Source organism: Micromonospora sp. CNZ297 (assembly GCF_007827625.1).
Genome location: NZ_VISU01000002.1, coordinates 222801 through 336819, shown reverse-complemented (window position 1 = coordinate 336819; position 114019 = coordinate 222801). Strand labels below are relative to the sequence as shown.

At 72.3% G+C, this 114019-nt stretch carries 109 protein-coding genes, 1 tRNA gene and 3 pseudogenes (2 of these 113 only partly in view); 62 read left to right on the top strand and 51 right to left on the bottom strand.

Annotated features, from left to right (window positions below; genetic code table 11):
- Positions 1-554: the 5' portion of an SDR family NAD(P)-dependent oxidoreductase gene (locus FB454_RS05020; RefSeq protein WP_145752995.1), read on the bottom strand. 226 nt of this gene lie to the left of the window's left edge; 554 of the gene's 780 nt are visible here — the first part of the coding sequence; the start codon lies at positions 552-554; its stop codon lies off the left edge, out of view.
- 285 nt (positions 555-839) lie between these two features.
- On the opposite strand from FB454_RS05020, the gene FB454_RS05015 reads away from it, so the two are divergent.
- Together FB454_RS05015 and FB454_RS05010 are read left to right on the top strand one after the other, a co-directional pair.
- The gene (locus tag FB454_RS05015; protein WP_145822580.1) at positions 840-1892 is read left to right on the top strand and encodes an acyl-CoA desaturase; all 1053 of its coding nucleotides are present in this window, start codon (positions 840-842) and stop codon (positions 1890-1892) included.
- A gap of 197 nt (positions 1893-2089) precedes the next feature.
- On the top strand, positions 2090-3238 hold the full coding sequence (locus FB454_RS05010; RefSeq protein WP_041784533.1) for an FHA domain-containing protein: 1149 nt from the start codon (positions 2090-2092) through the stop codon (positions 3236-3238).
- 74 nt (positions 3239-3312) lie between these two features.
- On the opposite strand, the gene rocD is transcribed toward FB454_RS05010, so the two are convergent.
- From rocD to FB454_RS04985, 5 genes are all read right to left on the bottom strand, one after another.
- Complete coding sequence (rocD, locus tag FB454_RS05005) at positions 3313-4527, bottom strand: ornithine--oxo-acid transaminase (RefSeq protein ID WP_030271837.1); 1215 nt, start codon at positions 4525-4527, stop codon at positions 3313-3315.
- Positions 4527-5342 (bottom strand): dimethylargininase, encoded by an 816-nt coding sequence (gene ddaH, locus FB454_RS05000; protein ID WP_030271835.1) that lies wholly within the window; start codon positions 5340-5342, stop codon positions 4527-4529. The genes rocD and ddaH overlap by 1 nt, the downstream gene beginning before the upstream one ends.
- A gap of 286 nt (positions 5343-5628) precedes the next feature.
- Complete coding sequence (locus FB454_RS04995; RefSeq protein WP_145822579.1) at positions 5629-6504, bottom strand: thrombospondin; 876 nt, start codon at positions 6502-6504, stop codon at positions 5629-5631.
- Positions 6505-6617: 113 nt separating this feature from the next.
- Positions 6618-8075 carry an RICIN domain-containing protein gene (locus FB454_RS04990; RefSeq protein ID WP_145822578.1) on the bottom strand — a complete coding sequence of 486 codons (1458 nt, stop codon included), beginning with the start codon at positions 8073-8075 and terminating at the stop codon, positions 6618-6620.
- A 5-nt stretch (positions 8076-8080) separates the two neighbouring features.
- A complete protein-coding gene (locus tag FB454_RS04985) occupies positions 8081-8830 on the bottom strand; it encodes a cellulose binding domain-containing protein (protein WP_145752985.1) in 750 nt (249 codons plus the stop codon).
- A 277-nt stretch (positions 8831-9107) separates the two neighbouring features.
- Here FB454_RS04985 and FB454_RS04980 point away from each other — a divergent pair, with 277 nt between their 5' ends.
- The gene (locus FB454_RS04980; protein WP_013288314.1) at positions 9108-9917 is read left to right on the top strand and encodes an Fpg/Nei family DNA glycosylase; all 810 of its coding nucleotides are present in this window, start codon (positions 9108-9110) and stop codon (positions 9915-9917) included.
- A gap of 1 nt (position 9918) precedes the next feature.
- Here FB454_RS04980 and FB454_RS04975 read toward each other — a convergent pair whose 3' ends face one another.
- The 4 genes from FB454_RS04975 to FB454_RS04960 form a co-directional block, all read right to left on the bottom strand.
- Positions 9919-10791 (bottom strand): aminoglycoside phosphotransferase family protein, encoded by an 873-nt coding sequence (locus FB454_RS04975; RefSeq protein WP_145822577.1) that lies wholly within the window; start codon positions 10789-10791, stop codon positions 9919-9921.
- Between the two features lie 70 nt (positions 10792-10861).
- The gene (locus FB454_RS04970) at positions 10862-12283 is read right to left on the bottom strand and encodes a WGR domain-containing protein (RefSeq protein ID WP_145822576.1); all 1422 of its coding nucleotides are present in this window, start codon (positions 12281-12283) and stop codon (positions 10862-10864) included.
- Between the two features lie 131 nt (positions 12284-12414).
- A complete protein-coding gene (locus FB454_RS04965; protein WP_013288310.1) occupies positions 12415-13788 on the bottom strand; it encodes an FAD-dependent oxidoreductase in 1374 nt (457 codons plus the stop codon).
- A gap of 41 nt (positions 13789-13829) precedes the next feature.
- Positions 13830-14978: a carboxylate-amine ligase gene (locus FB454_RS04960; RefSeq protein WP_013475308.1), complete on the bottom strand. Its 1149-nt coding sequence runs from the start codon at positions 14976-14978 to the stop codon at positions 13830-13832.
- 186 nt (positions 14979-15164) lie between these two features.
- On the opposite strand from FB454_RS04960, the gene FB454_RS04955 reads away from it, so the two are divergent.
- From FB454_RS04955 to FB454_RS04940, 4 genes are all read left to right on the top strand, one after another.
- Positions 15165-15440, top strand: a complete 276-nt coding sequence (locus FB454_RS04955; protein WP_013288308.1) for a DUF6412 domain-containing protein — start codon at positions 15165-15167, stop codon at positions 15438-15440.
- Positions 15441-15578: 138 nt separating this feature from the next.
- Positions 15579-16325: a membrane protein insertase YidC gene (locus FB454_RS04950; RefSeq protein WP_145822575.1), complete on the top strand. Its 747-nt coding sequence runs from the start codon at positions 15579-15581 to the stop codon at positions 16323-16325.
- Between the two features lie 78 nt (positions 16326-16403).
- On the top strand, positions 16404-17828 hold the full coding sequence (locus FB454_RS04945; RefSeq protein WP_071097899.1) for a carbohydrate-binding protein: 1425 nt from the start codon (positions 16404-16406) through the stop codon (positions 17826-17828).
- Between the two features lie 142 nt (positions 17829-17970).
- Complete coding sequence (locus FB454_RS04940; protein ID WP_071097901.1) at positions 17971-19533, top strand: cellulose binding domain-containing protein; 1563 nt, start codon at positions 17971-17973, stop codon at positions 19531-19533.
- A 12-nt stretch (positions 19534-19545) separates the two neighbouring features.
- On the opposite strand, the gene FB454_RS04935 is transcribed toward FB454_RS04940, so the two are convergent.
- Positions 19546-20208 carry a DedA family protein gene (locus tag FB454_RS04935; protein ID WP_013288304.1) on the bottom strand — a complete coding sequence of 221 codons (663 nt, stop codon included), beginning with the start codon at positions 20206-20208 and terminating at the stop codon, positions 19546-19548.
- Between the two features lie 70 nt (positions 20209-20278).
- Positions 20279-20872, bottom strand: a complete 594-nt coding sequence (locus FB454_RS04930) for a DUF1349 domain-containing protein (protein ID WP_145822574.1) — start codon at positions 20870-20872, stop codon at positions 20279-20281.
- Between the two features lie 53 nt (positions 20873-20925).
- Here FB454_RS04930 and FB454_RS04925 point away from each other — a divergent pair, with 53 nt between their 5' ends.
- Together FB454_RS04925 and fabG are read left to right on the top strand one after the other, a co-directional pair.
- On the top strand, positions 20926-22578 hold the full coding sequence (locus tag FB454_RS04925; RefSeq protein WP_013475313.1) for an alpha-amylase family protein: 1653 nt from the start codon (positions 20926-20928) through the stop codon (positions 22576-22578).
- A 61-nt stretch (positions 22579-22639) separates the two neighbouring features.
- Positions 22640-23398 carry a 3-oxoacyl-ACP reductase FabG gene (fabG, locus tag FB454_RS04920; protein ID WP_047892017.1) on the top strand — a complete coding sequence of 253 codons (759 nt, stop codon included), beginning with the start codon at positions 22640-22642 and terminating at the stop codon, positions 23396-23398.
- On the opposite strand, the pseudogene FB454_RS04915 reads toward fabG, so the two are convergent.
- Positions 23371-23846 (bottom strand): annotated as a pseudogene (locus FB454_RS04915) (hypothetical protein). The gene fabG and the pseudogene FB454_RS04915 sit on opposite strands and share 28 nt — an antisense overlap.
- Entirely contained in the window at positions 23839-24249 is a 411-nt protein-coding gene (locus FB454_RS04910) for a hypothetical protein (protein ID WP_145752968.1), read from the bottom strand. The pseudogene FB454_RS04915 and the gene FB454_RS04910 overlap by 8 nt, the downstream one beginning before the upstream one ends.
- 131 nt (positions 24250-24380) lie before the next feature.
- Here FB454_RS04910 and FB454_RS04905 point away from each other — a divergent pair, with 131 nt between their 5' ends.
- Positions 24381-25277, top strand: a complete 897-nt coding sequence (locus tag FB454_RS04905) for a Gfo/Idh/MocA family protein (RefSeq protein ID WP_013288298.1) — start codon at positions 24381-24383, stop codon at positions 25275-25277.
- Between the two features lie 60 nt (positions 25278-25337).
- Here FB454_RS04905 and FB454_RS04900 read toward each other — a convergent pair whose 3' ends face one another.
- Positions 25338-25535, bottom strand: coding sequence for a DUF2795 domain-containing protein (locus tag FB454_RS04900; RefSeq protein ID WP_013288297.1), 198 nt, complete (start codon positions 25533-25535; stop codon positions 25338-25340).
- Positions 25536-25657: 122 nt separating this feature from the next.
- Between FB454_RS04900 and FB454_RS04895 the strand changes: the two genes are divergently transcribed.
- Positions 25658-26914, top strand: coding sequence for an erythromycin esterase family protein (locus FB454_RS04895; RefSeq protein ID WP_013475318.1), 1257 nt, complete (start codon positions 25658-25660; stop codon positions 26912-26914).
- A gap of 35 nt (positions 26915-26949) precedes the next feature.
- On the opposite strand, the gene FB454_RS04890 is transcribed toward FB454_RS04895, so the two are convergent.
- The 3 genes from FB454_RS04890 to FB454_RS04880 form a co-directional block, all read right to left on the bottom strand.
- Complete coding sequence (locus FB454_RS04890; RefSeq protein WP_013475319.1) at positions 26950-29130, bottom strand: MMPL family transporter; 2181 nt, start codon at positions 29128-29130, stop codon at positions 26950-26952.
- Positions 29131-29157: 27 nt separating this feature from the next.
- On the bottom strand, positions 29158-29703 hold the full coding sequence (locus FB454_RS04885) for a TetR/AcrR family transcriptional regulator (RefSeq protein WP_013288294.1): 546 nt from the start codon (positions 29701-29703) through the stop codon (positions 29158-29160).
- A gap of 91 nt (positions 29704-29794) precedes the next feature.
- The gene (locus tag FB454_RS04880) at positions 29795-30196 is read right to left on the bottom strand and encodes a winged helix-turn-helix transcriptional regulator (RefSeq protein WP_145752934.1); all 402 of its coding nucleotides are present in this window, start codon (positions 30194-30196) and stop codon (positions 29795-29797) included.
- A gap of 90 nt (positions 30197-30286) precedes the next feature.
- Here FB454_RS04880 and ligD (FB454_RS04875) point away from each other — a divergent pair.
- The 3 genes and pseudogenes from ligD (FB454_RS04875) to FB454_RS04865 all read left to right on the top strand — a co-directional run.
- A pseudogene (gene ligD, locus FB454_RS04875) lies at positions 30287-30619 on the top strand (non-homologous end-joining DNA ligase LigD); the annotation flags it as partial.
- Between the two features lie 11 nt (positions 30620-30630).
- On the top strand, positions 30631-32067 hold the full coding sequence (locus FB454_RS04870) for a recombinase family protein (protein WP_145752931.1): 1437 nt from the start codon (positions 30631-30633) through the stop codon (positions 32065-32067).
- A 436-nt stretch (positions 32068-32503) separates the two neighbouring features.
- Complete coding sequence (locus FB454_RS04865; protein WP_145752930.1) at positions 32504-33190, top strand: HAD family hydrolase; 687 nt, start codon at positions 32504-32506, stop codon at positions 33188-33190.
- Positions 33191-33814: 624 nt separating this feature from the next.
- Here FB454_RS04865 and FB454_RS04860 read toward each other — a convergent pair.
- The 13 genes from FB454_RS04860 to FB454_RS04805 all read right to left on the bottom strand — a co-directional run bounded on the left by FB454_RS04860 (position 33815) and on the right by FB454_RS04805 (position 40508).
- Positions 33815-34027, bottom strand: a complete 213-nt coding sequence (locus FB454_RS04860) for a hypothetical protein (RefSeq protein WP_145752927.1) — start codon at positions 34025-34027, stop codon at positions 33815-33817.
- Between the two features lie 159 nt (positions 34028-34186).
- Positions 34187-34669 (bottom strand): hypothetical protein, encoded by a 483-nt coding sequence (locus FB454_RS04855; protein ID WP_145752924.1) that lies wholly within the window; start codon positions 34667-34669, stop codon positions 34187-34189.
- 374 nt (positions 34670-35043) lie between these two features.
- Positions 35044-35241, bottom strand: a complete 198-nt coding sequence (locus FB454_RS04850; protein ID WP_145752922.1) for an NAD-glutamate dehydrogenase — start codon at positions 35239-35241, stop codon at positions 35044-35046.
- A 43-nt stretch (positions 35242-35284) separates the two neighbouring features.
- Complete coding sequence (locus FB454_RS04845) at positions 35285-35725, bottom strand: hypothetical protein (protein WP_145752920.1); 441 nt, start codon at positions 35723-35725, stop codon at positions 35285-35287.
- Positions 35722-35979 carry a hypothetical protein gene (locus tag FB454_RS04840; protein ID WP_145752917.1) on the bottom strand — a complete coding sequence of 86 codons (258 nt, stop codon included), beginning with the start codon at positions 35977-35979 and terminating at the stop codon, positions 35722-35724. The genes FB454_RS04845 and FB454_RS04840 overlap by 4 nt, the downstream gene beginning before the upstream one ends.
- Positions 35979-36551: a hypothetical protein gene (locus FB454_RS04835; RefSeq protein ID WP_145752915.1), complete on the bottom strand. Its 573-nt coding sequence runs from the start codon at positions 36549-36551 to the stop codon at positions 35979-35981. Before FB454_RS04835 ends, FB454_RS04840 begins: the two co-directional genes overlap by 1 nt.
- Before the next feature lie 84 nt (positions 36552-36635).
- A complete protein-coding gene (locus FB454_RS04830) occupies positions 36636-36845 on the bottom strand; it encodes a hypothetical protein (RefSeq protein ID WP_145752911.1) in 210 nt (69 codons plus the stop codon).
- Entirely contained in the window at positions 36842-37027 is a 186-nt protein-coding gene (locus tag FB454_RS04825) for a hypothetical protein (RefSeq protein WP_145752909.1), read from the bottom strand. The genes FB454_RS04830 and FB454_RS04825 overlap by 4 nt, the downstream gene beginning before the upstream one ends.
- A gap of 157 nt (positions 37028-37184) precedes the next feature.
- On the bottom strand, positions 37185-37637 hold the full coding sequence (locus FB454_RS04820; protein ID WP_145752907.1) for a hypothetical protein: 453 nt from the start codon (positions 37635-37637) through the stop codon (positions 37185-37187).
- A gap of 172 nt (positions 37638-37809) precedes the next feature.
- Positions 37810-37941, bottom strand: a complete 132-nt coding sequence (locus FB454_RS35280) for a hypothetical protein (RefSeq protein ID WP_486481517.1) — start codon at positions 37939-37941, stop codon at positions 37810-37812.
- A 1135-nt stretch (positions 37942-39076) separates the two neighbouring features.
- A complete protein-coding gene (locus tag FB454_RS04815) occupies positions 39077-39757 on the bottom strand; it encodes a DUF2637 domain-containing protein (protein WP_145752904.1) in 681 nt (226 codons plus the stop codon).
- Positions 39754-40017 carry a MarR family transcriptional regulator gene (locus FB454_RS04810; protein ID WP_145752902.1) on the bottom strand — a complete coding sequence of 88 codons (264 nt, stop codon included), beginning with the start codon at positions 40015-40017 and terminating at the stop codon, positions 39754-39756. Before FB454_RS04810 ends, FB454_RS04815 begins: the two co-directional genes overlap by 4 nt.
- Positions 40014-40508 carry a helix-turn-helix domain-containing protein gene (locus FB454_RS04805; protein WP_486481520.1) on the bottom strand — a complete coding sequence of 165 codons (495 nt, stop codon included), beginning with the start codon at positions 40506-40508 and terminating at the stop codon, positions 40014-40016. The genes FB454_RS04810 and FB454_RS04805 overlap by 4 nt, the downstream gene beginning before the upstream one ends.
- Positions 40509-40552: 44 nt before the next feature.
- On the opposite strand from FB454_RS04805, the pseudogene ligD (FB454_RS04800) reads away from it, so the two are divergent.
- Positions 40553-41269 (top strand): annotated as a pseudogene (gene ligD, locus FB454_RS04800) (non-homologous end-joining DNA ligase LigD); the annotation flags it as partial.
- Between the two features lie 12 nt (positions 41270-41281).
- On the opposite strand, the gene FB454_RS04795 reads toward ligD (FB454_RS04800), so the two are convergent.
- On the bottom strand, positions 41282-42013 hold the full coding sequence (locus FB454_RS04795) for a DUF1275 family protein (RefSeq protein WP_145752896.1): 732 nt from the start codon (positions 42011-42013) through the stop codon (positions 41282-41284).
- A gap of 88 nt (positions 42014-42101) precedes the next feature.
- On the opposite strand from FB454_RS04795, the gene FB454_RS04790 reads away from it, so the two are divergent.
- Complete coding sequence (locus tag FB454_RS04790) at positions 42102-42446, top strand: hypothetical protein (protein ID WP_225319765.1); 345 nt, start codon at positions 42102-42104, stop codon at positions 42444-42446.
- A 37-nt stretch (positions 42447-42483) separates the two neighbouring features.
- Positions 42484-43584, top strand: coding sequence for a cupin domain-containing protein (locus FB454_RS04785; protein WP_013288290.1), 1101 nt, complete (start codon positions 42484-42486; stop codon positions 43582-43584).
- Between the two features lie 61 nt (positions 43585-43645).
- Here the strand turns inward: FB454_RS04785 and FB454_RS04780 are convergent, their stop codons facing one another.
- The 8 genes from FB454_RS04780 to FB454_RS04745 form a co-directional block, all read right to left on the bottom strand.
- Positions 43646-45655 (bottom strand): helix-turn-helix domain-containing protein, encoded by a 2010-nt coding sequence (locus FB454_RS04780; RefSeq protein ID WP_013288289.1) that lies wholly within the window; start codon positions 45653-45655, stop codon positions 43646-43648.
- A 115-nt stretch (positions 45656-45770) separates the two neighbouring features.
- A complete protein-coding gene (locus FB454_RS04775) occupies positions 45771-46742 on the bottom strand; it encodes an ABC transporter permease subunit (RefSeq protein ID WP_013288288.1) in 972 nt (323 codons plus the stop codon).
- A complete protein-coding gene (locus FB454_RS04770) occupies positions 46739-47638 on the bottom strand; it encodes an ABC transporter ATP-binding protein (protein WP_013288287.1) in 900 nt (299 codons plus the stop codon). Before FB454_RS04770 ends, FB454_RS04775 begins: the two co-directional genes overlap by 4 nt.
- The gene (locus tag FB454_RS04765; RefSeq protein ID WP_013288286.1) at positions 47635-48030 is read right to left on the bottom strand and encodes a GntR family transcriptional regulator; all 396 of its coding nucleotides are present in this window, start codon (positions 48028-48030) and stop codon (positions 47635-47637) included. Before FB454_RS04765 ends, FB454_RS04770 begins: the two co-directional genes overlap by 4 nt.
- 174 nt (positions 48031-48204) lie before the next feature.
- Positions 48205-48276, bottom strand: a tRNA-Arg gene (locus tag FB454_RS04760).
- Between the two features lie 76 nt (positions 48277-48352).
- A complete protein-coding gene (locus FB454_RS04755) occupies positions 48353-49048 on the bottom strand; it encodes a winged helix-turn-helix domain-containing protein (protein ID WP_013475347.1) in 696 nt (231 codons plus the stop codon).
- Positions 49049-49473: 425 nt separating this feature from the next.
- Entirely contained in the window at positions 49474-50148 is a 675-nt protein-coding gene (locus tag FB454_RS04750) for a DUF305 domain-containing protein (RefSeq protein ID WP_013475348.1), read from the bottom strand.
- 10 nt (positions 50149-50158) lie between these two features.
- On the bottom strand, positions 50159-50995 hold the full coding sequence (locus FB454_RS04745) for a thioredoxin-like domain-containing protein (RefSeq protein WP_013288283.1): 837 nt from the start codon (positions 50993-50995) through the stop codon (positions 50159-50161).
- 98 nt (positions 50996-51093) lie between these two features.
- Between FB454_RS04745 and argS the strand changes: the two genes are divergently transcribed.
- The 12 genes from argS (at position 51094) to prfA (ending at position 71312) form a co-directional block, all read left to right on the top strand.
- Complete coding sequence (gene argS / locus FB454_RS04740) at positions 51094-52761, top strand: arginine--tRNA ligase (protein ID WP_013288282.1); 1668 nt, start codon at positions 51094-51096, stop codon at positions 52759-52761.
- A 4-nt stretch (positions 52762-52765) separates the two neighbouring features.
- The gene (gene lysA / locus FB454_RS04735) at positions 52766-54151 is read left to right on the top strand and encodes a diaminopimelate decarboxylase (protein ID WP_145822573.1); all 1386 of its coding nucleotides are present in this window, start codon (positions 52766-52768) and stop codon (positions 54149-54151) included.
- Positions 54148-55452: a homoserine dehydrogenase gene (locus FB454_RS04730; RefSeq protein ID WP_013288280.1), complete on the top strand. Its 1305-nt coding sequence runs from the start codon at positions 54148-54150 to the stop codon at positions 55450-55452. Before lysA ends, FB454_RS04730 begins: the two co-directional genes overlap by 4 nt.
- A 112-nt stretch (positions 55453-55564) precedes the next feature.
- Positions 55565-56614: a threonine synthase gene (gene thrC, locus FB454_RS04725; protein WP_013288279.1), complete on the top strand. Its 1050-nt coding sequence runs from the start codon at positions 55565-55567 to the stop codon at positions 56612-56614.
- A gap of 544 nt (positions 56615-57158) precedes the next feature.
- Positions 57159-60404 carry an efflux RND transporter permease subunit gene (locus tag FB454_RS04720; RefSeq protein ID WP_030271796.1) on the top strand — a complete coding sequence of 1082 codons (3246 nt, stop codon included), beginning with the start codon at positions 57159-57161 and terminating at the stop codon, positions 60402-60404.
- 117 nt (positions 60405-60521) lie between these two features.
- Complete coding sequence (locus FB454_RS04715) at positions 60522-61343, top strand: polysaccharide deacetylase family protein (protein WP_013475351.1); 822 nt, start codon at positions 60522-60524, stop codon at positions 61341-61343.
- Between the two features lie 9 nt (positions 61344-61352).
- Entirely contained in the window at positions 61353-62597 is a 1245-nt protein-coding gene (locus FB454_RS04710; RefSeq protein ID WP_013288276.1) for an MFS transporter, read from the top strand.
- Between the two features lie 64 nt (positions 62598-62661).
- Positions 62662-63564 carry a homoserine kinase gene (gene thrB, locus FB454_RS04705; RefSeq protein ID WP_145822572.1) on the top strand — a complete coding sequence of 301 codons (903 nt, stop codon included), beginning with the start codon at positions 62662-62664 and terminating at the stop codon, positions 63562-63564.
- A gap of 338 nt (positions 63565-63902) precedes the next feature.
- Complete coding sequence (rho, locus tag FB454_RS04700; protein ID WP_145822571.1) at positions 63903-65978, top strand: transcription termination factor Rho; 2076 nt, start codon at positions 63903-63905, stop codon at positions 65976-65978.
- Positions 65979-66119: 141 nt separating this feature from the next.
- Positions 66120-69545 (top strand): phosphodiester glycosidase family protein, encoded by a 3426-nt coding sequence (locus FB454_RS04695; protein WP_145752890.1) that lies wholly within the window; start codon positions 66120-66122, stop codon positions 69543-69545.
- Between the two features lie 362 nt (positions 69546-69907).
- Entirely contained in the window at positions 69908-70132 is a 225-nt protein-coding gene (rpmE, locus tag FB454_RS04690) for a 50S ribosomal protein L31 (RefSeq protein ID WP_013288272.1), read from the top strand.
- Between the two features lie 91 nt (positions 70133-70223).
- Positions 70224-71312: a peptide chain release factor 1 gene (gene prfA, locus FB454_RS04685; protein ID WP_030271787.1), complete on the top strand. Its 1089-nt coding sequence runs from the start codon at positions 70224-70226 to the stop codon at positions 71310-71312.
- 68 nt (positions 71313-71380) lie between these two features.
- Here the strand turns inward: prfA and FB454_RS04680 are convergent, their stop codons facing one another.
- Positions 71381-72934 (bottom strand): GGDEF domain-containing protein, encoded by a 1554-nt coding sequence (locus FB454_RS04680; protein ID WP_013288270.1) that lies wholly within the window; start codon positions 72932-72934, stop codon positions 71381-71383.
- A 130-nt stretch (positions 72935-73064) separates the two neighbouring features.
- Between FB454_RS04680 and prmC the strand changes: the two genes are divergently transcribed.
- The 4 genes from prmC to FB454_RS04660 all read left to right on the top strand — a co-directional run bounded on the left by prmC (position 73065) and on the right by FB454_RS04660 (position 77436).
- Positions 73065-73955, top strand: a complete 891-nt coding sequence (prmC, locus tag FB454_RS04675) for a peptide chain release factor N(5)-glutamine methyltransferase (RefSeq protein ID WP_145822633.1) — start codon at positions 73065-73067, stop codon at positions 73953-73955.
- Positions 73955-74599 (top strand): L-threonylcarbamoyladenylate synthase, encoded by a 645-nt coding sequence (locus FB454_RS04670; protein ID WP_013288268.1) that lies wholly within the window; start codon positions 73955-73957, stop codon positions 74597-74599. Before prmC ends, FB454_RS04670 begins: the two co-directional genes overlap by 1 nt.
- On the top strand, positions 74600-75211 hold the full coding sequence (locus FB454_RS04665) for an arsenate reductase/protein-tyrosine-phosphatase family protein (RefSeq protein WP_013475356.1): 612 nt from the start codon (positions 74600-74602) through the stop codon (positions 75209-75211).
- Positions 75212-75327: 116 nt separating this feature from the next.
- Positions 75328-77436: a transglycosylase domain-containing protein gene (locus FB454_RS04660; RefSeq protein ID WP_013288266.1), complete on the top strand. Its 2109-nt coding sequence runs from the start codon at positions 75328-75330 to the stop codon at positions 77434-77436.
- Between the two features lie 10 nt (positions 77437-77446).
- On the opposite strand, the gene FB454_RS04655 is transcribed toward FB454_RS04660, so the two are convergent.
- The gene (locus FB454_RS04655) at positions 77447-78073 is read right to left on the bottom strand and encodes a TetR/AcrR family transcriptional regulator (protein ID WP_013288265.1); all 627 of its coding nucleotides are present in this window, start codon (positions 78071-78073) and stop codon (positions 77447-77449) included.
- Positions 78074-78134: 61 nt separating this feature from the next.
- Here FB454_RS04655 and FB454_RS04650 point away from each other — a divergent pair, with 61 nt between their 5' ends.
- Positions 78135-78977 carry an SDR family NAD(P)-dependent oxidoreductase gene (locus FB454_RS04650; RefSeq protein ID WP_244879674.1) on the top strand — a complete coding sequence of 281 codons (843 nt, stop codon included), beginning with the start codon at positions 78135-78137 and terminating at the stop codon, positions 78975-78977.
- Here FB454_RS04650 and FB454_RS04645 read toward each other — a convergent pair.
- Entirely contained in the window at positions 78974-80440 is a 1467-nt protein-coding gene (locus FB454_RS04645; RefSeq protein ID WP_013288263.1) for an SDR family oxidoreductase, read from the bottom strand. The two genes, FB454_RS04650 and FB454_RS04645, sit on opposite strands and share 4 nt — an antisense overlap.
- A gap of 35 nt (positions 80441-80475) precedes the next feature.
- On the opposite strand from FB454_RS04645, the gene FB454_RS04640 reads away from it, so the two are divergent.
- The 14 genes from FB454_RS04640 to FB454_RS04575 all read left to right on the top strand — a co-directional run bounded on the left by FB454_RS04640 (position 80476) and on the right by FB454_RS04575 (position 92857).
- Positions 80476-81765, top strand: a complete 1290-nt coding sequence (locus tag FB454_RS04640) for a serine hydroxymethyltransferase (RefSeq protein ID WP_030271779.1) — start codon at positions 80476-80478, stop codon at positions 81763-81765.
- Complete coding sequence (locus FB454_RS04635; RefSeq protein WP_013288261.1) at positions 81758-82189, top strand: Cg1360 family ATP-synthase-associated protein; 432 nt, start codon at positions 81758-81760, stop codon at positions 82187-82189. Before FB454_RS04640 ends, FB454_RS04635 begins: the two co-directional genes overlap by 8 nt.
- A 174-nt stretch (positions 82190-82363) precedes the next feature.
- Positions 82364-82600: an AtpZ/AtpI family protein gene (locus tag FB454_RS04630; RefSeq protein WP_013288260.1), complete on the top strand. Its 237-nt coding sequence runs from the start codon at positions 82364-82366 to the stop codon at positions 82598-82600.
- A gap of 11 nt (positions 82601-82611) precedes the next feature.
- Positions 82612-83409 (top strand): F0F1 ATP synthase subunit A, encoded by a 798-nt coding sequence (gene atpB, locus FB454_RS04625; RefSeq protein ID WP_013288259.1) that lies wholly within the window; start codon positions 82612-82614, stop codon positions 83407-83409.
- 70 nt (positions 83410-83479) lie between these two features.
- On the top strand, positions 83480-83713 hold the full coding sequence (locus FB454_RS04620; protein WP_013288258.1) for an ATP synthase F0 subunit C: 234 nt from the start codon (positions 83480-83482) through the stop codon (positions 83711-83713).
- Between the two features lie 27 nt (positions 83714-83740).
- The gene (locus FB454_RS04615) at positions 83741-84280 is read left to right on the top strand and encodes a F0F1 ATP synthase subunit B (protein WP_013288257.1); all 540 of its coding nucleotides are present in this window, start codon (positions 83741-83743) and stop codon (positions 84278-84280) included.
- Positions 84280-85101, top strand: a complete 822-nt coding sequence (locus FB454_RS04610) for a F0F1 ATP synthase subunit delta (protein WP_013288256.1) — start codon at positions 84280-84282, stop codon at positions 85099-85101. Before FB454_RS04615 ends, FB454_RS04610 begins: the two co-directional genes overlap by 1 nt.
- 85 nt (positions 85102-85186) lie before the next feature.
- Entirely contained in the window at positions 85187-86839 is a 1653-nt protein-coding gene (gene atpA / locus FB454_RS04605; protein ID WP_013288255.1) for a F0F1 ATP synthase subunit alpha, read from the top strand.
- Positions 86840-86843: 4 nt separating this feature from the next.
- The gene (locus FB454_RS04600; protein WP_013288254.1) at positions 86844-87773 is read left to right on the top strand and encodes a F0F1 ATP synthase subunit gamma; all 930 of its coding nucleotides are present in this window, start codon (positions 86844-86846) and stop codon (positions 87771-87773) included.
- Complete coding sequence (atpD, locus tag FB454_RS04595; protein WP_013288253.1) at positions 87773-89218, top strand: F0F1 ATP synthase subunit beta; 1446 nt, start codon at positions 87773-87775, stop codon at positions 89216-89218. Before FB454_RS04600 ends, atpD begins: the two co-directional genes overlap by 1 nt.
- A gap of 214 nt (positions 89219-89432) precedes the next feature.
- Entirely contained in the window at positions 89433-90578 is a 1146-nt protein-coding gene (locus FB454_RS04590; RefSeq protein ID WP_041799109.1) for an LCP family protein, read from the top strand.
- A 109-nt stretch (positions 90579-90687) separates the two neighbouring features.
- On the top strand, positions 90688-90966 hold the full coding sequence (locus tag FB454_RS04585; RefSeq protein WP_013288251.1) for a F0F1 ATP synthase subunit epsilon: 279 nt from the start codon (positions 90688-90690) through the stop codon (positions 90964-90966).
- A gap of 12 nt (positions 90967-90978) precedes the next feature.
- Positions 90979-91434: a DUF2550 domain-containing protein gene (locus FB454_RS04580; protein ID WP_013288250.1), complete on the top strand. Its 456-nt coding sequence runs from the start codon at positions 90979-90981 to the stop codon at positions 91432-91434.
- Between the two features lie 847 nt (positions 91435-92281).
- The gene (locus FB454_RS04575) at positions 92282-92857 is read left to right on the top strand and encodes a hypothetical protein (RefSeq protein WP_013288249.1); all 576 of its coding nucleotides are present in this window, start codon (positions 92282-92284) and stop codon (positions 92855-92857) included.
- Between the two features lie 60 nt (positions 92858-92917).
- On the opposite strand, the gene FB454_RS04570 is transcribed toward FB454_RS04575, so the two are convergent.
- Together FB454_RS04570 and FB454_RS04565 are read right to left on the bottom strand one after the other, a co-directional pair.
- Complete coding sequence (locus FB454_RS04570) at positions 92918-93334, bottom strand: VOC family protein (RefSeq protein WP_013288248.1); 417 nt, start codon at positions 93332-93334, stop codon at positions 92918-92920.
- Positions 93310-93882 carry a cob(I)yrinic acid a,c-diamide adenosyltransferase gene (locus tag FB454_RS04565; RefSeq protein ID WP_013288247.1) on the bottom strand — a complete coding sequence of 191 codons (573 nt, stop codon included), beginning with the start codon at positions 93880-93882 and terminating at the stop codon, positions 93310-93312. Before FB454_RS04565 ends, FB454_RS04570 begins: the two co-directional genes overlap by 25 nt.
- Between FB454_RS04565 and murA the strand changes: the two genes are divergently transcribed.
- Positions 93881-95302, top strand: coding sequence for a UDP-N-acetylglucosamine 1-carboxyvinyltransferase (gene murA / locus FB454_RS04560; protein WP_030271442.1), 1422 nt, complete (start codon positions 93881-93883; stop codon positions 95300-95302). The genes FB454_RS04565 and murA overlap by 2 nt on opposite strands.
- Before the next feature lie 69 nt (positions 95303-95371).
- Positions 95372-96220, top strand: coding sequence for a 3-hydroxyacyl-CoA dehydrogenase family protein (locus FB454_RS04555; protein ID WP_013288245.1), 849 nt, complete (start codon positions 95372-95374; stop codon positions 96218-96220).
- A gap of 57 nt (positions 96221-96277) precedes the next feature.
- On the opposite strand, the gene FB454_RS04550 is transcribed toward FB454_RS04555, so the two are convergent.
- From FB454_RS04550 to FB454_RS04540, 3 genes are all read right to left on the bottom strand, one after another.
- A complete protein-coding gene (locus FB454_RS04550; protein WP_013288244.1) occupies positions 96278-97087 on the bottom strand; it encodes an alpha/beta hydrolase in 810 nt (269 codons plus the stop codon).
- Between the two features lie 86 nt (positions 97088-97173).
- Positions 97174-98019, bottom strand: coding sequence for an ABC transporter permease (locus FB454_RS04545; RefSeq protein ID WP_013288243.1), 846 nt, complete (start codon positions 98017-98019; stop codon positions 97174-97176).
- Positions 98016-98864, bottom strand: coding sequence for an ABC transporter ATP-binding protein (locus FB454_RS04540; RefSeq protein ID WP_013288242.1), 849 nt, complete (start codon positions 98862-98864; stop codon positions 98016-98018). Before FB454_RS04540 ends, FB454_RS04545 begins: the two co-directional genes overlap by 4 nt.
- Positions 98865-98950: 86 nt before the next feature.
- On the opposite strand from FB454_RS04540, the gene FB454_RS04535 reads away from it, so the two are divergent.
- The 4 genes from FB454_RS04535 (at position 98951) to FB454_RS04520 (ending at position 104407) form a co-directional block, all read left to right on the top strand.
- A complete protein-coding gene (locus FB454_RS04535) occupies positions 98951-99475 on the top strand; it encodes a PadR family transcriptional regulator (RefSeq protein WP_047893384.1) in 525 nt (174 codons plus the stop codon).
- The gene (locus tag FB454_RS04530; RefSeq protein ID WP_030271431.1) at positions 99472-100152 is read left to right on the top strand and encodes an ABC transporter ATP-binding protein; all 681 of its coding nucleotides are present in this window, start codon (positions 99472-99474) and stop codon (positions 100150-100152) included. Before FB454_RS04535 ends, FB454_RS04530 begins: the two co-directional genes overlap by 4 nt.
- The gene (locus tag FB454_RS04525) at positions 100149-102302 is read left to right on the top strand and encodes an FtsX-like permease family protein (RefSeq protein ID WP_145822570.1); all 2154 of its coding nucleotides are present in this window, start codon (positions 100149-100151) and stop codon (positions 102300-102302) included. The genes FB454_RS04530 and FB454_RS04525 overlap by 4 nt, the downstream gene beginning before the upstream one ends.
- Before the next feature lie 101 nt (positions 102303-102403).
- A complete protein-coding gene (locus FB454_RS04520; protein ID WP_145822569.1) occupies positions 102404-104407 on the top strand; it encodes a protein meaA in 2004 nt (667 codons plus the stop codon).
- Between the two features lie 105 nt (positions 104408-104512).
- Here FB454_RS04520 and FB454_RS04515 read toward each other — a convergent pair whose 3' ends face one another.
- Both FB454_RS04515 and FB454_RS04510 read right to left on the bottom strand, forming a co-directional pair.
- Positions 104513-104809 (bottom strand): DUF1540 domain-containing protein, encoded by a 297-nt coding sequence (locus tag FB454_RS04515; RefSeq protein WP_013288237.1) that lies wholly within the window; start codon positions 104807-104809, stop codon positions 104513-104515.
- A 59-nt stretch (positions 104810-104868) separates the two neighbouring features.
- Positions 104869-105486, bottom strand: coding sequence for a DUF4126 domain-containing protein (locus FB454_RS04510; RefSeq protein ID WP_013288236.1), 618 nt, complete (start codon positions 105484-105486; stop codon positions 104869-104871).
- A gap of 71 nt (positions 105487-105557) precedes the next feature.
- Here FB454_RS04510 and nucS point away from each other — a divergent pair, with 71 nt between their 5' ends.
- The gene (nucS, locus tag FB454_RS04505) at positions 105558-106217 is read left to right on the top strand and encodes an endonuclease NucS (RefSeq protein ID WP_030271426.1); all 660 of its coding nucleotides are present in this window, start codon (positions 105558-105560) and stop codon (positions 106215-106217) included.
- Positions 106218-106226: 9 nt separating this feature from the next.
- Here the strand turns inward: nucS and FB454_RS04500 are convergent, their stop codons facing one another.
- The gene (locus FB454_RS04500; RefSeq protein WP_145822568.1) at positions 106227-107729 is read right to left on the bottom strand and encodes an aldehyde dehydrogenase family protein; all 1503 of its coding nucleotides are present in this window, start codon (positions 107727-107729) and stop codon (positions 106227-106229) included.
- Between the two features lie 218 nt (positions 107730-107947).
- Here FB454_RS04500 and FB454_RS04495 point away from each other — a divergent pair, with 218 nt between their 5' ends.
- The 7 genes from FB454_RS04495 to FB454_RS04465 form a co-directional block, all read left to right on the top strand.
- Positions 107948-108394: an FHA domain-containing protein gene (locus FB454_RS04495; RefSeq protein WP_013288233.1), complete on the top strand. Its 447-nt coding sequence runs from the start codon at positions 107948-107950 to the stop codon at positions 108392-108394.
- 248 nt (positions 108395-108642) lie between these two features.
- Positions 108643-109707 (top strand): alpha/beta fold hydrolase, encoded by a 1065-nt coding sequence (locus FB454_RS04490; protein WP_091330892.1) that lies wholly within the window; start codon positions 108643-108645, stop codon positions 109705-109707.
- A gap of 123 nt (positions 109708-109830) precedes the next feature.
- Positions 109831-111630 (top strand): 3-hydroxybutyryl-CoA dehydrogenase, encoded by a 1800-nt coding sequence (locus FB454_RS04485; protein WP_145822567.1) that lies wholly within the window; start codon positions 109831-109833, stop codon positions 111628-111630.
- Between the two features lie 41 nt (positions 111631-111671).
- Positions 111672-112166, top strand: a complete 495-nt coding sequence (locus tag FB454_RS04480) for a SigE family RNA polymerase sigma factor (protein ID WP_013288230.1) — start codon at positions 111672-111674, stop codon at positions 112164-112166.
- A complete protein-coding gene (locus FB454_RS04475) occupies positions 112163-113215 on the top strand; it encodes a hypothetical protein (RefSeq protein ID WP_145822566.1) in 1053 nt (350 codons plus the stop codon). The genes FB454_RS04480 and FB454_RS04475 overlap by 4 nt, the downstream gene beginning before the upstream one ends.
- 62 nt (positions 113216-113277) lie before the next feature.
- Entirely contained in the window at positions 113278-113610 is a 333-nt protein-coding gene (locus FB454_RS04470) for a hypothetical protein (RefSeq protein ID WP_013288228.1), read from the top strand.
- A gap of 67 nt (positions 113611-113677) precedes the next feature.
- A protein-coding gene (locus tag FB454_RS04465; protein WP_013475373.1) for an alpha/beta hydrolase crosses the window boundary here: on the top strand, positions 113678-114019 show its 5' end (the start). It continues 468 nt past the right edge of the window; only the first 342 of its 810 coding nucleotides appear in the window; its start codon is at positions 113678-113680; its stop codon lies beyond the right edge, outside the window.

Below are 114019 nucleotides of genomic sequence, written 5' to 3'. Positions count from 1 at the left end.
CCCTGGTGGCCGTAGTCGTAGGCGATCTGCTTGGTCAGCCCGATGACGCCGTGCTTGGCGGTGGTGTACTCCGCGCCGACCTCGCTGGCGACCACGCCGGACGCCGACGACACATTGATCACGACGCCCTTGCCACGCTCCAGCATGTGCGGCAGCGTGGCCTTGGTGGCGAGGAAGACGCCCTTCAGGTCGACCTCCATGACGCGGTCCCACTGGCTGTTCTCGATCTCCAGCAGCGGCACGTACGCGCCGAACACGCCGGCGTTGTTCACCAGCACGTCGATGCGCCCGTACGCGTCGAGGGCGGCGCTCACCATGGCGCGCACCGAGTCCTCGTCGGTGACGTCGGCCGCCACCGCCACCGCGTCGCCGCCGGCTTCCTTGACGCGCATGACTGTCGCCTCGGCGCGTTCCAGGGAGAGGTCGGAGACGACCACCTTCGCGCCCTCGGCGGCCAGCTCGACGCACATGGACATGCCGAGTCCGGAGCCCACCTGGTCGGGGCTGAAGCCGCCGCCCGTCACCAACACCACCTTGTCCGTCAATCCACGCACCGCGCTGTCTCCCGTCTGTCGATGACCGTGCAGCCCGCCTATCGGCCGTTCGACTGAGTGGTACTCACCTTTACGTACAGATTAGCTGGTCAGAGCGGGTGCGCCCACCGTCGTGAGGGCTCGCTGCGGTGTGACGAAGATCGTTTGCGCCGCGCCGGCCCGGAGAGGTAGGGCCAGCACCACCTCCGAGCCGGGGGTCTGCGGGATTACCCACGGCGACGGTCATCGCCAGAATCGGTGACGGAGAGTCGCGTACGGAGCGTGGCTCGCGGCATCGGGGGCGACATGACCACTTCCACGTCGACGGAACCCGCGGCACGGCGGGGCAGCGACTACGCGCGGCTGTCCCGCCGGATCGCCGAGGCGGGACTGCTCGAACGGCGGCCCGGCCGGTACGCGCTGCGGATCGCGCTCACGCTCGGCGCGTTCCTGGCCGGCTGGATCGTGGTGGCGCTCGTCGGTGACTCGTGGTGGCAGGTGCCACTGGCGGTGGTGATGGCGGTGGCCACCACGCAGGTGGCGTTCCTCGGCCACGACGCCGGGCACCGGCAGATGTTCCGCCGGCGCGGGCCGAGCGAGGCGGCCGGATTGGTCGCCGGCAACCTCGCGGTCGGGCTCAGCTACGGCTGGTGGGTGGACAAGCACAACCGGCACCACGCCAACCCGAACCACACCGACGAGGACCCGGACGTCGGCGCGGGCGCGCTGGTCTGGACGTACGAGCAGGCGATGGCGACGCGCGGCCTGAGCCGGTGGATGGCCCGCCGCCAGGCGTGGCTGTTCTTCCCGCTGCTGCTGCTGGAAGGGCTGGCGCTGCACGTGGCGAGCGTGCAGGCGCTCGTCGGCCGGGAACCGGACGGGCGGTGGCGGGTGCCGATGCGGCACCGGGCCGTGGAGGCGCTGCTGCTCGCCGCGCACGCCGCCGGCTACCTCGGGCTGCTGTTCGCGGTCATGTCACCGGCGAAGGCGCTGCTGTTCGTCGCCGTGCACCAGGGGCTGTGGGGCCTCTACATGGGCTGCTCGTTCGCCCCGAACCACAAGGGCATGCCGATGCCCACCGCCGACGACGAGCTGGACTACCTGCGCAAGCAGGTGCTGACCTCGCGCAACGTACGCGGCGGCCGGTTCGTCGACCTGGCGCTGGGCGGGCTCAACTACCAGATCGAGCACCACCTGTTCCCGAACATGCCGCGCGCCAACCTGCGCCGGGCCCGGCCGCTCGTGATGGCGTACTGCGCCGAGCAGGGCGTCCCGTACGCGGAGACCGGGCTGGTCGAGTCGTACCGGCAGGCGCTGGCGCACCTGCACGACGTAGGCCGGCCGCTGCGCGCGGCCTGAGCGCGGCGGGCCGGGCGGGGGCGAGCGGCGCCCGCCCGGTGGCGTGCGCCCCTTTCGGGAGTGCGCCGCCACGCCGCCGACGGGGGTGGCCGGTAGGGTCGTCGCATGGTGGAGGACGCGCCGCGGTGGTGGCGCGCGGCGCGGCGGGCCGACCGGCCCCGGCCGCGTCACGGGACGACATCGTGCGGAGCTGCGGCATGAGATTCGAGATCAGCAAGGTGCTCGACGCCATCGAGGGTCGGGTCTGCACCGATCCGTCGCTGGCCCGGGCCGTGGTCGACCTGGCCGAGGTGATCCGCTGGCAGAACCTGGACGGCGGCCGTCCGGCCAGCCTGCTGCGACTCGGGATGGTGATCGACGCGCTGTCCCGGCAGATCGGCGAGGACAGCGTCCCGGTCTACGCGATCGTGCACCGGGCGCTGCTGTCCGACGCCGACCTGACCTCGAACGAGCGGATGGTGGTGCGCCGGTGGGCCGACGACGGCCTGGTGGAGGTGCTCGACCAGCCCGGTGACCGGATGCTGGAGGTGGCCGACCTGCTCGGCCTTCCGGTGCTCACCCGGGCGCGGCTGGACGGGCTCGTCGGGCGGTACCCGTGGGTCGGGCAGGCGGGCCGGGTGCTCGCCCCGGTGCCCGGCGCCGGCGGGCCGGTGTTCATCGCGCACGTCGGCGGCGGCCAGGACCCGGCCACCGGCAGTCGCTCACCCGCGGGCGTCAAGGTGCTCTCCCGGAAGTGGCGCTGTCCCGAGCCGGGCTGCGCGCTGTTCGGCGGCGGTGGGGGCGGTGGCGCCTTCGCCGACCTGGCCGCCGTGGACCGGGTGCCGGCCGAGCAGCCGCCGCCCACGCTGCGTACCGGCGCGCCGACCTGCCCCCGGCACGGCGCACGGCTCTCCGACGCCGGCCCGCGCCCGCGTACCGCTGTGCTCGCCGTGCGCATCGGCGGTCTGGTCCGCAAGCGGTTCGTGCTCACCGAGACCGAGCCGGTGGCGATCGGCCGGGCGCCGGACGGCCCGGGTGGGGTGACGCTCGGCCAGTGGCTCAACGACGAGGCCCGGCGCTGGATCAGCCGCAGCCACATCCGGCTGGAGCTGCGGGTGGGCGAGGTGGTGGTCACCGACACCAGCACCAACGGCTCCGGCGTACGCCCCGGTGGTTCGATGGCCGAGCACGAGCGGATCGCGCTGGCGCCGCAGCAGTCCCGGGTGCTCGCCGAGAGCGACCTGATCGAGCTGTACCCGGGCGTGCAGGTGGGCCGCGCGGACGACATGAGCAGCGACGCGAAGTACACCCCGAACTCGGTGATGGCCGAGGCGCCGACCATGGCGATGCGGCTGCCGCGTCCCTGACGGGCACGTGCGAAGGCGCCGGGACCGTCGCGGTCCCGGCGCCTTCTCGCGTACGGAGTCGGTCGCGTACGACCTCAGCCGGCCAGGACGGCGGCGAGCTGCGCCACCGCGTGGTCGATCTCGTCGGCGGTGATCACCAGCGGTGGGGCGAGCCGGATGGTCGAGCCGTGCGTGTCCTTGGCCAGCACGCCCCGCTCCATCAGCCGCTCGCACGCCTGCCGGCCGGTCATCAGCTCCGGGTCGATGTCCAGCCCGGCCCACAGGCCGCGCCCGCGTACCGCCACCAGGCCCTTGCCGATCAGGCCGCGCAGCCCGGCGTGCAGCCGCTCGCCCAGCTCGGCCGAGCGGCGCTGGAACTCGCCGGTGGCGAGCAGCCGGACCACCTCGGTCGCGACCGCGCAGGCCAGCGGGTTGCCGCCGAACGTCGAGCCGTGCTGGCCCGGCTGGAGCACACCCAGCACGTCGCGGTTCGCCGCCACCGCCGACACCGGCACGATGCCGCCGCCGAGCGCCTTGCCGAGCAGGTACATGTCCGGCTCGACGCCCTCGTGCTCGCAGGCGAACGTCGCGCCGGTACGCCCCAGACCCGACTGGATCTCGTCGGCGACGAACAGCACGTTGCGCTCGGTGCAGACCCGGCGCACACCCGGCAGGTAGCCCTCCGGCGGCACCACGACGCCCTGCTCACCCTGGATCGGCTCCAGCAGCACGGCCACCGTGTTCTCGTCGATCGCCGCGGTCAGCGCGTCCAGGTCGCCGTAGGGCACCACTGTGAAACCCGGGGTGTACGGCCCGAAGTCGGCGCGCGCGTCCTCGTCGGTGGAGAAGCTGACGATCGTGGTGGTACGGCCGTGGAAGTTGCCCTCCGCCACCACGATGTTGGCCTGGCCCGGCGTGACGCCCTTGACCTGGTAGCCCCACTTGCGGGCCACCTTGATGCCGGTCTCCACCGCCTCGGCGCCGGTGTTCATCGGCAGCACGAGGTCCTTGCCGCACAGCGCGGCCAGCTCGCGGCAGAAGTCGGCGAACTGGTCGTGGATGAACGCGCGGCTGGTCAGCGTGAGCCGGTCGAGCTGCGCGTGCGCGGCCTCGATCAGCTTCGGGTGCCGGTGGCCGAAGTTCAGCGCCGAGTATCCCGCCAGGCAGTCCAGGTAGCGGCGGCCGTCCACGTCGGTCAGCCAGGCGCCCTCGGCCGACGAGATCACCACGGGCAGCGGGTGGTAGTTGTGCGCCGTGTGACGCTCCGCGTCCCGGACCGCGGACGGAGTCCGCAGCATGTCGTCGATGATCACTTGCTCGCCTTTCCCTGACGGAGTCGCAACGTGCAGCACTTCGGTCCGCCGCCGGCCTTGCGCAGCTCGGACAGGTCGATCCCGATGGTCTCGTAACCCCGGTCGCGCAGCTTCGCGGCCAGGTCGGTGGCCTGCGCGGGCAGCACCACGTGCCGGCCGTCGCTGACCGCGTTCAGGCCCAGCACCTCGGCGTCGGCCATGGTGGCGTGGATCGCGTCCGGGAACAACCGGCGCAGCACCGCCCGGCTGCCGGGGGAGAACGCCTCCGGCAGGTACGCCACGGTGCGCTCGTCGAGCACTGTCAGCGCGGTGTCCAGGTGGTAGAAGCGGGGGTCCACGAGCTGCATGGTGATCACCGGGTAGCCGAAGACCTCCTGGAGCTGCGCGTGCGAGGCGTGCGCGGTGCGGAACCCGGTGCCGGCGAGCAGGTGGTCACCGGCCAGCAGGACGTCGCCCTCGCCCTCGTTGACGTGCTTCGGGTCGTACATCTCGAAGCCGGCGCCCTCGAACCAGGCCCGGTACGCGGGCGCCTCGTCGGCGCGCTGCGGGTCGCGGAACTGCACCGCCATGGCCTTGCCGTCGATCACGGTGCCGCCGTTCGCGGCGAAGACCATGTCCGGCAGGCCGGCGACCGGCTCGATCAGGTCGACCTCGTGGCCCAGGTCCAGGTACGTGCGCCGAAGCTGCTCCCACTGCCGGATCGCCAGGTCGGCGTCGACCGGGGCGGTGGGGTCCATCCACGGGTTGATCGCGTAGTCGACGGCGAAGTACGTCGGCCGGCACATCAGAAAGCGCTGGCGGATGGCGTCCATCGTCATGTCGTGCTCCCAGAGTCGGGCGCGCCCGGCCACCGTCGGCCCACGGGCTGGCGCCGTGGTCCAACGTTATGCGGCCCGGGTAGACGACATCCACCGCGGGAAGTTGCGTTGAGCAGCGAATCGTTGCGTTGAATCGGTCAGCAGCGAGTGATCGTTGCGCCGACCCAGGACACACTTCGGGGGCGGCGAACCGCCGCCCCCGAAAGAGGTGTTGCCCGGCCGGTGAACCACCGGAACTGATCGGGCTGGCCGGCCCTGCCGGCGATCGGGACAGTGCCCGTCAGAACCAGTTGCCAAACTGTGAGTCGAGCCACTCGCGGAAGCGGCCCACCCAGTCGCCGTCGGTGGTCGGCCAGTCGAACTGGCCGGTCATCGCCACGATGCCGAGCACCACGGCGGCCAGGCCGACAGCGATGCCGATCAGCGCGTCGGTCTTGCCCGCCACGTGCCGGCGACGGGTGGCGATCAGGCCCAGCACCGCCAGCACGGCGCCGACCGCGCCGACGCCGATGCCGTACCCGGCGAGCGTGCCGGAGAGCACGAACAGCGCCCCGACGACCGAGACGATCAGGCCGAGCGTGGCGAGCAGGCTGGCCCGGGGACGCTTGGTGGTGTACGGCTCCGGCCGGTCCACCCGGCCGTCGCGGTCGGTGTCCGTACCGTCGGGGCGGCCGTCCCGGTCGAGGTCGGTGCGGTCCGGACGGCCGTCGCGGTCCAGGTCCACGGTGCGCTCGGCGGCGGGCGCCGCGCCGACGGTCCGGGCGTCGGTCACCGGAGCGGTCCGCGTGTCGGCGTCCACCCGGCGGCCGGTGACCGCGCGCGCCGCCGCGCCCCGGTCCGCCGCCCGTCGCCGCGCCTCCGCGTCCCGCTCGTCGTCGGCCGCCGCGATCCGGGCGTCGGTCGCCGTGGGCGTCCTCCGGCCGTCGGCGGTCGTCGCGCCGAGGTCGCGCGCGTCCCGGTCGGTCGCCGCGTCCCGGGCGCGCTCGTCGTCGGTCGCGGTGGCGGCGCTGCGGTACGTGGTCCGCTCCTCGTCGCGGTCGGTGACCACGGGCCGGCCGGCCGGCTGCTCGGCGGTCCGGTCGCGCTCGTCGACCACGCCGTCGCCGTTGGTATCGGTACTGGTCGCCGGAGAGTTCCGGCGGGACAAGATCTTCACGATGGCACCTCCTGATCCAGGCGCGGAGGCCGCGCATGACAAGCAGGAAGTACCCAGGGGTGCCGAAATCGACACCCCTGGGTTCGCTCCGCACGCTCAGGCGTGCCGTCCGGTCACGACACCGTGCGTGACCACTGCTGGTTGGTGCCCGCACCGCAGGTGTACTGCTGGACGTCCGCGCCGTCGCCGGTGCCGGCGTTGACCACGTCCAGGCACTTGCCGCTGTGCCGGGCCCGCAACTGGAACCAGCCGCCGAGCGCGGCCCACTGCCACTGCTGGTTGGCGCCGCTGCCGCAGGTGTACTGGATGATGTTGGCGCCGTCGGCGGTGGACGCGTTAGCGACGTCGAGACACTTGCCGCTCGCCGCGTTGACGAGGCGGAACCAGCCGCCACCGGCGTCCTGGAACTCCCACCTCTGGTTGCCGCCGCCGTTCCAGCCCCACTGCTTGACCTCGGCGTTGTTCGCCGTGGAGCCGTTGATCACGTCGAGCACCCGGCCGCTGTGCCGGGCGGTGACGCGGTAGTACGTGGGCGAGTTGCCGGTGACCGTGCCCGCCGCCGTGTCGACGGTGACTGACGGATACCAGGTCAGGCTCATGCTGGTGGCGGTCGGGAAGGCGATCGGCAGCCACACGTACTGGGAGTCGTTGGCCGGCCCGCCCCAGGCGCCGGCCCACCTGTCACCCAGATAGAGGTAGCTGGTGCCGGACGTGCCCTGGATCGGCAGCACGAAGGCCGGCTGGGAGTTGAAGGTGGTGCCGTTGCCCACGTCGGTCCAGCCGCTCCACGGTCCCGAGATGCTCGGCGCGGTGGCGTACCGGGCCTGGTTCGGGCTCCAGCCCGTCGCCCCCGAGGTCAGCAGGAAGTACGTGGAGCCCCGCTTGAACATCGCCGGCGCCTCACGGTGCGCGCCGTCCCAGAAGTTGCCCACCAGGGCGGCGACGTTGAGGTAGTCCGAGGTGAGCCGGTAGATGTTCAGGTCGTAGTTGTCGTCGGCCGCCGAGATCATGTACGCGGTGCCGTTGTCGTTGTAGAGCGTGATGTCGCGGGACATGTGCTGCCCGAGCGGCCGGAAGCTGCCGTGGTACGTGTAGTTCCCGTCCACGGTGGCCGACGAGGCGACAGCGGCCCGCGCCTCGTTGTAGTCGGACCCGTTCTCCTTGTGCATCCACATCACGAACCGGCCGGTGCCCGCGTTGTAGACGACCTTCGGCCGCTCGATGTTGGCGACCCGCAGCTCCGCGGCCGACGACTGGGTGAGCACGTTGTTGCGGAACTCCCAGGTGCGCAGGTCCGTGGAGCGGTAGACGGAGACCGCCCGGAACGTGTTGTCCGGGTTGCGGTTCTCGCCGAACCAGTAGTAGTAGTCGCCGACCTTGAGGACACCGCCGCCGTGGGCGTGCACCACGGCGCCGCTCGTGTCGGTGAACTGGGTGCCGTTGGTGACTGTCACCGGCGCCGCCAGCGCACCCGCTGCCGGTCCCACCACCGTCGCCGCGAGGGCCACTGCGAGCGCCAGCCCCGCCGCGAGGAGGCGGCCGGTGCCGCCGTGCCGTGCCGTCCACCACATGCCGGTCACCGCCCGCAGACCGGCGTGATGGCGGCGGGCGTCGCGCTCGTCGCCACGAGCAGGCCGAACGTCGTCGAAGCACCCGGCGCCAGCGTCCCGTTCCAGGAGGCGTTGCGGACCTCGGCGTCCTGGCCGGAGCCCTCGGCCACCCCGCCCCAGACCGACTGGATGCGCTCGTCACCGGACCACCGCCACGAGACGAGCCAGCCCGGGACCGGCTCGGTGCCGTCGTTGCGCACCGTCACCGTGGCGACGAAGCCACCGCCCCACCTGCTGTCGATCGTGGCCGTCGCGGAGCAGAGCGACAGCGTGCGCGCCGGTCCGCCGATCACGTACGGATCCCGTACGCCCTTGGTGTCGCCGAACCGGAACCAGTACGCGGTGCCCGGGGTCAGGCCGCCGACTGTGACAGTGCCCGACCGTTCCGGCCCGGTGACCGCCTCGGCCACCGGGTCGCGCCACCCGGTGGCGTCCTCGCGGCTGGCGAAGAGGCTGACGACCAGCGGCGGGTCGTATCCGCAGGGCGGGCTGAGCACCATCCAGTAGGTGATGGTGATGCTGGTCGTGGTGGCCCCGGTCACCTGGCCGCTGACCGGCAACGCCGGCGGGCACGCGAACGTGGGCGTCGGGGTCGGCGTCGCCGCAGTGGTGAGCGTCGTCGTCGTGGTGGCGGGCGACCGGTCGGCGCCGGCCGAGGCGGCCAGGCCGGTGAGGGCGAGGGCGGCGGCCAGTGCCGCGCCGAGCGTACGGAGCATCTGTCTCTCCCGAGCTGGGGGCGCCGGGGGCGGTCGGCGCCGGAGTGGTGGTGGACCGCGATGTCGCCGCCGTGACGGCACGGCGGAGCGCCGGAGACGACTGCCCGGCACCGGGGTGGCGCATCACCCCGCGCTTGTCCCTCCGGCGAGATCGAGCGGCTCGCACTGGCTCCCGAGCGCTGCCGCCGCCAGTCTTTCAGTCGACGAACATCGATTCAATGTCGTCCCAGGACCCGACGTCGCCGGCGGTCCGATCCGCTGGCTACGCTTGGTCGTTGTGCCAGAGGGACACACCATCCACCGCCTCGCCGCCCGGCACGCCGAGCTGTTCGCGGGCGACAAGGTGCACGCCGACAGCCCGCAGGGGCGCTTCGCCGAGGGCGCGGCCCGCCTGAGCGGCACCGTCCTGGACGGCACCGAGGCGTACGGCAAGCACCTGCTGCACCACTACGCGGGCGAGTTGACGCTGCACGTACACCTGGGTCTGTACGGGAAGTTCGCCGACGGGCCGGGGGAGCCGCCGGCCCCGGTCGGGCAGCTGCGGCTGCGCCTGCACAGCGATCGGCACTGGCTGGAGCTGCGCGGCCCGACCGCCTGCGAGCTGCTGACCCCGCCCGAGGTGGCGGCGCTGCGCGACCGGCTCGGGCCGGACCCGCTGCGCGCCGACGCCGACCCGGACCGGGCGTACGCCCGGATCCGCCGCAGTCCCACCCCGCTGGCCGCGCTGCTGCTCGACCAGTCGGTGGTGGCCGGCACCGGCCTGATCTTCGTGACCGAGGCGCTGTTCCGGGCCGGCCTGCCGCCGCTGCTGCCCGGCCGGGAGCTGACGCCGGCCGGCTGGGCCGAGCTCTGGGCGGACCTGGTGATGCTGATGACCCGCGCGGTCGAGCGGGGCCGCATCGACACCGTGCGCGACGCCGACCTGCCGGAGGTGACCGGCCGTGCGCCGCGCGTCGACAGGCACGGCGGCGAGGTGTACGTCTACCGCCGCCCCGGCGCGCCCTGCCACGTCTGCGGCACCCCGGTCAGCCGGGGCGCGCTTGCCGGGCGCAACCTCTACTGGTGCCCCACCTGCCAGGCGGGCTGAGTCACATCTCGTCGAGCAGCCAGCGGGCCGCCTCGACGTTGCCGGGGAAGACCTGGTCGCCGCCGATGCTCCAGGCCACCGTCTGGCCGATCGCCCAGCCGCGTACCCGCTCCCGGTCGAGGCCCAGCTCGGCGCTGAGCCGGTCGAGCCGGTGCCGCACCGCCGCCGGGGAGTGACCCAGCTCGGCGCCGCGCACGAGTGGCACCACCGTGAACTCCCGCTCGCCGACCAGCGGCTTCGGGTCGATCACCAGCCACGGTTCGCGCCCGGCGGCCAGGATGTTGCCGGCGTGCAGGTCCTGGTTGACGAGCACCTGCTCACCCTGGCTCGGCGCCAGCTCGGCGAGCAGCCCGAGCGCGGTGTCGAGCAGGCGCCGCTCGTACGGGCGGCCGGCCCGTCGCCAGTTACCAGGCATCCGCTCCGCCCAGCCGGCCGCCTCCTCGGCCAGCGGCGTGAACGGTTCACCGGCCGGCACCGCGAGCCCTGGTAGCAGGCCGACCGCGACGTCGAGCGCCGCGTCGGCGGCCAGCGAGTGCAGCGGCGTGCCGGGGTCGCACCGCTCGACCAGCAGTGCGCGCCGATCGGCGTCGTGCCCGAGCAGCCGGATCGCGCCGCGCCCGTCCCAGTGCGCCAGCGCCGTTGCCTCGTGGACGCTGTCGTCGTCCGGGTATTGGAGCTTCAGCACCGCCCGGGTGCCGTCGGGGAGTGTCGCGGGCAGCGCCAGTGAGGCGAACGCGTACGCGAACGGCGGGCCGACCGTCAGCTCCCACCGCGCGACGCAGTGGGCCAGCCGGCCGGGCAGCTCCGCGAGCCACGCCCGGCCGGCCTCGGTCTGCTCGACCCAGCGCAGCCCGTCAGGAATGTCGCACCGCATCCGGACATCCTGACCGGTGCGGCGACGATCCGCTGTCCCGGGCCGGGTCTCGCCGGTCTGCGGTCTGCGGTCAGCGCAGCCGGCGGATGTCCCCGTATGCGCGGTAGAAGCCGCCCCGGCCGGACTCGCGGACCTCGGTGACCAGGTAACGCGCGCCCGGCTCCCGGATGCCCTTGGGGAACTGCACCGACCAGTCCCGCCGGTAGCCGTCGGCGAGGACGTGGACGCGCAACCGGCCGCCCTGCTCGACGCACTGCACCAGCACGCCGTCGCGGTCGTCGGTGGTCACCTCGACCGAGGTCCAGGCGGCCGTCTCGGGCATCCGGGCCGGCGCCTTGACGTCGACCACGTCGGGCACGCTGCCCGCCTCGGCCGCCCGGATCGCCGCCTCGCTCGCGTCGATGCAGGCCAGGTAGCCGCTCGTGGTGACCACGTAGAGCCGGTTGTCGTGGTACTGCATCGAGTACGCCGAGCCGCAGCCGGTGCCGAGCTTCCACAGCCGGTTGCCGGCCTGGTCGAAGCAGTAGATCGAGGAGGCGCTGTCACCGGCGAACACGTACCGGCCGCCCTCGGCGGTGGCGCAGGAGAAGACCGCGGCGTCGCAGTGGTAGACCTGCTCGGCCCGGCCGTCCTTGCGCAGGCGCACCACCTCGCGGGTGCCGGTGCCGGCGAAGACGGCGTCCCGCTCCTGCCAGCCGAAAAGGACGGCGCCGGTGCCGGTGTGCCACAGCTCGCGCCCGGTGCGCCAGTCGTAACCGGTGACCCCCTGCGAGTGGCCGTGGTAGAGCGCGTCGGCGTCGCAGCGCACCATCCACGCCGACCGGCCCCGCCCCGGCCGGCGCCAGAGGAACTCGTCCTCGTGGTCGATCGCGGAGATGCCGCCGTCGCGGTCGGACACGCCCAGTACGCCGTCGTGGATGTCGAGCCAGTAGATGTCGATCTCGGGCGCGATCGCGTACGCCGCGCGCGGCACCTTGCCGGACAGGTCGTAGACGTTGCCGTCGTCGCAGCCGGCGTAGACCCAGGCGTCGTCGGCGACGATGCACTTCACCCCGTCGGGCAGCCGGACCTGGTTGACCAGCAGGGCGTCGTGGTCGAGCGTGGTGATCACGCCGTGCTCGTTGCCGACCATGCAGTGCCTGTCGTCGACGAAGATGCCGAAGGCGGGCGCGCCCGAGGCGTACCGCCAGAGGACCGGGGCGGTGCGGGCGGTCGAGCGGGTGCTGACGATCTGCCGGCGCGACACCGTCCGCTTCTGGCGTACGCCGGGCACCGCCGGGGCGTACCCCTTGCGGACCTTCTCGCCGATCTTCTTCGCGGCGGCGGCGCGGGCGCGGGTGTTGTCCGGGTAGGTGCTCGTCTTCACCTGGCCCTGGTCGCCGATCCGCCCGTAGCGCACTGTCATCGCGGTGTCGTCGACCACCACCTCGTAGAACTTGTGCGCTCCACCATCCACTTCGGACAGTTCGAGGTAGGTCGTCTCCTGGGACATGGGGGTATACCTCCGAGGGGAAGTGCCGAACCGGCAACGCGCACACGCTAACCCCCGGCACCGACAAACCCGGGTGTCGGTGTTAAGAAGGGGCCCTTCCTCTACCGGAGGCGTTAATAGGGGGCCCTTCCTTACACGGCGGCGAGGGCGTCGACGGCCTTGCGGGCGGCGATCAGCACCGGATCCCACACCGGGGCGTACGGCGGCGCGTACCCCAGGTCGAGCGCCGTCATCTCGTCCACTGTCATGCCGTTCCACAGTGCCACCGCGAGCGCGTCGATCCGTTTGGCCGCCTCGGACCAGCCGACGATCTGCGCCCCGAGCAGCCGCCCGCTGGGCCGCTCGGCGATCAGCTTGACCGTCATCGGCCGCGAGCCCGGGTAGTAGCCGGCCCGGTTCGTCGACTGGGCCAGCACTGTGACGAACTCGAAGCCGGCCTCCCGCGCGTCCCGCTCGCGCAGCCCGGTGCGGCCCACCTCCAGCTCGCAGACCTTGGTGACGGCGGTGCCGATGACGCCGGGGAAGGTGGCGTACCCGCCGCCGATGTTGATGCCCGCGATCCGGCCCTGCTTGTTGGCGTGCGTGCCGAGCGGAATGTGCACCGGCATGCCGCTGACCCGGTGCAGCGACTCGACGCAGTCGCCCGCCGCCCACACGCCGGGTACGCCCGGCACCCGCATCCGGCGGTCGGTACGGACCGCCCCGGAGGGGCCGATCGGCAGGCCGGCGGCCTCGGCGAGCGCGGTGTTGGGGCGTACGCCGAGACCCAGCACCACGACGTCGGCCGGGATCGGCCCCTCGTTCGTGACCACCGCGGAGATCCGGCCGTCCCGCTCCTGGAGACCGGTGACCTGAAGGCCGGTGCGGACGCCGATGCCGGTCGCGCGCATCGCGTCGGCCACCAGCTCGCCCATGTCCGGGTCGACTGTCGACATCGGCTGGTCGGCCTGCTCCACGAGCTGGACGGAGAGCCCGCGCTGCACGAGCGCCTCGGCCATCTCGACGCCGACGTAGCCGCCGCCGACGACCACCGCGCGCCGGGGCCGGGGCTCGCGTTCGAGCCAGCCGATCAGCGCCGCGCCGTCGTCGAGCGTCTGCACGCCGAACACCCCTGACACGTCGTCGCGTGCCCAGTCCGGCTGCACCGGGGACGCGCCGGTGGCGTACACCAGGGTGTCGAAACCGGCGCGGACCTCGCCGCCGCCGTCCAGGTCACGCGCGAGGATCTCGCGGCGGTCCAGGTCGATGGCGGTGACCTCGTGCCGGGTGCGGACCTCGATGCCGAAGTCGTCGCGGAAGGTCTTCGGGTCGCGGGCGATCAACTCGTCCCGCTCCTCGACCAGGCCGCTGACCCAGTAGGGGATGCCGCACGCCGAGTAGGAGGTGAAGTGCCCGCGTTCGAACGCGACGATCTCCAGCTCGGACCGGTCGCGGCGGCGACGCGCCTGCGACGCCGCCGACATCCCGGCGGCGTCGCCGCCGATGACGATCATGCGCTCGGCCACGTCGCCCATCCTGTCACGCCGGGCCACGGCCGCGTGGCCGCTCAGCCACGGGTCTGCCGCGCCACGTCCGCGACCACGTCGACGAGGCTGCCGGTACGCGCGAACACCGCCCGCTGTCGTGCCGCGCCGCTGCCGTGCCGGCGCAGCCCGCCCAGCAGATCGGTCACCCGGTCCAGGTCGCCGTGCCGTTCCAGTTCCGGGCGCAGCCGGTCGACGAGCCGGTCCAGCAGCTCCCAGGCCGGGCGCAGCTCACCGTCGGTGAGGTCGACGCCCTCGCCCTCCAGCCCGTCGTGGGCGGCCCGCCAGTGCGCCGCCACCAGCAGGTGGTGGTCGGTGTTGACGGCCGGGCGGCCGGCGGCGATGTCGGTGAGCGCGGTCGCGACGAGCGCGCGGACCAGCGCCGCCACCAGCACCGCGTCGTCCACCGACGGGCAGACGTCGCCGATGCGGATCTCCACCGTGGGGTACTTCGCGGACAGCCGGGCGTACCAGTAGAGCATCCCCTCGTCCAGCATCACACCGCTGGCGATGAGCTGCCGGATCAGCCGCTCGTAGTGCTCGTGCGACTCCAGGTACGGGGTGGGCGCGACCGACGGCCAGCGTTCCCACTCCACCGAGCGCCAGCTCGCGTACCCGGTGTCCTCGCCCCGGGAGAACGGGGAGTTGGCGGTGACCGCGTGCAGGATCGGCAGCCAGGGCCGGACGTGGTTGAGCACCTGCACACCGGTGTCCGGATCGGGGATCCCGACGTGGATGTGCATGCCGTTGTTGCCGGGACCGGGCACCAGCAGCCGGAACCGTTCGATCATCCGGTCGAAGCGCGGCTTGTCCACCACCGGCGGCACCGGCCCGTCGACCGGCCCGGTGCCGATCGCGAGCAGCCGTACGCCGGCCCGCTCGGCCGCGTCGGCCAGTTCGGCGCGCAGCATCGACAGCGAGTGCCGGATCGAGGACAGGTCCAGCCCGGGCGGGCTGCCGATCTCGATCTGGCTGGTCTGGAACTCGCGTTCCACCTGACCGCGCAGCTCGGCCGGCACCTGCTCCATGACCAGGTCGACGGCGGGTACGGCGGTCCCGGTGTGCGGGTCGGCGAGCAGGAACTCCTCCTCGACGCCGACTGTCAGCAGGTCGGTTCCGCCCGATGCGGCGCTCCGCTCCCGCTCCGCCACTGAGCCACTCATCGTCACCACCGTCTCCTCCGGACCGCTCGCGGCACCGTGCCGCGTGGTCGAGGACCTGTTACCCACCGTGTCCGTTTGGGGAAACGTGCCGCTGGGTGTGTCGGCGCCGGTTCGCCCGAACGGGTCGTGCCGCCGGTGGGCGTGCACGGGCCCGCGGGGCGTGACACGGCGGGCTAGGGTGGCCGTGTGACGGGGATGCTGGCGGTGCTGACGGGAGCGTGGGCGTACGCCCTCGCCCTGTTCGCCGACCGGCCGGCCGGGCTGATCGCCGGTGCGGCCGTCGTCGCCGCGCTGCTGCTCGCCACCCTGCTCGCGCTGCGGGTCCGCGCGCTGCCCACGCCGCCCGGCACCCGGTTCGCCGCCGCGCTGCGAGCCCGCGCCCGCCGTCGCGGGGTGCCCCGGCAGGTCGACCCGGACGCACCGGGGCGTCCGCGCCCCCGCGCTCCCGGCCTGCACCCCTCGGCCGCGTAGCCACCTTCTTCCGGCCCGCGCCGGCGGGCCGGTAGATCCCTCCATCCCGGCTTCCGCGGCCGATTCCGTCGTCATCCGTCCCGCCGTGCGGCACGTCGCCGCCCGGGACACCCGGAATCGCCATCGAGGGGTCCACCCATGCTCGCCTTCGCACCGTTGCACTCCGCGGCCTCGGCCGCGGCCACAGTCGTCACCTGGCTCGCCGACGTGCTCGCCCCGCTCACCGGCGGCGCCGCGACTGCGGCCGCCATCGTCCTGTTCACAGTCGCCGTCCGGCTGCTGATCTCCCCGCTGACAGTGGCCCAGGTCCGCGGGGAGCGGCGTCGCACCGCGCTCGCTCCCGAGGTACGGGAACTCCAGCGCTGGTACGCCGACGACCCGGCCCGCCTCCAGAGCGAGCTGTTCGCGCTCTACCGCAACGCCGGGGCCAGCCCGGTCGCGGGCTGCCTGCCGGCGCTGTTGCAGGCGCCGTTCTTCCTGGTCATGTACCGCCTGTTCGCCACCGGTGACGGCGCGCCGGAGCTGCTGGGGGAGCGGCTCGCCGGCGTACCGCTGGGGTGGCACCTCGGCGACGGCCTGGCCGGCCCGGTGCCGCTGGTGTTCGGCGTGCTGCTGGCCGCGCTGCTCGCGCTGGCCTGGTGGTCGTCGCGGCGGATGCGCCGGGCGGCGGCCGCCACCGGCACCGTGGCCGGGACGCCGGCCGAGGGTCCGGGCGCGGCGGTGCTCGGGCGGGTGCTGCCGCTGCTGCCGTACGGCACGGTGCTGGTGGCGCTCGTGGTGCCGCTGGCGGCGGTGCTCTATCTGGTCACCACCACGGCGTGGACCGCGCTGGAGCAGGTGGTGCTGCGCCGGCCGCAGCCGGCGGCGGCCATCGACAAGCGTTGACAAGTGCGGGGGCGGGCGCGTAGAAATCGCTCTCAGAGAGCGCTCTCCCGGACCCGTCCCCGCAGAGAGGCACCCCGAATGAATCCGATCCCGGCGGCCCCGGCCGCCTCCGCCACCGTGCCCCGAACACGCCGCCGGCTCGCCCTGGCCGCCGGTGTCCTCGCGCTCACCACAGCGCTCGCGGGCGTCTCGATGACCGCCCAGGCCGCGGTGCCCCCGACACCGTCCGGGTGGAGCCTGGTGTGGAGCGACGACTTCACCGGCTCCGCCGGCACGCTGCCCTCGTCCGCCAACTGGATCATCGACACCGGCACCGGCTACCCGGGCGGCCCGGCCAACTGGGGCACCGGCGAGATCCAGACCTACACGTCCAGCACCGCGAACCTGGCCCACGACGGCTCGGGCAACCTGCGCATCACGCCGTTGCGGGACTCGGCCGGCCGCTGGACCTCGGCCCGGATCGAGACGGTACGGGCGAACTTCAAGCCGCCGTCGGGTGGTGTGCTGGCCCTGGAGGGCCGGATCCAGATGCCGAACGTGACGGGCGCGGCGGCGTCCGGGTACTGGCCGGCGTTCTGGGCGCTCGGCTCGCCGTACCGGGGCAACTACCAGAACTGGCCGGGCATCGGTGAGTTCGACGTGATGGAGAACGTCAACGGGATCAACTCGGTCTGGGGCGTGCTGCACTGCGGCGTCGCGCCGGGCGGCCCGTGCGGGGAGTTCAACGGCATCGGCGCCTCCCGGGCCTGCCCGGGCAGCACCTGCCAGTCGGCGTTCCACACCTACCGGTTCGAGTGGGACGCCTCGACCAGCCCGCAGCAACTGCGCTGGTACGTCGACGGCCAGCTCTTCCACACCGTCGGGCAGAACCAGATCGGTGAGCCGTACTGGAGTCAGATGACCAACCACGCCGGTTACTTCCTGCTGCTCAACGTGGCGATGGGCGGCGGCTTCCCGGACGGCGTGGCCGGCTCCGCGACGCCCACCGCGTCGACCGTGCCCGGCCGGTCGATGCTCGTCGACTACGTGGCCGTCTACACCCGCGGCGGCGGGAGCAACCCGTCGCCGACGCCGACCACGCCGCCGCCGGGCGGGGTGCGCGACGCGTACGCGACGATCCAGGCCGAGTCGTTCAACGCGCAGAACGGCGTGCAGGTGGAGACGTGCGCCGAGGGCGGCCAGGACATCGGCTGGCTCGCCAACGGCGACTGGGCCCGCTACGACAACGTCGACTTCGGCTCGACGCCGCCGCGCGACTTCGTGGCCCGGGTCGCCTCCGGCGCGGCGTCCGGCGTGAGCGGGCTGGTGGAGGTCCGGGTGGACAGCCCGACCGCGCCGCCGATCGGCAGTTTCGCGGTAGGCAACACCGGCGGCTGGCAGACCTGGCGCTCGGTGCCCGGCAACGTCGGCGCGGTGACCGGGCGGCACACGGTCTACCTGACGTTCAGCAGCGGCCAGCCGTCCGACTTCGTCAACGTCAACTGGTTCACCTTCCGCCGCTGAGTGCGGCCGGGACGCGGCCCGGACCCCCTCCGGGGTTCGGGCCGCACCGGTGCTGGACAGAAACAGTTAACACTCTTAATAATAGGCGCACGTCGACGGTTGTGAATCCCTCTCCACCCCCGCCCGTCCCCTGGAGGACGCCGTGAGACTCCGCCCCCGCCTGGCGACGCTCGCCGCCGCGCTGACCACCGCCGTGGTCGCCGGTGCCCTGCTCGCCGCGCCACCCGCCTCCGCCGCCACCGCCGCGTTCGTCCGCACCTCCAGCTGGAGCAGCGGGTACGAGGCCCGGTTCACAGTCACCAACGACAGCTCCGCCGCGATCTCCTCGTGGAACGTCCAGTTCGACCTGCCGTCCGGCAGCACGCTCGGCTCGTTCTGGGACGCCCGGCTGACCACCTCCGGCCAGCACGTCACAGCCGTCAACCAGTCCTGGAACGGCGCGCTCGCCCCGGGCGCCAGCACCAGCTTCGGCTTCGTCGTCAGCGGCACCGGCGACCCGGTGAACTGCACGGTCAACGGCGCCTCCTGCACCGGCGGCGGCAACCCCGGCAACCCGGGCGCACCGGCCACGCCGGGCGGGCTGCGGGTCACCGGCACCACCGCGTCCGCCGTCTCGCTCGCCTGGAACGCGGTCTCCGGCACCGTCACCGGCTACCGGGTGTACGAGGGCGGCACGGTCAAGGCCACAGTCACCGGCACCTCGGCCACCGTCTCCGGGCTGGCCGCGTGCAGCGGGCACAGCTACACCGTGGCCGCGTACAACGGCACCGGCGAGTCGGCGAAGTCGGCGGCGGTCGCGGCCACCACCAGCGGCTGCACCGGCGGCGGTGGCGCGATGGCCGCCGCGCCGTACCTCTACCCGGGCTGGGGCGATCCGCCCGCGCCCGCCACCGTGATGGGCGCGACCGGCGTCAAGTGGTTCACCATCGCGTTCGTGCTCTCCGGCGGCGGCTGCACCCCGGCCTGGGACGGCAGCGGCCCGCTGACCGGCGGCACGCATGCCGCCACCATCGCCGCGATCAAGGCGGCCGGCGGCGACGTCATCCCGTCCTTCGGCGGCTGGAGCGGCAACAAGCTCGGCCCGAACTGCTCGTCCGCCGCTGCCCTGGCCGGCGCGTACCAGCAGGTCATCAACGCGTACGGGCTGAAGGCGATCGACATCGACATCGAGAACAGCGACGAGTTCGAGAACGAGGTGGTGCAGGACCGCATCCTGGACGCCCTGAAGATCGTCAAGCAGAACAACCCGGGGATCAAGACGATCATCACGTTCGGCACCTCGACCACCGGGCCGTCGTACTACGGCACCCGGCTGATCAACCAGGCGGCGGCCAAGGGCGCCGGGATCGACGTGTTCACCATCATGCCGTTCGACTTCGGCGGCGGCGCGAACATGTACCAGAACACCGTGAACGCGGCCGAGGGCCTGAAGACCGCGCTGCGCAACGCGTTCGGCTGGTCGGACGCCACCGCGTACGCGCACATGGGCCTGTCCGGCATGAACGGCCTTTCCGACCAGCAGGAGCTGACCTCGCCGGCCACCTGGACGCAGATCCGCGACTGGGCGAAGGCGCGCGGCCTGGCCCGGTTCACGTTCTGGTCGGTCAACCGGGACCGGCCCTGCCCCGGCGGCGGCGTGGTCGCCAACTGCTCCGGCATCGCGCAGAACACCTGGGAGTTCACCGGCATCACCGCGGGCTTCTGACCCGCGCGGCGGTCAGCGCCCGGTGGTCACCGACTGCCGGGCGCGCCGCCGGCGCACCTTCTTCACCGCCCAGCTCACGATCATGAAACCGAAGACGGCGAAGATCGCGTAGTTGAACCACTGGCTGTACTTGTCGACGTCCTCCCACCGCGAGCCCAGGGTGAACCCGGCGCCGACGATCAGGGCGTTCCACACCCCGCTGCCGAGCGTGGTGAGCAGGATGAACTCACCGAGCGGCATCCGGTTCGCGCCGGCCGGGATGGAGACCAGGCTCCGGACCACCGGCACCACCCGGCCGATCAGCACCGCCCACCGGCCGTGCCGCTCGAACCAGCGGTCGGCCTTCTCCAGATCCTGCAGGTCGACCAGCGGGATGTGGTCCAGCCAGCGCTTGAGCCGCTCCTCGCCGAGCGCCGCGCCGAGCCAGTAGAGCACCAGCGCGCCGAGCAGCGAGCCGACCGTCGCGGCGACCACGATGAACACCACGTTGAACCGGCCCTCGGCGGACAGGTAACCGGCCATCGCCAGCACGATCTCGCTCGGGATCGGCGGGATGATGCTCTCCAGCGCCACCAGCAGCGCCACGCCGACCGCGCCGAGCGAGTCGATCACGCTCGCCACCCAGCCGGTCAGCCCGGTGAACTGGTTCGGGTCGACGTCCTGGGCCAGGGCCATGGGGGTCCTTCCACGCGAGAGCCGGAGATCCGAAGGTGTTACCCGGACCGGCGGCTGTCACACCTGTGACTCAGCCCTCCGGGTGCAGCGCGGCGTCCGCCGGACCCCGCCGCCAGCCGGTGAAGCGGACCAGCAGGCCGCCCCGGCTGGGCGAGCAGCAGTACGGCCCGGCCGACGCCTGCGCCGCCGGATCGAGTGGGGCGACGCGGACCAGCCGCCACGGCTCGTCCTCGCACCGGGCCCGCACGGTGAGCGCGTCGCCGGCCCGGCTCACCCGGACCGTCACCTCCCGGCCCGACCACGGCGGCACCGGCGCCACCGACCAGTCGGAGAACTCGTCGGTGACCACGGCGCCCACCTGCGGCGAACCGTCGCTCACCTCGACCCCGGCCTTGGTCCACCGCCGCTTGTCCACCCGGACCAGCACGCCGGCCTGGTCGAACTGGGCCGAGTAGTCGAGGACGAACGACACCTCCACGGCGCTGCCCGCCGGGAACGGCGCGAGCAGTGCCGAGCCGTCGTCGTGCACGAAGCCGTAGCTGGTGCGCCGCCAGAAGTCGCTGCCGCCGTGCGGCTCGACCAGCAGGCCGCCGTCGACCGGCTCGGCCCGCTCCGGCGGGTTCAGCCAGGTGCCGGCGGACCAGTCGTACGCCTCCTCACTCATCCCGGCACCGTACCGGGTTTGCCGCCGCGCGCGTTCGGAGAAGTAGTCCTCGCATGGGTGACAGGTGGTATCAGGAGGCGGTCGTCTACTGCCTCGACGTCGACACGTACGCGGACTCCGACGGCGACGGGGTGGGTGACTTCCAGGGGCTGATCGGCCGGCTGGACTACCTGGCCCGGCTCGGCGTGACCTGCCTGTGGCTGAACCCGATCCACCCCTCGCCGAACGAGGACGACGGGTACGACGCCACCGACTTCTACAACGTCGACCCGCGCCTGGGCACGCTCGGCGACTTCGCCGAGCTGCTGCACCAGGCGAGCAACAGGGGCATCCGGGTGATCATCGACCTGGTGGTCAACCACACCTCGGACCAGCACCCGTGGTTCCAGTCCGCCCGGTCCTCGCCCGACTCGCCGTACCGGGACTGGTACGTCTGGGCCGACCACGAGCCGGACGACCGCCACCAGGGCATGGTCTTCCCCGGCGAGCAGCACGAGACGTGGACCTACGACCGGACCGCCAAGGCGTGGTACTACCACCGCTTCTACAAGTTCCAGCCGGATCTGAACATCGAGAACCCGAAGGTCCGCGCGGAGATCAAGAAGATCACCTCGTTCTGGCTCCAGCTCGGCGTCTCCGGCTTCCGGATGGACGCGGTGCCGTTCATCATCGAGCGCACCGAGCCGGGCAACCCGAACTCGCCGAAGGACTTCGACTTCCTCACCGACCTGCGCCAGCACGTGCAGTGGCGGCGCGGCGACGCGGTCCTGCTGGCCGAGGCGAACGTCGAGCCGGACGAGCTGCCCGTCTACTTCGGCGACGGCAGCGGCTCGGGCAACCGGATCCACATGCTCTTCGACTTCATGCTCAACGGCCGGCTGATGCTCGCCCTGGCCCGGGAGGACCCGGAGGTGATCATCGAGGCGTTGCGCGACACCCCGAAGCTGCCCACCGGCGGCCAGTGGGCGACGTTCCTGCGCAACCACGACGAGATCGACCTGTCCCGGCTCACCGCCGACCAGCGCAACGACGTGCTGGCGAAGTTCGGGCCGGACGAGAACATGCAGCTCTACGGCCGGGGCATCCGTCGTCGTCTCGCGCCCATGCTCGGCAACGACCGCCGGCACATGGAGCTGGCGTACTCGCTCCAGTTCTCGCTGCGCGGCACGCCGGTGCTGCGCTACGGCGAGGAGATCGGCATGGGGGAGAACCTGTCGCTGGACGGGCGCGACGCGATCCGTACCCCGATGCAGTGGTCGTACGCGGACAACGCCGGGTTCTCCACGGCCGAGCCGGAGAAGCTGGTCCGCCCGGTGATCGACAAGGGCGAGTACGGCTACCAGAAGGTCAACGTCACCGCCCAGCGCAAGGATCCGCGGTCGCTGCTCGGCTGGTTCGAGCGGATGATCCGGACGCTGCGCGAGGCGCCGGAGACCGGCTCGGGCAGCACCACCCACATCGACGTGCCGATGCCGCCGGGCGTGCTCGCGCACCGCGCCGACGGTCGTACCGGGACCATGGTCTTCCTGCACAACCTCGGCACCGAAGACGTCGAGGTCGACCTGAGCACGCTGGCGCCGGAGGCGGACCTGCCGATCGACGTGCTCAGCGACCGCAACTACGAGGACGTGGGCAAGCTCGACCGGCTCAAGCTCGGCGGGTACGGCTACCGGTGGATCCGGCTCTGCCGGGGCCACGAGCGGTAGGGGGCGGCGTACCGGCGGGTTAAGCTCCTTCGATCGAGCCACAAGTTACCGGGAGGTAAGCATGTCGGAGGAGCCCCGCGTCGCCATCGTCACCGGAGCCGCGCGCGGCATCGGCGCGGCGACCGCCCGCCGGCTGGCGGCCGACGGCATGGCCGTCGCCGTGGTCGACATCGACGAGTCCGCCACCAAGGAGACGGTGGACGCCATCGGCTCGGCCGGCGGCCGGGCTCTCGGCGTCGGCGCCGACGTGTCCGACCGGACCCAGGTCGAGGCCGCCGTGGAACGGATCGCCGCCGAACTGGGCGCACCGACAGTGCTCGTCAACAACGCCGGTGTGCTGCGCGACAACCTGCTGTTCAAGATGACCGACGGCGACTGGGACACGGTCATGGGCGTGCACCTGCGCGGGGCGTTCCTGTTCAGCCAGGCCGCGCAGAAGCACATGGTCGAGGCGAAGTGGGGCCGGATCGTCAACCTGTCCAGCACCTCCGCGCTCGGCAACCGGGGCCAGGCGAACTACTCGGCCGCCAAGGCCGGCCTGCAGGGCTTCACCAAGACGCTGGCGATCGAGCTGGGCCCGTTCGGGGTGACTGTCAACGCGGTCGCGCCGGGCTTCATCGTCACCGACATGACCGCCGCGACCGCGGCGCGGATGAAGGTCGACTTCGACGATCTCCAGAAGCACGCCGCCGCCGAGATCCCGGTACGCCGTCCCGGCCGCCCGGAGGACGTCGCGCACACCATCTCGTTCCTGGCCAGCGAGGGCGCGTCCTTCGTCTCCGGTCAGGTCATCTACGTCGCCGGCGGTCCGAAGGACTGACCGGCCCCACCCGGCGCGGGCCCGCTCAGGCGGGGTCGCGCCGGGTGCGCCAGAGCCAGAACAGGCCGAGCACCGGCAGCACCAGCGGCACGTAGCCGTAGCCGCTGCCGAAGTCGGACCACACCGTCTCGTCCGGGAACAGCTCCTTGTCGGCGATGCTCAGCACGCCCACGCCGAGCACGCCGACCAGTTCGACTGTGCAGCAGGCGAGCGCGACCCGGCGGCCGGTGTGCCCGGCGCGGGCCAGCCCGACCGCCGCCACGATGTAGATCAGCGCGGCGAGCGCGGAGAGCAGGTACGCCACCGGCGCCTCGTCGAACTTCGTGGCGATCTGCAAGCCGGCCCGCGAGGTCGCGGCGATGGCGAAGACGATGTAGACGGCGATCAGCAGCCGTCCCGGGCCGCGGTTGGTGGCGCGCTGCTCGTGCGCGGTCGTGGTGTCAGCCACCGAGGACCTCCCAGGTCTGCTGGAGCCGTACCGCCACCACGGGCGTGACCAGGCAGATCGCGCAGACGATGCCCGAGCCCCAGCGGGTCGGCTCCATCCGGGCCAGCACCCAGGCCAGCGGCGGCAGGCAGACGAGCGTCGCCAGGTAGCCGAAGAACGCGCCCGGCTCGCCCGGCCGCTCGCCGCCGCCGAGCGCGACGAGCGCCGTCACGGTGAGCGCGAGCAGCGCCACCTCCAGCACGGCCAGGCCGGCGAACTGGATCCGGTCCGGCGGCCGGTGGCGTACCGCCGCCACCAGGGCCCAGACGGCGAGCGCCAGCGAGATCACGATCGCGACCGTGGCGAGCGGTCCGTCCACCGGAGAGGCGGCCGCCGCGCTGGTCGTCGACACGGTGTCGTTCACCGGCACAGCCTACTAACCGGTGTAGTAGCGGCTCGCCCGCCGGGTCGGGGCGCGCCGGACGGGCCGGGGGACTAGCGTGGATCACGGTCCCGGCGTACGCCGGTGGCGGACGTCGACGGCAGGGGGTCGGGGTGCGGTTCGGGTTGTTCGGCACGGGTTACTGGGCGGCGGAGACGCACGCCGCGGCCATCGAGGCGCACCCGCGGGCCCGGCTCGCCGGCGTCTGGGGGCGCAACCCCGCGAAGGCGGAGGAACTGGCCACCCGGCACGGCGTACCGGCCTTCACCGACGTCGACGCGCTCATCGACGCCTGCGACGCGGTCGCCGTGGCGCTCCCGCCGGACGTGCAGGCCGACATCGCCGTGCGGGCCGCCACCGCCGGGCGGCACCTGCTGCTGGACAAGCCGCTGGCGCTCGACCTCGCCGACGCCGACCGGGTGGTCGACGCGGCGCAGGCGTCCGGGGTGGCCTCGGTGGTCTTCTTCACCCAGCGCTTCCACCCGAACGTCACCGGTTTCCTCGCCTCGACCGCGGCGGCCGGCGGCTGGCAGCACGCCCGCGCCACCATGTTCGCGTCGATCTTCCAGCCCGGGAACCCGTACGGCGACTCGACCTGGCGGCGGGAGCGCGGCGCGCTCTGGGACATCGGCCCGCACGCGTTGTCGCTGATCCTGCCGGTGCTCGGCCGGGTCACCCGGGTCGCCGCGATGGACGGCCCGAGCGGCCTGGTGCACCTGCTGCTCACCCACGACGGCGGCGCGACCAGTTCGCTCTCGCTCACCCTGGACGCGCCGTCCGAGGCGGTCACCCGGGATTTCGTCTTCTTCGGCGAGAACGGCACCGAGACCGTCCCGCCCGGCGACGGCAGCGCGCTCCAGGCGTTCGGCGCCGCGCTCGACCAGCTGCTGGAGGAGGTCGACGCGGGCACCCGCGACCACCGCTGCGACGTGCGGTTCGGCCGCGAGGTGGTGGCGGTGCTGGACGCCGCGCAGACCGCCCGCGCCCAGGGCCGAACCGTCGAGATGTAAGGAAGGGCCCCTTCTTAACGCCTCCGGTAGAGGAGGGGCCCCCGCTTAACACCCCACCGGTCAGGCGTCGGCCAGCGTGACCAGCGCCTCGCCCAGCTCGGTGGGGGTGTGGAACTCCTCGGCCGGCAGGGACCGCAGCGCCTGCAGCGCCTCGGTGTCGGCGCCGTTCTCCTGGCCCCAGCGGACCAGGTCCTCCCGCGAGACCGGGTAGTCGAGCCCGGCCAGGAACTCCCGCAACTGCGCACCGGTGACGGTCATGCCGCCCGGCTACCCACTGAGCCCGGCACCATGCCCGCCGGCGGGTGCGGCCCGGGTCCGCCGTACGCCCGCCGGACCCAGCGGCGGCGGTTTGTCCCGGCGGGCCCCGGGTAGCCGCTGACATGCTGGTACAGCGGCTCGGCGCGCCGAGCGACTTCGACCCCTTGCTGGACCGCGTGCGGGACGCCCGGGTGGTGATGATCGGCGAGGCGACGCACGGCAGCTACGACTACTACCGGCTGCGGGAGCAGTTGACCCGGCGGCTCATCGCCGAACAGGGGTTCGACTTCGTGGCGGTGGAGGGGGACTGGCCGGACTGCGACCGGGTGCACCGGTCGGTGGTTGGCGCGCCGGACGGGCCGGCCGATCCGCTCGCCGCGCTGGAACGGTTCGAACGCTGGCCCACCTGGATGTGGGCGAACGCCGAGGTGGCCCGCTTCTGCCGCTGGCTGCGGGCGTGGAACCTGGAACGCCCCGAGGGGGAGCGGGCCGGCTTCCACGGGCTGGACGTGTATTCCCTCTGGGAGTCGATGCAGGCCATCTTCGACTACCTCGGTGAGGAGGATCCGGCCTCGCTGGAGGCGGCCCAGGAGGCGTACCGCTGCTTCGAGCCGTACGGCAAACGGGCCGAGGAGTACGGGACGGCCAGCCGGTTCGTCTCCGCCCGGTGCGAGGAGGAGGTGGTCCGGCTGTTGGCGCGTACCCGGGAACAGGCCGCCGCGGACGGCCCGGACCGCTTCTCGGCCTGGCAGAACGCGGAGGTGGTGGCCGGCGCGGAGCGGTACTACCGGGCCATGGTCGGCGGCGGCCCCGAGTCGTGGAACGTCCGTGACGTCCACATGGCCGACACGCTCGACCGGCTGCTCGACCGGTACGGGCCGGGCTCGCGGGGCATCGTGTGGGCGCACAACACGCACGTCGGCGATGCCCGGGCCACCGACATGGCGGCGGACGGCATGGTCAACATCGGGCAGCTCGGCCGGGAACGGCACGGCCGGGACGCGGTGGCGCTGATCGGCTTCGGCAGCTGGCGCGGCAGCGTGGTGGCCGCGCCGCGCTGGGGCTCACCGGCCGAGACGATGGTGGTCCCACCGGCGCGGGAGGGCTCGGTGGAGCATCGGCTGCACGAGCTGATGCCGGACCGGGCGGTGCTGGTCTTCGGCGGCGACGACCAGCCGGAATGGGTGACCGGCGAGGCGGACCACCGGGCCATCGGGGTGGTGTACGACCCGAGCTTCGAGTCCTGGGGCAACTACGTGCCGACCCGGCTGGGTGAACGCTACGACGCGTTCATCTGGTGCGACGAGGCCACAGCGCTGCACCCGCTGCCGACGTGCGTCACGCCCGGTGAGATGGAGACGTATCCGGCGGGTGTGTGACGGGTGGGGCCCCGCGGGGGCCCCACCCGTGCGGATCACACGTTCGCGTGCTGCTTCTCGGCGAGGTGGGCGCGCAGGCCCTCACCCTCGACGTCCACGTTGGGCAGGATCTTGTTCAGCCAGCGCGGCAGCCACCATGCGGCGTTGTTCAGCAGCGACATCACCGCCGGCACGATCGTCATCCGGACCACGAACGCGTCGATGGCGACACCGATCGCGAGCGCGAAGCCCATCGACTTGATGATCGGGTCCTCCAGGAAGACGAAGCCGCCGAACACCGAGATCATGATGAGCGCGGCGGCGGTGACCACCCGGGCGCCGTGCCCCATGCCGTTGATGGTGGCCTGCTGGGCGGTGTCGCCGTGCACGAAGTCCTCGCGCATCCGGGAGACCAGGAAGACCTCGTAGTCCATGGCCAGGCCGAACAGGATGCCGATGAGCAGGATCGGCAGGAAGCTGACCAGCGGGGCCGGGGTGTCCAGGCCGACCAGGTCGGCCAGGTGGCCCTGCTGGAACACCGCCACAGTGATGCCGAACGTGGCCGCCACGGTGAGCAGGAAGCCCAGCGCCGCCTTGACCGGCACCAGGATCGACCGGAACACCAGCATCAGCAGCAGGATCGACAGGCCCACCACCAGCAGCAGGTAGACCGGCAGCGCGTCGGAGAGCTTCTCCGACACGTCGATGCCGACAGCGGTGACGCCGGTGAGCAGCACGTCGGCGTTCTGGATGCCCGACACCTGCTTGCGGATGTCGTGCACCACCGTCTCGGTGGCCTCCTCGGTCGGCCCGGTCTTCGGGATCACCCCGATCAGCGCGGTACGCCCCGACGGGTCGACCTGCGGCGGGGCCACCGCCAGCACCCCGTCGGTCTTCTGGACCAGCGCGGTCACCTGCGGAATGGCGGCCTGGGTGGCCTGCGGCGAGTCGGCCGTCACCACGACCGCGAGCCGGCCGGTGAAGCCGGGGCCGAAGCCCTCGCGGATCAGATCGCTGCTGACCCGGGCCGGGGTGCCCTCGGCGGCGGCGGAGGCGTCCGGCAGCGCCAGGCGCATGTCCTGGGCCGGGATCGCGAGCAGGCCGAGGCCGAGCAGCCCGACCAGGATCACCGGGATGCGCAGTCTGGTCACCCACCGCGCCCAGCGGAATCCGAAGCCGGAGCGGTCCTCCGAGCCGGTGGTCGGGTCCTCGACCGCCTTGCGGTCACGCAGCTTGCGCGGCAGCACCTTGTGTCCGGCGAAGCCGAGCAGCGCCGGAGCCAGCGTGATCGCCACCAGCACGGCCACTGTGACGGTGCCGGCGGCGGCCAGGCCCATCACGGTGAGGAACGGGATGCCCACCACGGCAAGGCCGGCGAGCGCCACCACGACCGTCGCGCCGGCGAAGACCACAGCCGAGCCGGCGGTGCCGACCGCACGGCCGACCGCCTCCTCCGGAGAGAGTCCGTCGAGCAGGTTCTGCCGGTGCCGGGAGGTGATGAACAGCGAGTAGTCGATGCCGACCGCGAGGCCGAGCATCAGCGCCAGGATCGGCGCGGTGCTGGTCAGCTCGACCGCGCCGCTGAGCGCGAACAGACCGGCCATGCCGACGCCGACGCCGATGAGCGCGTTCAGCATGGTCATCCCGGCCGCCACGAGCGAGCCGAACGTGATCACCAGAACGATCGCCGCGACCAGCACGCCGATCGCCTCGGTCGAGCCGACCTCCGGCTCACCGTTGAGCACCTCGCCGCCGGGGGCGATCTGCCAGCCCTGCGCCTCGGCCTGCGCGCCGACCTTCTCGTACGCGTCGCGCTGCTCGTCGGTCACCTCGTCCGCGCCGCCGGCGAACTGCACCTGGATCAGCGCGTACCGGCCGTCCGGGGTGAGCGCCTGCGCCTGGTACGGGTCGACCGCGCCGACCACGCCCGGGAGCGTGGCCGCCTCCTGCGTGACCTGCTTGACCACCGCCTGTCCGGCGGGTGAGGTCAGCGCGCCGTCCTGCGGCGCCTTGATCGCGATCGTGCCGGTGGCGCCGCTGGCCGCCGGGAAGCGGTCGGCGAGCAGGTCGATCGCCTTCTGCGACTCGGTGCCCGGCATGGTGAAGTTGCTCGCCGTCGGGCCCCTCAGCGTGGCCGCGGCCAGGCCGAGTCCGACGAGTACGACGAGCCAGACGACGGCGACGAGTCGCCGCCGGCGCAGGGATGCCCGGCCGAGCCGGTACAGCAGGGTCGCCATGGACCTTCCTTGTCCTCGGGGTTCGGATCAGGTGGTGACTTCGAGCGCGCGGTACGCCACGGCGAGCAGCGCGGGTCGCAGCTGGTCGTCGGGGATGTCCAGGAACTCGCCGCAGGTCTCGGCGATGCCGGCGAGCACGACGAGCGCCGCGACGCGTGCCTCCGGACGGTCGGAGAAGCCGGAGAAGGCGGCGATGAGTTGTTCGGAGATCTGCTGGATGTGGGCGAACGCGGGCTGCTGGAGCAGGTCGGGGAACTCGCCCCGGAGCAGCGCGATCTCCCGGCGGAAGCGGACCGCCAGGTCGACGAAGCCGTCCGCGGCGACGCGTTGGGCCTCGGCGCCGGTGTGCGCGGCGATGCGGACGTCCAGCTCCTCCAGCATCGTGATGGCCGGGGCCATCAGCTCGCAGAGCAGGGCGTCCTTGCTGGCGAAGTGGTAGAGCACCGTCGCCTTGGAGCAGCCGACATCGCGGGCGATGTCTTGCAGCGAGGTGCCCTTGTACCCGGTGACGGCGAACCGGCGAGCGGCCGCGGCCAGCAGCTCGTCGTGGGTGGCGGTGGTGGGTCGCGCCATGTCCTCCAGCATGCCTGACCGATCGGTCAGGTGCTGACCGATCGGTCAGATCGCGCGCGTGGCGTTCGCCACAACGACCCGTTTTCGCAGGTCAGGCCGGTGGGCGGCCGTGTGTGCGGTCGTACTCGGTCCGGGCCGCGCTGATCGCCTCCCGGTGCCGCTCCGCCCAGCTCGTCAGCGCGACCAGCGACTCGTACAGTTCCCGGGCCATCGGCGTGGCGGTGTACTCCACCTTCGGCGGCACGGTGGGATGCACGTGCCGGTGAAGCAGCCCGTCCCGCTCCAGGTTGCGCAGCGTCAGCGTGAGCATCCGGCGGCTGATCCCCTCCACCCGGCGCTCCAGCTCGGTGAAGCGGACCGGGCCGGCCGAGGCGGCGATCAGGATGCCGATGGCCCACTTTCCACCGACCCGGTCCAGCGCCTCCCGCACGGTGCAGGCGCTCGCCTGCACCGCCGCGTCCGATCCGCACCGCTCCGACTCCGCCTCACCCACGCCCCCGATCGTCGCAGGTGCCGGCCGGTGCGGCGCGCCGGGCACCGTGTCGGGGTTGCCGAGCCGGGCCCGGCCCGGGATGGTGGTCCGATGGGCGCCGCCGACGAGACCCGGGCCGGAGTGTCGCTGACCAACCTCGACCAGCCGCTGTTCGACGGCGCCGGGGCGACCAAACGCGACCTGGTCGACTACCTCGACGCGATGGCCGACCGGATCCTGCCGGAACTGCGGGACCGGCCGCTGTCGGTGCTGCGGGTGCGGCCCGGCCAGGAGCCGTTCATGCAGAAGAACCTGCCGAAGTACACGCCCGGCTGGGTGCGCCGCACCGAGGTGTGGGCGGAGGCGTCGCACCGGCGGATCTCGTACGCGCTCTGCGACGACCGGCGGACGCTGCTCTGGTTCGCCAACCAGCGCGCCTTGGATACGATCAGCACATGAGACTACTCGCTGCCTACCGGCTGAGCCAGGCCACCGACGCCAGCACGTCAATCGAGCGGCAGCGGGAGACCGCGCAAAGGTACTCCGACCTGGGCGGACACCATTTGGTCGGCGAGGCGATCGACAGCGACGTAAGCGGTGCCAGCGACCCCTTCCGGCGGCCGGGCCTCGGGCCGTGGCTGCGCGGGGAGCGCGAGGGATTCGACGGGCTGCTGGTATGGCGGATCGACCGGCTAGCGCGGTCAACGCTGCACTTCGCGTCACTGCTGCGGTGGGCGCAGGACAACGGCAAGACGATCATCAGCGCCACCGAGGGATTCGACCTGAGTACGCCCATGGGGCGCGCCATGGCGACGATCATTGCCGTCCTGGCCGAGGCCGAGCTAGAAGCGATCAGAGACCGTAACCGGGGCGCGCGGGCGTACCTGACGAAGGTCGGCCGGCACTGGGGCGGGAAGGTACCCGTGGGCTACATGGCCGAGCAGCAGGCCGACAAGACATGGAAGCTCGTACATGATCCGGTCATCGCGCCGGTCATCCAGGAAGCGGCACGGCGGGTCATCGCGGGCGAGACGGTCTCGGCGGTCGTGGCCGACCTCAACGGGCGCGGCGTGCCGACCGCGCTCGATGAGCAGGCGCGGCGGGCAGGGCGGGAACCAACGGGCCGGCGGTGGACGGTGGCCACGCTGACGCGGACGCTCACGAGCGAACTCACGCGGGGCTATCAGGTGCCCGAGGTGCGCGGGGATGACGGGCTGCGGGTGCGGCGGGCCGTGCCGCTCGTGGCCGATGCGGAGTGGGCCAAGCTACAGGCGTCATTGGCTCCGAGGCGGGCCGCCAGCCAGCCACGGCGCAACTCGGCGTACCTGCGCGGGGTGCTGTACTGCGCGTGCGGCGAGCGGGCCAACAAGGTCACGGCCAAGGGCGGCGCGTACTACCGGTGCCCGTCGCGGTCCAAGTACGGCAAGCACTGCGGCAAGTCGGCCACCGTCAAGGCGGACGAGGTAGAGGCGTCGGTAGACGCGGCCGTGCTGCGCGACCTCGGGCCGCTGCCTCTGCTGCGGCGGACGTTCGTGCCGGGCGTCGACCACCGCGAGGAAATCGAGGCGATCAAAGCGGCAATGGACAACCTGACGGCGCAGCTCGGCCGACTCACCGGGCGGGCCGCCGAGGCGGTAGCCGACCGGCTCAACGAGCACGGCGAGACACTGGCCGCGTTGGAGGCTGAGCCGGTTATCGCGGACGACTGGGAGGAAGAACCGACCGGCGAGACCTACGCGGCGCACTGGGGCCGGCTCGATGCGGCCGGGCGCAACTGGGCCATGGTGGCTTTCGGCGTCAAGGCCACGATGGGGCCGGGCACGGCCGTCACGGTGGACGTAGCGCCGCAATCGTTCCTGGACGTCATGGGCGGCATCAGTGTGGAGGCATAGGCAGAAACACAGAGACCCCCAGAGCCACATTGGGCGCGGGGGGTCTCTGTGTTACGGGTGGGGCTTACTCGAAGACAGGTGCCAGGGTCAGGCCGGCGACGGCGCGCCCGGGGGGAGGGCGTTCGCGCCCACCACCTACGTCAATGACGATGGAACCACCGAAGATGGTTGGATGGTCAGCACTGACTCGAAGCTGATGTTCGTTGCCCCAGATCAGATCCGTGTCGCTACCACCGAAGAGCTCACCGACGAGGAGCCCGCTTAACCCGCTCGGTGCAAGGTCGCGGGATGCCAGATTCCCAAGCTGACAGTGCGGGTTCGATTCCCGTCACCCGCTCCACCACGAAGGCCCTGGCCCGCTCCACGGTGTGTGGGTCGGCGGCAGACGGGATGGCAAGCAAGGTGACAGCGGTGACGATCTCAGTAGGATGCTGGGATGTCTCGACCAGTGATCTTCGACCTCTTCCATACCTTGATCCACGGGGCTGATGAGGAGCGTGACCGGGTAGTCGGCGAAATGGCGGTCATGGTCGGCGTGGCTCCGGCCGAGCTGGTCACCGCGTACCACGCCACCTGGCGGGACCGGCTGGTCCGGTGGGACGTGGAGGAGACCATCCGCATCCTCGCCGGACGCCTCGGCGGTACACCGACCGACGCGCAGGTGGCACGGGCCGGTGAGCATCGGCGAGCCCTCGGACACCGGGTGCTGGACAGCGTCTCGCCCGCCACCCTGGACGTGCTCGACGCGCTACGCGCCGATGGTCGTCCGCTGGCCCTCATCAGCAACGCCACCTCGGACACCTCCGAGCCGTGGCCGCAGAGTCCGCTTGCCCGACGGTTCGATGTCGCGATCTTCTCCTGCGATGTCGGGCTGGCCAAGCCCGACCCGGCGATCTATCACCTTGCTGCCGAGCGACTGGGGGTCGAGCCGGCGGAGTGCTTCTTCGTCGGCGACGGCTCAGACGGTGAGCTGCCCGGGGCGGCAGCGGTCGGTATGACCGTCTTCCGGACCACGGAGCACAACGACACCGACCCCAGCTGGGGCGGGCCGGTTATCCATACCTTGGGTGAGCTGCCCGCCATACTCGGAGAGCCGTCCAAGGTCATGGAGCCGGCCGAGTAGAACGGTCAGTACAGCCACTCGTACAGCCAAGCCCGCCGACAGATACCGTCCGGGGCCGATGGCAGGCGACACGGCGAGCAGCTCAGCGCCAGTCACCGACCTAGGCAGACAGCCGTCTTGATCTTGAAAGGCAGTGGTTGGACCGGGCCATCCACGGGCCACGACGTGGTGTCACCGGGGGCAAAACCAGGCCACTTGAGAGCGCGTTGAACAGGCGTACCACCACGCTCCGAGCCGATCTTGTGAGATTCCCAAGCTGACAGTCTGGGAGCCACACGTGGGAGCCACCGGGGCGGACTGGACCGGACGGAACGGAACCGATCGAGTTGCCGAGCGTGCGAGGACCAGGACCAGGCGGACCACAGCGAACGGCCTAGACATGGTCTTGGGAATCTAGGGATCAGAAGGTTAGGGGTTCGAGTCCCTTCGGGCGCACAGCAGGTCAAGGGCCGGTTCCCGTCACGGGAGACCGGCCCTTGTTTTTTTGACCCCCATGGCTGACCCCGCCTACGCGTCGAAGAGGAAGCCGAGCCGGTCCACGGCGTCCTGCTGTACCCGCCGCGTGGCCTCCACGTAGATCGAGTCGGTTGACGCAGGTCGGGCCGGCGTGCCAGTGCGGGTCCGTTAGAACGGGAAGTCTTCGGCGGGCGGCGGCACCATGGGCGGGCGGGTGCCGTGCGGCGGCGGACACGGGCCGTCGCTGTCGAGGTGGTAACCGCAGTCCTCCTGATGGGGGGCGCGGCGCAGCACGGGCGGCCAGGGCGTGCCGGGCGGTACGTAGTGCCAGCACTGCGGGCCGGGGCCGATCTTGTGGGCGGGGTCGTCGGGGGTGCTCATCGGCCACGCTCGCGGCGCTGCATCGCCTGACGCACGCGGGCATGCACCCGGCGGTTTCCGATGCGGCACGGCCGGCACAGCCGGCGGAAGCCGTCGAGGGTGCGCCGGTCGGGGCCGAACGCCGACAGCGGGCGGGGGGTGTTGCACTCCGGACAGTGCTTAGTAGTGGTCACGGAGGGCCTTCTTTCGATTGGCGCGGTGCATCTCCACGGCGCGGGCAACAGTGGGTGCGTTGCACGACGCTTGCCAGGCGACCGACCGGACGGTCATTTCCTCGCGTAGCTCGCGCTCGGCAATGGCGGCCAATTTCTCGGGATCGTCGCCATAGATGGGCGGCCGGCCGGGCATAATCAGGCGGTGCGGACGAATTGCCATGTGGGCGATGTCTTTATGGCTACCAATCTCGGCGCGCTCGTCGCCCCATTCCATAGCAACCGCGGTGCTGGTTAGTGCCTTTATATCCAGCGTCGAAAGGTCTGCATTATCGCTGGGCCATTGCCCAATTCGGCGCCATTTCTGGCCGGCGCCGGTGATGTGGCGCATGGTCAATCGGGAGCGGCGGCCGGCGAGCTGGGCGAGCCGAGTAGCGGTCGCGGGGTCAAGATGGCCCGGTTTTGAGCCTCCACCGTTATTCGCATTCATGCCTATTTCCATTCTTTGCGAGCCATTTTGGTTTTTTGGGAAATCGCAGCTTTACTGGGCTGACAGCGACGCGCCATGCCTACCGGGAGGGCTTTGGTGGGGGGCATGGGAGGCATGCCCCAGGGGGTGCGAGGGTCTGCGAACGGCGCGGCGAACGCACGCGCGCAATTCCATAAAGGAACGACACAATACGTTCGCTCGCACATTCACCATTCAAGTAATCAATTCATTCATGCACAACTACAATTCATGCCAACATGCAGCACACATTACGTCGTCTGCAAGAACGGTTCTGCGTCGACAACGTGGGCAAAGGCGTGCCGATGTGCGTGCCTTGCTGATAGGCAACAAGGCACGCACATCGACCACATCACTCACGCATTCTCGTCGTTGCTGTCCTGCGCAATAGGAGGCAGGCCGGCGAGCCGCCGCGCCAATTCCTCGGGCGTTCCAGCCGCTACCTCGGCACGATAGAACTCCTCATCGGTCATGCCGGCCCGGCGGGAAGTGCGGGACCGGCCGGAGGTCTTGACGGCGTAGAGGAAATTGGCCATGGCGTGATCGAGATTCATAAATTTGCCCCCTCCGGGGTCGAGATAGACGGGGCGGGGGTGTTCATTTCGACGCGCCGATCAGCGCCCGGTGCGGACGATCGCGGGGCGGGGCGCTGGCACCCAACTTCGCTTCCGTATCGGCCATCCGGCACTGCGCAGAGCAGTAGCGGTACCTTCTCTCCGTGCGGAACGGCGTCGCGCAGCGCGCACAGTGGCGTTCGTGCAACGGTTCCGAGGCCGGCTGCGGCTCGGGGGCCGGCACGGGCTGCGGCTCGGGCTGCGGCTCGGCCTGGACGTGACCAGCGGCGGCACGCTCGCGGGCGCGGATGGCCTCGCGCTCCACCTTCTCGCCTGCGAGGTACGCGGCCTCCATCAGCTCGGCCCTACGGGCGGCCTTGGCGACCTTGGCTCGGCCTCGGCGCGCGGCGGCGGCCTGGCCGGCGGTCGCTCGGCCTTCCCGGTGGGCCTTCTGCCAACCGATGTCGTGGCGTTGCTTGCTCATGCGAACGGCCCCCGGATGCTCTTGACGATCTCGTTGATGTGGTCGGGCGTCTCGCTCTCATAGCCCTGGATCTGGCGGGCCACGCGGCGGATGTCCTCGGCGGACCGACCGGCCTCGGGCTGCTCGGCGGCTGGCTGCTCGGCGGCCTCCCGCTCGGCCCGGATGGCGGCGAATCTCGCGTCCACCTCGGCATCCCAAGCGGCGGCCTCGGCGTCGGTCAACGGCTGGCCGGCGGCGTCGTATCGCTGGTTCATCAGGAACCACTCGCAATCACGCGCAGCGCGCGCAGGAGGTCATCCACGCTGCCCAGACGCCGGAAGCCGTCAACGACGTTGGTGTGCGCGTTGTACTTGGTCGACCGGGGGATCAGGACGGCCAGCCGGTCTGCCATCTTGCGGATCTCGTCCCGGTCGCGCTCCTTGCGCTCCTCGACGTACGGCGTAACCACCTCGACCAGCGCAAACTGCGCGTTCACAGCCGGCGGCATCAGGGCGCGGTGCGCGGCGATGATCTCATCGCGGCGGGCCTCCCAGAACACATCCGGCTTGGGCTGCCTCACCTTGCCGGCCAGCGCGGCGGCCTTCACCTCGGCCTTGTCGTCGGCGTACTCGTCGGCCAGGTCGTCCATCTTGTCGGCGGACGCCTCCAGGGCCTCAACGGCGGCGGTCAGCTTGTCGAGCGCGGCGGCCACCTCGGGCACCTCGGCGGCGATCTCGTCAACGAACGGCGGCAGGTGCGGCGCGCGGCGGCCAGGCTTGGCGAGGTGCTCGGTGCCGTGGCTGGTCTGCGTGACGGCGGTGTCGAGGTTGGGGAAATCGATGGACACGGGGTGTCCCTTTCATTGCTCGCGGATCACTCCGTTGGCAGCGCGAGCGGGGGTAGCCGGTATCCGACCGGCGGCGGGGGTGGATCAGTTGGCGAACGGGTCGTGGTCGCGGGCGGCCTCTTCACAGACGAGGCAGCCGGGGACCGGCCACAGCGAGACGTGCGCGCGGTGGCGCTGCCACTCGTCGCGGTTGCGGGCGGCGTGGCGGACGTTGCAGGGATGTGCGGCGCGGGCGTCGCGGGCGGCCATCAGGGCGGCGAACTCGGCGGCGCGGCGGCGGTCGCGGTTGTTCATCCGGCCACCCCCAGGGCGGCGCGGGGCGGGGTGGCGCACCGTCCGCACGCGGTACCGATCTCGGCGGTCGGGAGGATGACCACATAGGACGCGCGCTTGCCGCATCCGTTGGCCTCACAGCGGAAGTCGGACGCCATCAGCAGCTCGTGCCGGCGCTCGGGCGAGACGTGGATAGCGGTCATGGGGCGGTCTCCATTCACAGGTAATGCACCTCCTCGGGGCCGGCGGTCGGCGGTCATCGGGGGGCCGTCCACGTCTGCGGCGACGGGCGGCCGAGCGGCGACGGTGCCAGGCACGCGGCGGCGAGCCGGGCGAGCGTGTGGAAGAGTCGCGCGGCCATCAGCGGTCCCACATCGGACGGTCGCCGGGGCGGGTGTACGTGCGGTCGCGCATGACCAGGCGCTCGCGGCGGGTGCGGGCGGTGTAGATCGGGGCACCTCGCCAGAGATGCACGCCCATCCATCCGCGCTTGCCGTGGACAACGGCGCTCATCAGGTACTCGCGGGCGACGGCGGCGAACGTCTTGCGGCCGGCGGGCATGATCTCGCCAACCGCCGGGCCACGCTTGACGGCCACGCGAGCGCCGATCATCTGCGTGTCGGCGAACATGCCACCGGGGGCACCGGTCAACAGCACCGGGTCGGCGTCGTAGTCGAGCGTGTCGAGCGTGGACAGGTAGGCGTCGAACAGCGCCGTGCCTTCCGTGAACCGTCCGACCAGCCAGCGGAACGTTTGCAGGTCGGTCAGCCAGGTTTCGATGGCCCAGGCTGCGGAGCGGGCGGCGGGGGTCATCTCATCGCCGTATCGGTATGCGTCCACGGGGTCACCTCCAATCGGTTGCAGGGCAACGAAAAACGCCCCGGTCGTTGCGGGAGATGCGACCTCCCACAACGCCGGGGCGTTGGCTTTTCGGTGTTGCTGGCCGCGCCGTGTGTGTCGCATACACGCGGTGCGGGGGTCTGTCCTACCGGGACAGTCGGGACGCGCGGTGCGCGAGGTAGTCAGCCACGTTGGCGCGGAATGCGGCGGTGGCGTCGTCAGTCAGTGGCCGGGGCCGGGTGGCGGCGGGGCGGCGGGTGATCGTCGGGGCGGTCATGATTCCTCCACTCTGGACAGCGGCAGACAGCAAAACCGCCGGACATGGGTGGGCCGATCTCCTGGCGGCAACCAAGATCGGCACACTCATGACCGGCGGGGTCGAGGTGCGCGCGACGGGTTGCCGGTCGTCGCGGTGCGCGGGGTCCGTCCATCTCGGACGGCGGTCGTGCGGGGGGCTCACTATGTATGTCCCCCACGGGGGGAAACGCGCGCGGCGGGCCAGTGCTGGGCTCCCTGCTCGCACATAGTTCGTCCCACAAGGGGGGAAACCCGATCTTGGGACCGGGGCCGGGGGGCTTCACTGAGTATGTCCCACAGAGGTAAAACGCCCTGGTCACAGGCTTGCGGCGTTGCCGGGGGTGCTCGCTGCTGCCGGGGCGCAACCTTCCTCTACTGGGTTCGTCCTACAGCCGTACAGTACGGGCGTACGGTTTTCGGGCTGAGACCGGCGGGCGCGGGCGCAGCGGGGGCGGCCCGACTACCTGCCAGGTGGTAAGTCCTCAGCGATGTAAGGGCGGCGGGGGCGGCCCAGAATTACCCCCCGGATGGCGCACCCAGGGCCGGCAAGTGTCTGCACCCCGTCGGCACTTACCCCCCTGATAACGCACCCATCACCGGGCGCAGGCGCAGCGGGGGATGCCCAGGGACTACAGAGAGCACTATAAGTAACTACAGTTAGTTATAGTAGAGAGGTATAAGGGGGAGGAAATAGGACAGATTGAAGGGAGAAAGAAAGCGGGCGGCGGAGCAACAAGAGTCCGAACGCCATTACCCCCCGGATGACGCACCCACGTCTGCACCCCCCTCGGCGGCGGGGCGGACCAGCGGCCGGGGGCTGCGGCGTGATGGCATCGGGAACGGGCTGTGCGCCACGCTGCGGGCCGTGGGTGCCGTCCAGGTAGACGGGAAGGACGGGCGCAGAGCAGGGGCGCAGAGGCGGTCTCACAAAGGCACTTGTTGGCGGGCGGTCCGGGTCGGTGCCGACCAGCAGGCGGGGGCTGCGGCGTGATGGCATCGGGAACGGGCTGTGCGCCACGCTGCCGGCCGTGCGGGCTGTCCGGGGGGCATCGGACGCCGGACGCAGAGCGGCCCGCTACGGGGCGCGTAGCGGGCCACTTGTTGACGCGGGCGGCTTAGCCGGCAGCGAGCGCGGTGCGGGTTGCGGCCAGGTGCCGGCGGGCGGTCCGTGCCGACACGCCGAGCGCAGCGGCCACATCGGCGGCGGACAGGTGCGGGCGGGCGGCCACCAGGGCGGCCACTCGGGCGGCGGTGCCGGCCACGGCCGGCGGCGTGGCCGAGGCGGTCACGGTGGCCGGCGGCGTGGCCGAGGCGGTCACGGTGGCCGGCGGCGTGGCCGAGGCGGTCACGGTGGCCGGGTCGGGCGTGGCCGGCGTGCTTGCGACGGACACCGGGGCGGCCACCGGAGCGACCGGGGCCGGGGACGGCGCGGCCACCGGGGCGGCCTTACCGGACCGGGCGAGCACTTCCACAGTCAGCAGCAGGGCCACAGCCGGCCAGGCGGACACAACACGGGCGGTCACGGACGGCGGCGCAACGGCCACGTTGGCCACCACCGACGCGGCCACGCCGAGGATGAAGGCCAGCCACGCGGACCAGCGGGACCGGCGGCCGTCACCGAGCGCCAGCGTGGCCACGAGGATCATGCCGTCGACCGACAGCGGCAGCAGGGCGGCCAGCGTGGGTGGCTGGCCGGCACGCTCGGCCAGTAGCCGCATGTGGTCGTAGCTGGCAAGGGCGGCGATCGTGGTCACGGCCACCGTGCCGGCCAACGAGGCGATGCGGCGGGGGCTCATGCGGCACCTCCGGGCGACAGCACGAGCCAGCCGGACGAGACCGGGCAGACGTAGCCGGCGGCCGTGAGCGCGGCCAGCGCGGCGGTCACGGCCTGGTCCTCGGCGTCGCAACGCTCGGCCAGGTCGGAGACCGAGCCGAGCCAGACCGGGCGGCCGTCGTCACCACTGGCACCACCGGCGGCCAGGGTGATCAGGACCAACTTGGCGAGCGGGTCGCCGGGGTGCTGGGCGGACGCCCAGGCGGTCGCGGACATGCTCATGCGGCAGCCTCCAGAGCTTCGGAGCGGCAGGGGATGCACCGGCCGGCGACCTGGCCGACGTGCCCCGGCTTCGGGCAGCGGTCACCACCGGCCGGCGGCGGGAGCGCAGCTCCCCGGCGCTCGGGCGGGGTCCATCGGTTCTTCCCGTTGGAGAAATCCCGCGCGGAGCGCGCGGTGTTGGTTCCCTGACGGTTAAAGGCAGGTTCGGCGGAAGTGGGCTTCCGGGCAGGGCGGAAGCTAGCCTCCGGGGTGGCCGGCGGTGTGCTTCCGGCCGGGGTGGTGCTGGCGGCCAGGCGGGCCATGGCGAGGTTCCACACGATCGTTCGCTTGCTGCCACGCTCGGCACGCACGATCAGGCCGAGGGTTTCCAACTGGGCGAGGTCGGCCCGGACGGCACGCTCAGACTTGCGGGCGTACTTGGCGAGCGTCGCCTGAGACGGCCAGGCACCACGGCCGTCCGCGTCGGCGTGGTTGGCCAGGCCGACCAGCACGGCGACGCATGACGGTGGGACGTTCGGTGCCTCGCTGAGTGCCCAGCTCACGGCCTCGATGCTCACGCGCTCTCCCTGGGTGGGGGCGCGGCCGTAAGAGGGTGTTGTCCCTCTCCAAAGCGCGGGCGGTGGAGTACCACCCGACGCTGGCCCGCGCCGGTGCGCCCGAGCACCCGTCCCACCTGGTGCTCGACCTGGACCCGCCGGAGGGGGACGCGTTCGGCGCCGTGGTGCGGGTCGCTCTGCTGGTGCGGCAGGCGCTCGCCGACGCCGGGCTCGCCGGCGCGGTGAAGACGAGCGGCGCCAAGGGGCTGCACGTGGTCGTGCCGGTGGACCCGGCCACCACGGCGGAGGAGGCCGCCGCCGCGACCCGCGCTCTCGCCGTCCGTACCGAACGGCTCGACCCGGCGGCCGCGACCACCGCGTTCATCGTCGCCGACCGCGGCGGCCGCGTCTTCGTCGACTCCACCCGGGCGTACGGCGCGACTGTGGTGGCCGCCTACAGCCCCCGGATCCGGCCCGGCGCCCCGGTGTCGTACCCGGTGGGCTGGACCGATCTGGAGAGCGCGACCCCGGCCGACTTCACCGTGCGGACCGTGCCGGGCCTGCTGGGGGACCGGGATCCCTGGGCGGAGGCGCTGCCCGCGCCGCAGCGCCTGCCGGCGGACCTGGTCGAGCAGGGGCGGACCATCCCGGTTGCCCGGGTGCAGGCGATGCACGAGGGCAAGCGCCGCGCCAAGGCCCGCCGCGAGGCCGAGTGACGCCGGTCCGCGTCAGCGGCGCCGGGTCGTCGTCGCCGGTGGCCGCTTGCCCCAGGTGAACGCGATGAGCACCACTGCCAGCGCCCAGGTGACGATCATCGTCCAGATCGGGCGGGTCTCGGTGGCCGCGCCGACGAACCCGCCGATCGCGTAGCTGACCAGGCAGAGCAGGCCGGTCGCGGCGAGCCGCCCGGCCGCGCTGCGGCCCTCCGGCTCGAACACCCAGTCGGCGATGCCCTTCGTGGTGCGCAGCACTGTGCCGGTCTGGTACGACGTGGCGGTCTGCACGCCGAACGTGCGGACGACGAGCCCGCCGAGGATGCCGACCGGGAACGCCAGCAGCGCGGTCAGGATCGTGCGCTCGGTCAGCGAGTCGCGCCCCGAGTCGAGGGACCGGTCCACCAGCCCCCAGAGCACGAGCAGCGCCAGCATGGCGAGCAGTTCCATGCCCGGCGGGGTGAGCGGTCCGGCCGGGCGCACGCGGCGGATCCCGGCGCCGAGGAGGCCGCCCAGGCCGAACGCGACAAGTGACGCCAGCGCGGACGGCCACGCCGGCAGGTGATCGGCGGCACCCATTCCGACGAACGCCACGTTGCCGGTCTGAATACCCACGAACACCTTGTACTTGAGGAACGAGAAGGCGTCTACCACACCGGCGAGGCCGGTGGAGAGCGCAAGTGCCAGAAACGGTATGTGGAAGTCGTATTCCCCCACCCGCCAGCGATCCTCCGCGTTATTGGACATCGCCCTCCCTACCCCTCGTTCCGCCCGTTAAACCGTTGCGGCCCGCGATGCGCAGAAGTGCCGGGAAAAGTGTTTCCTGTCGTTTCCGGTGAATGGCGCGATCGCGTTATTCACCAATGGCATCCGGTTCGGCAGCATCGCAATTGCGTCTCGACGGCGAGACTCGAAGCCGAAGGAGGCCGAGCGCATGTTCGTGCTCCCTGTCGCCAGAATCCGCGTCACGTTCTATTCGATCGCGGCGCTGGCCGTCGCCGGAGTCGCCACGGATGCTCCGGTCTGGAGCATTGCGGCGTCGCTGTTCCTCTGTGTCGCGATTCCGCTCGCGGTGGCCTTTCAGAGCCCGGAACACCTGCGGGCGTTGTTCGTCCCGTCCCGGGCCGCCGAATCGGCGGTCCACACCCGGAAGGAAATCCGTCATGCCCCGATCCAATGACCGTGCCGGAATGGGATCATCGCCCAAGGACCACCAGATGGTCGGCACGGTCCCGCGGAATCCGGCGATCGACCAGTCACACCCCGACCTGGTGCATCCGCCGTCGACAGACAACGGGCTCATGCCGAACCTGGTGTTCCCGTTCTCGCTGGCGCACACGCGGCAGGAGAGCGGCGGCTGGACCCGGGAGGTCACCAACCGACTCCTGCCGATCGCCCACGACCTGGCGATCGTGAACATGAAGCTCAACCCCGGGGCGTACCGGGAACTGCACTGGCACATCCAGTCCGAGTGGGCCTTCGTCCTCACCGGCAGCTGCCGGATCGCCGCCGTGGACCAGGAGGGCCGCAACTTCCTGGAGGACGTCAAGGCCGGCGACCTCTGGTACTTCCCGGCCGGCATCCCGCACCACATCCAGGCGCACGACGAGGGCGTGGAGTTCCTGCTCGTCTTCGACGACGGCTGCTACTCCGAGGACGCCACGTTCCAGCTCACGGACTTCTTCTCGCACGTGCCGAAGGAGGTCATCGCCAAGAACTTCGGCTGGACGATGCAGCAGATGGCCAACTTCCCGCCGGAGTCCGAGCGGTACATCTTCCCGGGGCAGAGCCCGCCGCCGCTGGCCGAGGACCGGGTCTTCAGCCCCACCGGCGACGTGCCCCGGACGTTCAAGCACAGCCTGCTCGCCCAGACGCCGGAGAAGTTCGAGGGCGGCAGCGTACGCATCGCCGACTCGAGCAACTTCGCCGCGGCGATCACCACCACGGTCGCCATGGTGGAGATCGAACCCGGAGCGATGCGGGAACTGCACTGGCACCCGAACGGCGCGGAGATGCAGTACGTGATCTCGGGCAAGGGACGCATGGGCGTCTTCGCCAACCACGGCACCGCGCGCACCTTCAACATGGAGACCGGCGACGTCGGCTACGTGCCGATCTCGATGGGCCACTACATCGAGAACATCGGTGACAAGCCCTTCGTCTACCTGGAGCTGTTCCGGACCGCGAAGTTCGAGGACGTGTCGCTCGCCCAGTGGCTGGCCAACGTCCCGCCGGAGGTGGTCGCGGACACGATCAACGTGCCACGCGAGCTGATCGAGGCCCTTCCGAAGACGAAGAGCCCGCTGCAACGGCACTGAGAACGCGGTGCTGAGCGCGGACGCCGCGACCCTGTGGTGTCCGCGCTCCGCGCCGCATTCCTCAACCTTCGTCCCGCGACTCCCAGACCAGCGCCAGCTCCACCCGGTTGTGGACGCCGAGCTTCGCGTAGATCGAACGCAGGTGGGTGTCGACGGTGTGGAACGAGACGAACAGGTCCCGGGCCGCCTCCTGCTTCGTCATGCCGACCGCGAGCAGTTCGGCCACCCGTACCTCGGCGGGGGTCAGCGCGGCCACGGCCCGGCGGCTGGCGTCGTCTCCCGTCGTGCCGTCGGGCTCCGGCGTCCCGTCCCCGGCGACGCCGGCACCCATCCGGGTGTACATCGCGGCGCACTCGGCGAGCAGGCCGGGCGCCTCCGCCGGCGGCAGCCCGGGCGACCGCGCCAGGTCGTGCAGCGCGTCGGCCAGGGCCGGCCGGGCGGAGGTGGTGCGGAGCAGCCGTACCGCCGCGCGCAGCGCCGGCGGATCATCGGTCAGCAGCCCGTCGACCTGGTGCGCCACCCCGCGCCAGAGCGCGTTGTTCGCCATCCCGGCGGCCCGCTTCAGGTGGTCGGCGAGGATCTCGGCCCGCTGCCGGTCACCCAGCGCCAGCGCTGCGCGGACCAGCCGCGGGCCGTGGTGCGGCACCAGCAGCAGGGGAGCCATCGAGCGGTCCGGCATGGCGAACGCGGCCCCCAGGAGCGCGGCGTGCCGGCCCGGTTCCGGGTCGCCCGCGGCGGCGCAGCCCAGACGGAACCACTGCATGTCGTCGGGCCAGCCCACCGTGGGGCGTTCGTCCGCCAGCAGCTTCCGGGCCGCGGCCACCTCACCCCGGCGCAGCAGCACCTCCACGACCGTGGCGAGCAGGTCCACCCGGGCCTGCGCCGGCAGGGCGACACCGCGTTCGGACAACGCGAGGCGGGCCCGCGCCTCGGCCTCGGCCAGCTCGCCGGTGCTCAGCCGCAGGACGCAGTCCAGCGCGGTCACCAGCGGCTGCGCCACCGCGCCCAGCGTGTCGATCTCCCCGGCGACGCCGTCGAGCGCGGTCGCCGCGTCGACGTACCGGCCGAGCGCGATCTGGTTCGCCACCCGGTCGACGCGCAGGAAGATCGCCTGGGTACGGGCAGCCGGCTCGCCCGCGTCCACCTCCCGCAGGATCCGCGCGGCGCGGGGCAGGTCGCCGGTGGCGGTGGCCCGGGACGCGTTCGCCAGGGCCAGCCGGATGCCGCCGCCGGGGGAGGGGCTGCGCTCGTGCGCCCGCTCCGCCGCCGCCACCAGCTCGGCGGCGTCGGGATGCCCGAACCGGGCCGCCAGCGACGCCAGCATGGTGAGCGTCCAGCTCCGCCCGGCGGCGTCCAGCTCCTGGTTCAGCGCCCGCCCGAGGTACGTCAGGGACAGCGAGGGGCGCTGTGTCGCGTAGTAGGCCCCGAGCCGCCCGAGCAGCATCGCCCGCTGCCGTGGCCCGTACCTGTCGGCGGCGACCTCCCGGTGCAGCATGCGCAGCGTCTCGTCCACCCGGCCGGCCAGGTAGAGGTTGTCGGCGACGTCGACCAGCCAGGCCAGGCGCTCGTCGGCCGGGCCCGGTGCCGGGGCGGCCAGCAGCAGGTCCGCGGCGAGGCTGGGTCCGACCGCCGGGTCGGCCGCCAGCCGCGTGGCGAGCGCCCGGGCGGACCGGCTCACCGCCGGCAGGACCCGCAGGAGCTGCCGGGCGGCCTGGGCCGGGCGTCCGGCGTCGGCGAGCACCTCGGCGGCCGCCTCGCGCAGCGCCTGGCGCACCGAGGCCGGCGTGTCCCGCAGGACGTCGTCGCGCAGCGCGATCGAGGCCAGTCGCAGCCCGGCCGCGGTGTCGACGAGGAACCCGCGCGCGATCAGCTCCTCCACCGTCGCGTCGACCGGCTCGTCCGGCGTGGTGCCGGTGCGAACGGCCACCGCTTCGAGGAACCACAGGCCGCAGGGGGCGTCCGCGACGGCGACGCCGCGCAGGACCCACCGCTGCGCAGTGGTGAGCGACGAGGGTACGCCGGTGTGCATCTTGGGACGGTTGGTCAACGGCGTCTCGGGCAACTGGCTCACCTTCGCAGGTGCTGGGTTTCGACCCGTTCACCGCGAGGTTAGCCAGCTCACGACCTGCTCATCCCCGAATCGGGGGACAAAGGTGAGGGCGGCTCCGGATCTCCGGTGCGGGCCGCTAGATGACGCGGCGCCGGACCCGCCACACCACCACACCGACCAGGATCGCCGCGACGGTGACGAACACTGCCGCCTCGATGAGCTGGAACGTCCAGAACCGGTCCGCCGGGTGGTAGACCCCGAACTGCTGGACGCCGCGCGCGTGCAGGAACTGGTTGAGGTTGGTGCCGGCCCGGTCGGCGGCGTCCGTCAGCTCGGCGTACTCGGCCCCGCTCAGCCGCCGCCCGGTGGCGTCGGCGTAGCCGCGCTCGATCACCCAGTCGGCGACGCCCGGCAGGTGCCCCGCCCGGTCCGTCGAACCGCCGGCGGGGACCGGCTCCATGGTGGTGAGCGGCGTGGCGTACGCGGGACGGGCCAACAGCCCCACCGACATCCGGGCGGCGAGGAACGCCCCGAACGCGACGCCGAACGCGGGCAGGCTGCGCCGCAGGATCGCCCCCGCGGCGGTGGCGACGCCGAACGCGAACAGCGCGTACGCCACCGGAACGAGTCCCTCCAGGTCGAATGCGTCGTACTGGAACCGCCCCTCCCACGCGTCGAACGGCTGACGGAACCAGGTGAGCACCGCTGTGAACACCCCGGTGAGCGCGACGGTGACGCCGGCCAGTGCCGCGAGCTTTGCCGCCAGCCAGCGCATCCGCGGCACGGCCTGCGTCCAGGCGAGCTGCCAGGTGCCGTCCTCCAGTTCGCGCGCCAGCAGCGGTGCGCCGAGGAACGCGCCGATGACGACGGGGACCAGGTAGAAGGCCGCCAGGAGGTTCTCGACGTACCCGTACTCCTCGTCGAGCCGGCGGAAGGAGGCCGTGCAGGCCGTGTCGACGCCGGCCTGTCCCGCGCACCGGGCGGGACCGCCGGGGAACAGGTCGTGGGCCTGCGTCCCGAGAACGAGCAGGGCGACGCCGAACACGCCGACGAGCAGACCCAGGACGCAGACCTCGGTCCGGTGCTGGCGCCAGATCAACCACGTCACGCCGGCACCCCCGAGGTGACCGCGGCGCCCGGCTCGGACGGCCGGCGCAGGTACGCCAGCACCAGATCCTCAAGCGCGACCGGCTGGGCCTGCCATCCGGGCGCGGCCGGGAGCCCGCCGTCGCGTACCAGCAGGGTCGTGTGCCTGTCGCTGTGGACGGCCTCCACGACGGTGCCGGCCCGGTCGAGGTCGTCGGCCGTGCGCGGGCCGACGAGCAGCCGGTGCTCGGCGAGGAGGGTGTCGATGTCACCGGTGAGCGTGACCCGGCCCTGGTTGAGCACGACCAGGTGGTCGCAGACGCGCTCCAGCTCGTGCACGACGTGGGAGGAGAACAGGACGGTCACCCCGCCCTCGGCCACCGCGCCCATGAGGACCTGGAGGAACTCGTGCCGGGCCAGCGGGTCGAGGCTGGCCACCGGCTCGTCGAGGACGAGCAGGTCCGGCCGCTTCGCCAGCGCCAGGGCCAACGCGACCTGGGCCTGCTGCCCGCCGGAGAGCGTGCCGGCCCTGCGGTCGAGCGGGATGCCCAGCTTCGCCAGCCGGCGCTCGGCCAACCCCTGGTCGAAGCGGAGGTTGCAGGCCCGGCCGAAGCGGAGCATCTCGGCGACTGTGAAGCGCTTGTACAGCGGGTGGTCCTGGGCCAGGAACCCGATCCGGGACAGCGTCTGCGGGGTGCTCGCAGTGACGTCCCGGCCGAGGACCTCCACCGTGCCGGTGCTCGGTGCCAGCAACCCGACGACCAGGCGCAGCAGCGTGGTCTTGCCCGCGCCGTTCGGCCCGACCAGGGCGATCACGCCGCCCGCCGGCAGCGCCAGGGTGCAGTCGCGCAGCGCCCAGCCCTTCCGGTACCGCTTGCCCACACCGTCGGTGCGCAGCGCGAACCCGGTCGCTGTCACGCCACGTCCTCGTTCCTCGTCTGCTGGTGGACGGAGGTGAAGAGCGCGTCGACCGCCTGTTCGTCGAGGCCGGCCGCGTAGGCGCGGCGCAACCAGGTCTCCAGGCCGCGGCGCAGCGACGTGTACGTCGACGCCGACATCACGGCCGACTGCTGTGCGTTGACGAACGTGCCCTGGCCGGGCCGGCCGGTGACCAGGTTCTCCTGCTCCATCTGCCGGTACGCCTTGGCGACGGTGTTCGGGTTGATCGCCAGGTCCTCGACCACCTCGCGGATGAGCGGGAGGCGGTCACCGGGCTGGAGGAAGCCCAGCAGCACCGCCTGCCGGACCTGCTGGACGAGTTGCAGGTACGGCGGCACGCCGGAGTGGGTGTCGAGCCGGAAGACGAACACGGTGCTCCTCACTGCTTTACTAGTAACGTAGTAAAGCAGTGGATCGGTGGTCAAGGGAGCCGGCGCGCCCGGCCTGCCGAGGGATCGCCCGGAAACGGAACGAGCCCGGCAGCCGGGGCGGCTGTCGGGCTCGTGGAGATCTGTCGCCGATCGATGAGCGGCGGTTCTGTGAGGTGCCCCCGGCAGGATTCGAACCTGCGCTCCCGCCTCCGGAGGGCGGTGCTCTATCCCCTGAGCTACGGGGGCTCAGCGACCCGAGAAGAGTAGCAAACCCCCTCCCGGATCACCGAATCGGTACCCCCGCGAGTCGATCTTCGTCGGATCAGGCCGCGGCGACGGCGCGACCGCAGCTCGGCAGCGGGTGCAGCACGACCCGGCGGGGCAGCCGGCGGGGCCACTCGTTGCGCGGCCACGAGCCGTCCACGATCAGGTGCACGGTGCGTTCCTCGGTGCCGCTGAGCCGCAGCACGAAGTCCCGGGGCAGTGGCGGATCCACCGACGGCGTCGTGACCATGAACCGCACCCGTCCCCGCGAGGAGACCGCCGACACCACGTCGGCGGCGGGCATGGTGCCGCGCAGGCGTACCCGGCCGATCCAGTAGACCTCCGCCGCGTGCTCCTGGGCCGCCCGCGTGATCGCCGGATACTCGCTGCGTACCCAGCGCTCGACAGCGCCGACGCACAGGCCGCAGGCCCGCTCGCGCGGCTCGCGCGGCCCCAGACCCCAGGCCCGGAGGTACGCCCCGACGGTGCCGGCGTCCATCGCCAGCCCGAACCGGCGCTCGATGAGGGCGGTCAGGCTCTGTCGTGTCCAGAGCTCCTCGTCGAGGCCGAACTCGTCGGGGTGGACCCCCCGGAGCACGTCGATGAGTTCGAGTTCCTGTTCGCGGCTGAGCGTTCCCGGCTCGCCCTGCCGCAGTCCGCGACGGACGGCTGCCACCGCTCCGTCACCGCCGATGGTGTGGCGTCGGCACCAGCTGGTCACCGACCGCCCTGCGTCTCTGAGTGCAACCCCCACGTCTTGGGCAACGAGCCCGAATCGCAACTGGTCACGATATGTGGGTAGAAAACTCTCCAACCTCCACAATGACCCGTTAACCCCAAACCGTTACAAACACCCATACAGAACATTCCGGGCAGCCCTGAGGCTCCCGAGTTCGAGATCTTGGTACGAAACGGCCCTCCTGAGGGCCCTTCCGTACCAAGATCTCCTGGCGCGACCCCGCCGCCCCCGTCCCCGCGATCTTGCACTTGCCGCCCTCCGATAACGGGGTGAATCCGGCATCACCGGGGCAGCAACTGCAAGATCGCCGGGGCGGCGCGGCGCGGCGGGGCGGGGCGGGGCGGGGCGGGACGGGGACGGGGCGAGGGAGCGCGGGGACGGTGAGGCCCGGTGCCCCTGGGAGGGGGACCGGGCCTCGGTGGATCGGGTGGGGCGGGTGGTTACGGGGTGCCGCCCAGGCGCTTCAGCGCCGCGCCCAGGTTGGTCAGGTCGTTCTGCTGGGTGTTCTTCATCGTCTGGGCGACCGCCAGCACGTCGTCGTCGTGCCCCTCGTCGAGGATGCCGTCGATCATGTGCACCCCCCCGATGTGGTGGCGGATCATCATCTGGAGGAAGAGCACGTCGAACTCGCGGCCGCTCGCCGCGCGCAGCTTCGCCATCTCCTCCGGCGTCGCCATGCCCGGCATCAGGCCGTTCTTGACCAACCCGCCGCCGTCCTTCATCCACGCCATCGGGGCCTGGTCACCGGTCGGGTCCAGCTTCCAGGAGCGCAGCCAGGTCTGCATGGTGCCGATCTCGCCCTGCTGGCCGGTGGCGATGTCCACGCCGACCTGGCGTACCTCCGGGTCCTGGCCCTGGCTGAACGCCAGCAGACCCATCGCGACGGCCTGGTTGTGGTGGGCGGTCATGTCCCGGGCGAACCCGGCCTCCGCCGAGTTCTCACCCGGACGGGTGAGCGTCGGGGTGAGCAGGCCGCCCGCGTACCCGAGGACCAGCCCGACCACGAGGGCGGCGGCCACGGCCAGCAGGCCGTAACGGCGCACCGCGCCCCGGCCGCCCTGGTCGGCGGCCGGAGCCTCGTCGGTCTCGCTGTCGGTGGTCACCGGAGCGGTCATCGCGGCGTCCTTACTGGGTGGGCTGCTGGGGCATGGTGTTCTGGAGGTTGTCGCGCGGGGTGGTGCCGGTGGCGGTGACGCCCTGGTCGCAGAGCGCGTTCGGGCCCTCGATGGAGGCGTTCACCCGCAGGGTCTTGATGAAGTCGTCGATCCGGCCGTCGTCGGCGTTGTCGACCTTGAGCTGGTAGCCCCAGGCCTGGAGGGAGATCGGCTTGTCCAGCCCCTCGAACGGGCTGAGCATCAGCTTCTCCTTGCCCTGCACCTTGCTGCGGAGCTTCTCCACCTGGTCGGCGGGCAGGTCCGGGCGGTAGGTGATCCAGACCGTGCCGTGCTCCAGGCTGTGCACCGCGTGCTCGTTGGCGATCGGGGCGTCGTAGACGTCACCCATGCAGTTCTGCCACGCCTGGTTGTGCGGGCCGCCGACCGGCGGGGTGATGTCGTACTTGATCGCGCCGGGCTGGTGGTTGCCGCCCTTGACCAGGTCCTTGTCCTTCGCGCGGTAGTCGACGATGCCGTCGATCGCCTCGGCGCGCTTCTGCCACGGCTGGCCGCCCTGGTAGACCGCCCAGGCGCCGACGCCGATGATGCCCACGGCCAGTACGCCGACCGCGACGAAGAGGGCGATCGGGCCCCAGGAGCGGCCCTGGCTCACCTTCACCGGGGTGACCGGCTTGCGGCCCTTGCCCCCGGCGCCCTGCCGTGGCGTGCCCTTGCCGCCCCCGGCCTTGCCCGAGCCGGCCTTCGCGGCGGGCTTGTCGGCAGCCGCGGGCCGGCCGGCGGCCGGCTTCTTGCCGGTGCTGACCACGGTGGGACGGCGCTCCGGGCCGCCCGGGGTGCTGATGCTCATCGTGCCTCGTCAGGTCGGTCGGTCAGGGGAGCGCGGGGCCGGTTCACATGCTGGGTCGCCTCCGCGGTGCCCGAGTCTACCCCCGATAACATGGTTCGGTGACTCCCGCAGAACTCGCCGAGGTCGTCCTCGCCGCAGCCCACGCCGTCTTCGACGAGCGGGGACTGGACCGCGCCGCGCTGCCCGCGCAGACCACCGTCGAGCGACCCCGTAATCCCGATCACGGTGACTACGCCTCGACGCTGGCGCTCCAGCTCAGCAAGAAGGTGGGCGTACCCCCGCGGGAGCTGGCGACCGCGCTGGCCGACGAACTGGCCAAGGCGCCGGGGATCAAGTCGGTGGAGATCGCCGGGCCCGGCTTCCTGAACGTCCGCCTCGACGCGGCCGCCGCCGGTCAGCTCGCCAAGGTCATCGTCGAGGCCGGTCCGGCGTACGGGCGCAGCGACACGCTCGCCGGCCAGCGGATCAACCTGGAGTTCGTCTCGGCGAACCCGACCGGCCCGGTGCACATCGGCGGGGTCCGCTGGGCGGCCGTCGGCGACGCGCTCAGCCGCCTGCTCCGCGCCACCGGCGCCGACGTGGGCACGGAGTACTACTTCAACGACGCCGGCTCGCAGATCGACCGGTTCGCCCGCTCGCTGCTGGCCGCCGCCAAGGGTGAGCCCGCGCCGGAGGACGGCTACGGCGGCGCGTACATCGCGGAGATCGCCGCCGAGGTGGTCCGGCTGCGGCCGGACGTGCTCGACCTCCCCGAGGACGCCGCCCAGGAGGTGTTCCGGAACGAGGGCGTCCAGTTGATGTTCGCCGAGATCAAGTCCTCGCTGCGCGACTTCGGTGTGGAGTTCGACACCTACTTCAACGAGAAGGACCTGCACGACGGGGGTGCGCTGGACGCGGCGCTGGACCGGCTGCGGGAGCAGGGGCACGTCTTCGAGTCCGAGGGCGCGACCTGGCTGCGCACCACCGAGTTCGGCGACGACAAGGACCGGGTGCTGCGCAAGTCCAACGGCGAGTGGACGTACTTCGCCGCCGACTGCGCCTACTACCTGAACAAGCGGGAGCGCGGCTTCGACCGGGTCGTGATCATGCTGGGCGCCGACCACCACGGCTACATCGGCCGGATGAAGGCGATGTCCGCGTGCTTCGGCGACGACCCGGCGCGCAACCTGGAGATCCTCATCGGCCAGCTGGTCAACCTGGTCCGCGACGGCGCCCCGGTGCGGATGAGCAAGCGGGCCGGCACCGTGGTCACGCTGGAGGACCTGGTCGACGCGATCGGTGTGGACGCGGCCCGGTACGCGCTGGCCCGCTACTCGGCCGACTCGCCCATCGACATCGACGTGGAGCTGTGGACCCGGGCCAAGAACGACAACCCGGTCTACTACGTGCAGTACGTCGCGGCCCGTACCGCCGGGGTGGCCCGCAACGCGGCCGAGATCGGGCTGACCCGGGGTGACGCCGCCGCGTTCCAGCCGGAGCTGCTCGGCCACGACAAGGAGAACGAGCTGCTCAAGGCGCTCGCCGAGTTCCCCGCGGTGGTGGCCACCGCCGCCGAGCTGCGCGAGCCGCACCGGGTGGCCCGCTACCTGGAGGAGAGCGTCGCGCAGGCGTACCACCGGTTCTACGACAACTGCCGGATCGCCCCGCAGGGCGACGAGGAGATCACCGACACCCACCGGGCGCGGCTCTGGCTCAACGACGCCACCCGGGTGGTCATCGCCAACGGCCTGCACCTGCTCGGGGTGTCCGCGCCGGAGAGGATGTAGCGACATGCGGGCTCACGAGGCAGGCGCGCTGCACGGCGAGATCGGCACCCGGGGGCCGGCCTGGCTGCGTACCCCGGTCGACGTCAACGCCCTGGTGCCGCAACTGTGGCCGCGCAACGTGGCGCGCGGCTCCGGCGGCGCGCTCACAGTCGCGGGCCTGGACGTCCACGACCTGGCCGCGGAGTACGGCACCCCGGCGTACGTGCTGGACGAGGACGACCTGCGCGAGCGCTGCCGCGAGTTCCGGGCGGCCTTCCCGGACGCGGACGTCTACTACGCCGGCAAGGCGTTCCTGTGCCGCGCCGTGGTCCGGATGATCGCCGAGGAGGGCATGTTCCTCGACGTCTGCACCGGCGGCGAGCTGGCCACCGCGCTGTCGGCCGGGATGCCGCCCGAGCGGATCGGCTTCCACGGCAACAACAAGTCGGTGGCGGAGCTGACCCGGGCGGTCGACGCCGGGGTGGGCCGGATCATCGTCGACTCGTTCACCGAGATCGACCGGCTCTCCGCGCTGGCCCGCGAGCGCGGGGTACGCCCCAAGGTGCTGGTCCGGGTCACCGTCGGCGTGGAGGCGCACACCCACGAGTTCATCGCCACCGCCCACGAGGACCAGAAGTTCGGCTTCTCCCTCGCGGGCGGGGCCGCCGCGGCGGCCGCGTTCAAGATCCTCGACGAGGACGTGCTGGAGCTGCGCGGCCTGCACTCGCACATCGGCTCGCAGATCTTCGACGCCAGCGGCTTCGAGGTGTCCGCCCGCCGGGTGCTCGCCCTCCAGTCGCAGATCCGCGACGCCCGCGGCGTGGAGCTGCCCGAGCTGGACCTGGGCGGCGGCTTCGGCATCGCGTACACCACGCAGGACGACCCGGCGTCGCCGCACGACCTGGCGAAGCGGCTGCGCAAGATCGTGGACGGCGAGTGCGCGGCGGAGAACCTGGCCGTGCCGCATCTGTCCGTCGAGCCGGGCCGCGCGATCGTCGGCCCGGCGGTGTTCACGCTCTATCAGGCCGGGACCGTGAAAGATGTGGACGGCCTGCGGACCTACGTGAGCGTGGACGGGGGGATGAGTGACAACATCCGTACCGCGCTCTACGACGCCTCGTACTCGGCGACGCTGGCGAACCGCACGTCAACCGCGCAGCCGATGCTCGCCCGCGTGGTGGGAAAGCATTGTGAGTCCGGGGACATCGTGGTGAAGGATGAATTCCTGCCCGCTGACGTGCAGCCCGGAGATCTTGTCGCGGTGCCCGGCACCGGGGCCTACTGCCGGAGCATGGCGAGCAACTACAACCATGTCCCGCGGCCCCCGGTCGTCGCCGTCCGCGAAGGTCGGGCGCGGCTGATCGTCCGCCGGGAGACCGAAGACGACCTGCTGGCATTGGATGTGGGATGACCTCACCGGTTCGCTTGGCGCTGCTCGGCTGCGGCACTGTCGGCAGCGACGTGGTCCGGCTGCTGCACGAGCAGTCGGAAGACCTCGCCGCCCGGATCGGCGCCCCGCTGGAGATCGCCGGGATCGCCGTACGCCGGATCGGCCGTGACCGCGGCGACCTGCCGGTCGACCCGGCGCTGTTCACCACCGACGCGCTCGGGCTGATCAAGCGCGACGACGTGGACGTGGTGGTCGAGGTGGTCGGCGGCATCGAGCCGGCCCGCGGCTGGCTGGTCGAGGCGCTGCGCGCCGGCAAGAGCGTGGTCACCGCCAACAAGGCGCTGCTCGCCGAGGACGGCGCCGCGCTGCACGACGCCGCCGCCGAGGGTGGCGCCGACCTCTACTACGAGGCGAGCGTCGCCGGGGCCATCCCGCTGCTGCGCCCGCTGCGCGAGTCGCTGCACGGCGACCGGATCACCCGGGTCACCGGCATCGTGAACGGCACCACGAACTTCATCCTCTCCGCCATGGACGCCACCGGCGCCGGGTTCGCCGAGGCGCTGGAGGAGGCCACCGAGCTGGGGTACGCCGAGGCCGACCCGACGGCCGACGTGGAGGGCTTCGACGCCGCCGCCAAGGCCGCCATCCTCGCCTCGCTGGCGTTCCACACCCGGGTGACCGCCGCCGACGTGCACCGCGAGGGCATCACCGAGGTGACCGCCGCCGACGTGGCCAGCGCCAAGGCCATGGGTTGCACGATCAAACTGCTCTGCATCGCGGCCCGGGGCGTCGACGCGGAGGGCCGGGAGACCGTCAACGTCCGGGTGCACCCGGCGATGATCCCGCTGACGCATCCGCTCGCGAGCGTCGGTGACGCGTTCAACGCGGTCTTCGTCGAGGCCGACGCCGCCGGGCAGCTCATGTTCTACGGCCGGGGCGCCGGTGGCGCGCCCACCGCCAGCGCGGTGCTCGGCGACGTGGTGGCGGTGGCCCGCAACCGCCTCGCCGGGGTGCACGCGGCGAGCGAGTCGGCGTACGCGGACCTGCCGGTGCGCCCGATGGGCGAGGCGCTCACCCGCTACCACATCAGCCTCGACGTGGCCGACCGGCCGGGCGTGCTGGCCGGGGTGGCAGGCGTCTTCGCCCGGCACGAGGTGTCCATCGCCACCGTCCGGCAGGGTCCGGCAGGCGGGGACGCCGAACTGGTCATCGTCACCCACGTCGCGCCGGATGCCGCGCTCGCGGCCACCGTCGGTGAGCTGCGCGGACTCGACATCGTCCGTTCGGTGACGAGTGTGCTGCGGGTGGAGGGTGGCGCGTAACCCGCGCGTCCCGCCTGATGGTTAGAGCAGGGTGTGCCGGTGGCCGGCCGAGCAGGCTGGTCCACGCTGGTGACAGGCCCCGGAGCGGGGCGACGGACGCGAGGAGCACGACATGTGGCGGGGACTGATCGAGGCGTACCGGGATCGGCTGCCGGTCACCGGGGCGACTCCCGTCGTCACCCTGCACGAGGGCAACACGCCGCTGCTGCCGGCACCGGTGCTCTCCGCCCGGGTCGGCGCGGACGTGTGGCTCAAGGTCGAGGGCGCCAACCCGACCGGCTCGTTCAAGGACCGCGGCATGACTGTCGCGGTCTCCAAGGCCGTCGAGGCCGGTGACAAGGCGATCATCTGCGCCTCCACCGGCAACACCAGCGCCTCCGCCGCCGCGTACGCGGCCCGCGCCGGGATCACCTGCGCGGTTCTGGTGCCGCAGGGCAAGATCGCGCTGGGCAAGCTGGCCCAGGCGCTCGTGCACGGCGCGAAGCTGCTCCAGGTGCAGGGGAACTTCGACGACTGCCTCGGGCTCGCCGGCAAGCTCGCCCAGGACTACCCGGTCGCGCTGGTCAACTCCGTCAACATCGACCGGCTGCACGGCCAGAAGACCGCCGCCTTCGAGATCGTCGAGGCGCTCGGCGACGCGCCCGACATCCACTGCCTGCCGGTCGGCAACGCCGGCAACATCACCGCGTACTGGATGGGCTACTCCGAGGACCTGCGCGACGGCAACGCCACGAAGGCCCCCCGGATGTACGGCTTCCAGGCGGCCGGCGCCGCTCCCATCGTCACCGGTCAGGTGGTGCCGGAGCCGTCGACGATCGCCACCGCCATCCGGATCGGCAACCCGGCGAGCTGGACGAAGGCCATCGACGCGCGGGACGCCTCCGACGGCCTGATCTCGGCGGTCACCGACCGGGAGATCCTGTCGGCGTACCGGCTGCTGGCCCGCGAGGTGGGCGCCTTCGTCGAGCTGGGCAGCGCGGCCAGCGTCGCCGGTCTGCTCCAGCAGGCCGAGGCCGGGCGGGTGCCGGCCGGGTCGCGGGTGGTCTGCACGGTCACCGGGCACGGCCTGAAGGACCCGGAGTGGGCCATCTCCACCGCGCCGGCCCCGGTGACCATCGCCAACGACGCGCTGGCCGCCGCCCGCTCGCTCGACCTGGTCTGATCGCTCCGTCCCCGCGGCTTCCCCGGGCCTTGCCCGGCCCCGATTCACTCCTCCGTCCGGGGTGCCTCGGGCGACGCACTCCGCTGGGCCTCGCGGGCCTCCGCGCTTCCTCTGCCGGACCTCACTTGGGGGAGGTGGCGGCATCCCCCGATCTGCACCAGCTCGGGGAGGTGGTGGCATCCCCCGTCCTGATCCACTCCAGCTCGGGGAGGTGGCGGGATCGGGGTGTGTGGGATGCAGCCCCTTCGGCGAAATGGAGTCGATCAAGGGTGAGGAGGTGGCGGGTCGGCCCGACGGAGGGCATCCCCGCTCGCCTCGCGCGTCCGCGCTCCCGGCGTCGTGCTTGATCGACACCAGCTCGGGGAGGTCGCGGGTCGGAGTGGGTGGGATGCAGCCACTTCGGCGAGCTGGTGTCGATCAAGGCGGGCACGGGCGACCCCCGAGCGCGGAAGTGTCATCGGCTGGGGCGGATGCCGGGAGTGTCGGGGCGTGCGGCAGACTCAGACACCCCCGCCGGACACCTCTTCAGGAGTGAGTAACGCCGATGTCGCTGCTCGCCAGATTCAGCCTCGCCAACCGGGGGCTGATCGCCCTCGTCGCGTTGGTGACCACGGCCTTCGGCCTGTTCGCCGTGCCGTCGCTGAAGCAGCAGCTCCTGCCGTCGCTGGAGTTCCCCGCCGCGTTCATCGTGGCGACGTACCCGGGCGCCGCGCCGGAGATCGTGGAATCCCAGGTCGCCGAGCCGATCGAGAACAGCCTCCAGGGCATCCCGGGCCTCGACAAGGTCACCTCGACCTCGCGCGAGGGCGCGGCCACGGTCCAGGTGCAGTACGAGTTCGGCACCGACCTGGACGACGTGGTCAACAAGATGGAGACCGCGCTCAACCGGATCGACTCCCAGCTCCCCGAGGGCGTCGACCCGCAGGTGATCGCCGGTAGCACCGACGACCTGCCCGCAGTGGTGGTCGCCGCGACCGGTGACGGCGACGAGCGGGCGCTGGCGGAGAAGCTGCGCAGCGCCGTCGTACCGGATCTGGAGGCGCTGGACGGCGTCCGCTCGGTGGACGTCACCGGCGCCCGCAACCAGGTCGTGACGATCACGCCGGACCCGGCGAAGCTGGCCGCCGCCAAGGTGGCGCCGACCGCCATCGCGTCGGCGCTCAAGAGCAACGGCGTGGCCGTGCCGGCCGGTGCGCTCGCCGACGGCGACCGGTCGCTGCCGGTGCAGGTGGGCACGCCGATCCGGACCATCGACGACCTGCGCGGCATCGTGCTGACCACGGCTCCCGCCGCCCCGGTACGCCTCGGCGACGTGGCCGCCGTGGAGCAGCAGCTCGCCCCCGCCACCTCGCTGACCCGGACCAACGGCAAGCCCAGCCTCGGCATCGCGGTGACCGCCGCGCCGGACGGCAACGCGGTCGACATCTCGCACGACATCCGGGACCGGCTGGACGAGCTGTCGAAGGCCTCCGGCGCCGAGCTGACTGTGGTCTTCGACCAGGCGCCGTTCGTCGAGCGGTCGATCGAGAGCCTGACCACCGAGGGCCTGCTCGGCCTGGTCATGGCGGTCGTGGTGATCCTGGTGTTCCTGCTGTCGGTGCGTTCCACGGTGGTCACCGCGGTGTCCATCCCGCTGTCGGTGCTGGTCGCGCTGATCGTGCTCTGGTCCGGCGACTACTCGCTGAACCTGCTCACCCTCGGCGCGTTGACCATCGCGGTCGGGCGGGTGGTGGACGACTCCATCGTGGTGCTGGAGAACATCAAACGCCATCTGGAATACGGCGAACCGAAGCGGGACGCGATCCTCACCGCGGTACGCGAGGTGGCCGGCGCGGTGACCGCGTCCACGCTCACCACTGTCGCCGTGTTCGCGCCGATCGCCCTGGTGGGCGGCTTCGTCGGGCAGCTGTTCGCCCCGTTCGCGATCACCGTGACGGTGGCGCTGCTCGCCTCGCTGCTGGTGTCGCTGACCGTCATCCCGGTGCTGGCGTACTGGTTCCTGCGGCCGCGCGGCGGTGCGGACGACGCCGCCGCCCGGCGCGCCGCCGAGGAGAAGGAGCTGCGCAACCCGTTGCAGCGGGCGTACCTGCCGGTGATCGACTTCGCCACCCGCTCGCGGAAGACCCGCTGGGCCACTGTCGGCCTGGGCCTGCTGGTGCTCCTGGGCACGTTCGGCCTGGCGCAGAAGCTGGAGACGAACTTCCTGGACGACTCCGGCCAGGACACGCTCGCCATCCGGCAGGAGATGCCGGCCGGCACCTCGCTCGCCGGCACCGACCGGGCCGCCGCCCGGGTCGAGGAGGTGCTGCGGCGTACCCCGGGGGTGGAGACCTACCAGGTCAGCGCCGGCGGTGGGGACAACCCGTTCGCCGGCGGCGGCAGTGACCAGGCCACCTGGTCGCTGTCGCTCTCCGACGACACCGACGCCGCGACGGTACGGCAGGGCCTGCGCAAGGAGTTCGACGCGCTCGGCCCGGAGGTCGGCGAGTTGACGTTCGGCGGCGGGCAGAACGCCTCCGCCAACCAGGTCGAGGTGGTCGTGCAGGCCGCCGACCAGGAGACGCTGACCCGGGCGGCCGAGGCGGTACGGGGCGCGATGGCCGGCACGCCGGGCGTGGAGGACGTCACCAGCAGCCTGGCCACCCAGGTGCCGCGCGTCGAGGTGACTGTGGACCGGGTGGCCGCGGCCCGTGCGGGTCTCACCGAGGCGGCCGTCGGGCAGCTCGTCGCGCAGACGTACCGGGGAGCGCCGCTCGGGCAGGTGACGCTCGACGGTACGGCGCAGAGCGTGGTGCTGAGCAGCGGTGCCCGGCCGCCGCTGACCGTCGACGAGCTGCGGGCGCTGCGGGTCGGCGCGGTGCCGCTGGACGCGATCGCGGACGTCGAGCAGGTCGACGGCCCGCAGCAGGTGACCCGGATCGACGGGGAGCGCAGCGTCTCGGTCACCGGTACGGCGACCGGCTCGAACCTCGGCGCCACCACGCAGGAGCTGCAGAAGCGGCTGGACGCGCTGGACGTGCCGGGCGCCACGTACGTGATCGGCGGCGTCAGCGCCGACCAGGCCGACGCGTTCGCGGACCTCGGCCTCGCGGTGCTGGCCGCCATCGCGATCGTGTTCCTGATCATGGTGGCGACGTTCCGCAGCCTGACCCAGGCGCTGATCCTGCTGATCTCGGTGCCGTTCGCCGCGACCGGCGCGATCGGGCTGCTGCTGGTCACCGGTACGCCGCTGGGTGTGCCGGCGCTGATCGGCGTGCTCATGCTCGTCGGCATCGTGGTGACGAACGCGATCGTGCTGCTCGACCTGATCAATCAGTACCGGGCCCAGGGCATGGACGTGACCGAGGCCGTGGTGGAGGGCGGCCGGCGCCGCCTGCGGCCCATCCTGATGACCGCCGTCGCCACCATCTTCGCGTTGCTGCCGATGGCGCTCGGCCTGACCGGCGAGGGCGGCTTCATCTCCAAGCCGCTGGCGATCGTGGTGATCGGCGGCCTGCTCAGCTCGACGCTGCTGACGCTGGTGCTGGTGCCGACGCTCTACACGATGGTCGAGCACACCAAGGGCTCGTTCCGGAACCGGCGGCGGGGCGGCGCTTCCGAGCCGGTCGAGCCGCAGCCGGAGCCGGACCCGGTGCCGGTGGCGGTCGGCGGCGGGGAGCGCGCCGAGGAACGGGGCGTGGTGGCGCCGCCGCCGGCCCGCCCGTCGGGCGCGCTGGTCGACGGCACCGACCAGTTCGAGGTGCTCCGCCTGCCCAAGAGCCGCCAGTCGCCGCTCCCGCCGACCGAGTGACGGACCGGGAGGGGCCCCGCGCGGGCCCCTCCCGGCACCTCGGCGTGCGGGACACACCCGAACCGCGCCGGGCGGTACGCTCAGTGAGCTGCTGCCTACTTTCGGTTCGGGGGTGCGATGGCGGGGGGAGCGGGCCGGTGGGACCGGCGTACCGTGCTGCGCCGCTCCGCGCTGCTGCTCGGCGGGGCCGTGGTCGGCGCCGTCGCGACCGCCGAGAGCACCTGGGTGGCCGATCGGAGGCTCCCGATCGCGGGCGGCCCGGCGAGCGCCACGCTCGGCAACCGCCATCAGGACGTCGGCACCGGCGGGGTGCAGGTCGTCTGGGGGGTACGCACCGAAGAGCCCCTGGTGGCGCTCACCTTCGACGACGGTCCCCGCCCACAGTGGACCCCGATGGTGCTCGACACGCTCGCCGAGCACCGGGTGCCGGCCACCTTCTTCCTGGTCGGTGAGCGGGCCCGCGAGCACGCCGCGCTGGTCCGCGGCCGGATGGACGCCCACGAGGTCGGCAACCACAGCTGGGCGCACCGCGACCTGGCCCGGATGGACGCCGCGACGGTCTACGACGACCTGCGCCGCAGCCACGACGCGATCACGGCGGCCACCGGCTCGGCGCCCCGGCTGCTCCGCCCGCCCTGGGGGCACCTCGGCGGGTCGGTGCTGTACGCGTCGGCCCGGCTGGGCTACCGCCTGGTGCTCTGGACGCTCCAGATGGTCGAGAGCGAGTTCCCGCACGACCCGGCCGGGCACGCCCGGCGCATCGTCGCCGACGTGCGCCCCGGCACGATAGTGCTCGGCCACGACGTCGGCAACGACGGCCGGCTCGTCGCGCTCCGCGGCCTGCCCGACATGATCGGCGGTCTGCGGGCCCGGGGATACACCTTCGTCACGGTCTCCGACCTGCTGCGCCGCGCTGCCGCGCCCGGGGCGGCCCGGTAGGGTGCCCGCGTGTCACCCACCCTCTCGGTCCTCGTCCGCAACCGCGACTTCCGCCATCTGTTCCTCGCCGAGCTGGTGGTCTTCGGCGCGGACTGGTTCGTCATGGTGCCGTTGCTGGTGCTGCTGCCCGACCTGACCGGCAGCGGTGTCTGGGGCGCGCTGGTGCTGGCGGTGGACACCGGCACGACCGCGTTGCTGCTCCCGTACGCCGGAACGATCGCCGACCGGTTCGACCGCCGCAAGGTGATGATGGTGGCGAACGTGGGCGCGCTGGCCGGTGTGCTGCTGCTGCTCGGCGTGCGCAGCGCCGGCACGGCCTGGCTGGCGCTGGCGGCGATCGCGCTGGTGGCGGTGGCGAAGGCGTTCTACTCGCCCGCTGCCCAGGCCGCGCTGCCGAACGTGGTCGACCCGGAGGACCTGGCCGCGGGCAACGCGGTCGCCGGCTCGGCGTGGGGCACGATGACTGTGGTCGGGGCCTCGCTCGGCGGCATCCTGAGCGCCGTCGCGGGCCCGTACGCCAGCTTCTGGGTGGCGGCAGTCGGCCTGGTCGCCGCCGCGGGCCTGGCCGCGCTGATCCGCCGGCCGTTGCAGGCGCCGCGCGACCCGGCGGCGACGGTGCCGCGCACCTGGGCGGCGATCCGCGAGGCACTGCGCTACATCGCCCACCGCCCGCGCGTGCTGGCGCTGGTAACGGTCAAGTCGGCGGTCGGCCTGGGCAACGGCGTGCTCACCGTCTTCCCGCTGCTCGCCGGGGTGTACGGGGTGGGCGCGGTCGGCGCCGGGCTGCTCTTCGCCGCCCGCGGCGCCGGAGCCCTGGTCGGCCCGATCATGATGCGCCGGGTGCTGAGCAACCGGGCCTGGCTGCTCACCGGACTGGCACTGTCCATGTCGTTGTACGGCCTGGCCTACCTGGGCGCCTCGGTGGTGACCTGGTTCCCGCTGGTGCTGGTCCTGGTGTTCCTGGCCCACCTGGGCGGCGGCAGCAACTGGGTGCTGTCCAACTACGCGTTGCAGGGCGAGGTGCCGGACCGGCTGCGCGGCCGGGTCTTCGCCACCGACATGATGCTGGCGACGCTCGCCATCGCGGTGAGCCAGCTTGTGGTGGCGCTCGTGGTGGACCGGGTGGACGAGCGCACCGTGCTGGCCGGCTGTGGCCTGGTCACCGTCGTGTACGCGATCGGCTGGCGGTTTGCCACCCGGCGGCTCTCGCTCACCGACCCGGTCGACGCGCCGGCCCCCGAGCGCGCCGCCTGACACGCCGGTCCCACGCTCCGGGCGGTCCGGCCGGGCTGTCGGGGTGACGTCCTAGCATGAGCCGGTGCCGACCACATTCACCCCCGGCCCGGTGCGGGTCCGGGTGCCCGCGACCAGCGCCAACCTGGGCCCCGGCTTCGACGCGCTCGGGCTGGCCCTCGGCCGCCACGACGACGTCACGGCCGAGGTGACAGACGGCGGCGTACGGGTGTCGGTCACCGGGGAGGGCGCCGGCGAGCTGCCGTCGGACGAGCGGCACCTGATCGTCACCGCCATGCGGGCCACATTCGACGCGCTCGGTGCGCAGCCGGCCGGCCTGGCGCTGGAGTGCGTCAACCGCATCCCGCAGGCCCGAGGGCTCGGCTCGTCGTCGGCGGCGATCGTGGCCGGGGTGCTGGCGGCCCGCGCGCTGGTGGCCGACGGCGACCGGCGGATGGACGGCGACGCCGCGCTGCGACTGGCGGCCGAGCTGGAGGGGCACCCGGACAACGTCGCTCCCTGTCTGCTCGGCGGCTTCACCATCGCCTGGACCGAACCGGGCGGCGCGCGGGCGGTCTCGCTGCCGGTGGCGCCGGCCGTGCGCCCGACCGTGTTCGTGCCCGCCGAGCGCGGCCTGACCTCGGTGGCCCGGGCGGCGCTGCCCGCCACCGTGCCGCACGCCGACGCGGCGTCGAACGCGGGCCGGGCGGCCCTGCTGGTGCACGCGCTGACCGCTGATCCCGCGCTGCTGCTGCCGGCCACCGTCGACCGGCTGCACCAGGAGCAGCGGGCACCGGGGATGCCCGCCACGGCGGCGCTCGTCGGTGAGCTGCGTGCGGCGGGTGTGGCGGCTGTGGTCAGTGGGGCGGGGCCGACGGTGCTGGCGCTCTCCGAGGTCCCGGCGGGATTCCAGGCGGGAACAGATTGGCGCCGGTGGGAGTTGCCGATAGATGTCAGCGGTGCCCGGGTCATCCGGGGTAGACTTTGACACGCCGAGCGGGGCCCTGTTGCCGCAGGTCGGACGAGGCGATTACGCTCTAGACCTAGCACAGCCGCGAAGCATGCGATCTTCCTGCGGTTCGGCGCACCCCCGAAGCTCTCGGCGGTAGCCCGTCACCCCTGCTCAAGGCCCACGCCGCACCGCAGTTTCCACAGGTCGCCGCAGACGGCGAGACCTGCTCACCGATGGTGGTGAGTTGGGAAACCACCGGCTGCTGTGTCACAGACTCCCGCGACGCGTCCATGCGAGGCGGGTGCACCGAGGCCGCCCGGCCACCTGGTTCCACGACTCCGGGCAGCCCCGGGCCTATCGAGGGAAGGAATCCATTGAGCGACACCACCGACGTGACGTCGGATGTTTCCAACGTCGCTGGCGATGCCACCACCGCCGCCCCCACGCGCCGCCGGCGGAGCGGCACCGGTCTGTCGGCGATGCTGCTGCCGGAGCTGCAGAGCCTGGCCGCGTCGCTCGGCATCTCTGGTACCGCTCGCATGCGCAAGGGCGAGCTGATCAGTGCCATCACCGAGCGGCAGCAGGGCGGCGCGGCCGGAACCCCTCGACCGCGAGCCGAGGTGGCGGCTGCGTCCGCTCCCGCCCGTGAGGAGGTGCACGCGGAGGTCCGTGAGGAGCGGGCCGAGGCACGCCCCGCCGAGCAGGCGCCGGCCGCCGAGGTGACCGAGGGTCGTACCCGTGGTCGCCGCAGCCGGGCCGCCGCCGCGACCACCGAGGCGCGACCGGCCGAGGCGCCGGCGACCGAGGCGCGTCCGGCCGAGACGACGCGCGCCGAGGAGGCGCCCGCCGAGACCGGTGAGCGCGCCGAGCGTGGCGGTGACCGGGCCGAGCGCGGTGAGCGCAACGAGGGCCGGGGCCGTGAGCGCGGCGAGCGCGGCGGTGACCGGGCCGAGCGTGGCGGCGAGCGGGCCGACCGTGGCGAGCGCGGCGGTGATCGGGCCGAGCGCGGTGAGCGCAACGACCGTGGTGACCGTGCCGAGCGTGGCGACCGGGCCGAGCGTGGCGACCGCAACGAGCGGGGCGAGCGCGCCGAGCGCAACGACCGGAACGAGCGCGGTGACCGGGGCGGCGACCGCAACGACCGGGGTGACCGCAACGACCGTGGTCAGCGCGCCGAGCGGGACAACGACGGCGACGACGACGGCGAGGGCGGCGGCCGGCGGGGCCGGCGCAGCCGGTTCCGGGACCGTCGCCGCGGCCGCGGCGAGCGGGGCGAGGGCGAGAGCGGTGGCGGTCGCGAGCCGCAGGTCGGCGAGGACGACGTGCTCGTCCCGGTCGCCGGCATCATCGACGTGCTCGACAACTACGCCTTCGTCCGGACCACCGGCTACCTGGCCGGCCCGAACGACGTGTACGTCTCGATGTCCCAGATCAAGAAGTACGGCCTGCGCCGCGGTGACGCGATCACCGGCGCCGTGCGGGCCGCACGGGACGGCGAGCAGCGGCGCGACAAGTACAACCCGCTGGTCCGGCTGGACACCATCAACGGGATGGAGCCGGACGAGGCGAAGCGCCGGCCGGAGTTCTACAAGCTCACGCCGCTCTACCCGCAGGAGCGCCTGCGGCTGGAGACCGAGCCGCACATCCTCACCACCCGGGTGATCGACCTGGTCATGCCGATCGGCAAGGGCCAGCGGGCGCTCATCGTGTCGCCGCCGAAGGCCGGTAAGACGATGGTGCTGCAGGCGATCGCGAACGCGATCACCCGCAACAACCCGGAGTGCCACCTGATGGTGGTGCTGGTCGACGAGCGGCCCGAAGAGGTCACCGACATGCAGCGGTCGGTGAAGGGCGAGGTCATCGCGGCCACGTTCGACCGTCCGCCGCAGGACCACACCACAGTGGCGGAGCTGGCGATCGAGCGGGCCAAGCGCCTGGTCGAGCTGGGGCACGACGTGGTCGTGCTGCTCGACTCGGTGACCCGGCTCGGGCGGTCGTACAACCTGGCGGCACCGGCCAGCGGCCGGATCATGTCGGGTGGTATCGACTCCACCGCGCTCTACCCGCCCAAGCGCTTCCTCGGCGCGGCGCGCAACATCGAGAACGGCGGTTCGCTGACCATTCTCGCCACCGCGCTGGTGGAGACCGGATCCATGGCGGACACGGTCATCTTCGAGGAGTTCAAGGGCACGGGTAACGCCGAGCTGAAGCTGGACCGGAAGATCGCCGACAAGCGGGTCTTCCCGGCGATCGACATCAACCCCTCCGGCACCCGCAAGGAGGAGGTCCTGCTCGCGCCGGAGGAGCTGGCGATCATCCACAAGCTCCGCAAGGTGCTGCACTCGCTGGACTCGCAGGCGGCGCTCGACCTCCTGCTGGACCGGCTCAAGCAGTCCCGCACCAACATCGAGTTCCTGATGCAGATCGCGAAGTCCACTCCGGGCGAGTGAGCTGACGGATCCGACGAACGAGGGGCACGGCCGCATCGGCCGTGCCCCTCGTCGCGTACCGGGCCGCAGGCCGTGAAGTTTTTCTACGGTTAAGCCGCTAGGTATTGAAACTTCTGTTCACCGTCGGGTTGACTGTCGTCCATGCGAACCCGCAGTCGACCCGCCCGCCTCGCCGGCGTCCTGCTGCTGACGCCGTTGCTGACCCTCACCGCGCCGGCACCGTCCGCCGCCACTGCCGCGCCGTCGGCCGTCGCGCCGCCGGGCACCGCCGCCGAGGACGCGCCACGCGCCTCGTCCCGCCCCGACTCCGCCGTCGCGCTGGCCGGTGTGGAACCGGCCGGCGGCCTGGAGACCGCCAAGACCACCCGGCCGGTCGCGCCCGGCCTCGACCTGACCTCCTTCGACAGGTACGACGCGGCCGGCTGGCTGCGCGCCGACGCCCTCACCGCCGACCTGGCCGGCGGGCTGACAGTCGACTACGTGAACTCCGGCGAGGTCACCAAGGACGAGCCGCTGCGCGCCGCGGTGGACCGGTCCCGTGCCGTCGCGGCGGTGAACGGCGACTTCTTCGACATCAACAACTCCGGTGCCGCCCAGGGCGTCGGCGTCCGCTCCGGCGAACTGGTGCAGTCGCCAGTCGCCGGGCACCCCAACGCCGTCGGGATCAGCGCCCAGGGCATCGGCCGGGTCGTCCAGGTCGGCTTCGAGGGCACCGCGACGCTGCCCGCCGGGCCGGTGCCGCTCACCCAGTTCAACAACATGGTGCAGCGCGACGGCGTCGGAGTGTTCACGCCGCTCTGGGGCTCGTACACCCGCAAGCGGGCCGTGGAGGGCGCGGCCCGGACGGTCGAGGTGACGCTGACCGGCGGCCGGGTGGCGACCGTCGCCACCACGGCGGGCGAGGGGCCGATCCCGGCCGGCAGCACCGTGCTGCTCGGCCGCGAGGCCGGCGCCGACGCGCTCGCCGCGCTGCGTCCCGGCGACGCGGTGGACCTGACCTGGCGGCCGCGTGCCTCCGACGGCGGTGACCTGCGCGCCGCCGTGGGCGGCGGCAACGTGCTGGTCCGCGACGGCGTGGTGCAGAGCATCGCCGACGCGTCGCTGGCCCCGCGGACCGCTGTCGGCTTCTCCGCCGACGGCCGCAAGATGATCATGCTGACCGTGGACGGCCGGCAGGTGGACAGCCGGGGCGTCACCCAGACCGAGATGGGCCGCATGATGGCCGAGCTGGGCGCCGCGAACGCGCTCAACCTCGACGGCGGCGGCTCCTCCACGCTGCTCGCCCGGGAGCCGGGCGCGGCCACGGTCCAGGTGGAGAACAGTCCGTCCGACGGCAGTGAGCGGCCGGTGCCCAACGGGCTCGCCGTCTACGCGCCGAAGGGCAGCGGCCGGCTCACCGGCTACTGGCTGGAGACCGCCAGCGACCCGACCGCCGCACCCGGTGTCGCGCCGGTGCGCGGCGGCCGGCCGGACCGGGTCTTCCCCGGCCTCACCCGCCGGCTCACCGCCGCCGGATACGACGAGACGTACGGCCCGGCCGCCGGCGAGCCGCGCTGGCACGCCACCCACGGCCGGGTCGACGGCGACGGCGTGTTCCGGGCCGCCGTCCCCGGCCGCAGCACCGTCACCGCCGCCCGCGGCCGCGCCCGGGGCACGATCGAGCTGACGGTGCTCGGCCCGCTCGCGCGCATCGACGGCACCGTCGACCGGGTCGGCCTGGACCGGGCCGGCGACAGCGGCCTGTTCGGCGTCGTCGGCTACGACGCCGAGGGCAACACCGCGCCGATCGAGCCGGCCGACCTGAGGCTGGAGTACGACAGCGACCTGCTCTCCGTCACCCCCACCGCCGACGGCAACCTGTCCGTCACGGCGCTCGCCGCGACCGGCTCGGCGCTGGTCACCGCCCGGGTCGGCAACCGCACCACGGTCCTGCCGGTGACCGTCGGGCTGACCGACGTGCCGGTGGCCGGGTTCGACGACGCGGCGTCCTGGAAGTTCAGCCAGGCCCGCGCCTCCGGGTCGGTCGCACCGGCCGACGGGCACACCGGGAGCGGGCTGCGGATGTCGTACGACTTCAGCCAGTCCACCGGAACGCGGGCCGCGTACGCCGACCCGCCCGCCTGGATCGACGTACCCGGCCAGCCGCAGGCGTTCGGCATGTGGATCAAGGCGAACGGGACCGGCGAGTGGCCCAGCCTGCACCTCCACGACGCGCAGGACACCCAGTTCGTGCTGCGCGGCCCGTACCTGGACTGGACCGGCTGGAAGTACGTCGAGTTCGCCGTACCGCCGGGCGTGCAGTACCCGGTGCGGGTGCGCCGGTTCTACGTCGCCGAGACCGACCCGGCCGAGCAGTACCGCAGCGAGGTGGTGATCGACGACCTGGTGGCCCGGGTGCCGCCGGACGTGCAGGCGCCGCCGGAGCCGAACCGCACCGACCGGGTGGTGGTACGCGACGGCACGGTGGACGGGGCGCCCTGGCGCTTCGCGGTGCTCTCCGACGCCCAGTTCGTCGCCGCGAACCCGGACAGCGACCTGGTCGCCCGGGCCCGCCGTACGCTGCGCGAGGTCCGCGCCGCCCGGCCGGACTTCCTGATCATCAACGGCGACTTCGTGGACACCGCCTACCCGGCGGACTTCGCCCTGGCCAAGCGCATCCTGGACGAGGAACTGGACGGCCAGGTGCCGTACCACTACGTGCCGGGCAACCACGAGATCATGGGCGCGCCGATCGACAACTTCCGCAGCGTCTTCGGGGACACCTCGCGCGTCTTCGACCACCGGGGCACGCGGTTCCTCACGCTCAGCACCGCCACCGGCTCGCTGCGCGGAGGCGGGTTCGACCAGGTGGAGCTGCTGCGCCGGACGCTCGACCAGGCCGCCGCCGACCGCTCGGTCGGTTCGGTGGCGGTGCTCTTCCACCACCCGCCGCGCGACCCGAGCCCGGCCAAGGCGAGCCAGCTCGGCGACCGCAAGGAGGCGGCGCTGGTCGAGCAGTGGCTGGCCGACTTCCAGCACCGCACCGGCAAGGGCGCGCTGATGGTCAACGGTCACGTCGGCACGTTCCACGCCGACCGGGTGGACGGCGTGCCGTACGTGATCAACGGCAACTCGGGCAAGGACCCGTCCACCCCGGCGGCGCTCGGCGGGTTCACCGGCTGGACCGAGTTCGGGGTGGACCCGGTGACGCCGGGGGAGGCCGAGCGGGCCCGCCGTGACCCGCTGGCCGAGGGACCGCGGTGGGTGAGCGCGGAGATGCACGCGCACGTCGACCGGCTCGCGCTGACCGCACCCGCGCAGGTGCCCCGGCGTACGCCGGCCGACGTCACGGCCTCGCTCACCCAGCCGAGCGGCCGGCAGGTGCCGGTGGGCGCGCCGGTCAGCGCCGACTGGTCCGGTTCGCCGAACCTGCACATCGGCGGCGCCGCGGGCGTACGTCCCTGGCACGCCGCCCGATTCGACCCGCTGACCGGAAAACTGACCGCCCTGCGCCCCGGCGCCCAGGTCCAGCTGACTGTGACGGTGAACGGAGTGAAGGCCGAGGCCCAGGTGACCACCACCCCGTAACCCCCGGTCCTGCCCCCGCCCCCCGCCCCGCCCCGGCCTTCGCCCACCTGGCTCTCGCCTCGGTGATCATGAAGTTGACCTGGACAAAAGCGACAGGAAATGCCGCTAACTTCATGATCGCCGGGGCAGATCGGGCCCGGGTCGGCCCGGCGCCCCGGGCAGGTGGGGGAGTGGGTGGGGTGGGGGTGGGAATGCTGACGGGTGGGCCGGCGTTGGGGGTGGCGGACCTCCTGTGCCGGGTGGAAGATGCCCGTGGCAGACTGGTCAATCGGCCACCGGTTCCGGTTCACGCCCGAGCCCGTCGTGACGACGGGGCGCACCGACGGCGACCCGGCGACCACCGACGAAAGGACCGAGGCGACATGAAGCCCAACATCCACCCGGAGTACGTGACCACCGAGGTCCGCTGCTCCTGCGGCAACACGTTCACGACCCGCAGCACCGCCAAGGGCGGCGCCATCAGCGTCGAGACCTGCAGCGCCTGCCACCCGTTCTACACCGGTAAGCAGCGCGTGCTGGACACCGCCGGCCGGGTCGCGAAGTTCCAGCAGAAGTACGCCAAGGTTCAGGCCAAGAAGGCCAAGTAGCTCCGTCGACGACGCCCGTGTCCGGCTCCTGCCGGGCACGGGCGTTCGTCCGTTTGCGCCGGTTTCATCTCCCCCAAGGAGCATCCGCAGCATGAGCAGTGAGCGCCTGGCCGCCCTCCTCGACGAGTACGCCGAGCTGGAGCGGCGGCTGGCCGACCCGGCCATCCACGCCGACCAGGGCGCCGCCCGGCGGGTCGGCCGTCGGTACGCCGAACTGGTCCCGCTGCACAAGGCGGCCGGTGAGCTGGAGCAGGCCCGCGCCGACCTGGCCGCCGCCCGGGAACTGGCCGCCGAGGACGCGACGTTCGCCGTCGAGGCGGACACCATCGCCGCCTCCCTGCCGGCCCTTGAGGAACGGCTCGCGGAACTGCTCATCCCGCGCGACCCGCACGACGCCAAGGACGTGATCGTCGAGATCAAGGCCGGCGAGGGTGGCGAGGAGTCCGCGCTGTTCGCCGGTGACCTGCTGCGGATGTACACCCGGTACGCCGAGCGGCACGGCTGGGTCACCGAGGTGATCGACGCGCAGGACTCCGACCTCGGCGGCGTCAAGGACGTCTCCCTGGCGATCAAGAGCAAGGGCGTCCCGGAGGGCGGCAACGGCGTCTGGTCCCGGCTCAAGTGGGAGGGCGGCGTGCACCGGGTGCAGCGCGTCCCGGTCACCGAGTCGCAGGGGCGGATCCACACCAGCGCCGCCGGCGTGCTGGTGCTGCCCGAGGCGGAGGACGTGGACGTCACCATCGACCCGAACGAGCTGCGCATCGACGTGTTCCGCTCGTCCGGCCCCGGTGGGCAGTCGGTGAACACCACCGACTCGGCGGTACGGATCACCCACGTGCCGACCGGCATCGTGGTCTCCTGCCAGAACGAGAAGTCGCAGTTGCAGAACCGGGAGCAGGCCATGCGCATCCTGCGCGCCCGGCTGCTGGCCGCCGCCCAGGAGCAGGCGGACGCGGCGGCGTCGGACGCCCGCAAGGCGCAGGTCCGGACCGTGGACCGGTCCGAGCGGATCCGCACCTACAACTTCCCGCAGAACCGGATCACCGACCACCGCATCGGCTACACCGCGTACAACCTGGACCTGGCGCTGGCCGGCGAACTGGACGGGGTGCTCGACGCGCTGGCCGAGGCGGACCGCGCGGCCCGGCTGGCCGGCGAGACCGAGCTGTCCCGCCGCTGACCGCCGGGGGTGTTAAGCGGGGGCCCCTCCTCTACCGGAGGCGTTAACAAGGGCCCCCTCCTTACCGCTCAGCTCGCCCGCAACCGCGCCTTGGCGCGCAGCATCTCCCGGTCGGCCAGCTCGAACGCGGCGCCCAGCGCCTCCCGGACGCTCACAGTGGTGCTGCCGTCGACCTCGGCGAAGCCGATCGTCACCCCGACCGGCGTGCCCGGGACCAGGGACTCCCAGTCCTCGGTGCGGACGGCCGCCTCGATCCGGCGGGCCACCTCGACCGCCTCCGGCATGCCGGTGTCGGGCAGCACCACGACGAACTCGTCGCCGCCGTAGCGCGCCACGAAGTCGCCCCGCCGCATCACCCGGTTGATCACCCCGGCGACCCGTTGCAGCACCAGGTCCCCGGAGTGGTGGCCGTGCCGGGTGTTCACCGCCTTGAACCCGTCGAGGTCGCAGACGCCGATCACCACCCGCTCGCCCCGGGACACCACGGCGCCCAGGTAGCGCTCCAGCCGGCGCCGGTTGGGCAGGCCGGTGAGCGGGTCGGTGAGCGCCTCGCCCTCGTACCGGGCCGCCTCGCGGCGCATCTCCTCGTGGTCGATCCGGGCGGCGATGCCGTCGATGTAGACGTCCCGCAGCCGGTCGCTGCGCCGCGCCGCCAGCCGGAACGCGTGCCGGTCGGCCCGGTGCGCGCCCGCATGGTCACCGGCCCGGGCCAGCGCCACGCTGCGCAGCCGGGGTGCCTCGGCCGCGCCGAGCGTCTCGTCGGATACCCGCAGCGAGTCCAGGCGGGTGACCGCCTCGATCGGGCGGCCGGCGGCCACCGCGAGGCAGACCTGACCGAGCTGGCGCAGGTCGCGGGCGCGGGCACTGTCACCGCCGTGGCCGAGCAGCCGGTTCGGGTCGGCGTCCCCGGCGGACTCCACCCGGTCGCCGAGCGCGGCCCGCCGGGCGGCGGCGTAGCCGTACGCGGCCAGGCTGCTCGGGCGCAGGTTGCCGGCACCCCCGCCGCGCAGGAACCGGGCGAGGTCACCGGCGACGTCGCGCAGCACCCGCAGGCAGCCGTCGCTGTCGCCGTTGTGGTCGAGCGCGACCGCGTTGCGCAGCCGGATCCCGGGGGCGGCGAACGTCTCCTCGGGGATGCCGACGCTGAGCCCGACCTCCCGGGCCCGCTCGATCGCGCCGAGCGCGTGGCCGTGGAAGCTCAGGTACGAGTACGCCATCGCCAGGTCGTGCCAGCCCCAGGCGGTGTCCCGGTCGGGCGTGTCGTCGGCGCTGAGCGCGCGGGCGGCCCGGACCAGGTGCATCACGCATCGGTCCAGCGCGCCCTGGTGGTGTGCGGCGAGCGCGGCCAGCGCGTTGAGGTGCCCGTGCAGGTAGGGCTCGGTCAGGTCGCGTACGGCGGCGGAGGCGTCCTCGACGGCCCGGGTGAACTCGGCGGTCCGGCCGAGATTGATCAGCGCGGACAGGCGTTGCACGAGCGCGTCGGCGCGGGCGTACGGGTCGTCGGTGGTGCGGATGACGCGGTCGAGCAGGGCACACGCCTCCGCGGACCGGCTGGCCTCCTGGAGTGACCGAGCGCGTCGGAGAGCGTCAACCTGGTCCTCGACCTGGTCGAGCCAGCCCACTCGCGACCTCCCTGCGGTGTGCGCCCGGACGCACCCGCTCGTGAGGTGGGCCGCGACGCCTCATGATTATTGCGTGACCGCACTCCCGCAACACCCGTCCGAAGGGACAGAACGCGAACGCCCCTCGCTGGTGATCATCCGGGTGGCGCGCGCGCTCGCCGCGGCGGGCGTCGAGGCACCCCGCGCCGAGGCCGAGCAGCTCGCCGCGTACGTCCTGGACGTGCCGCGTGGCCGGCTGGCGCTGGCCGACGGCTTCACCCCGGCGCAACGTGACCGGTTGGACGCGCTCGTCGGGCGGCGGGTGACCCGCGAGCCGTTGCAGCACCTGCTCGGCTCGGCCGGTTTCCGGCACCTGGAGCTGGCCGTCGGGCCGGGCGTCTTCGTGCCCCGGCCGGAGACCGAGCTGCTGGCCGGGTGGGGGATCGAGCGTGCCCGGGAGCACGCCGCGCCGCTCGTGGTCGACCTGTGCAGCGGTTCCGGCGCGATCGCCCTCGCTGTCGCGCAGGAGGTGCCCGCGGCCCGGGTGGTGGCGGTGGAGCGGTCCCCGGCCGCGCTGGCGTGGCTGCGGCGCAACGTGGCCGGGCGCGCCGCCGCCGGGGACCGGCCGGTCGAGGTGGTGGCCGCCGACGTGACCGATCCGGACCTGCTGGCCGACCTGGCCGGACGGGTCGACGTGCTGCTGTGCAACCCGCCGTACGTGCCGAGGTCGGTAGTGGTGCCGCCGGAGGTGGCCGGGCACGACCCGGACGAGGCGGTGTTCGGCGGCGCGGACGGGCTGGACGTGATCCGTCCGGTGGTCGGCCGGGCCGCCGCGTTGCTGCGTCCGGGCGGGGCGATCGGCATCGAGCACGACGACACGCACGCGGCGGCGGTGCCCGCGCTGCTGCGCGGCGACGGCCGCTACGACCGGGTGGAGGAGCACCGGGACCTGGCCGGGCGGCCCCGCTGGGCGAGCGCGTCCCGGCGGGCGGACGGCACCCACGCCGACCCCGCCCGGGCGTGGCAGACTGACTCCTCGTGATGCTCTACGACTGTCGGTCGCCCGCCGACCGGGACCGCGGCATCGCCGCTGCCATCGAGGCGGTCAAGAACGGGGAACTCGTCGTCCTGCCGACCGACACGGTCTACGGCATCGGGGCGGACGCCTTCACCCCGTACGCGGTGAAGGCCCTGGCGGACACGAAGGGTGGCGCCCGGCAGGCGCCCCCGGTGCTCATCGGTTCCCGGCACACGCTCGACGGCCTGGTCTTCTCGCTGCCCGGCGCGGCCCGCGACCTGGTCGAGGCGTTCTGGCCCGGCGCGCTGACCATCGTGGTGGAGCACTCGCCGAGCCTGGCCTGGGACCTGGGCGACTCCAGCGGCACGGTGGCGGTGCGGATGCCGCTGCACCCGGTCGCGCTGGAGGTGCTGCGGGAGACCGGGCCGATGGCCGTCGCGTCGGCCAACAAGATCGGCCAGCCCGCCGCGCTCACCGCCGAGGAGGCTCGTGACCAGCTCGGCTACGGCGTCCGGGCGTACCTGGAGGCCGGGCCGGCGGTGGACCCGGTGCCGAGCACCATCGTCGACCTGACCGGCGACGTGCCGCGGGTGCTGCGCGAGGGCGCGGTGACGCTGGCGAAGCTGCGCGAGGTCGTGCCGGACATCCTCGACGAGCGGGGGGTCTGAGTGCCGCCCTTCACCGTCCTTCACGTCTGCATGGGCAACATCTGCCGGTCGCCGATGGCCGAGCGGCTGCTGCTGCTCGCGGTCCGGGAGCGGCTGGCCCGCCTCGACGTCGATCCGGCCGGGTCGGACGCGCTCGTGCACAGCCACAGCGCCGGCACCGGCGGCTGGCACGCGGGGGAGGAGATGAACCCGCCCGCCGCCCGGCAGGTGATCTCGCGCGGCGGTGACACCGACGGGTTCGCCGCCCGGCGGCTGCGCTCCGACCTGATCGACGCCGCCGACCTGGTGCTCACCGCCACCGCCGACCAGCAGGAGTACGTGGTGGCGCTGCGGCCGGACGCCGCCGCGCGCACGTTCGTGCTCGGGGAGTTCGGCCGCCTGCTCGGCGCGCTGGACCGGTCCGCCCTGCCGCCGGCCGAGCCGACGCCGGACGCCGTGTACGCGCGCGGCGTCGCCCTCGTCGCGGCCGTCGACGCGGCCCGGCAGAACGCCTCCGCGCTGCCCACCGACGACCTGGACGACCCGTGGGGGCGGGGCGACCAGTGCTTCAGCCGGGTCGCCGACGAGATCGAGGAGACGGTGCAGCCGCTGGCTGCCGTGCTGCTCCCCTGATCGCGGTTCATCCTTCCTCGCGAACTTCCTGCGCATTTCGCGGAAGACGGCGGCGAAAGCGGCCATTCCGGTCATTCTGAACGGGTCCGTACGGCCGGCTCCTGCGGGGAGAGCTGATGAACCGGGCCTATCTCGACAAGCTGTTCACCGTTGTGCTCGCCGGCGTGCTCGCCGGACTGGCCCTGGCCGCAGCCGCGCTGCCGGCCGCGCTGGTCTTCGGGCTGGGCGTGAAGAACCTGATGCCGTACACAGTGCTGCCGGAGGCGCTCAAGACGCCGCAGCCGGCGCAGCGGTCCAACCTGTACGCCAACGACGGGCGGACGCTCATCACCTCGTTCTACGTCGAGGACCGGGTGGACGTGCCGGTCGGCGAGGTGGCGCCGGTGATGCGCGACGCCATCGTGGCCGCCGAGGACGTGCGCTTCTACGAGCACCACGGCGTCGACGTGCGCGGCGTGGCGCGGGCGTTCACGGCCAACCGCCGCGAGGGCACCCGCCAGGGCGCCTCCACGCTGACCATGCAGTACGTGCGCAACGCGCTCGCCGGTGACCCCCGGCTGACCGAGGAGCAGCGCGCCGCCGCCACCGAGATCACCGTCGGGCGCAAGATCCGCGAGATGCGGTACGCGCTGACGCTGGAACGGCAGATCGGCAAGGACGAGATCCTCGGGCGCTACCTGAACATCGCGTACTTCGGCGCCGGGGCGTACGGCATCGCCGCCGCCAGCAAGCGCTACTTCTCCACCACCCCGGAGCGGCTCACGCTGGCCCAGGCCGCGCTGCTCGCCGGGCTGGTCCGGTCCCCGGCCGACGACCCGATCAACGGCGACGCCGACGCGGCCCGGCAGCGGCGGGCGTACGTGCTGGACCGGATGGTGGAGACCGGCCGGGTCAGCGCGGCCGACGCCGAGACGGCGAAGGCAACGGAGCTGGCCCTCAAGCCCAACACCACACCGAACGACTGCGCCGCGGTGCCCGCCGACCACAACGACTGGGGCTTCTTCTGCGACTGGTTCACCCAGTGGTGGAACGCCCAGCCGGCGTTCGGCGAGAACGTCGACGAGCGGCAGCGGACGCTGCGCCGCGGCGGCTGGAAGATCGTGTCCTCGCTCGACCCGGACGTGCAGGCCAAGGCGAGCGAGCAGGTGCGGGAGATCTACCCGGAGACGATCGCGCGGGCGGCGCCGACCGCCGTGGTGCAGCCGGGCACCGGCCGGGTGCTGGCCATGGCGGTGAACCGCACCTACGGCACGACCGCCAACCCGGACGGGCAGCAGAACTACCCGAACACGGTCAACCAGCTGGTGGCCGGTGGTGGCGGCATCACCGGCTATCAGGCGGGCTCCACGTTCAAGCTGTTCGCCCTGCTGGCCGCGCTGGAGTCCGGGCTGCCGCTGGACACCGAGTTCGACGCGCCGCGCGTCTACGTGACGCAGTACCCGGTCGGCGCCGGCCCGGCGAGCTGCGGCGGCCGGTGGTGCCCGGCGAACGCCAACACCTACTGGATGGACGGCGACCGGGACATGTGGGACGCGTTCGGCCGGTCGGTGAACACGTACTTCGCGTGGCTGACCGAGCGCGTCGGCGCGGACCGGGTGGTCGAGATGGCCCAGCGGCTGGGCATCGTCTTCCGCGCCCCGGCGGACGCCCGGATGGCCCGCGAGGGCGCCAAGAGCTGGGGACCGTTCACGCTCGGGGTCTCCGCCACCACGCCGCTGGACCTGGCCGGCGCGTACGCCGCGGTGGCCGCCGAGGGCACCTGGTGCCGGCCCACGCCGGTCACCTCGATCACCGATCCGGGCGGCCGGACGGTGCCGGCCGGGAACACCGACTGCCGGCAGGTGCTCGACACCGAGGTGGCCCGCGCGGCGGCCGACGCCAGTCGCTGCCCGGTCGGCGACCAGTCGATGTACCGGCGCTGCGACGGCGGCACCGCCGAGGAACTGGCCCCTGGTCTGCGCCGGCCGGTGGCGGGCAAGACCGGCAGCTCGGAGCGGAACGCCACCGAGACGGTCGTCGCGTTCACCCCGCAGCTGTCGGTGGCGACGATCGCCGCGAACCCGGACGACCCCCGGGACGCGGTCGGCGGCGGCGTGCAGAAGCGGCAGATCGCCGCCGTGGGCCGCATCCTCGCGTGGTCGCTGCGCGACGAGCCGGTACGCGACTTCGTCCCGCCCGGCCAGGCGGTGGCCTTCCAGCACACCAGCCCGCGCACCGGCAACTGAGAGACTTCCGTCAGCTCGTCGACCTGCCGTACCGCGCGACAGTGGTCCGGACGGCTTCGTCCACCACCGCTGTCGTGCGGTCGGGGGTGACCGTCCAGTCCGGCAGGACCAGGCGCGGCCAGAACAGGTAATTGGAGATCATCCCGAGGAACTGCGTAGCGGCCATCTCCGGGTCGTCGACGTCCGCGGCTCCCGCCTCGTGCTCGGCCACGAGGTAGGTCCGGACGGACTCGAAGTACGGCAGTTTGCCCTGGGAGAAGTGCGCTCGGGCCAGTTCGGGAAAGCGTGGCAGTTCGGCGATCACGATGCGGAACAGATCGGTCATCTCCGGCCGGCTCAACAGCGTCGCGTAGTGCCGCCCGAGAACCGTGAGACCGGCCGTCAGGTCACCGGCGGGCGGCACGTCGGCGACGTCGTTGCGGGCCCAGGAGTCGATGACGATGGCATCGAACAGTGCCGCCTTCGTCGGGAACTGCTTGAACAGCGTCGCCTTCGACACGCCGGCGCTCTCGGCGATACGCGCCAGTGACGCCCGGTCGTAGCCCGACTCCAGGAAGAGCTCGGTGGCGGCCTGCAGGATCAGCGCGCGCTTCTCCTCCGCCACGCGCTGGTGATAGGCCGACGGCGCTGGGGTCATGCGCCCATCATAGCGAGGTGAGTGGGTTGACTCACCATCTGCGGGGGCGTAGCTTCGGATGGTGAGTCGCTCGACTCACCACCCGTCCCGGGTGGTCGTCCCGTACGTACCGGAGGATCCGATGTCCCGTTTCGCCGATCAGACAGTTCTCGTCACCGGAGGCAGCGGCGGGCAGGGGGCCAGCCACGTCCGCGCCCTGCACGCCGAAGGCGCCAACGTCGTCATCGGTGGCATCGACGCCGACCGTGGCGCCGGCCTCGCCGCCGAGCTGGGACACCGGGCCCTCTCCGTCCGCCTGGACGTCACCCGGGAGGAGTCGTGGGCCGCCGCCGTCGCGGAGACCGAGGAGGCGTTCGGTGCGCTCACGATCCTCGTCAACAACGCCGGGGTGCAGAACCCGCCGGCCGTCATCGAGTCCACCGACCTGGCCACGTGGGCCCGCATCCTCGACGTCAACCTCACCGGCACGTTCCTCGGCATCAGGGCAGCCGCCCCGGCGCTGCGGCGCGCGGGGGGAGGAACGATCGTCAACATCGGCTCCACCACGGGCCTCGGCGGTACCGCCCTCTACGCGCCCTACGTCGCCGGCAAGTGGGCGGTTCGAGGGCTCACCCGGACCGCCGCCCTCGAACTGGGCCGCGACAACATCCGCGTCAACGCGATCCACCCCGGCGTGGTCGCCACCCCGTTCATCACCGAGCCGGCGGCCGGCAGCGACGCCCCGATCGCCGACTTCTACTCGCCCGAGCCGTTCGCCGTCCCGCGACTCGGGCAGCCCACCGACATCACCGCGCTACTGTTGTTCCTCACGTCGCCGGACGCGGCCTTCATCACCGGCGCCGAGTACGTCATCGACGGAGGGCTGCTCCTCGGCCCCGCACTGAAGAACGGCTCTCCGTCCTAACCGGCGGGGTGTTCGGCGCCCCGGGCGATGTTGCGGGCCATGCCGCCGAAGACGACGGCGTGGAAGGGGGCCACCGAGGCCCAGTAGAGGTGGCCGGGCAGGCCGCGCGGGAGGAACACGGCCCGCTGGACGTACCTGCTGCGGCCGTCCCCGTCCGGCTCGGCGCGCATCTCCAGCCAGGCCCGCCCGGGCAGCCGCATCTCGGCGCGCAGCCGCAGCAGCTCACCCGGGACGATCTCCTCGACCCGCCAGAAGTCCAGCGCCTCGCCGACCTGGAGCCGGTGCGGGTCGCGCCGGCCCCGGCGCAGCCCGACGCCGCCGATCAGGCGGTCCATCCAGCCGCGCACCGACCAGGCGAGCGGGAACGAGTACCAGCCGTTCTCGCCGCCGACGCCCTCGATGACCCGCCACAACGCCGCCGGTGGCGCGTCCACCGTCCGCTCCCGCAGATCGGTGTACGCGGTGCCGCCGGACCAGTGCGGATCCGACGGCAGCGGCTCGGCGGGCGCGTCCGGCCCGCTCGCGTTCGACCAGCGCGTCTCCACCTCCGCGTCCCGCACCTTGGTCAGCGCCAGCGCGACCGCCTGGTCGAAGCCGATCAGCCCGTCCGGCGGGTCCGGCACGTACCGGGCGATGTCGTGCTCGTGCGCCACCGCCTCGTGCACCAGGCTCTCCACGAGCGGCCGGGCGATCGCGTTCGGCACCGGCGTGATCAGGCCGACCCAGTGCGAGGAGAGCGACGGGGTGAGCGGACGTACCGGCAGGATGACCCGGCGCCGCAGCCCGGCCACCCGGGCGTACCGCTGCATCATCTCGGAGAACGTCAGCACGTCCGGGCCGCCGATGTCGAAGGCCCGGTTGACGTCGGCCGGCAGGTGCGCGCAGCCGGCCAGGTAGCGCAGCACGTCCCGGACCGCGATCGGCTGGATCCGGTTGCGCACCCAGCGCGGGGTGACCATCGCCGGGAGCCGCTCGGTCAGGTGGCGCAGCATCTCGAACGAGGCCGAACCGGATCCGATGATCACGGCGGCGCGCAGCACCGCAGTGGGCACGCCGCTGTCCAGCAGGATCCGCGCGACCTCTGTCCGGGAGCGCAGGTGCGCCGAGGGCAGGCCGTCGCGCTCCGCCGGCTCCGGCCCGCCGAGATACACGATCCGGCGTACGCCCGCGGCGCGCGCCGCCTCGGCGAAGTTCGTCGCGGCCTCCCGGTCGGCCGCCTCGAACCCGCGCTGGCCCAGCGAGTGGACCAGGTAGTACGCCACCTCCACGCCTGCGAACACGGCCGGCAGCGTCTCCGGCCGGCGGAGGTCGCCCTCGACGACCTCCGCCTCGGCCGCCCACGGCACGTCCCGCAGCCGTCCGGCGGTGCGGGCCAGGCAGCGTACGGTGTGCCCCTCGGCCAGCAGCCGGGGCGCGAGGCGTCCGCCGATGTAGCCGGTCGCACCGGTGACGAGGCATCTCACGGCATCCAGTGTGCGGCTCCGTAGACTCCTTCGCTGTGGAGAACGCGAGGGACACCTTCTGGGGGCCGGACTTTCAGCAGCTCAGTACCGTCGACCCGGAGATCGCCGAGGTGGTGCTGGGTGAGCTGGACCGGCTGCGCGGCGGCCTGCAACTGATCGCCAGCGAGAACCTCACCTCGCCCGCGGTGCTGGCCGCGCTGGGCTCCACGCTCACCAACAAGTACGCCGAGGGCTACCCGGGGCGGCGCTACTACGGCGGCTGCGCCGAGGTGGACCGGGCCGAGGAACTGGCGATCTCCCGGGCGAAGGAGCTGTTCGGCGCCGAGCACGCGAACGTCCAGCCGCACTCCGGGGCGAGCGCCAACCTGGCCGCGTACGCCGCCCTGGTGCAGCCGGGTGACACGGTGCTGGCGATGGACCTGCCGCACGGCGGGCACCTGACCCACGGCAGCCGGGTGAACTTCTCCGGCAAGTGGTTCCACCCGGTCGGCTACACCGTCCGGCGGGACACCGGGACGATCGACTACGACGAGGTACGCGACCTGGCCCGCGCGCACCGGCCGAAGATGATCATCTGCGGCGCGACGGCGTACCCGCGGCTGATCGACTTCGCCCGCTTCCGGGAGATCGCCGACGAGGTCGACGCGTACCTGATGGTGGACGCCGCGCACTTCATCGGCCTGGTGGCCGGCGGCGCGATCCCGTCGCCCGTGCCGTACGCCGACGTGGTCACCGCGACCACCCACAAGGTGCTGCGCGGCCCGCGCGGCGGCATGATCCTCTGCCGGGAGCCGCTGGCGGCCCGGATCGACAAGGCGGTCTTCCCGTTCACCCAGGGCGGCCCGCTGATGCACGCCGTCGCCGCCAAGGCGGTCGCGCTGCGCGAGGCCGCGCAGCCCGAGTTCCGCACGTACGCCGCCCAGGTGGTCACCAACGCCCGCGCGCTCGCCGACGGGCTGGCCGCGGAGGGACTGCCGGCGGTCTCCGGCGGCACCGACACCCACCTGGCCCTGCTCGACCTGCGCGAGACCGGTGTGACCGGCGCCCAGGCCGAGGCCCGCTGCGACGCCGCCGGCATCACGCTGAACAAGAACGCCGTCCCGTACGACCCGCAGCCGCCGGCGGTGGCCTCCGGCATCCGGGTGGGCTCGCCGAGCGTCACCACCCAGGGCATGCGGGAAGGGGAGATGCGCCGGATCGCCACGTTGATCGGTCGGGCGGTGCGGACCGATCCGGAGTCCCCCGGGGGCGGCGACGAGCTGACCCGGATCGCCGCCGACGTGACCGAGCTGGTCACCGAGTTCCCGGCGTACCCCCGTGGCTGAGCCCGGGACGCGCGCGGCGGAGGCGACGGCGGACCGCGGCTGGCGACTGCGCCATCTGCCGGTGCTGCTGGCCGCGGTGGCGGTGCTGGCCGCTGTCGCCGCGGTGGTCGGCGGGGTGTGGCGCGGCGCGGACGGCGCGCTCGGCGCGGCGGCCGGGGTGGCCGTCACGGCTGCGAGCTACACGCTCACCACAGTGGTGCTTGCCTGGGCGGACTCGAAGGATCCGCAGCTCGTGCTGCCGTTCGGGCTGGGCCTCTACGTCGCCAAGATCACCGCGCTCGGCGGGGTGATGGTGCTGGTGGCCTCGACCGGCTGGCCGGGACTGATCCCGTTCTGTTTCGGCATCGCCGCGGGCGTGGTGGTCTGGACCGGCGTGCACGTCTGGTGGCTCACGACCGTCCATGCCCGACGGATGCTGCGCTGAGCCGTCCCACCCTTCGGGCGACGCGTGGTTCTGTCCGCGATCGGTCATTCTCTCAGTGGCGGGGGAGGAGTACCGTTCCTCCAGACGACTTCGCCCGCCCGTGTCCCACACAACCAGGTTGTGCGGGGGGTGAGGCACAACCTCTTCTGCTCGACTGATATCGTTCGCCCCGTCATGGCCGGTGACCAGAAACCCCCCAACACTGGCGGCTCGGGCGACGTTCCGTCCGGTGCCGGTCAGGGTTGGACCGCGCTCTCATACCTCATCGGGGGCATGCTCGTCTGGGGTTTCATCGGCTGGCTGGTCGACCGTTGGCTCGACACCGGCGGCATCGCCACCGGTATCGGGGTCGTGCTCGGCATGGCCGGGGGGATCATCCTGGTCGTCCGCCGACTTGGCACGCCTACTTAGGAAGGGACGCGGTGTTCGGACAGGCGAACGTCCTGGCTCAGGGCCAGGCGGAATTCCCACCGAGCGTGGGGGACTTCTACCTGCCCAGCATCCTGCCCTGGGGTGCGGAGAACTCGTACTGGTTCACCAAGATCACGGCGATGGTGTGGATCGCCGTCGGCGTGCTGATCATCTTCTTCCTGGCCACGTACCGGAAGCCGCAGCTGGTCCCCACCAAGAAGCAGTGGCTGGCCGAGTCGATCTACGGCTTCGTGCGCAACAACATCGCCGTGGACATGATCGGTCACGCGGGAGTGCGGTTCGCGCCGTACTTCACCACGCTCTTCTGCTTCATCCTGCTGACGAACTTCTTCGCGATCGTGCCGTTCTTCCAGATCTCGCCGAACTCGCACATCGCCTTCCCGGCCTTCCTCGCCGTGATCAGCTACGTGATGTTCAACTACGTCGGCATCCGGCACCACGGCTTCGTGAAGTACTTCAAGAACGCTCTGGTCCCGCCGGCGCCCTGGTTCATCCTGCCGCTGCTGATCCCGATCGAGCTGTTCTCGACCTTCATCGTCCGGCCGTTCTCGCTGGCCGTCCGTCTCTTCGCGAACATGTTCGCCGGCCACATGCTCCTGCTGGTCTTCACGCTCGGCGGGTTCGCCATGATCAGCGCCAACGCCTGGCTGGCACCGGTCTCGGTGCTGTCCTGGACGATGACTGTGGCGCTGACCTTCCTCGAGTTCCTGGTGATCTGTCTGCAGGCGTACGTCTTCACGGTGCTGACCGCCAGCTACGTGCAGGGCGCCCTCGCCGACGAGCACTGATCCGATCTTTCGCACCAACCGTTGTCGTCCCGCGTGACCGTCACGCGTGATAACCAGGAGGAACCAACCAATGGACATCTACGCCGCGGTAGAGGGCAGCACCGCCGCCATCGGCTACGGTCTCGCGGCCATCGGCCCGGGCATCGGCGTGGGCCTGGTCTTCTCGGCCTACATCCAGTCGACCGCCCGCCAGCCGGAGTCGTCCCGGATGACCCTGCCGTACGTCTGGATCGGCTTCGCCGTCATCGAGGCCCTCGCGCTGCTGGGTATCGCCTTCGGCTTCATCTGGCAGGGCAACCTCTAATTCGGCCCTGAGACCGGGAGGTTTCCGATGTACTTCCTCGCCGCTGAGGGTGGTGAGACGACCCACAACCCGATCATCCCTGTCTGGCAGGAGATCGTGGTCGGTGGGATCGCCTTCATCGTGCTCTGCTTCGTGCTGATGAAGTTCGTCTTCCCGCGCATGGAGCAGACGTTCCAGGCCCGGGTCGACGCGATCGAGGGCGGCATCAAGCGCGCCGAGGCCGCGCAGGCCGAGGCGAACCAGCTGCTCGAGCAGTACCGGGCCCAGCTCGCCGAGGCGCGTACCGACGCCGCCAAGATCCGGGACGACGCCCGGGCCGACGCCGAGGGCATCCGCCAGGACATCCTCGCCAAGGCGCGCGAGGAGTCCGACCGGATCATCGCCGCCGGCAAGGAGCAGCTCGCCGCGGAGCGGGCCACCATCGTGCGCGAGCTGCGCACCGAGGTCGGCACCATCGCGGTGGACCTGGCCAGCAAGATCGTCGGTGAGTCGCTGGCCGACGAGGCGCGTCGCAAGGGCACCGTCGACCGGTTCCTGAGCGGTCTCGAGAGCACGGGGGCCCGCTGATGCAGGCCGCCAGCCGGGAGTCGTACTCCGCCGGGGCCGAGCGCCTCGACGCGTACGCCCGCGGCGCGGAGCCGTCGGCGGTGGCCTCCACCGCCGACGACATCCTCTCCGTCGCCGACCTGCTGCGGCGCGAGCCGCGGCTGCGCCGGGCGCTGGCCGACCCGGCGCGCTCGGGTGAGGACCGCGCGGCTCTGCTCACCGGGATCCTGGGCGGGAAGGTCGGCGCGGACGCGCTCGACCTGCTCACCACGCTGGTCTCCGGTCGCTGGTCGGCCCCGTCGGAGCTGCTCGACGGCGTCGAGCGGATCGGCGTGGAGGCGCTCCTCGCGAGCGCCGACTCGACCGGCGATCTGGGCGAGGTCGAGGACGAGCTGTTCCGCTTCGGGAAGGTCGTCTCCGGTTCCGGCGAGCTGTCCAACGCGCTCTCCGACCCGATGGCCCCGGTGCAGCGGCGGGCCGAACTGGCCCAGCAGCTGCTGGCCGGCAAGGCCCGGCCGGTCACCGTCCGCCTCGTCGAGGCCGCGCTCGCCGGCTTCGGGGGACGCTCCTTCACCGGTGCGCTCACCCGGCTGGTCGAGCTGGCCGCCGACCGGCGGGACCGTCAGGTCGCGTACGTGACCGTGGCGGCTCCGCTGAACGACGAGGAGGAGCGACGCCTCGGCGCCCGCCTCTCCCAGATGTACGGTCGGGAGGTCTCCGTCAAGCAGACGGTCGACCCCGACGTGCTCGGCGGAGTGCGCGTGCGGGTCGGATCCGACCTGTACGACGGGACCGTCCTGCGCCGCCTCAACGAGACCCGCAACGCGCTCGCGAAGCGCTGACCAGCGTCTTAGCAGCCCTGATTCGACGCCATCGGACCGGTCGGTACTAGGTATCCCGGGCCCCTGATACTTAAGGAAGCAGAGGATGGCCGAGCTGACCATCTCGACGGAGGAGATCCGCGGCGCCCTGGAGCGCTACGTCTCCTCCTACACGGCCGACGTCTCCCGCGAGGAGGTCGGCACCGTCGCCGACGCCGGTGACGGCATCGCCCACGTCGAGGGTCTCCCCTCGACCATGACCAACGAGCTCCTGGAGTTCGAGGACGGCACGCTCGGCGTGGCGCTGAACCTCGACGTCCGGGAGATCGGTGTCGTCGTCCTCGGTGACTTCGGCGGGATCGAAGAGGGTCAGCGCGTCAAGCGCACCGGCCGGGTGCTCTCCGTGCCCGTCGGCGACGCGTTCCTCGGCCGCGTGGTGAACGCGCTCGGCGAGCCGATCGACGGCCTCGGCGACATCGCCAACGAGGGCTTCCGCGAGCTGGAGCTCCAGGCCCCGAACGTGATGTCCCGCAAGTCGGTCGACGAGCCGCTGCAGACGGGCATCAAGGCCGTCGACGCGATGACCCCGATCGGCCGTGGCCAGCGCCAGCTGATCATCGGTGACCGCAAGACCGGCAAGACCACTGTCGCCCTGGACACCATCCTCAACCAGCGCGAGAACTGGCGCTCCGGCGACCCGAAGAAGCAGGTCCGCTGCATCTACGTCGCGATCGGCCAGAAGGCCTCCACCATCGCCTCCATCAAGGGGACGCTGGAGGAGGCGGGCGCGATGGAGTACACCACCATCGTCGCCTCCCCGGCCTCCGACCCGGCCGGCTTCAAGTACCTCGCCCCCTACACCGGCTCGTCCATCGGGCAGCACTGGATGTACGGCGGCAAGCACGTCCTGATCGTCTTCGACGACCTGAGCAAGCAGGCCGAGGCGTACCGCGCCGTGTCGCTGCTGCTGCGCCGCCCGCCGGGCCGCGAGGCCTACCCGGGTGACGTCTTCTACCTGCACTCGCGTCTGCTGGAGCGCTGCGCCAAGCTCTCCGACGAGCTGGGCGGCGGCTCGATGACCGGTCTGCCGATCATCGAGACCAAGGCGAACGACATCTCGGCGTTCATCCCGACCAACGTCATCTCCATCACCGACGGCCAGATCTTCCTCGAGACCGACCTGTTCAACCAGGGCGTCCGGCCGGCCATCAACGTCGGCACCTCGGTCTCCCGGGTCGGTGGCGCCGCGCAGGTGAAGCCGATGAAGAAGGTCGCCGGCTCGCTGCGGCTGAACCTGGCCCAGTACCGCGAGCTGGAGGCGTTCGCCGCCTTCGCCTCCGACCTGGACCGGGCCTCCCGCGCCCAGCTGGACCGGGGTTCCCGCCTGGTCGAGCTGCTCAAGCAGCCGAACTACTCGCCGTACCCGGTGCAGGAGCAGGTCGTCTCCGTCTGGGCCGGCACCGAGGGCAAGCTGGACGACGTCCCGGTCGGCGAGGTCCGCCGCTTCGAGTCCGAGTTCCTCCAGTACCTCCGCCACAAGCACGAGGGCGTCCTGGCCGGAATCGCCGACAACAAGTGGGACGACGAGATCATCTCCTCGCTCGACTCCGCGATCAGTGAGTTCAAGCAGGTCTTCCTGGGCAAGGAGGACGAGGTCCGGGTCAACGACGCGCCGGCCAAGCCGCTGGAGGGCGAGGAGACCCGCGAGACGGTGACCCGCTTCCGCGACGGCACCACCGACCGCCCGGCCGAGAGCTGATCCGATGGCCGCCCAGGTACGCGTTCTCCGGCAGCGGATCCGTTCCGCCAAGGGGATGAAGAAGATCACCAAGGCGATGGAGCTCGTCGCGACGAGCCGCATCGCCAAGGCCCAGGCCAAGGTGGCGGCCTCGCTGCCGTACGCCGAGGCGATCACCGGCGTGCTGACGGCGCTGGCCTCGAACGCGCGGATCGACCACCCGCTGCTCACCCCGCGCGAGCGGGTGCGGCGGGCGGGCGTCCTGCTGGTCACCGCCGACCGGGGCCTGGCCGGTGGCTACAGCTCGAACGCGATCCGGACCGCCGAGTCGCTGATCGCCCGCCTGCGTGCCGACGGCAAGGAGCCCGTGCTCTACGTCATCGGCCGCAAGGGCGTGGCGTTCTACCGGTTCCGCAACCGGCAGATCGCCGCCAGCTGGACGGGTTTCTCCGAGCAGCCGTCGTTCGAGGACGCCCGCGAGGTCGGTGAGACGCTGATCAAGGCGTTCACCGCCGGCGCGGACGACACCGACAACGAGGCCGGCGCCGACGGGATCCTCGGCGTGGACGAGCTGCACATCGTCTACACCGAGTTCAAGTCCCTGATGACGCAGAACCCGGTGACCCGGATCGTCGGTCCGATGCAGGTCGAGGACCGGCCCCGGTCCGAGGGCCTGCTGCCGGCGTACGAGTTCGAGCCGGAGCCGGAGTCGCTGCTCGACGCCCTGCTGCCGAAGTACATCAACACGCGGATCTTCGCGGCGTTGCTGGAGTCGGCGGCCAGTGAGTCGGCCGCCCGTCGGCGGGCGATGAAGAGCGCCACCGACAACGCCGAAGAGATGATCGAGAAGTACACGCGTGAGATGAACTCGGCTCGTCAGGCCGGCATCACCCAGGAGATCAGTGAGATCGTCGGCGGCGCGAACGCGCTGGCCGCGTCGGGAAGTGAAGTGTGATGACTGTATCCGCAGTTGAGACCAAGACGGCCACGGGTCGCGTGGTCCGGGTCATCGGCCCGGTCGTCGACGCCGAGTTCCCGCGCGACGCCATGCCGGGGCTGTTCAACGCCCTGCACGTCGACGTGACCCTCTCCGGCGGTGAGAAGACGCTGACCCTGGAGGTCGCCCAGCACCTGGGTGACAACCTGATCCGCGCCATCTCGATGCAGCCGACCGACGGCCTGGTCCGCGGCACCGAGGTGCGCGACACCGGCGCGCCGATCAGCGTGCCGGTGGGCGACGCGGTCAAGGGCCACGTGTTCAACGCGATCGGCGAGTGCCTCAACCTCACCGAGGGCGAGACCATCCAGGCCGACGACCGGTGGGGCATCCACCGCAAGGCCCCGGCCTTCGCCGACCTGGAGCCGAAGACCGAGATGCTGGAGACCGGCATCAAGGTCATCGACCTGCTCGCCCCGTACGTCAAGGGCGGCAAGATCGGCCTGTTCGGCGGCGCGGGCGTGGGCAAGACGGTGCTCATCCAGGAGATGATCACCCGTGTCGCCCGCAACTTCGGTGGTACCTCGGTCTTCGCCGGCGTGGGTGAGCGCACCCGCGAGGGCAACGACCTCATCGCCGAGATGACCGAGTCGGGCGTCATCGACAAGACCGCGCTGGTCTACGGCCAGATGGACGAGCCGCCGGGCACCCGCCTGCGGGTCGCGCTGTCCGCGCTGACCATGGCGGAGTACTTCCGTGACGTGAAGAAGCAGGAGGTGCTGCTCTTCATCGACAACATCTTCCGCTTCACCCAGGCCGGTTCCGAGGTCTCCACGCTGCTCGGCCGCATGCCGAGCGCCGTGGGTTACCAGCCGACCCTGGCCGACGAGATGGGCGAGCTCCAGGAGCGGATCACCTCCGTCCGGGGCCAGGCCATCACCTCGATGCAGGCGATCTACGTGCCCGCCGACGACTACACCGACCCGGCGCCGGCCACCACGTTCGCCCACCTCGACGCGACCACCAACCTGGAGCGGTCGATCTCCGACAAGGGCATCTACCCGGCCGTGGACCCGCTGGCGTCCTCGTCCCGGATCCTCGCCCCGGAGTTCGTCGGCGAGGAGCACTTCGCCGTCGCCACCGAGGTGAAGCGGATCCTGCAGCGCTACAAGGACCTGCAGGACATCATCGCCATCCTCGGTATCGAGGAGCTCTCCGAGGAGGACAAGCTCACCGTCGGCCGCGCCCGCCGGATCGAGCGGTTCCTCTCGCAGAACACGTACGCGGCGGAGCAGTTCACCGGCGTGCCCGGCTCGACGGTCCCGATCGCCGAGACCATCGACGCCTTCCGCCGGATCAGCGAGGGGGAGTTCGACCACTTCCCGGAGCAGGCGTTCTTCATGTGCGGCGGCCTGGACGACCTGCGGGCCAAGGCCAAGGAGCTGATGGGCGAGGAGGGCTGAGAGCCCGCTCACACCCACGAGGGCCGTCCCGGTGAAAGCCGGGGCGGCCTTCGCCTTTTCCGGGCACTGCACTACCAGATGCCCGGTTCTCCGGCAAGCAGTTCGCCGGATCGCGCGGTACCGTTCCTGACACGACTTCACATCCGGCCGTTGATCTCTGCAACCAAACGGACCCCCGCGCCCGTCTTCCTACCCGTGGGCGCGACGATTGGAGATGCTCGTGGGCGGTAAGGGCGGCGCGGATCGCGGGAAGCGGTCCATGTGGCGCGGCGTGCCCCGGTGGGCCCGCGTCTGCACGATCCTGGGCATCGTCATGGTGGTGCTCAGCGGCTCCGTGCTGATCGGCTCGCGCGCCCTCGTCGCCCGCTACGAGGGATCGGTGGGCAAGGCCGACCTCTTCGGTGACCAGGCCGCCGGCGCCAACGAGAAGAAGAGCGACATCAAGGGCCCGCTCAACATCCTGCTCGTCGGCGTGGACCCCCGGACCGCGACCGCCCGCCCGCTCGCCGACTCGATCATGGTCCTGCACGTGCCCGCCACCATGGACCGCGGCTACCTCTTCTCGCTGCCGCGTGACCTGCGGGTAGACATCCCGGAGTTCCCCAAGGCCGACTACTCGGGCGCCAACGACCGGCTCAACGCGGCCATGTCGCACGGCAGCAACGTGCCGGGGCAGAACCCCAGCACCCCGCAGGGCTTCGAGCTGCTCGCCAACACCGTGCAGGAGGTCACCGGCATCAAGCGCTTCGACGCCGGTGCGATCATCAACTTCAGCGGGTTCAAGAAGATCGTCGACGCCATGGGCGGCGTCGACATGTACATCGAGCGGGAGGTGCGCTCGGAGCACCTCCAGCCGGACGGCACGCCGCGCCAGCTCAAGCCCGGCGGTGGTGGCTACCTCGGGCCGCAGGCCGTGTACAAGAAGGGCAACGCCCACCTCAAGGGCTGGCAGGCGCTGGACTACGTCCGGCAGCGCTACCCGAAGAACGGCGTGCCGGACGCCGACTACGGCCGGCAGCGGCACCAGCAGCAGTTCGTCAAGGCGATGGTGAGCCAGGCGTTCAGCGCCGACGTGGTGGCCAACCCGGTCAAGCTGGACCGGGTGCTGCGCGCCGCCGGGAAGTCGCTGGTGTTCAACGGCCGCGGCAACAGCGTGGTCGACTTCGGGCTGGCCCTGAAGGACATCCGGCCCGAGGCGATCGAGACGATCAAGCTGCCGGGCGGCCCGATCGGGACCGGCAGCAACTACCGGGGTGAGCAACTGCTCGAACCGGCGGAGGACTTCTTCACCGCCCTGCGTACCGAACAGCTCGACGCATTCCTGCTGGAGCACCCCGACTTCAAGCAGAAGACCAAGTAGCCTGAGCGGGTGCGGGACCGTGGTGGTCCGGCTCTCACCACCCGCGTTGGGTGGGCTGCGGGGTCGCGACTAGACTTTCGGCAATCCGCCGCCGCAGCAAGGAGACAGCGTGGCACAGCAGCTTCACGTCGAGCTCGTAGCCGTCGAGGAGAAGGTCTGGACCGGCGAGGCCGAGATGGTCGTCGCCCGGACGACCGAGGGTGAGCTCGGTGTGCTGCCTGGGCACGCACCGCTGCTCGGCCAGCTCGCCGAACCCAGCCAGGTACGCATCAAGCAGGCCGGTGGCCAGCAGATCGCGTACGACGTGGCCGGCGGCTTCCTGTCGGTGACCGGTGAGGGCGTCACAGTCCTCGCCGAGAGCGCAACCCCCGCCACCCCGGCCCGCTGAGCCGACCCGCCGATGGAGATCGTCGAAGGGATCGGAATCGGCGTCGCGATCGTCGTCGTCGCGCTTCTGATCCTCTTCATCCGGCGGGCCCTGTTCACGCGTAGCGGTGGCATCATCCGGCTGAGCGTCCGGGTCAACACGATCCTCGACGGTCGTGGCTGGTCACCCGGGTTCGGTCGCTTCGTGGGCGACGAACTCCGCTGGTACCGCATGTTCAGCTTCGCGCTGCGCCCCAAGCGGGTGCTCTCCCGCAAGGGGCTGGCGGTCGAGCGCCGCCGGCTGCCCGAGGGGCAGGAGCGCATGTCGATGCCCGCCGAGTGGGTGATCCTGCGCTGTACCAGCCACCACGCGCCGATCGAGATCGCCATGGCGCGATCCACGGTCACCGGATTCCTGTCCTGGCTCGAGGCCGCCCCACCCGGGGCGGCCTCGCCGCGTCTGGCCTCCCAGGACTGGCCCGCCGCCTGACCCTCACCCCAACACCCCGTCAACGGGTCACGGGGGTCGTGCCGGGTCGCCGCCGCTGACGCCGATCTTGGAGTTGTGGCGCCGGGAAATGCCCGGTTCGCGCCGTTAGTGAGGCACCACAACTCCAAGATCGCCGCACCCTTCCCGGCACCTCCCGCGATCTTGCACTTTGGTGCCCGGCAAACCTCGCAAATGAGACGCCCAGAGGGCTCGAACTGCAAGATCGCGCGGGTGGTCGTGCGGGCGACCCGATTGGCGTCGCGCCCCCGCACCGAGCCAGCCCCGCTCGGGCCAGCCCCGCTCGGGCCAGCCCTGCCCTGGGTCAGCCCGCTCCGGGTCAGCCCTGCCTGGTTCGGGTCGATCATGAAGTTAGCGGTGTTTGGTGTCCGGTTTGTCGGCGTCAACTTCATGATCGACGGCGCGGGGGCGGGTGCGTGTGGTGCGATCCGTGCTGACCTGGGCGGGGGTGTCTGGTTCGGGGGTGGTGGGTGGCACTCTGAGGGTGGAATCGCGGGCGGGTGGGTGGCGTTGTAACCGGGTGAACGACCGAGCGTCGGCGGCGCGCCCTGCGAGCGGGGCGGTGTCCGCAAGCCTGGGAATCATCCTGGCCGGCTGGTCGTTGAACACGGTTCCGACGACGTGACCCCCGCGCCTGCTCTCCGGTGGCGTGTGGCGCCTCCGGGAATGGTGGCGGGTGGTGGGTCGTTGAACATGCTTCCGGCGCCGCGACGAGGCCCCCCTGCCCTCGCGAGCAGCCGGATCCCCCGAAGACTTTCTTGAGCGCCTGACGGTGCCCACGCATCCCCGTCCCCCTGCGGGGTGTGTCTACCCCCGAATGGAGCCCCCCATGAACACGATTCTGCGTAAGAGCATTCTGGGTGTTGCTGGTCTGGCTTTCACCGGTGGCGTGTTCGCCGGCCCGGTGGCCGCTCACGCGGCGGAGACCACGCACGTGGCGAAGCCGGTCAGTGTGAGCGTGCAGGGTGACAAGCTGATCCCGCACGGCGTGCAGGGCAACCAGTCGCGCATCGACCTGAACGACGAGCAGACCGCCAACGTCAAGGCCATCATCGCCGCCACCAAGAAGGCCGGCATGGACGAGCGTGCCGCCGTCGTCTCCATCGCCACGGCGCTGCAGGAGTCGAAGCTGGAGAACCTCGGCCACCTCGGTGACCGTAACGACCACGACTCGCAGGGCCTGTTCCAGCAGCGCCCGTCCAGTGGTTGGGGAACGGTGGAGCAGATCACCGACCCGGAGTACTCCACGACGGCGTTCCTGAAGGGTCTGAAGCAGGTCGACGGCTGGCAGGACATGCCCCTGACCAAGGCCGCCCAGACCGTCCAGGTGTCGGCCTACCCGGACCACTACGCCCAGTGGGAGCAGCAGGCCGCCGACCTCGTCGCCCAGCACTGGAACAGCTAAGACCAACAAGCAAGACCAAGCTGAAGGCCGGCACCCCGAACCAACGGGGTGCCGGCCTTCTCACGTCTCCGCGACCAACTCGACCTCGTACCCCTGCCCGTCGGTGAGGTAGGCGGCGTAGCTGTCCGGGCCACCCGCGTGTGGGTGCCGGTCCGGGAACAGCAGCGTCCAGCCGTACTCTCCAGCGGCAGCGACCAGGCGTTCGACGGCGGCCGGCGGGCCGGCGTGGAAGGCCAGGTGGTTCAGGCCGGGCGCGCACCTGTCGTGGGTGCGGCCGGTGAGCGCGGGTGACTCCTCCAGCACGACGTATGTGGCGCCGAGCCGCCAGGAGCGGCCGGCGGGCCAGTCCTGGTACGGCGTCCAGCCCAGTTCGCCGAGAAGCCAGCCCCAGGAACGACTGGCCGCTGCCAGGTCGGGTACCCACACCTCCACGTGATGGAGGCCGCCGATGGTCAGCGCTTCCCGCCCGGCACCCATAGCACGTCGCCGTCCGGATTTGCCGTTCTTGACAGGATAAAGAGCAAATCGGAGAGCCGGTTGAGATACTTTGCCGGGAGGGGACTGGTCCGATCGGGGTCGTGTGTGACCAGCGCCCATGCCGCACGCTCGGCGCGCCGGGCGGTCGTCCGTGCCACGTGCAGCAGTGCCGCGCCCGCGGTGCCGCCGGGGAGGATGAAGGAGTCGAGCTTGCTCAGGCGCGCGTTGTACTCGTCGCACCAGCCCTCGAGGCGCTCGACGTACTCCTCGGTCACCCGCAGCGGCGGGTACTTCGGATCCGGCTCCACAGGCGTCGCCAGGTCCGCGCCGACGTCGAACATGTCGTTCTGCACGGATTCCAGCACGGCCCGCAGCTCGTCCGGGAGCTGCCCCAGGGCGAGCGCGACGCCGATCGAGGCGTTGCACTCGTCCACGTCCGCGTACGCGGCGATGCGCGGATCGGTCTTCGGCACCTGCTCGTTGTTGCTCAGCCTGGTCATGCCGGCGTCGCCGGCCTTGGTGTAGATGCGCGTGAGGTGGACGGCCATGACGCACAGCCTACGGATACCGGACCTGACCATCCCGGCCCGGCCGAGCCCGGTGGGGCCGGGGGACGCGGGAGATCCGGCGGTCAACGACGTCGACGTCATCCGGGTACGCGGTGACGCCCGGCTCGCCGGCACCGTGCACGTGGTGGGTGCGAAGAACTCCGCGCTGAAGCTGATGGCCGCCGCGCTGCTCGCGCCCGGCCGCAGCCTGATCACCAACGTGCCCCGGATCACCGACATCGCGATCATGGGCGAGGTGCTGCGGCGGCTCGGTTGCGGCGTACGGTTCGGGCCGGACGACCCGGTCGACCCGATGGTGGCGCACGGCGGTGTGGAGCGGTCCCGGTCGGTGCTCATCGACGTGCCGGAGCGGCCCGGCGCGGAAGCCGACTACGACCTGGTGCGGCGGCTGCGCGCGTCGATCTGCGTACTCGGCCCGCTGCTGGCCCGCCGGGGGTACGTCCGGGTGGCCCACCCGGGCGGCGACGCCATCGGCTCGCGCGGTCTGGACATGCACATCGCCGGGCTGGCCCGGATGGGCGCGGAGATCTCCGGTGAGCACGGCTTCGTCATCGCCGAGGCGCCGGGCGGGCTGCACGGCGCCGACATCGTGCTGGACTTCCCGAGCGTGGGCGCGACCGAGAACCTGGTCATGGCGGCGGTGCTGGCCCGGGGCGCCACGACGATCGACAACGCGGCCCGGGAGCCGGAGATCGTCGACATCTGCACGATGCTGAACCGGATGGGCGCGCGGATCGAGGGGGCCGGCACGTCGACGCTGCACATCGTCGGCGTACCCGAGCTGCGGCCGGTCCGGCACGCCACGGTGGGGGACCGGATCGTGGCCGGCACGTGGGCGTTCGCCGCCGCGATGACCCGCGGCGACGTGACGGTGACCGGCCTGGACCCGGCGTACCTGGAGGTCGCGCTGGACAAGCTGGTCGCGGCCGGCGGCCTGGTGGAGACGCGAGGCGACGCCTTCCGGGTACGCATGGACGACCGCCCGAGGGCGGTCGACGTGGTCACGCTGCCCTACCCGGGCTTCGCCACCGACCTGCTGCCGATGGCGATCGGGCTGGCGGCGGTCAGCGAGGGCGGCTCGCTGATCACCGAGAACATCTTCGACGGCCGGTTCATGTTCGCCAACGAGATGATGCGGCTGGGCGCGGAGATCCGTACCGACGGTCACCACGCCCTGGTGTGCGGCCGGGAGCGGCTGTCCGGCGCCCCGGTACGCGCCACCGACATCCGGGCCGGTGCCGGCCTGATCATCGCCGGGCTCTGCGCCGACGGCCTCACCGAGGTCTCGCACGTGCACCACGTCGACAGGGGCTATCCGGACTTCGTGGCCGACCTGCGGGCGCTCGGCGTCGAGGTGGAGCGCGGCACCGCGCCGGAGGAGCCGGACCTGGCCATCTGACGGCCGGGGCTTATCCCTCGTTAAGTAGGGTTCTCCCAGACGTTGCAGAACACGGCGAGGGAGAAGCAGATGGCGGGTCGACTCGCGGTCGTCGGTGCCGGGCTGATGGGCTCGGGCATCGCCCAGGTGGCGGCGCAGGCGGGCTGGCAGGTGACGCTGCGCGACATCGACGACGCGGCCACGAAGCGCGGTGTGGACGGCATCCGGAAGTCGCTGACGAAGTTCGCCGAGAAGGGCAAGATCGAGGCGTCCGACGTCGAGGCGACGCTGGGCCGGATCACCCCGACCACCGACCTGGAGGCCGCCGCCGACGCGGACATCGTGGTCGAGGCGGTCTTCGAGAAGATCGAGATCAAGCACGAGGTGTTCCGCGCGCTCGACAAGATCTGCAAGGCGGACGCGGTGCTCGCCACCAACACGTCGGCCATCCCGGTGACCCAGATCGCCACCGCCACCGAGCGCCCGGAGTCGGTCGTCGGCACGCACTTCTTCTCGCCGGTGCCGATGATGAAGCTCTGCGAGTTGGTACGCGGCTACAAGACCAGCGACGCGACCATGGAGACGGTCAAGTCGTTCGCCGAGGAGATCGGCAAGACCGTCGTGGTGGTCAACCGGGACATCGCCGGCTTCGTCACCACCCGGCTGATCTGCGCGCTGGCGATGGAGGCGGTCAAGCTCGTCGAGTCCGGCGTGATCTCCGCCGAGGACCTGGACACCGCCTGCAAGCTGGGCTTCGGCCACGCCATGGGCCCGCTCGCGACGGTCGACCTGACCGGCGTGGACGTGCTGCTCAACGCCACCCGCAACATCTACACCGACACCGCCGACGAGAAGTTCTTCCCGCCGGAGCTGCTCCAGCGCATGGCGACCGCCGGCGACCTGGGCCGCAAGACCGGCCAGGGCTTCTACTCGTACTGACCAACCCGTCCCGCCCCCGGCCCGCGCGGCCGGGGGCGGTTCACGTGCGGTGCCGGTTCACGTCCGGGGCGGGTTGAGCGCGGCGCCGATCAGCGCGAACGCGTCCGGGATGACTGTGCCCCAGTAGCCGAAGTTGTGCCGCCCGTCGGCCCAGGCGGCGCGTACCGGCTCCTCGGGCAGCGCCCGGGCCAGCGCGCGCACGTCCTTCAGGAAATTGTCCTGCCGCCCGCACCAGAGCCCGACCGGGGTGCCGCGCAGCCTCTCCACGCCGGTGAAGACCGCGTCGCCGGCGCTGACCGCGGGGGAGAAGGCCGCGGTCATCCGCAGCCACTTCGGGTACGTCTCGGCGAGCAGCAACGCGCCGAAGCCGCCCATCGACCAGCCCCACACGGCCAGCCGGCTGCTGTCGAACCCGCGCCGGGCGCACCAGGTGGGCACCTCCTCGCGCACCATCCGCTGCGGGTCGTCGTCACCGGCGGCGCGCCAGGACAGCCGCCCGCCGGTGGCGCCCGCGAGCGCGAACGGTGGGGCGCCGCGGCGTACCGCGTCGGTGAGGAAGCGGGCCAGCCCGAACCGGCCGTAGTCGCGCGGGGTGGCCGATGCGCCGTGCAGCACCAGGCAGACGGGCAGGCCGCGGCCGTCGCCGTACCCGTCGGGCACGGCCGTCCAGAAGTCCACCTCGCGGCCGCGCGCGCCGGACGCGATGCGGATGAGCCGTTCGTCGCCGGCCGGCGCGTCCGGCAGGGCCGGTGCCGGTCCCGGGCGAGGGCCGGAGAGCTGCCGGGCGGCCAGGCCGCCGACCACCGCGGCGCCGGCCACGCCGGCGGCGGCGCCGAGCAGGGTACGCCGGGTCAGCGTCGATGCCATGCCGGCGAGTGTGCCACCGCGAGGCGCGCGTTAAGAAGGGGCCCTTCCTCTACCGCAGGCGTTAAGAGGGGGCCCTTCCTTACACCTCAGCCGTCGCGCTTGGTGGTCCAGCGGAACGTGGTCAGGCAGAGCACCAGGCCGATGACGCACCACGCGCCCAGCACCAGCGCGACGGTGCCCAGCTCGAACGAGCCGCCCGGCTCCCGGGCGCCGAAGCTGTCCGGCAGGAAGACCGAGCGCAGCCCCTGGCACATCCACTTGAGCGGGAAGATCGCCGCGACCTGCTGCATCCAGGTGGGCAGGCTGGTGAAGACGAAGAACACGCCGGAGATGAACTGGAGCACCAGCGCGACCGGGGTGACCACGGCCGAGCCGCTGCGGGCGGTGCGGGCCAGCGACGAGATGGCGATACCGCACAGCGTGCAGGCGGTGACGCCGAGGACAGCGACCCAGGCGAACGTCAGCCACTTGCCGGTGGTCTGCGGCAGTTGCAGGTCGAACATCGCCACCGAGACGGCGAGCAGCAGCGCGGTCTCGGCGATGCCGATGACCACCACCATGATCACCTTGCCGGCGAACCAGACCCATTTCGGCATCGGCGTGCCGCGGTAGCGCTTGAGCACGCCCCGGTCCCGCTCGATCGGGATCCAGATGCCGAGGTTCTGGAAGCTCACGGTCATCAGGCCGGTCGCGATCATGCCGGTGATGAAGTACTGGGTGTAGCTGACCCCGGGCGCGATCTCGTCGCTGAAGATCGCCGCGAAGATCAGGATCATGATGATCGGGAAGCCCATCGTGAACACGACGGACTCCCGGCTGCGCAGGAACTGGGTGATCTCCAGCCGCCCCTGACGCAGTGCCAGCGCGCCCGCCCCGGACCGCCGGGCGGAGGTGGCGGCGACCGGGGCCGCCGGCTTCGTCGTGGTGGTCATGAGTGTCCGATCATCCGCAGGTAGACGTCTTCCAGGGTCGGCCGGGTCACCGTCAGGCCGGGCACCTCGCCGCCGAAGCGCGCGGCCAGGTCGGCCACCAGCGCCGTCGGCGTCGCGGTCTCCGCCGAGGCCGGCGTCCCGTCGGGGGTACGCCAGGAGACGGTCGCGAGCGACTCCTGCCGGTTGCCCAGCGCGTTCGGCGGGGCGACCTCGATCACCCGTCCGGCGGCGATCACGCCGACCCGGTCGGCGAGCGCCTCGGCCTCGTCCAGGTAGTGGGTGGTGAGCACGATCGTGGTGCCCGCGGCGGACAGGTCCCGGATCAGCTCCCAGAACTCGCGCCGGGCCTCCGGGTCGAAGCCGGTGGTCGGCTCGTCGAGGAAGAGCAGCTCGGGGCGGCCGATGATGCCCAGCGCCACGTCGAGGCGGCGCTTCTGCCCGCCGGAGAGCGTGTGCGTACGCGCCTTGGCCTTGGCCCCCAGCCCGACCCGCTCGACCACCTTGTCCGGGTCGTCGGCGTCGGGATAGAAGCCGGAGAAGTGGCGGACCACCTCGCCGACTGTGAGCTCGTCGAACTCGCCGGTGCCCTGGAGCACGATGCCGACGCGGGAGCGCCAGCCGGCGTCGGGGTGGGCGGGGTCGGCGCCGAGGACGCGTACCTCGCCGGCGTCGCGCTGCCGGTAGCCCTCCAGGATCTCGACCGTGGTGGTCTTGCCGGCGCCGTTGGGACCGAGCAGAGCGAACACCTCGCCCCGGCGGACGTCCAGGTCCACCGACGCGACCGCGACGTTGTCGCCGTACGCCTTGCGCAGCCCTCGCACGGAAATCGCGAGCTCGTTCTCCATGACGTCAAGTGTGCGTCGTGCGGTCGCCCGTTCCACTGCCGGGTCAGCTATATACGCGGGGTATACACTCGGTGTAGTCTCTGGTCATGACGGTTCCCCTGACCCTGCTCGGGCTGCTCGAACGCGAACCGAGCCACGGCTACGACCTCAAGCGCGACTACGACACCTTCTTCGGGCGCGGCAAGCCGCTGCCGTACGGGCAGGTCTACTCGACGCTGAGCCGGCTGGCCCGCGACGGCAAGGTGGTGGTCGGGGACGTCGCTCCCGGCGCCGGGCCGGACCGCAAGCGCTACGTCATCACCGACCGGGGCGCCACCGAGGTCGAGCACTGGCTGACCGAGCCGGTCGAGCCGGAACCGCACCTCCAGACCCTGTTGTTCACCAAGGTCGTGCTCGCGCTGATGCTCGACCGCCCGGCCGAGGAGTACCTGGACACCCAGCGCTCCGCCCACCTGCGCCGGATGCGCGAACTCACCGAGATCAAACGCAGCGGCGAACTCGTCGACGTGATGCTCGCCGACCACGGCCTCTACCACCTGGAGGCGGACCTGCGGTGGATCGAGACGACAGGCGCCCGGCTGGACGCCCTGAGAAAGGCGGTTCGGCCATGAGCCCGATGATCGAGGCCCGGGACGTGACGTACGCGTTCGGCGAGACACCCGCCCTGCGCGGCGCGAGCCTCGCCGTGTCGGCCGGTGAGGTCGTCGCCGTGATGGGACCGAGCGGCTCCGGCAAGTCGACGCTGCTGCACTGCCTGGCCGGCATCCTGCGCCCCGACTCCGGCGAGGTCCGGTTCGACGGCACCCGGATCGACACCCTCGGCGAGGCCGACCGCAGCACGCTGCGCCGCGACAGCTTCGGCTTCGTCTTCCAGTTCGGGCAGCTCGTGCCGGAACTCACCGCGGCGGAGAACGTGGCGTTGCCACTGCTGCTGCGCGGCGTCCGCCGCACTCCGGCGCTGCGCGCCGCCCGGGGCTGGTTCGAGCGGCTCGGCCTGGCCGGCCTGGAGCACCGCCGGTCCGGCGAACTGTCCGGCGGGCAGGCCCAGCGGGTCGCGCTGGCCCGCGGTCTGGTCGCCGAGCCCCGTGTGCTGTTCGCCGACGAGCCCACCGGCGCGCTCGACTCGCTCACCGGCGAGGAGGTGATGACGCTGCTCGTGGACGCCGCCCGCGAGCGTGGCACCACTGTCGTCCTGGTGACGCACGAGGCGCGCATCGCCGCGTACGCCGACCGCGAGGTCATGGTGCGCGACGGCCGGGTCAACGCCCCCGCCGGGGTCGTCTCGTGATCGGGCTCGCGCTCCGGCTCGCCGTCGCCGGCGGGCGGGAGGCGCTGGTCCGGCTGGTCGCCATCGCCGCCGCCGTCGCTGTGGGCACCGGGCTGCTGCTCACCACGCTCGCCGGTGTGCACGCCACCGACGCCCAGCTCACCCGCTACGCGTCGATGTACCCGCAGGAGACGGCCGACGGGGCCGCCGACCCGCTGCTGTGGTCCACCCGGACCGACTACTTCCGGGGCGACCAGATCACCCGGGTCGACGTCGCCGCGACCGGACCGGACGCGCCCACGCCGGTCGGTGTTCCCCGAGCCCCGGGGCCCGGCGAGTTCTACGCCTCCCCGGCGCTGCGGAAGCTGCTGGCGACCGTCCCCGCCGACCAGCTCGCCGACCGCTATCCGGGCCGGGACCTCGGTGCCGTCGGGCCGGCGGCGCTCACCTCGCCGGACACCCTGCTCGTCCTGGTCGGCGGCACTCCGGAGCAGGTGGGCGGGCTCGACCAGGTCCGGAAGGTCACCCGGCTCGACGGAAACAGCGCTCCGCTGCCCGGGGCCGCGGTCGACCTCATCCTCGGCGTGGTGGCGGGCGGCCTGCTGTTCCCCGTACTCGTCTTCATCGGCACGGCGACCCGCCTCGGCGCCGCCCGCCGGGAGCAGCGGTTCGCCGCCATGCGGCTGGTCGGTGCCACGCCCCGGCAGATCTCGGCCATCGCGGCCGTCGAGGCCGCGCTCGCGGCGGCGGCCGGCGCGGCGGTCGGCTTCGCGATGTTCTTCGCGCTCCGCGGGCAGCTCGCCGGCATCCCGTTCACCGGCATGCCGTTCTTCCCGGAGGACATGGCCGTCGGGGCGCCGGAGGCCCTCGTGGTGGCGGTGGGCGTGCCGGCGGGCGCGGCGGCCGCGGCCTGGATCGCGCTGCGCCGGGTCCGGATCTCCCCGCTCGGCGTCACCCGCCGGGTCACGCCCCGGCCGCCCCGTGTGTACCGGCTGATCCCGCTCGCGCTCGGCCTGGCCGGGCTGGGCTTCGCCCTGGTGTACCGGCCGCCCACCTCGGACGGTCAGACCGCGCTGTTCCTGCCCGCGCTGTTGCTGGTCATGGTCGGGCTGATCGCGGCCGGGCCGTGGCTGACCATGGTCGGCGCCCGGGCGATGGCCGCTCGCGCCGGCCGGCCCGCCGCGCTCATCGCCGCGCGCCGGCTCGCCGACAACCCGGCCGCCGGGTTCCGCGCGGTGGGCGGGGTGATGCTCGCGCTGTTCGTCACGACGGTGGCGGTCGGGGTGATGGGGACGATCACGTACGAGCGCGGTCCCGCACCCCGGGGTTCCCTGGAGGCCGGCCGGCTGTCGATGGTGCTGACGGACGACCCGCCGGTACCCGGCACGCTGCCGGCCGACCTGGCGGCGATTCCCGGCGTCCGCAACCCGGTGCTCGTGCGGGAGAACCCGGTACGCGAGAACGGCCGCGACTTCGGCGTGATCGCCTGCGCGGACATCCCGCCCGCCTACGGACGGTGCGCTCCGGGGGCGAGCGTCGCCGAGGTGCCGCCGGACCTGATCCCCTGGCGGGGGTCCGCCTCGGCCGACCGGATCTGGCCGTCGTCCCCGGTGGACCCGGCGGCCCTCGCGGGGCTCCCGGCGGGCTCGGTGGCGGTCGAGGCGGCGGACCCGGTCGCTGTGGAGCGGGCCCGGACGGTCCTCGAAGCGGCGTTCCCCGCCTTCTTCGTGGCGCCGAACGTGCCAGGCGACTTCGAGGCCGACTTCGCCGACACCATGCGGGGCTGGCAGCGGCTGGCCGACATCGTCGTGGTGGCCGGTCTCGTGCTCGCCGGATGCAGCCTGGCCGTCGCAGTGGCGGCCGGCCTCAGTGAACGGAAGCGGCCGTTCAGCCTGCTCCGGCTCAGCGGCGCCCCGGTACGGCTGCTGCGCCGGGTGGTGGCAGTGGAGAGCGTGGTGCCGCTGCTGACCGTCGCCGTGGTCGCGGTCGGGATGGGACTGGTCGCCGCGCAGTTGTTCCTGCGCGCGCAGATGCAGTACGACCTGCGCCTGCCGGGGATCGGGTTCGCCGCGGTGACGGCCCTCGGCGTCCTGGGCTGCCTCGCGGTCGTCGCCGCCACCCTGCCGCTGCTGGAACGGATCACCGGCCCGGAGACCGCCCGCAGCGAATGACCCGTACGGTGGGCCGGCCGCCCGCCGGCCCACCGGTGCGGGCATCGGGTTGTGTGGTTTTCCACACTCCCTTTTACTGAACGGTAACTTAAACTCCGGCCATGGACGACGCGATGCCGGGACGGCTGCCCGAGCGGGACCGCCCGTGGGTGATGCGCACGTACGCCGGGCACTCCTCCGCCGCGGCCACCAACGCGCTCTTCCGCCGCAACCTGGCGAAGGGGCAGACCGGCCTGTCGGTCGCCTTCGACCTGCCCACCCAGACCGGGTACGACCCGGACCACGAGCTGGCCGCCGGCGAGGTGGGCCGGGTCGGCGTGCCGGTGGCGCACCTGGGTGACATGCGGGCGTTGTTCGAGGGCATCCCGCTGGCCGAGATGAACACCTCGATGACCATCAACGCCCCGGCGATGTGGCTGCTCGGCCTCTACGGCACCGTCGCCGCCGAGCAGGGCGCGGAGCTGAGCCGCTGCGCCGGCACCACGCAGAACGACATCATCAAGGAGTACCTGTCCCGGGGGACGTACATCTTCCCGCCGGCGGCCTCGCTGCGGCTGACCGCCGACGTGATCGCGTACACGCTGCGCGAGATGCCCCGGTGGAACCCGGTGAACATCTGCTCGTACCACCTCCAGGAGGCCGGCGCGACGCCGGTGCAGGAGGTCGGCTTCGCGCTGGCCACCGCCGTCGCCGTGCTGGACACCGTGCGCGACTCCGGTCAGGTGCCGCCCGAGCGGATGGGCGACGTCGTCCAGCGGATCTCGTTCTTCGTCAACGCCGGGGTGCGCTTCGTCGAGGAGATCGCCAAGATGCGCGCGTTCGGCGCGCTCTGGGACGAGATCACCCGCGACCGCTACGGCGTGGAGAACCCGAAGCAGCGCCGGTTCCGCTTCGGCGTCCAGGTCAACTCGCTGGGCCTGACCGAGGCGCAGCCGGAGAACAACATCCAGCGGATCGTGCTGGAGATGCTCGGCGTCACGCTGTCCCGCGACGCCCGTGCCCGCGCGGTGCAGCTGCCCGCCTGGAACGAGGCGCTGGGCCTGCCCCGCCCGTGGGACCAGCAGTGGTCGCTGCGCATGCAGCAGGTGCTGGCGTACGAGTCGGACCTGCTGGAGTATCCGGACCTGTTCGCCGGCTCGCACGTGATGACCGCGCTGGTCGACGACATCGTCTCCGGTGCCCGGGTCGAGCTGGAGAAGGTGCTGGAGATGGGCGGCGTGGTCACCGCCGTCGAGACCGGCTACCTCAAGAGCGCGCTGGTGGCCTCGCTCGCCGACCGGCGCCGCCGGATGGAGTCCGGCTCGGACGTGGTGGTCGGCGTCAACCGGTTCACCGAGACCGAGCCGTCGCCGCTCACAGCGGCCGGCGCGGAGGCGATCGAGCAGGTGGACCCGGCCGTCGAGGAGGCGGCCACCGACGGCGTACGCCGGTGGCGGGCCGACCGGGACGCGGCGGCGGTCGAGGCGGCGCTGGACCGGCTGCGCGCCGATGCCGCCACCACGGCGAACCTGATGCCGGCGACGCTCGGATGTGTCAGGGCCGGTGTCACCACCGGCGAGTGGGCGGGCGCGCTGCGCCGGGTGTACGGCGAGTACCGCGCGCCGACCGGCCTGGCCGGGGCGGTCGGCACAGCCGGTGACGCGACCCTCGCCGGGGTGCGGGAGCGGGTCGTCGCGACCGCCCGGGAGCTGGGCAGCGGGCGGCTGCGGCTGCTGGTCGGCAAGCCGGGGCTGGACGGGCACTCCAACGGCGCGGAGCAGATCGCGGTACGCGCCCGCGACGCCGGCTTCGAGGTGGTCTACCAGGGCATCCGCCTGACCGCCGGGCAGATCGTGGCGGCGGCGGTGGAGGAGGACGTCGACCTGGTCGGCCTCTCCGTGCTCTCCGGCTCGCACCTGGCCGCCGTGCCGGCGGTGCTGGACGGGCTGCGCGCGGCCGGGCGGGGCGACCTGCCGGTGGTGGTGGGCGGGATCATCCCGGCCGCCGACGCCGAGGCGCTGCGGGCCGCCGGGGTGGCCCGGGTGTTCACGCCGAAGGACTTCGCGCTCACCGGCATCATCGACGATCTGGTCACAGTGATCCGCGAGGCGAACACCCTGTCGTGAAAGGAAGGGCCCCTTATTAACGCCTCCGGTAGGCAAGGGGCCCCTTCTTAACAACCGCGCGCGAAAGCGGCGCTCGCAAGCAGGCGCCGCGTCCGCGCGGGCGGGTCAGCGGCTCTCGTAGGTCATGCAGTCGGCCATGTCCATGTCGGGGCCGACGGTGATGGCCGGGGCGTGACACTCCAGGTCGGCGTTGTGCCGGCAGTCGGCGCGCGAGCACGCGCCCACCTGCGCGACCAACTGGTCGAGGCCGCCGCGCACCGGCATCTCCACGAACGTGTGGCAGTGCGCGTGGTCGCTGCTGCCGATCGTGATGGCGAACGCGTGGCAGTCGTTCGTGTGGTTGTAGGCGCAGGACCGGACGGCGCACTCCTGGACCCGGGGCATCTCCAACGACGCGGTCATCTCCCGTACCTCCTTGGGTTTCTTGCCCCGATTTTAGGGGTTTCGGGAGTCGGTGCGGGTCAGACGCGGAAGCCGGCCGCGCGGGCCGCGGCGCGCTCGCGGCGCCGCTCCCGGCGGCGGCGGAACAGCCACGGTACGAAGAACACCAGGGCGACCAGGAACACCAGCACCAGCACCGGCAGCAGCAGCGCCACCACCGACATGACCACGCTCGTCGCGTCCTCGGCGGTGCTGGCCACCGGCGCGCCCACCCCGGCCGTGGTCGCGTTGATGACCGGCCGGGCGGCGGCCTTGAGCAGGTGTACGCCGAGCGCGATCAGCACGCCGACCACCACCGGCACCCACTGATGGGTGGAGAAGAACGTGTCCGGGTCGCTCACGGTGACCGTCTCCGAGCCGGCGCCCGCGCCGAACGCGAGCCCGCCCGCGGTCGGCCGGACCACCGTCTGCACCACGTCGTTGACGTGGTCGACCACTGGCACCTTGTCGGCCACCACCTCGACCGCGAGCAGCACGGCGAGGATCAGCACCACCCAGCCGTTGCCGAGCCACTGCCAGCCGCTCGGCAGCTCGACCAGATCGGTGTAGCGGGACAGCAGCCCCATCAGCAGCAGCGGGATGTAGGCGTTCAGGCCCGCCGAGGCGGCCAGGCCGGAACCGGTGAGGACTTCGAGCACGATCTCAATATGGCACCGGTACGCCAGTGGCGCTCGTCGGCGTCCGCCGGGGCCTCGGCTACCCTCGGCGGGTGCGGTTGGTGATTGCGAAGTGCTCGGTGGACTATGTCGGACGGCTCTCGGCCCACCTGCCCCCGGCTACCCGGTTGCTCATGGTGAAGGCGGACGGGTCGGTGTCGATCCATGCGGACGACCGGGCCTACAAGCCGTTGAACTGGATGAGCCCGCCCTGCCGGCTGGAGGAGGCGCCCGGCGTCTGGCGGGTGGTGAACAAGGCCGGCGAGGAGCTGCGCATCACCCTGGAGGAGATCTTCCAGGACACCTCGTACGAGCTGGGCGTGGACCCGGGCCTGCGCAAGGACGGCGTCGAGGCGCACCTCCAGGAGCTGCTCGCCGCGAACCCGGCGACGCTGGGGGAGGGGTACACGCTGGTCCGGCGCGAGTACATGACCGCGATCGGGCCGGTCGACCTGCTCTGCCGGGACGCGGTCGGCGGCGCGGTGGCGGTGGAGGTGAAGCGGCGCGGCGAGATCGACGGCGTGGAGCAGCTCACCCGCTACCTGGAGCTGATGAACCGCGATCCGCTGCTCGCGCCGGTGGCCGGCGTGTTCGCCGCGCAGGAGATCAAGCCGCAGGCGCGGGTGCTCGCCACCGACCGGGGGATCCGGTGCGTGGTGGTCGACTACGACAAGCTGCGCGGCATCGAGCGCGACGAGCTGACGCTGTTCTGAGGCGCCGCCTCAGCGGCCCCGGCCGTACATCAGCTTGGCGATCTTGACCAGGCGGGCGACGTCGGCCGGGGTGCGCTCGAACGTCATCGCCGGCAGCAGCGACCGGGCCCGGCGGCGGGTGACCGACTTGGGCCGGCCGAACTCGCGCAGCCCCTCCTCGCCGTGGATGCGGCCGAAGCCGGACTCGCCGGTGCCGCCGAACGGCAGCGTCGACATCCCGGCGAACGTCAGCGCCGAGTTGACCGAGGCCATCCCGGAGCGCAGCCGCCGCGCCACCGCCACCGCCCGCGCCCGGCCGAAGACCGAACCCCCGAGCCCGTACGGCAGCGCGTTGGCCCGCTCGACCGCCTCGTCCACGTCGCGGACGCGGTTGACCACGAGCGTCGGGCCGAACGTCTCCTCCTTCACGGCGGCCGAGTCCTCCGGCACGTCGACGAGCACCGTCGGGTGCACGTACGGCGGCTGGACCGCCTCCGGGCCGCCGAGCACGGCCCGGCCGCCCCGGCTGAGCGCGTCGTCGATGTGCCGGCGGATGATGTCGATCTGCGACGGCATGGTGATCGGGCCGAGGTCGGACCCGTCGGCGCCCACAGTGAGCCGCCCGGCCTTCGCCACCACCTTCTCCACGAAGGTGTCGAAGACCTGGTCGACCGCGTAGACCCGCTCGATGCCGATGCACGTCTGGCCGGCGTTGGTGAGCCCGCCCCACACGCACGCCTCCGCCGCGGCGTCCAGGTCGGCGTCCGTGTCCACGATCATCGCGTCCTTGCCGCCGGCCTCCAGCAGCACCGGCGTGAGCGACTCGGCGCAGGCGGCCATCACCCGCTTCGCGGTGGCGGTCGAGCCGGTGAACGCGACCTTGCCGACCCCGGAGCGGCACAGCGCGGCACCGACCGCGCCGAACCCGTGCACCGCCTGGAACACCGGCTGCTCCGGCACCACCTCGGCGAACCTGTCGACCAGCCACTGACCGACCGCCGGGGTGTACTCGCTCGGCTTGAACACCACGGCGTTGCCGGCCGCGAGCGCGTACGCGGCGGAGCCGATCGGCGTGAAGACCGGGTAGTTCCACGGGCCGATGACGCCGACCACGCCGTACGGCTGGTATTCGAGGTGACCGGTGAACTCGGCGAGGATCAGGCGGGAGCGGACCCGGCGCGGCCCGAGCACCCGCCGGGCGTTGCGGGCCGCCCAGTCGATGTGCTCCAGCGCGGTGAGGATCTCCACCACGGCGTCACCGACCGGCTTGCCGCCCTCGGTGTGCATCAGGTCGGCCAGCTCCTCGATCCGCCGGGCGAGCACGCCGCGCCAGCGCTGGAGGCGGTCCCGCCGGCCGGCGAAGCCGAGCCCGGCCCACCAGTCGCCGGCCTCCCGGGCGCGGTCGACAGCGGCACGCACGTCCGCCTCGTCGGCCAGCGGGAATCTGCCTGCCTCGGCGCCGGTGGCCGGGCTGGTCGAGACCAATAGACCCTCGGAGATGAGCGGGGCGCCCGGCACGTGTACAGCGGTCATGGCCGAAGTCTAGACCCGAGGATTACTCGCCGGTAGGTGTCGAACGCGCCGTACGCTGCGCCGACGATCAGCCGTCGCATCGACGGAAGTGCCGTCCGAAACGGCGAACGGGAGATGACCGGCCGGGGTCGCGGGGGTGACCGCGCGGTGGTGCAAGCCACTACGGTGAGGTGGCAGGCTGACGCCGCGGGGCGATGTGGGGTGGAGGTCGACTGTCCATGGAGGAGCATCCTGAGCTGATGCCGTTGCTGACGGTGTCGGGCGGGGCGATGCGGGGGCTCACGTTCCGGGTCGGCCAGGACGCGCAGGTGATCGGCCGTGCGCCGACCGCCGACATCGTGCTCGCCGACCCGCACCTGAGCCGGCGGCACGCCACCGTCCGGGCCACCCCGGAGGGGGTGATGCTCACCGACCTCGGCTCGACCAACGGCACCTGGCTCAACGACACCCGGGTCACCGGCAGCGTGGCGATCGCCGACGGCGACGTGGTCCGGCTGGGCCGCACCGACCTGCGCCTCTACGACCCGGGCGTGGCCCGGACCGACCCGGTCGGGATGAGCTTCGGCGCGCTGCGCCGCGACCAGCGTCCCACCCTGCCGCTGCCCGTCCCCGGGCCGCGCCAGCCGATCGAGGCGCGCGAGGCGCAGCCGGCCGACGTCAGCTAGACCTCCGGGCATCCGCCGGGCCCTCGGGGCCGCTGATGGGTTGGCGCTCCCAGGCCCGGTCGATGCCGCCGGTGCGGGCGAGCCCGGTCGATCATGAAGTTGGCGGCGTTCTGCGTCCGATATGTCGCCGTCAACCTCATGATCGACGCGGTGAGGGGGCGGGGTGGTCCGGCGCCCACCTCTCGGGCGGGCCGGTGTGTCGGTGGGGCACATGGACCGGGGGCCGGTGCCCGTGCCAGCATGCGCGGATGCGCAGCGCACGGCTCACCGTCCAGGCCAACGGCATCACTCAGGCGGTCCGCGTGGCCGGTCCACCGGACGGCGTACCGGTCCTGCTGGTGCACGGCAACGTCTCCTCCTCCGCCTTCTGGGAACCGCTGCTCGCCCGGCTGCCGGAGACGCTGCGGGTGGTCGCCCCCGACCTGCGCGGCTACGGCGAGACCGACACCGCGCCGGTCGACGCCACCCGAGGGCTCGACGACTTCGCCGACGACGTGGCCGCGCTGCTGGACGCCCCGGGGCTGTTCGCGCCCGGCGCCCGGCCGGTGGTGGCCGGGCACTCGCTGGGCGGCGGCGTGGCGATGCGGCTGCTCGTCGGCCACCCCGAGCGGGTGGCCGGGCTGCTGCTGGAGGCGCCGGTGTCCCCGTACGGCTTCGGCGGCACCCGGGACCTCGACGGCACCCCCACCACGCCCGACTTCGCCGGCACCGGCGCCGGCGGCGCGAACCCCGACTTCGTGGCCCGGCTCGCCGCCGGTGACCGGAGCGCCGACGGCCCGACCAGCCCGCGGGCGGTGCTGCGCGCCGCGTACGTGGCCGACCCGGCGTCACTCGGCGACGACGAGGACCTGCTGCTGGAGAGCATGCTGACCACCGCCACCGGCGACGACAACTACCCGGGCACGGCTGTCGCCTCGGCGCACTGGCCGGGGACCGCCGCCGGGCCGCGCGGCGTTCTCAACGCGCTGGCCCCGGCCCACTTCCGGCTCGCCGACGAGCTGGTCGCCGTGCCGGTCAAGCCGCCGGTGACCTGGGTACGCGGGGACGCCGACGTGATCGTCTCGGACACCTCGCTGTTCGACCTGGCGTACCTCGGCCGGCTCGGTGTGGTGCCCGGCTGGCCCGGCGACGGGGAGTGTCCGCCGCAGCCGATGGTGGGGCAGACCCGCGCGGTGCTGGACCGGTACGCGGCGGCCGGCGGGACGTACCGCGAGGTGGTGCTGCCCGGCTGCGGGCACAGCCCGCACCTGGAGCGGCCGGCGGAGTTCGTCGCCGAACTGCTGGCGCTGGCCGGGGAGAACGCCACCGGGTGAGGCGCGGTGCGTGAAATATCCCACGGCGTCTCGACAACACAGCGTCACGTGGCAGACTCCGGCGCATAACCTTAGCGGCCGTTCATGTCGCGGACGGCGGAGTCGAGCCAGGGGAGGCCGGTCGTGGCGCGGGAGTTCACCAGGGTGGGCGTGGTGGGTCTGGGCACCATGGGTGCCGGCATCGTGGAGGTGTTCGCCCGCAACGGCGTCGACGTCACAGCCGTCGAGATCTCCGACGCGGCGCTGGAACGCGGCCGGGCCACGCTCACCGGCTCCACCGACCGGGCCGTCGCCAAGGGCAAGCTCGCCGAGGCCGAGCGGGACGCCCTGCTCGCGCGGGTCGACTTCCGGGTCGGGCTGGACGCGCTGCACGACGTGGACCTGGTGATCGAGGCGGTGCCCGAGCACCTGGACCTCAAGCAGCGGATCTTCGCCGAGCTGGACCGGGTCTGCAAGCCCGAGGCGATCCTGGCCACCAACACGTCCTCGCTGAGCGTCACCGAGATCTCCGTCGCCACCACCCGGCCCAACCAGGTCATCGGTATCCACTTCTTCAACCCGGCCCCGGTGATGAAGCTGGTCGAGGTGGTCCGCACGGTGGTCACCTCCGCCGACGTGGTCGCCGACGTGGAGGCGCTCTGCGAGCGGCTCGGCAAGGTCGACGTGACGATCAGCGACCGGGCTGGCTTCATCGCCAACGCGCTGCTGTTCGGCTACCTGAACCACGCGGTCGGCATGTTCGAGGCCCGCTACGCCACCCGCGAGGACATCGACGCTGCCATGAAGCTCGGCTGCGGCCTGCCGATGGGCCCGCTGGCGCTGATGGACCTGATCGGCCTGGACACCGCGTACGAGATCCTCGACACCATGTACCGGCGCGGCGGCCGGGACCGCCGGCACGCCCCGGCCCCGCTGCTCAAGCAGATGGTCACCGCCGGGCTGCTGGGCCGCAAGTCCGGCCGCGGCTTCTACACCTACGAGCGGCCCGGCTCGCCGAAGGTCGTACCCGACGAGTACACGCCGCTCGCCGCGGACGCCGCGGACGCCGCGCTCGCCGACGGCGCCCGCGCCATCGCGAAGGTCGGCGTGGTCGGCTCCGGCACCATGGCCACCGGCATCATCGAGGTGTTCGCCAAGGCCGGGTACGAGGTCATCTCGGTGACCCGGGGCGCGGAGAAGTCCGCGAAGGTCTGCGAGGCGGTAAAGACCTCGCTGAACAAGGGCGTGGTGCGCGGCAAGCTCAGCGAGACCGACCGGGACGACGCGCTCGGCCGGATCACCTGGTCCGCGACGCTGGAGCACCTGGCCGACGTCGACCTGGTGGTCGAGGCCGTGATCGAGGAGCTGAGCGTCAAGAAGGCGCTGTTCGCCAGCCTCGACGAGATCTGCAAGCCGGGCGTCGTGCTCGCCACCACCACCTCGTCGCTGCCGGTGATCGACGTGGCGATGGCGACCCAGCGCCCCGCCGACGTGGTCGGCCTGCACTTCTTCAACCCGGCGCCGATCATGCCGCTGGTGGAGATCGTGCAGACCATCCGCACCTCCGCCGAGACGTCGGCCACCGCCCGCGCGGTCTGCGCGAAGCTCGGCAAGACCGGCGTGGTCTGCGGCGACCGGTCCGGCTTCATCGTCAACGCGCTGCTGTTCCCGTACCTGAACGACGCGGTGAAGATGCTGGAGGCCAGCTACTCGACCGCCGACGACATCGACTACGCGATGAAGCTGGGCTGCGGCTACCCGATGGGTCCGTTCGAGCTGCTCGACGTGGTCGGCCTGGACGTCTCGCTGGCCATCCAGCGGGAGCTGTACCTGGAGCTGCGCGAGCCCGGCTTCGCCCCGGCCCCGCTGCTGGAGCACCTGGTCACGGCCGGCTACCTGGGCCGCAAGTCCGGCCGGGGCTTCCGCGACCACACCCGGCGCTGATCCCGGTCAACGCCCGGCGGCGGTGACGGCGTCTTCCTGGTGTGACATTCGAGGAGTACGTCGGCAGCCGCGGCCCGGCGCTGTTGCGCCTGGCCCGGCTGCTCACCGGCGACACACACCGGGCCGAGGACCTGACGCAGGACGTGCTGGCCCGCGCGTACGTGCACTGGCGGAGGATCGCCCGGGCCGACCGGCCCGACGTGTACGTGCGCCGGATGCTCGTCAACGCGAACACGTCCTGGTGGCGGCGGCGGTCCAACCGCGAGCTGGCGGTGGACACGTTCGCCGACCGGCCCCAGCGCGGCGACCTCGGTGGCGAGGCGGCGGACCGGGACGAGATGTGGGGGCTGATCCGCGCCCTCCCGGACCGCCAGCGCGCCGTGCTGGTGCTGCGCTACTACGAGGATCTCGACGACGCCACGATCGCCCAGATCCTCGACTGCTCCCCGGTCACCGTCCGCACCCACGCGATGCGGGCGCTCGCCCACCTCCGGGAGCGCTGCGGCGTCCCGATGACCAAGGGGAGCCGGCCGTGACCGACCTCGACCAGCGGATCGCCTCGGTGCTGCGGGAGCAGGCCGAAGGAGACGTGGACATCGACCGGCTGACCGCCGGGGCCGTGACGGGTGGCCGTCGTCGGCTACGCCGTCGCCGGGCCGTGCTCGGTGGCGGTCTCGCCCTGGTCGCGCTGCTCGGCGGCCTCGCCGTCGTCCCGGCCCTGCCGGGCCTGGACCGGCCGTTCACCGGCCCGGCTGCCTCGGCCATCCCGGCCGAGGCGGCGCCACCGCTGATGCCGGCCGCGCCGGGAGCGGCGGCCGCGCCGGAGGTCGTCGGCACCGATGCCGGAGTGCTGCACTTCGGCGTCGACACCACCAAGGTCCGCTACCTGCGCTGGGAGGTGGCGCAGGGCCTGGAGAGCGCCCAGCTGGACGTCGGCGGCGGGCGAAAGGTCACCGTCGAGCTGGCGCGCTCGTCGCGGACGCTACGGGAGTCCGGCGCCGAGGGGGTGCCCTTCAAGATCAGTATGTTCGCCGAGGAGGCGGCGTTCGACGGCCGGACCAGCAGCACGACCGTCGACGGGCTGCCGATCCAGGTCCGGCAGTGGAAGCCGGCCCCCGGCCTGTACGCGCGGGCCAGCGTGTGGGCGCCGCAGGACACGGCGCTGACCGTCGCGGTGGAGGCGTTGCGGCTGACCGAGGCGCGCCGCTGCGGTGCGCCCGTCCGCCTCACGACCGTGCCGGACGGCGCCCGGGTTGCCGGCTGCCGGGTCGACGTGACCGGCTTCCCGCGGCTGGTGACCGCCCGGTTCGGCATCGTCGGCACCTCCACCCGGACGATGAGCGTCTCCTACCAGTACGCGGCCGAGATCTCGCCCCGCACGGTGGACGGCAACATGACGATCGCCGGGCGGCCCGCCCACCTCTACCCGGAACAGGGCCGGGTCGAGCTGCTGGGCGTGCCGAAGTCGCGCCTGCTCGCCGATTACGGCTGGCCGGAGCAGGGGTTCGACAAACTCGACGCGGCGCTCGTGCTGGGTGGCGTGCAGGTGGCGCCGGACCCGACCCGTCCGGAGACCTGGGACTGAGCGGCCGCCCGTCGGCCGGACCGCCCGACCCGGGCCGGTCCGGCCGGCGGACCGTACGCTTGGTGACCGTGAGCCCTCGTCGCAACCGCCCTCGCCGGGAGGAGAACCCCGGCCTGGACGCCGAGCGTGCCCGCCACGGCGTGCCGACCGTGCAGCAGTGGCGCGACGGCGACTGGCAGGTGCGCGCGATCAGCGGCGGGGCATCAGTCAAGACGTACCGCTGTCCCGGCTGTGACCAGGAGATCCGTCCCGGCGTGGCACATCTGGTGGCCTGGCCGGCCGACGACCGGGGTGACCTGACCGACCGCCGGCACTGGCACTCCGGCTGCTGGCGGGCCCGGGACCGGCGCGGGCCGAACCTCCAGCGCGGCCGGGGCGCCCCGCGCTACGGCTGAGCGATCTGGATCACCCGGTTCCCGTCCCGCTGGGCGGCGGGGCCGCCGACGCGGGAGACTGGCAGGCGTGAGCACTCCGATTCGCGCGTCGTCGATCCTGCCCGGTCGCCGGGAGGACATCGAGCTGCACACCGCCGACGGGCTGACGCTCGTCGGCGAGCTGGCCCGGCCGCTGGACCGCGAACCGGCCGCCACGCTCGTCTGCCTGCACCCGCTGCCCACCCACGGCGGGATGATGGACAGCCATGTGTTCCGCAAGGCGGCCTGGCGGCTGCCCGCGCTGGCCGGCCTCGCAGTGCTCCGGTTCAACACCCGGGGGACCAGCAGCGTCCGCGGCACCAGCGAGGGAACGTTCGACGGCGCGGTCGGCGAGAAGTTCGACGTGGCCGCCGCGATCGAGTACGCCGAG

Bases quoted from the DNA above. Each gene is read 5' to 3' on its own strand.
- FB454_RS04590 (WP_041799109.1), top strand. From the start codon at position 89,433: ATGCTCGTGGGCGGTAAGGGCGGCGCGGATCGCGGGAAGCGGTCCATG.
- FB454_RS04975 (WP_145822577.1), bottom strand. From the start codon at position 10,791: ATGCGGTGCGACATTCCTGACGGGCTGCGCTGGGTCGAGCAGACCGAG.
- FB454_RS04810 (WP_145752902.1), bottom strand. From the start codon at position 40,017: ATGAGCATGTCCGCGACCGCCTGGGCGTCCGCCCAGCACCCCGGCGAC.
- FB454_RS04840 (WP_145752917.1), bottom strand. From the start codon at position 35,979: ATGAACCAGCGATACGACGCCGCCGGCCAGCCGTTGACCGACGCCGAG.
- FB454_RS35280 (WP_486481517.1), bottom strand. From the start codon at position 37,941: ATGACCGCCCCGACGATCACCCGCCGCCCCGCCGCCACCCGGCCCCGG.
- FB454_RS04660 (WP_013288266.1), top strand. From the start codon at position 75,328: ATGAACCGGGCCTATCTCGACAAGCTGTTCACCGTTGTGCTCGCCGGC.
- FB454_RS04530 (WP_030271431.1), top strand. From the start codon at position 99,472: ATGAGCCCGATGATCGAGGCCCGGGACGTGACGTACGCGTTCGGCGAG.
- FB454_RS04715 (WP_013475351.1), top strand. From the start codon at position 60,522: ATGGCGGGGGGAGCGGGCCGGTGGGACCGGCGTACCGTGCTGCGCCGC.
- lysA (WP_145822573.1), top strand. From the start codon at position 52,766: ATGCGGGCTCACGAGGCAGGCGCGCTGCACGGCGAGATCGGCACCCGG.
- rpmE (WP_013288272.1), top strand. From the start codon at position 69,908: ATGAAGCCCAACATCCACCCGGAGTACGTGACCACCGAGGTCCGCTGC.
- FB454_RS04515 (WP_013288237.1), bottom strand. From the start codon at position 104,809: ATGACCGCGTCGTTGGAGATGCCCCGGGTCCAGGAGTGCGCCGTCCGG.
- FB454_RS04490 (WP_091330892.1), top strand. From the start codon at position 108,643: ATGCGCAGCGCACGGCTCACCGTCCAGGCCAACGGCATCACTCAGGCG.
- FB454_RS04815 (WP_145752904.1), bottom strand. From the start codon at position 39,757: ATGAGCCCCCGCCGCATCGCCTCGTTGGCCGGCACGGTGGCCGTGACC.
- FB454_RS04845 (WP_145752920.1), bottom strand. From the start codon at position 35,725: ATGAGCAAGCAACGCCACGACATCGGTTGGCAGAAGGCCCACCGGGAA.
- FB454_RS04855 (WP_145752924.1), bottom strand. From the start codon at position 34,669: ATGAATGCGAATAACGGTGGAGGCTCAAAACCGGGCCATCTTGACCCC.
- FB454_RS04720 (WP_030271796.1), top strand. From the start codon at position 57,159: ATGTCGCTGCTCGCCAGATTCAGCCTCGCCAACCGGGGGCTGATCGCC.
- FB454_RS04985 (WP_145752985.1), bottom strand. From the start codon at position 8,830: ATGCTCCGTACGCTCGGCGCGGCACTGGCCGCCGCCCTCGCCCTCACC.
- thrC (WP_013288279.1), top strand. From the start codon at position 55,565: ATGTGGCGGGGACTGATCGAGGCGTACCGGGATCGGCTGCCGGTCACC.
- FB454_RS04890 (WP_013475319.1), bottom strand. From the start codon at position 29,130: ATGGCGACCCTGCTGTACCGGCTCGGCCGGGCATCCCTGCGCCGGCGG.
- FB454_RS04955 (WP_013288308.1), top strand. From the start codon at position 15,165: ATGCTGGCGGTGCTGACGGGAGCGTGGGCGTACGCCCTCGCCCTGTTC.
- murA (WP_030271442.1), top strand. From the start codon at position 93,881: ATGACGCACAGCCTACGGATACCGGACCTGACCATCCCGGCCCGGCCG.
- FB454_RS04600 (WP_013288254.1), top strand. From the start codon at position 86,844: ATGGCCGCCCAGGTACGCGTTCTCCGGCAGCGGATCCGTTCCGCCAAG.
- FB454_RS04750 (WP_013475348.1), bottom strand. From the start codon at position 50,148: ATGACCGCTCCGGTGACCACCGACAGCGAGACCGACGAGGCTCCGGCC.
- FB454_RS04555 (WP_013288245.1), top strand. From the start codon at position 95,372: ATGGCGGGTCGACTCGCGGTCGTCGGTGCCGGGCTGATGGGCTCGGGC.
- FB454_RS04850 (WP_145752922.1), bottom strand. From the start codon at position 35,241: ATGAATCTCGATCACGCCATGGCCAATTTCCTCTACGCCGTCAAGACC.
- FB454_RS04575 (WP_013288249.1), top strand. From the start codon at position 92,282: ATGAACACGATTCTGCGTAAGAGCATTCTGGGTGTTGCTGGTCTGGCT.
- FB454_RS04520 (WP_145822569.1), top strand. From the start codon at position 102,404: ATGGACGACGCGATGCCGGGACGGCTGCCCGAGCGGGACCGCCCGTGG.
- FB454_RS04655 (WP_013288265.1), bottom strand. From the start codon at position 78,073: ATGACCCCAGCGCCGTCGGCCTATCACCAGCGCGTGGCGGAGGAGAAG.
- FB454_RS04865 (WP_145752930.1), top strand. From the start codon at position 32,504: ATGTCTCGACCAGTGATCTTCGACCTCTTCCATACCTTGATCCACGGG.
- FB454_RS04925 (WP_013475313.1), top strand. From the start codon at position 20,926: ATGGGTGACAGGTGGTATCAGGAGGCGGTCGTCTACTGCCTCGACGTC.
- FB454_RS05010 (WP_041784533.1), top strand. From the start codon at position 2,090: ATGAGATTCGAGATCAGCAAGGTGCTCGACGCCATCGAGGGTCGGGTC.
- FB454_RS04795 (WP_145752896.1), bottom strand. From the start codon at position 42,013: ATGTCCAATAACGCGGAGGATCGCTGGCGGGTGGGGGAATACGACTTC.
- FB454_RS04730 (WP_013288280.1), top strand. From the start codon at position 54,148: ATGACCTCACCGGTTCGCTTGGCGCTGCTCGGCTGCGGCACTGTCGGC.
- FB454_RS04570 (WP_013288248.1), bottom strand. From the start codon at position 93,334: ATGGGTGCCGGGCGGGAAGCGCTGACCATCGGCGGCCTCCATCACGTG.
- FB454_RS04935 (WP_013288304.1), bottom strand. From the start codon at position 20,208: ATGGCCCTGGCCCAGGACGTCGACCCGAACCAGTTCACCGGGCTGACC.
- FB454_RS04550 (WP_013288244.1), bottom strand. From the start codon at position 97,087: ATGGCATCGACGCTGACCCGGCGTACCCTGCTCGGCGCCGCCGCCGGC.
- prfA (WP_030271787.1), top strand. From the start codon at position 70,224: ATGAGCAGTGAGCGCCTGGCCGCCCTCCTCGACGAGTACGCCGAGCTG.
- FB454_RS04615 (WP_013288257.1), top strand. From the start codon at position 83,741: ATGTACTTCCTCGCCGCTGAGGGTGGTGAGACGACCCACAACCCGATC.
- FB454_RS04540 (WP_013288242.1), bottom strand. From the start codon at position 98,864: ATGGAGAACGAGCTCGCGATTTCCGTGCGAGGGCTGCGCAAGGCGTAC.
- FB454_RS04950 (WP_145822575.1), top strand. From the start codon at position 15,579: ATGCTCGCCTTCGCACCGTTGCACTCCGCGGCCTCGGCCGCGGCCACA.
- FB454_RS04830 (WP_145752911.1), bottom strand. From the start codon at position 36,845: ATGAACAACCGCGACCGCCGCCGCGCCGCCGAGTTCGCCGCCCTGATG.
- FB454_RS04670 (WP_013288268.1), top strand. From the start codon at position 73,955: ATGCTCTACGACTGTCGGTCGCCCGCCGACCGGGACCGCGGCATCGCC.
- atpD (WP_013288253.1), top strand. From the start codon at position 87,773: ATGACTGTATCCGCAGTTGAGACCAAGACGGCCACGGGTCGCGTGGTC.
- FB454_RS04785 (WP_013288290.1), top strand. From the start codon at position 42,484: ATGGTCGGCACGGTCCCGCGGAATCCGGCGATCGACCAGTCACACCCC.
- atpA (WP_013288255.1), top strand. From the start codon at position 85,187: ATGGCCGAGCTGACCATCTCGACGGAGGAGATCCGCGGCGCCCTGGAG.
- FB454_RS04945 (WP_071097899.1), top strand. From the start codon at position 16,404: ATGAATCCGATCCCGGCGGCCCCGGCCGCCTCCGCCACCGTGCCCCGA.
- fabG (WP_047892017.1), top strand. From the start codon at position 22,640: ATGTCGGAGGAGCCCCGCGTCGCCATCGTCACCGGAGCCGCGCGCGGC.
- FB454_RS04885 (WP_013288294.1), bottom strand. From the start codon at position 29,703: ATGGCGCGACCCACCACCGCCACCCACGACGAGCTGCTGGCCGCGGCC.
- FB454_RS04900 (WP_013288297.1), bottom strand. From the start codon at position 25,535: ATGACCGTCACCGGTGCGCAGTTGCGGGAGTTCCTGGCCGGGCTCGAC.
- FB454_RS04970 (WP_145822576.1), bottom strand. From the start codon at position 12,283: ATGTCCCAGGAGACGACCTACCTCGAACTGTCCGAAGTGGATGGTGGA.
- FB454_RS04870 (WP_145752931.1), top strand. From the start codon at position 30,631: ATGAGACTACTCGCTGCCTACCGGCTGAGCCAGGCCACCGACGCCAGC.
- FB454_RS04820 (WP_145752907.1), bottom strand. From the start codon at position 37,637: ATGACCCCCGCCGCCCGCTCCGCAGCCTGGGCCATCGAAACCTGGCTG.
- FB454_RS04695 (WP_145752890.1), top strand. From the start codon at position 66,120: ATGCGAACCCGCAGTCGACCCGCCCGCCTCGCCGGCGTCCTGCTGCTG.
- FB454_RS04495 (WP_013288233.1), top strand. From the start codon at position 107,948: ATGGAGGAGCATCCTGAGCTGATGCCGTTGCTGACGGTGTCGGGCGGG.
- FB454_RS04535 (WP_047893384.1), top strand. From the start codon at position 98,951: ATGACGGTTCCCCTGACCCTGCTCGGGCTGCTCGAACGCGAACCGAGC.
- FB454_RS04630 (WP_013288260.1), top strand. From the start codon at position 82,364: ATGGCCGGTGACCAGAAACCCCCCAACACTGGCGGCTCGGGCGACGTT.
- FB454_RS04580 (WP_013288250.1), top strand. From the start codon at position 90,979: ATGGAGATCGTCGAAGGGATCGGAATCGGCGTCGCGATCGTCGTCGTC.
- FB454_RS05015 (WP_145822580.1), top strand. From the start codon at position 840: ATGACCACTTCCACGTCGACGGAACCCGCGGCACGGCGGGGCAGCGAC.
- FB454_RS04545 (WP_013288243.1), bottom strand. From the start codon at position 98,019: ATGACCACCACGACGAAGCCGGCGGCCCCGGTCGCCGCCACCTCCGCC.
- FB454_RS04930 (WP_145822574.1), bottom strand. From the start codon at position 20,872: ATGAGTGAGGAGGCGTACGACTGGTCCGCCGGCACCTGGCTGAACCCG.
- FB454_RS04565 (WP_013288247.1), bottom strand. From the start codon at position 93,882: ATGGCCGTCCACCTCACGCGCATCTACACCAAGGCCGGCGACGCCGGC.
- FB454_RS04990 (WP_145822578.1), bottom strand. From the start codon at position 8,075: ATGTGGTGGACGGCACGGCACGGCGGCACCGGCCGCCTCCTCGCGGCG.
- FB454_RS04745 (WP_013288283.1), bottom strand. From the start codon at position 50,995: ATGAGCATCAGCACCCCGGGCGGCCCGGAGCGCCGTCCCACCGTGGTC.
- FB454_RS04895 (WP_013475318.1), top strand. From the start codon at position 25,658: ATGCTGGTACAGCGGCTCGGCGCGCCGAGCGACTTCGACCCCTTGCTG.
- FB454_RS04500 (WP_145822568.1), bottom strand. From the start codon at position 107,729: ATGACCGCTGTACACGTGCCGGGCGCCCCGCTCATCTCCGAGGGTCTA.
- ddaH (WP_030271835.1), bottom strand. From the start codon at position 5,342: ATGGACGCCATCCGCCAGCGCTTTCTGATGTGCCGGCCGACGTACTTC.
- FB454_RS04620 (WP_013288258.1), top strand. From the start codon at position 83,480: ATGGACATCTACGCCGCGGTAGAGGGCAGCACCGCCGCCATCGGCTAC.
- FB454_RS04610 (WP_013288256.1), top strand. From the start codon at position 84,280: ATGCAGGCCGCCAGCCGGGAGTCGTACTCCGCCGGGGCCGAGCGCCTC.
- FB454_RS04825 (WP_145752909.1), bottom strand. From the start codon at position 37,027: ATGACCGCTATCCACGTCTCGCCCGAGCGCCGGCACGAGCTGCTGATG.
- FB454_RS04860 (WP_145752927.1), bottom strand. From the start codon at position 34,027: ATGAGCACCCCCGACGACCCCGCCCACAAGATCGGCCCCGGCCCGCAG.